The 115,343-nt window shown below is 37.0% G+C and carries 97 protein-coding genes, 3 pseudogenes and 1 other annotated feature (2 of these 101 only partly in view); of the genes and pseudogenes, 25 read left to right on the top strand and 75 right to left on the bottom strand.

The features are described from left to right. Both C9J31_RS04305 and C9J31_RS04300 read right to left on the bottom strand, forming a co-directional pair. Positions 1–140, bottom strand: partial view of a UDP-N-acetylmuramoyl-L-alanyl-D-glutamate--2,6-diaminopimelate ligase gene (locus tag C9J31_RS04305; protein ID WP_107947241.1) — the 5' end (the start) only. Its footprint begins 1,327 nt before the window's first position; only the first 140 of its 1,467 coding nucleotides appear in the window; it begins with the start codon at positions 138–140; the stop codon falls past the left edge of the window. A gap of 600 nt (positions 141–740) precedes the next feature. After that, on the bottom strand, positions 741–2,129 hold the full coding sequence (locus C9J31_RS04300) for an aldehyde dehydrogenase (RefSeq protein WP_107947243.1): 1,389 nt from the start codon (positions 2,127–2,129) through the stop codon (positions 741–743). Positions 2,130–2,352: 223 nt separating this feature from the next. Between C9J31_RS04300 and C9J31_RS04295 the strand changes: the two genes are divergently transcribed. After that, positions 2,353–2,517: a hypothetical protein gene (locus tag C9J31_RS04295; protein ID WP_167395907.1), complete on the top strand. Its 165-nt coding sequence runs from the start codon at positions 2,353–2,355 to the stop codon at positions 2,515–2,517. Between the two features lie 106 nt (positions 2,518–2,623). On the opposite strand, the gene ssuE is transcribed toward C9J31_RS04295, so the two are convergent. The 8 genes and pseudogenes from ssuE to C9J31_RS04255 form a co-directional block, all read right to left on the bottom strand. Next, positions 2,624–3,157 carry an NADPH-dependent FMN reductase gene (gene ssuE / locus C9J31_RS04290; protein ID WP_107947245.1) on the bottom strand — a complete coding sequence of 178 codons (534 nt, stop codon included), beginning with the start codon at positions 3,155–3,157 and terminating at the stop codon, positions 2,624–2,626. A gap of 172 nt (positions 3,158–3,329) precedes the next feature. Beyond that, positions 3,330–3,728, bottom strand: a complete 399-nt coding sequence (locus tag C9J31_RS04285) for an ATP-grasp domain-containing protein (RefSeq protein ID WP_342345590.1) — start codon at positions 3,726–3,728, stop codon at positions 3,330–3,332. A gap of 37 nt (positions 3,729–3,765) precedes the next feature. Beyond that, positions 3,766–4,610 (bottom strand): annotated as a pseudogene (locus tag C9J31_RS04280) (LLM class flavin-dependent oxidoreductase); the annotation flags it as partial. A gap of 339 nt (positions 4,611–4,949) precedes the next feature. Then, a complete protein-coding gene (lpdA, locus tag C9J31_RS04275) occupies positions 4,950–6,287 on the bottom strand; it encodes a dihydrolipoyl dehydrogenase (protein WP_107947598.1) in 1,338 nt (445 codons plus the stop codon). Between the two features lie 251 nt (positions 6,288–6,538). Further along, entirely contained in the window at positions 6,539–7,735 is a 1,197-nt protein-coding gene (locus C9J31_RS04270) for a polysaccharide deacetylase family protein (RefSeq protein WP_193766960.1), read from the bottom strand. Between the two features lie 260 nt (positions 7,736–7,995). Next, a complete protein-coding gene (locus C9J31_RS04265; protein ID WP_107947249.1) occupies positions 7,996–10,062 on the bottom strand; it encodes a catalase in 2,067 nt (688 codons plus the stop codon). Positions 10,063–10,567: 505 nt separating this feature from the next. Next, positions 10,568–11,626, bottom strand: coding sequence for an acyl-CoA dehydrogenase family protein (locus C9J31_RS04260; RefSeq protein WP_107947251.1), 1,059 nt, complete (start codon positions 11,624–11,626; stop codon positions 10,568–10,570). A gap of 132 nt (positions 11,627–11,758) precedes the next feature. Further along, positions 11,759–12,277 (bottom strand): DUF4242 domain-containing protein, encoded by a 519-nt coding sequence (locus C9J31_RS04255; RefSeq protein ID WP_107923279.1) that lies wholly within the window; start codon positions 12,275–12,277, stop codon positions 11,759–11,761. A gap of 126 nt (positions 12,278–12,403) precedes the next feature. Here C9J31_RS04255 and C9J31_RS04250 point away from each other — a divergent pair, with 126 nt between their 5' ends. Beyond that, positions 12,404–12,844 (top strand): winged helix-turn-helix transcriptional regulator, encoded by a 441-nt coding sequence (locus C9J31_RS04250; protein ID WP_054767055.1) that lies wholly within the window; start codon positions 12,404–12,406, stop codon positions 12,842–12,844. Positions 12,845–12,985: 141 nt separating this feature from the next. On the opposite strand, the gene C9J31_RS04245 is transcribed toward C9J31_RS04250, so the two are convergent. The 5 genes from C9J31_RS04245 to C9J31_RS04225 form a co-directional block, all read right to left on the bottom strand. Next, positions 12,986–13,750 carry an ABC transporter permease gene (locus C9J31_RS04245; RefSeq protein WP_107947253.1) on the bottom strand — a complete coding sequence of 255 codons (765 nt, stop codon included), beginning with the start codon at positions 13,748–13,750 and terminating at the stop codon, positions 12,986–12,988. 12 nt (positions 13,751–13,762) lie between these two features. After that, a complete protein-coding gene (locus tag C9J31_RS04240; protein WP_107947254.1) occupies positions 13,763–14,716 on the bottom strand; it encodes an ABC transporter substrate-binding protein in 954 nt (317 codons plus the stop codon). 15 nt (positions 14,717–14,731) lie between these two features. Next, on the bottom strand, positions 14,732–15,502 hold the full coding sequence (locus C9J31_RS04235; RefSeq protein WP_107947256.1) for an ABC transporter ATP-binding protein: 771 nt from the start codon (positions 15,500–15,502) through the stop codon (positions 14,732–14,734). A 192-nt stretch (positions 15,503–15,694) separates the two neighbouring features. Beyond that, positions 15,695–16,270 carry an RloB family protein gene (locus C9J31_RS04230; RefSeq protein ID WP_107923283.1) on the bottom strand — a complete coding sequence of 192 codons (576 nt, stop codon included), beginning with the start codon at positions 16,268–16,270 and terminating at the stop codon, positions 15,695–15,697. Further along, positions 16,267–17,544, bottom strand: coding sequence for an AAA family ATPase (locus C9J31_RS04225; protein ID WP_107947258.1), 1,278 nt, complete (start codon positions 17,542–17,544; stop codon positions 16,267–16,269). Before C9J31_RS04225 ends, C9J31_RS04230 begins: the two co-directional genes overlap by 4 nt. Positions 17,545–17,820: 276 nt before the next feature. Between C9J31_RS04225 and C9J31_RS04220 the strand changes: the two genes are divergently transcribed. Beyond that, entirely contained in the window at positions 17,821–18,270 is a 450-nt protein-coding gene (locus C9J31_RS04220) for an SRPBCC family protein (RefSeq protein ID WP_107947259.1), read from the top strand. 49 nt (positions 18,271–18,319) lie between these two features. After that, positions 18,320–18,586, top strand: a pseudogene (locus tag C9J31_RS04215) (transposase); the annotation flags it as partial. A 144-nt stretch (positions 18,587–18,730) separates the two neighbouring features. Here the strand turns inward: C9J31_RS04215 and C9J31_RS04210 are convergent. The 21 genes from C9J31_RS04210 to C9J31_RS04110 all read right to left on the bottom strand — a co-directional run bounded on the left by C9J31_RS04210 (position 18,731) and on the right by C9J31_RS04110 (position 50,444). Further along, the gene (locus C9J31_RS04210) at positions 18,731–19,669 is read right to left on the bottom strand and encodes an NAD-dependent epimerase/dehydratase family protein (RefSeq protein ID WP_107947261.1); all 939 of its coding nucleotides are present in this window, start codon (positions 19,667–19,669) and stop codon (positions 18,731–18,733) included. A 163-nt stretch (positions 19,670–19,832) separates the two neighbouring features. Next, positions 19,833–20,360: a YceI family protein gene (locus tag C9J31_RS04205; protein ID WP_107926244.1), complete on the bottom strand. Its 528-nt coding sequence runs from the start codon at positions 20,358–20,360 to the stop codon at positions 19,833–19,835. Between the two features lie 404 nt (positions 20,361–20,764). Further along, positions 20,765–21,544: a class B sortase gene (srtB, locus tag C9J31_RS04200; protein ID WP_244854877.1), complete on the bottom strand. Its 780-nt coding sequence runs from the start codon at positions 21,542–21,544 to the stop codon at positions 20,765–20,767. A 9-nt stretch (positions 21,545–21,553) separates the two neighbouring features. Beyond that, entirely contained in the window at positions 21,554–22,324 is a 771-nt protein-coding gene (locus C9J31_RS04195) for an ABC transporter ATP-binding protein (RefSeq protein WP_107947264.1), read from the bottom strand. A 6-nt stretch (positions 22,325–22,330) separates the two neighbouring features. After that, complete coding sequence (locus tag C9J31_RS04190) at positions 22,331–23,296, bottom strand: FecCD family ABC transporter permease (RefSeq protein ID WP_107947266.1); 966 nt, start codon at positions 23,294–23,296, stop codon at positions 22,331–22,333. 107 nt (positions 23,297–23,403) lie between these two features. Continuing rightward, positions 23,404–24,321, bottom strand: coding sequence for a heme ABC transporter substrate-binding protein IsdE (gene isdE / locus C9J31_RS04185; protein ID WP_193766961.1), 918 nt, complete (start codon positions 24,319–24,321; stop codon positions 23,404–23,406). 11 nt (positions 24,322–24,332) lie between these two features. Beyond that, positions 24,333–25,622: an NEAT domain-containing protein gene (locus tag C9J31_RS04180; protein ID WP_107947268.1), complete on the bottom strand. Its 1,290-nt coding sequence runs from the start codon at positions 25,620–25,622 to the stop codon at positions 24,333–24,335. Between the two features lie 87 nt (positions 25,623–25,709). Next, a complete protein-coding gene (locus C9J31_RS04175) occupies positions 25,710–27,251 on the bottom strand; it encodes an NEAT domain-containing protein (RefSeq protein ID WP_107947270.1) in 1,542 nt (513 codons plus the stop codon). After that, a complete protein-coding gene (gene isdC / locus C9J31_RS04170; protein WP_238601988.1) occupies positions 27,251–27,844 on the bottom strand; it encodes a heme uptake protein IsdC in 594 nt (197 codons plus the stop codon). The genes C9J31_RS04175 and isdC overlap by 1 nt, the downstream gene beginning before the upstream one ends. Positions 27,845–28,262: 418 nt before the next feature. Further along, entirely contained in the window at positions 28,263–28,835 is a 573-nt protein-coding gene (locus C9J31_RS04165; protein ID WP_107947274.1) for a manganese efflux pump, read from the bottom strand. A 616-nt stretch (positions 28,836–29,451) separates the two neighbouring features. Further along, entirely contained in the window at positions 29,452–30,468 is a 1,017-nt protein-coding gene (locus tag C9J31_RS04160; protein ID WP_107947276.1) for an HD domain-containing phosphohydrolase, read from the bottom strand. A 168-nt stretch (positions 30,469–30,636) separates the two neighbouring features. Then, positions 30,637–32,130 (bottom strand): helix-turn-helix domain-containing protein, encoded by a 1,494-nt coding sequence (locus tag C9J31_RS04155; protein WP_107947278.1) that lies wholly within the window; start codon positions 32,128–32,130, stop codon positions 30,637–30,639. A gap of 940 nt (positions 32,131–33,070) precedes the next feature. Beyond that, positions 33,071–33,943, bottom strand: coding sequence for an ABC transporter permease (locus tag C9J31_RS04150; protein ID WP_107947280.1), 873 nt, complete (start codon positions 33,941–33,943; stop codon positions 33,071–33,073). Further along, on the bottom strand, positions 33,940–34,860 hold the full coding sequence (locus C9J31_RS04145; protein ID WP_107926265.1) for an ABC transporter ATP-binding protein: 921 nt from the start codon (positions 34,858–34,860) through the stop codon (positions 33,940–33,942). Before C9J31_RS04145 ends, C9J31_RS04150 begins: the two co-directional genes overlap by 4 nt. Before the next feature lie 4 nt (positions 34,861–34,864). Beyond that, on the bottom strand, positions 34,865–35,278 hold the full coding sequence (locus C9J31_RS04140) for a DUF3021 domain-containing protein (protein WP_274520140.1): 414 nt from the start codon (positions 35,276–35,278) through the stop codon (positions 34,865–34,867). Positions 35,279–35,292: 14 nt separating this feature from the next. Further along, the gene (locus tag C9J31_RS04135; protein ID WP_107947283.1) at positions 35,293–35,739 is read right to left on the bottom strand and encodes a LytTR family DNA-binding domain-containing protein; all 447 of its coding nucleotides are present in this window, start codon (positions 35,737–35,739) and stop codon (positions 35,293–35,295) included. A gap of 327 nt (positions 35,740–36,066) precedes the next feature. Further along, positions 36,067–36,336, bottom strand: coding sequence for a 2TM domain-containing protein (locus tag C9J31_RS04130; protein ID WP_107926271.1), 270 nt, complete (start codon positions 36,334–36,336; stop codon positions 36,067–36,069). Positions 36,337–36,467: 131 nt separating this feature from the next. After that, positions 36,468–37,235 carry a thioesterase II family protein gene (locus C9J31_RS04125; RefSeq protein WP_193767225.1) on the bottom strand — a complete coding sequence of 256 codons (768 nt, stop codon included), beginning with the start codon at positions 37,233–37,235 and terminating at the stop codon, positions 36,468–36,470. Then, positions 37,213–43,776, bottom strand: coding sequence for a non-ribosomal peptide synthetase (locus tag C9J31_RS04120; RefSeq protein WP_193766963.1), 6,564 nt, complete (start codon positions 43,774–43,776; stop codon positions 37,213–37,215). Before C9J31_RS04120 ends, C9J31_RS04125 begins: the two co-directional genes overlap by 23 nt. Further along, entirely contained in the window at positions 43,769–49,318 is a 5,550-nt protein-coding gene (locus C9J31_RS04115; protein WP_244854875.1) for a type I polyketide synthase, read from the bottom strand. Before C9J31_RS04115 ends, C9J31_RS04120 begins: the two co-directional genes overlap by 8 nt. A gap of 175 nt (positions 49,319–49,493) precedes the next feature. Next, complete coding sequence (locus tag C9J31_RS04110; RefSeq protein WP_193766964.1) at positions 49,494–50,444, bottom strand: NAD-dependent epimerase/dehydratase family protein; 951 nt, start codon at positions 50,442–50,444, stop codon at positions 49,494–49,496. A 392-nt stretch (positions 50,445–50,836) separates the two neighbouring features. Between C9J31_RS04110 and C9J31_RS04105 the strand changes: the two genes are divergently transcribed. Next, positions 50,837–51,529: a 4'-phosphopantetheinyl transferase family protein gene (locus tag C9J31_RS04105; RefSeq protein WP_107926278.1), complete on the top strand. Its 693-nt coding sequence runs from the start codon at positions 50,837–50,839 to the stop codon at positions 51,527–51,529. A 295-nt stretch (positions 51,530–51,824) separates the two neighbouring features. Here the strand turns inward: C9J31_RS04105 and C9J31_RS04100 are convergent, their stop codons facing one another. Further along, positions 51,825–52,925 (bottom strand): alpha/beta hydrolase, encoded by a 1,101-nt coding sequence (locus tag C9J31_RS04100; protein WP_107947294.1) that lies wholly within the window; start codon positions 52,923–52,925, stop codon positions 51,825–51,827. A gap of 109 nt (positions 52,926–53,034) precedes the next feature. Between C9J31_RS04100 and C9J31_RS23520 the strand changes: the two are divergent. Beyond that, a pseudogene (locus tag C9J31_RS23520) lies at positions 53,035–53,298 on the top strand (manganese catalase family protein); the annotation flags it as partial. Between the two features lie 257 nt (positions 53,299–53,555). On the opposite strand, the gene C9J31_RS04095 reads toward C9J31_RS23520, so the two are convergent. Together C9J31_RS04095 and C9J31_RS04090 are read right to left on the bottom strand one after the other, a co-directional pair. Beyond that, entirely contained in the window at positions 53,556–54,368 is an 813-nt protein-coding gene (locus tag C9J31_RS04095; RefSeq protein WP_107947296.1) for a thermonuclease family protein, read from the bottom strand. Positions 54,369–55,383: 1,015 nt separating this feature from the next. After that, the gene (locus tag C9J31_RS04090) at positions 55,384–57,123 is read right to left on the bottom strand and encodes an ABC transporter ATP-binding protein (RefSeq protein ID WP_107925329.1); all 1,740 of its coding nucleotides are present in this window, start codon (positions 57,121–57,123) and stop codon (positions 55,384–55,386) included. A gap of 122 nt (positions 57,124–57,245) precedes the next feature. On the opposite strand from C9J31_RS04090, the gene C9J31_RS04085 reads away from it, so the two are divergent. Genes C9J31_RS04085 through C9J31_RS04075 form a run of 3 tightly spaced genes read left to right on the top strand, consistent with a single transcriptional unit; the run spans position 57,246 to position 62,005 of the window. Further along, positions 57,246–58,676 (top strand): ABC transporter permease, encoded by a 1,431-nt coding sequence (locus C9J31_RS04085; protein ID WP_107947298.1) that lies wholly within the window; start codon positions 57,246–57,248, stop codon positions 58,674–58,676. A 13-nt stretch (positions 58,677–58,689) separates the two neighbouring features. Then, a complete protein-coding gene (locus C9J31_RS04080) occupies positions 58,690–60,186 on the top strand; it encodes an ABC transporter permease (RefSeq protein WP_107947299.1) in 1,497 nt (498 codons plus the stop codon). A 19-nt stretch (positions 60,187–60,205) separates the two neighbouring features. After that, on the top strand, positions 60,206–62,005 hold the full coding sequence (locus C9J31_RS04075) for an ABC transporter substrate-binding protein (protein ID WP_107947302.1): 1,800 nt from the start codon (positions 60,206–60,208) through the stop codon (positions 62,003–62,005). Between the two features lie 114 nt (positions 62,006–62,119). Here the strand turns inward: C9J31_RS04075 and C9J31_RS04070 are convergent, their stop codons facing one another. After that, positions 62,120–62,701, bottom strand: coding sequence for a phosphatidylglycerophosphatase A family protein (locus C9J31_RS04070; RefSeq protein WP_107925326.1), 582 nt, complete (start codon positions 62,699–62,701; stop codon positions 62,120–62,122). Positions 62,702–62,816: 115 nt separating this feature from the next. Between C9J31_RS04070 and C9J31_RS04065 the strand changes: the two genes are divergently transcribed. From C9J31_RS04065 to C9J31_RS04055, 3 genes are all read left to right on the top strand, one after another. Continuing rightward, positions 62,817–63,536: an alpha/beta hydrolase gene (locus tag C9J31_RS04065; protein WP_107947303.1), complete on the top strand. Its 720-nt coding sequence runs from the start codon at positions 62,817–62,819 to the stop codon at positions 63,534–63,536. A gap of 83 nt (positions 63,537–63,619) precedes the next feature. Continuing rightward, on the top strand, positions 63,620–64,135 hold the full coding sequence (locus tag C9J31_RS04060; protein ID WP_107925324.1) for a YjcG family protein: 516 nt from the start codon (positions 63,620–63,622) through the stop codon (positions 64,133–64,135). 3 nt (positions 64,136–64,138) lie between these two features. Continuing rightward, entirely contained in the window at positions 64,139–64,567 is a 429-nt protein-coding gene (locus C9J31_RS04055) for a GNAT family N-acetyltransferase (RefSeq protein ID WP_107947305.1), read from the top strand. A 348-nt stretch (positions 64,568–64,915) separates the two neighbouring features. On the opposite strand, the gene C9J31_RS04050 is transcribed toward C9J31_RS04055, so the two are convergent. From C9J31_RS04050 to C9J31_RS04025, 6 genes are all read right to left on the bottom strand, one after another. After that, positions 64,916–65,164, bottom strand: a complete 249-nt coding sequence (locus C9J31_RS04050; protein ID WP_010858125.1) for a stage VI sporulation protein F — start codon at positions 65,162–65,164, stop codon at positions 64,916–64,918. Positions 65,165–65,358: 194 nt separating this feature from the next. Beyond that, positions 65,359–65,532, bottom strand: coding sequence for a YjcZ family sporulation protein (locus C9J31_RS23945; RefSeq protein WP_107925322.1), 174 nt, complete (start codon positions 65,530–65,532; stop codon positions 65,359–65,361). Positions 65,533–65,596: 64 nt separating this feature from the next. Next, entirely contained in the window at positions 65,597–65,956 is a 360-nt protein-coding gene (gene spoVAE, locus C9J31_RS04040) for a stage V sporulation protein AE (protein WP_193766980.1), read from the bottom strand. A gap of 15 nt (positions 65,957–65,971) precedes the next feature. Next, complete coding sequence (locus tag C9J31_RS04035; RefSeq protein WP_193766965.1) at positions 65,972–66,967, bottom strand: stage V sporulation protein AD; 996 nt, start codon at positions 66,965–66,967, stop codon at positions 65,972–65,974. Further along, a complete protein-coding gene (gene spoVAC / locus C9J31_RS04030; RefSeq protein WP_107925320.1) occupies positions 66,961–67,416 on the bottom strand; it encodes a stage V sporulation protein AC in 456 nt (151 codons plus the stop codon). The genes C9J31_RS04035 and spoVAC overlap by 7 nt, the downstream gene beginning before the upstream one ends. Continuing rightward, a complete protein-coding gene (locus C9J31_RS04025; protein ID WP_238601989.1) occupies positions 67,417–67,821 on the bottom strand; it encodes a hypothetical protein in 405 nt (134 codons plus the stop codon). A 135-nt stretch (positions 67,822–67,956) separates the two neighbouring features. Here C9J31_RS04025 and C9J31_RS04020 point away from each other — a divergent pair, with 135 nt between their 5' ends. Next, complete coding sequence (locus C9J31_RS04020) at positions 67,957–68,481, top strand: CotY/CotZ family spore coat protein (protein ID WP_010858119.1); 525 nt, start codon at positions 67,957–67,959, stop codon at positions 68,479–68,481. A 65-nt stretch (positions 68,482–68,546) separates the two neighbouring features. Here the strand turns inward: C9J31_RS04020 and C9J31_RS04015 are convergent, their stop codons facing one another. The 6 genes from C9J31_RS04015 to C9J31_RS03990 form a co-directional block, all read right to left on the bottom strand. Then, positions 68,547–68,969 carry a hypothetical protein gene (locus tag C9J31_RS04015; protein WP_238601990.1) on the bottom strand — a complete coding sequence of 141 codons (423 nt, stop codon included), beginning with the start codon at positions 68,967–68,969 and terminating at the stop codon, positions 68,547–68,549. Between the two features lie 53 nt (positions 68,970–69,022). Then, positions 69,023–70,399 carry a magnesium transporter gene (gene mgtE / locus C9J31_RS04010; protein WP_107925318.1) on the bottom strand — a complete coding sequence of 459 codons (1,377 nt, stop codon included), beginning with the start codon at positions 70,397–70,399 and terminating at the stop codon, positions 69,023–69,025. Positions 70,400–70,687: 288 nt separating this feature from the next. After that, complete coding sequence (locus C9J31_RS04005; protein ID WP_280530769.1) at positions 70,688–71,590, bottom strand: RluA family pseudouridine synthase; 903 nt, start codon at positions 71,588–71,590, stop codon at positions 70,688–70,690. Position 71,591: 1 nt separating this feature from the next. After that, positions 71,592–72,386, bottom strand: a complete 795-nt coding sequence (locus C9J31_RS04000; protein ID WP_010858115.1) for an NAD kinase — start codon at positions 72,384–72,386, stop codon at positions 71,592–71,594. Then, positions 72,383–73,054 carry a GTP diphosphokinase gene (gene yjbM / locus C9J31_RS03995; RefSeq protein WP_107947311.1) on the bottom strand — a complete coding sequence of 224 codons (672 nt, stop codon included), beginning with the start codon at positions 73,052–73,054 and terminating at the stop codon, positions 72,383–72,385. Before yjbM ends, C9J31_RS04000 begins: the two co-directional genes overlap by 4 nt. Before the next feature lie 62 nt (positions 73,055–73,116). Continuing rightward, the gene (locus C9J31_RS03990) at positions 73,117–73,500 is read right to left on the bottom strand and encodes a UPF0738 family protein (protein ID WP_054768169.1); all 384 of its coding nucleotides are present in this window, start codon (positions 73,498–73,500) and stop codon (positions 73,117–73,119) included. Between the two features lie 207 nt (positions 73,501–73,707). Between C9J31_RS03990 and C9J31_RS03985 the strand changes: the two genes are divergently transcribed. From C9J31_RS03985 to C9J31_RS03970, 4 genes are all read left to right on the top strand, one after another. After that, the gene (locus tag C9J31_RS03985; protein ID WP_107947313.1) at positions 73,708–74,298 is read left to right on the top strand and encodes a CYTH domain-containing protein; all 591 of its coding nucleotides are present in this window, start codon (positions 73,708–73,710) and stop codon (positions 74,296–74,298) included. A gap of 38 nt (positions 74,299–74,336) precedes the next feature. Continuing rightward, positions 74,337–75,128 carry a lytic transglycosylase domain-containing protein gene (locus tag C9J31_RS03980; RefSeq protein WP_107925314.1) on the top strand — a complete coding sequence of 264 codons (792 nt, stop codon included), beginning with the start codon at positions 74,337–74,339 and terminating at the stop codon, positions 75,126–75,128. A 262-nt stretch (positions 75,129–75,390) separates the two neighbouring features. Next, positions 75,391–75,798 carry a globin domain-containing protein gene (locus C9J31_RS03975; RefSeq protein ID WP_010858110.1) on the top strand — a complete coding sequence of 136 codons (408 nt, stop codon included), beginning with the start codon at positions 75,391–75,393 and terminating at the stop codon, positions 75,796–75,798. Beyond that, complete coding sequence (locus tag C9J31_RS03970) at positions 75,791–76,600, top strand: DsbA family protein (protein ID WP_107947315.1); 810 nt, start codon at positions 75,791–75,793, stop codon at positions 76,598–76,600. The genes C9J31_RS03975 and C9J31_RS03970 overlap by 8 nt, the downstream gene beginning before the upstream one ends. Before the next feature lie 1,033 nt (positions 76,601–77,633). Here C9J31_RS03970 and pepF read toward each other — a convergent pair. The 4 genes from pepF to spxA form a co-directional block, all read right to left on the bottom strand. Then, positions 77,634–79,451 carry an oligoendopeptidase F gene (gene pepF / locus C9J31_RS03965; RefSeq protein WP_107947317.1) on the bottom strand — a complete coding sequence of 606 codons (1,818 nt, stop codon included), beginning with the start codon at positions 79,449–79,451 and terminating at the stop codon, positions 77,634–77,636. A 204-nt stretch (positions 79,452–79,655) separates the two neighbouring features. Further along, positions 79,656–80,774, bottom strand: a complete 1,119-nt coding sequence (locus C9J31_RS03960; protein WP_107947319.1) for a competence protein CoiA — start codon at positions 80,772–80,774, stop codon at positions 79,656–79,658. A 173-nt stretch (positions 80,775–80,947) separates the two neighbouring features. Next, positions 80,948–81,616 carry an adaptor protein MecA gene (mecA, locus tag C9J31_RS03955; RefSeq protein ID WP_054768173.1) on the bottom strand — a complete coding sequence of 223 codons (669 nt, stop codon included), beginning with the start codon at positions 81,614–81,616 and terminating at the stop codon, positions 80,948–80,950. A 431-nt stretch (positions 81,617–82,047) separates the two neighbouring features. Then, on the bottom strand, positions 82,048–82,443 hold the full coding sequence (gene spxA, locus C9J31_RS03950; protein ID WP_024362527.1) for a transcriptional regulator SpxA: 396 nt from the start codon (positions 82,441–82,443) through the stop codon (positions 82,048–82,050). A gap of 470 nt (positions 82,444–82,913) precedes the next feature. Beyond that, positions 82,914–83,147 (top strand) — a binding site (T-box leader). 168 nt (positions 83,148–83,315) lie between these two features. Between spxA and trpS the strand changes: the two genes are divergently transcribed. Then, entirely contained in the window at positions 83,316–84,305 is a 990-nt protein-coding gene (gene trpS, locus C9J31_RS03945) for a tryptophan--tRNA ligase (RefSeq protein ID WP_107947321.1), read from the top strand. 11 nt (positions 84,306–84,316) lie between these two features. Next, positions 84,317–84,637, top strand: a complete 321-nt coding sequence (locus C9J31_RS03940; RefSeq protein ID WP_107925310.1) for a hypothetical protein — start codon at positions 84,317–84,319, stop codon at positions 84,635–84,637. A gap of 577 nt (positions 84,638–85,214) precedes the next feature. Here the strand turns inward: C9J31_RS03940 and fabF are convergent. Together fabF and C9J31_RS03930 are read right to left on the bottom strand one after the other, a co-directional pair. Continuing rightward, complete coding sequence (gene fabF, locus C9J31_RS03935) at positions 85,215–86,456, bottom strand: beta-ketoacyl-ACP synthase II (RefSeq protein WP_107947325.1); 1,242 nt, start codon at positions 86,454–86,456, stop codon at positions 85,215–85,217. A 30-nt stretch (positions 86,457–86,486) separates the two neighbouring features. Beyond that, complete coding sequence (locus C9J31_RS03930; RefSeq protein ID WP_107925308.1) at positions 86,487–87,425, bottom strand: beta-ketoacyl-ACP synthase III; 939 nt, start codon at positions 87,423–87,425, stop codon at positions 86,487–86,489. A gap of 802 nt (positions 87,426–88,227) precedes the next feature. Here C9J31_RS03930 and C9J31_RS03925 point away from each other — a divergent pair. Further along, a complete protein-coding gene (locus tag C9J31_RS03925) occupies positions 88,228–88,422 on the top strand; it encodes a YjzD family protein (RefSeq protein WP_054768176.1) in 195 nt (64 codons plus the stop codon). Between the two features lie 59 nt (positions 88,423–88,481). Here the strand turns inward: C9J31_RS03925 and C9J31_RS03920 are convergent, their stop codons facing one another. Further along, complete coding sequence (locus tag C9J31_RS03920; RefSeq protein WP_107925307.1) at positions 88,482–90,608, bottom strand: ATP-dependent Clp protease ATP-binding subunit; 2,127 nt, start codon at positions 90,606–90,608, stop codon at positions 88,482–88,484. 268 nt (positions 90,609–90,876) lie between these two features. Here C9J31_RS03920 and C9J31_RS03915 point away from each other — a divergent pair, with 268 nt between their 5' ends. Beyond that, on the top strand, positions 90,877–91,563 hold the full coding sequence (locus tag C9J31_RS03915) for a Crp/Fnr family transcriptional regulator (RefSeq protein ID WP_107925333.1): 687 nt from the start codon (positions 90,877–90,879) through the stop codon (positions 91,561–91,563). Between the two features lie 103 nt (positions 91,564–91,666). Here the strand turns inward: C9J31_RS03915 and C9J31_RS03910 are convergent, their stop codons facing one another. Next, on the bottom strand, positions 91,667–91,975 hold the full coding sequence (locus C9J31_RS03910; RefSeq protein WP_054768177.1) for a metal-sulfur cluster assembly factor: 309 nt from the start codon (positions 91,973–91,975) through the stop codon (positions 91,667–91,669). Between the two features lie 53 nt (positions 91,976–92,028). Continuing rightward, positions 92,029–92,793, bottom strand: coding sequence for a prolyl oligopeptidase family serine peptidase (locus C9J31_RS03905; RefSeq protein ID WP_107925306.1), 765 nt, complete (start codon positions 92,791–92,793; stop codon positions 92,029–92,031). A 124-nt stretch (positions 92,794–92,917) separates the two neighbouring features. Between C9J31_RS03905 and C9J31_RS03900 the strand changes: the two genes are divergently transcribed. Both C9J31_RS03900 and C9J31_RS03895 read left to right on the top strand, forming a co-directional pair. Beyond that, positions 92,918–93,727, top strand: coding sequence for a Cof-type HAD-IIB family hydrolase (locus C9J31_RS03900; protein ID WP_107947327.1), 810 nt, complete (start codon positions 92,918–92,920; stop codon positions 93,725–93,727). 81 nt (positions 93,728–93,808) lie between these two features. Then, a complete protein-coding gene (locus C9J31_RS03895; protein WP_107947328.1) occupies positions 93,809–94,666 on the top strand; it encodes a DegV family protein in 858 nt (285 codons plus the stop codon). 53 nt (positions 94,667–94,719) lie between these two features. Here C9J31_RS03895 and C9J31_RS03890 read toward each other — a convergent pair whose 3' ends face one another. The 8 genes from C9J31_RS03890 to C9J31_RS03855 all read right to left on the bottom strand — a co-directional run bounded on the left by C9J31_RS03890 (position 94,720) and on the right by C9J31_RS03855 (position 107,860). Further along, a complete protein-coding gene (locus C9J31_RS03890) occupies positions 94,720–96,189 on the bottom strand; it encodes an alpha-amylase family glycosyl hydrolase (RefSeq protein ID WP_107947330.1) in 1,470 nt (489 codons plus the stop codon). A gap of 300 nt (positions 96,190–96,489) precedes the next feature. Next, positions 96,490–96,858: a YisL family protein gene (locus C9J31_RS03885; protein ID WP_054768179.1), complete on the bottom strand. Its 369-nt coding sequence runs from the start codon at positions 96,856–96,858 to the stop codon at positions 96,490–96,492. A 135-nt stretch (positions 96,859–96,993) separates the two neighbouring features. Next, positions 96,994–97,896: a fumarylacetoacetate hydrolase family protein gene (locus C9J31_RS03880; RefSeq protein WP_107925303.1), complete on the bottom strand. Its 903-nt coding sequence runs from the start codon at positions 97,894–97,896 to the stop codon at positions 96,994–96,996. Positions 97,897–98,004: 108 nt separating this feature from the next. Beyond that, the gene (locus C9J31_RS03875; protein WP_107947331.1) at positions 98,005–99,174 is read right to left on the bottom strand and encodes a DUF418 domain-containing protein; all 1,170 of its coding nucleotides are present in this window, start codon (positions 99,172–99,174) and stop codon (positions 98,005–98,007) included. A gap of 105 nt (positions 99,175–99,279) precedes the next feature. Then, on the bottom strand, positions 99,280–102,993 hold the full coding sequence (gene addA, locus C9J31_RS03870) for a helicase-exonuclease AddAB subunit AddA (RefSeq protein WP_107947333.1): 3,714 nt from the start codon (positions 102,991–102,993) through the stop codon (positions 99,280–99,282). A 1-nt stretch (position 102,994) separates the two neighbouring features. Continuing rightward, a complete protein-coding gene (gene addB / locus C9J31_RS03865; RefSeq protein ID WP_107947335.1) occupies positions 102,995–106,504 on the bottom strand; it encodes a helicase-exonuclease AddAB subunit AddB in 3,510 nt (1,169 codons plus the stop codon). A gap of 169 nt (positions 106,505–106,673) precedes the next feature. Further along, on the bottom strand, positions 106,674–107,297 hold the full coding sequence (locus C9J31_RS03860; protein ID WP_107947337.1) for a TVP38/TMEM64 family protein: 624 nt from the start codon (positions 107,295–107,297) through the stop codon (positions 106,674–106,676). A gap of 11 nt (positions 107,298–107,308) precedes the next feature. After that, entirely contained in the window at positions 107,309–107,860 is a 552-nt protein-coding gene (locus C9J31_RS03855) for a helix-turn-helix domain-containing protein (protein WP_054768180.1), read from the bottom strand. A gap of 131 nt (positions 107,861–107,991) precedes the next feature. Between C9J31_RS03855 and C9J31_RS03850 the strand changes: the two genes are divergently transcribed. Continuing rightward, positions 107,992–108,723: an AzlC family ABC transporter permease gene (locus tag C9J31_RS03850; protein WP_107947338.1), complete on the top strand. Its 732-nt coding sequence runs from the start codon at positions 107,992–107,994 to the stop codon at positions 108,721–108,723. Then, positions 108,720–109,046, top strand: a complete 327-nt coding sequence (locus C9J31_RS03845) for an AzlD domain-containing protein (protein WP_054768181.1) — start codon at positions 108,720–108,722, stop codon at positions 109,044–109,046. Before C9J31_RS03850 ends, C9J31_RS03845 begins: the two co-directional genes overlap by 4 nt. Positions 109,047–109,430: 384 nt before the next feature. Here C9J31_RS03845 and C9J31_RS03840 read toward each other — a convergent pair whose 3' ends face one another. From C9J31_RS03840 to C9J31_RS03815, 6 genes are all read right to left on the bottom strand, one after another. Beyond that, the gene (locus tag C9J31_RS03840; protein WP_054768186.1) at positions 109,431–109,655 is read right to left on the bottom strand and encodes a DUF2198 family protein; all 225 of its coding nucleotides are present in this window, start codon (positions 109,653–109,655) and stop codon (positions 109,431–109,433) included. Next, positions 109,655–110,836 (bottom strand): PDZ domain-containing protein, encoded by a 1,182-nt coding sequence (locus C9J31_RS03835; protein ID WP_107925297.1) that lies wholly within the window; start codon positions 110,834–110,836, stop codon positions 109,655–109,657. Before C9J31_RS03835 ends, C9J31_RS03840 begins: the two co-directional genes overlap by 1 nt. 123 nt (positions 110,837–110,959) lie before the next feature. Next, positions 110,960–112,402 carry a S41 family peptidase gene (locus C9J31_RS03830; RefSeq protein ID WP_107925296.1) on the bottom strand — a complete coding sequence of 481 codons (1,443 nt, stop codon included), beginning with the start codon at positions 112,400–112,402 and terminating at the stop codon, positions 110,960–110,962. A gap of 227 nt (positions 112,403–112,629) precedes the next feature. Then, positions 112,630–113,217, bottom strand: coding sequence for a redoxin domain-containing protein (locus C9J31_RS03825; RefSeq protein WP_107947340.1), 588 nt, complete (start codon positions 113,215–113,217; stop codon positions 112,630–112,632). After that, the gene (locus tag C9J31_RS03820) at positions 113,214–113,834 is read right to left on the bottom strand and encodes a hypothetical protein (RefSeq protein WP_107947342.1); all 621 of its coding nucleotides are present in this window, start codon (positions 113,832–113,834) and stop codon (positions 113,214–113,216) included. Before C9J31_RS03820 ends, C9J31_RS03825 begins: the two co-directional genes overlap by 4 nt. 567 nt (positions 113,835–114,401) lie before the next feature. Next, a protein-coding gene (locus tag C9J31_RS03815) for a murein hydrolase activator EnvC family protein (RefSeq protein WP_107947344.1) crosses the window boundary here: on the bottom strand, positions 114,402–115,343 show its 3' portion. It continues 363 nt past the right edge of the window; 942 of the gene's 1,305 nt are visible here — the last part of the coding sequence; its start codon lies beyond the right edge, outside the window; its stop codon occupies positions 114,402–114,404.

Genomic DNA, 115,343 nt, shown 5'->3' with positions numbered 1-115,343 from the left:
ACTGTGTAACCTTTTATGCAAACAAACATACTATTGGGTTGCACACTACGCGAATCAATTACAATATCACTGACTTGGTCTGGTAGCTCACCAATAATTTTTTTCAAAGGTAATGCACTTAACAATTCCTCTGCATACATTTCATAGTCCTCCAATCAATCTCAACACTCATTTCATCATCTGTTGTTTTTTCGACATAAAATGACAAAATGAATACCCCCACATTCTAATAAATTTATTTTACTACTTATTCACCTATAAATGAAATGCTTCACGATACGTTTTTTCAATGAAAACGCTACCATTTTGATAATATATTGAATTTAGCCTTAGTTATCATAAATCGCCATTTATCGACAACGCCAAATCGTGTATGTTGGTACATATTGTTATACAACAAAAATTTATAAATATCATCAAAAACGTCATTGAAATGTATATTCTAACGGAGAATTTATTATTTATGCAGAAAAATTGAAGAAACCTTTCAGTAGCTCTACTATCAAATAATGGTATTGGTTGTCATTTAAGTGGAATAAGACATATTTAGCAATCTTTTTATTCTACTAACGGAAAATTAGCAAAAGTCTTGTAAATACTGATTACAAATAAGATTACCCAGGATCACGGCAAACTATTGCCATTGAAGTGAGATACAATGTGGCAAAAATAAAATGACTCCTATAGAAACTTAACAATGGAGGCGTCGCAAGCATAGTGCAAAGACACCTCCATTCATATTATTTCATAATGGTACGGACAAGTTTCACCTTTTGTTTATAAGGTGGGAACAGAACATTCGTTTCGAGCTTCGATGATTTCTTCAAGATGGATTTTGGATGTGTAAAGTTTTCAAAGCTTGCCTTACCATGATAGGCTTTTACTCCTGAAGGACCAACGCCGCCAAACGGCAAATGTAGATTTCCGACATGTGTTATTGTATCGTTTATACAGCCGCCTCCAAACGGTAGCTCTTCTAAAAAATATTGAGTGGCTTTTTCATGTTCCGAGAAAAAATATGCAGCTAATGGCTTTGGTAATTGCCGAATTTGATGGATAGCAAGTCGCAAATCATCATATACCATAACTGGTAAAATCGGTCCAAATAGTTCATCTTGCATCGAAGGGCTTGACCATTTTACCTGTTCAATAATCGTAGGCTCAATATATAAATCATCGCGATCTGATCGACCGCCGTATGTTATCACATCACGCTCTTCCACTAAAATTTGGTGCAGGCGATCAAATTGTCTCATACTCACAATGCGACCGTAATCAGGACTTTTCAAAGCATTTTTTCCATAATAAGAACGAATTGTATCTTTTAATAATTTTATAAATTTTTCATAGACATCCTTATGAACAAGCACATAATCTGGAGCTACACAAGTTTGACCCGTATTTGTAAATTTACCCCATGCTATTCTTTTTGCAGCTACTTCTAAATTAGCTGTTTGATCCACTATCGCTGGGCTCTTTCCACCAAGCTCAAGTGCAATTGGCGTTAAACGTTCAGCTGCTGCTCTTGCTACTACTTTCCCAACTGCTACGCTTCCGGTAAAAAAGATATAATCAAAGGAGGCATGAATAAGTGCTGTTACTTCTTCCTTTTCACCTTCCACAACACGAATATAAGAGGAATCAAATGTTTCCTCGATTATTTTTTTTATCATTACTGCTGTATGCACCGATGTTTCAGATGGTTTTACGATGGCCGTATTCCCGCCAATGATCGCGCCAATTAATGGCTCCATCACGAGTTGAAATGGATAATTAAAAGGTCCAATAATTAATGTAACACCATATGGTTCTCGAACAATGAAACTTTTCCCCATCTGATACTGAATTGGGGTTTTTACAGCTTCCGGCTTCATCCATTCTTCCACATGCTTCACCATATATGAAATGCTATCGAGAACAATACCAACCTCTGTTGCATATGCCTCAAACTCACTTTTTCGTAAATCTAAATACAAAGCATTCAATACATCTTTTTCATATTTTAAAATGGTTTTCTTTAATTTCATTAATTGATCTTTTCGAAACTTTGCTTCTTTTGTCGCGCGTGAGAAGTAAAATGTGCGTTGCTCTGCAATCATATTTTCAACATCTTGTGTTGTAAAATTCATAAAAAACACCCCTTTTTTTTATAATGGCATACATAGTTTTGTCTTTTTGAAACAAACTATCATTGTCTATACGATACAACATCGAAGAGCAAAATTCCTCTTTTGGCAAAGGGTGATGTTGGTGTAAAAATTTAAAAATGAAGTTGTGTAAGGTATGTTTTACTTTTTTTGATCTCGGGAAATATACAATTACATATGATGAATTGAAACGGGGGCGTAGATAATGTCAACAACAACAGGAACATGGTGGGAATCAATTTTTTCAGGACCATTAGCGCATGGTATTTGTGAGGAGAAAATCTCGTTATTACAAGATGAAGCTTTCTTATACCTTTCTACAACAACGTTGGACAAGGAAACCTTACTGGATGAACCTGAAACAAATTAATAGTAAGCGCATCATGGATAATTTTTCCTATGATGCGCTGCTTTTTTATTTCACAGACATGATCCAACATAGATACATGTTTATGGATATGTTAGACACACTTTTGCTAATTAACGGTAGCAATCTGCTGTAACTTGTGCAATTCTACTTCTAGACGTTTAATAGCGTCTTCCTCAATTGCAAAGCCTCCGTCTTCTAGTCGAATAATTTGTCTGTCAACAATGTAGACAGAATGTGCAATATCTGTAGCTCCTAATACGGCTAAAACCGGCTTAAGGGCGTATTCCAAAGCAAGCAAATGTCCAATTGACCCACCAACTGCTATGGGTAAAATCGTTTTACCTTCCAACGCTTTTTGAGGCAATAAATCTAAATAAGTTTTTAGAATACCCGTGTAAGAGGCTTTATATATCGGCGTTAAAATCACGACAATATCTGCTTCCTCTACTTGTTTATTTTCCGCTTTAATCGCCTCACTAGCAAAATTGGCCTTAATTAAATCTGCTGTCGGTAATTCATGCACATAATTGGCATGTATCGCTACTCTTTGTGCCTTGAAAAAATGCTCTACCTTTTCATGTATCGCTGTAACACGTGAATCTCTTGTATTGCTACCATTAATAATGACTACTTTTGTCACTTTAGCCACTCCCTTTGTATTTAAGTTTGTTGTTTTCCTTGTCTTCCCCAATGCCAAAAATATTTACTTGATTGTAGATGGTATTGTCTTTAAAAGTCATCTTTACATGCTTTGTAATGATTTTTCATACTGCTGTAATGTTGCATATTGCTCTATTAGTTCCCTCGAAAAATCATCCACAATACTGAATTTTGGTCTCTGCGGCATAGAATCTCCCAACACGACAATAGAAGTCACCGATTTGACAAGCTTCAGCTGGGCAAAGCTCAAAACCATCTGATGTATCTACACGAACAGCATATAAAAATTTGCCTCCAACAAATTCACAACGAGTAATGTAGGGCTCAGGCGCCTTTATATATTGCTGTACTAGCGTGATACCATCTACGGGCGATTCAAACGTAGAACTATGCGCATAAGCTTCTAGTGCTTCTACTGAATGAAACAACTGTACCCCAAGCCCTTTACCTGCACGATTATGCTTTGTAATGAACGATGTTGTACCAATCTTTTCAGCCGCTGCTACGAGCTGATTTTTACCGACGGTTGCAACCGTTTTCGGCGTTTGAATCCCTGCAACTTCAAGCGCTGTATATAGATGAATTTTACGCTAAAATTCGCTCAGCGACTTGCTGTGGTGTACCAACTAAATTTGGCCGTAAGCCCCTGTTGGATACTGAGTAATCCTGTAAAGTAATTTCCTGTTCCAGTTTTGATTTACTTGTAAAATCGCCAAAGCCTACATAGCCTCCCGTATTTTGTACATTGGTAATTCGTGCTAGCTCAGCCTGTGCTTCTTTCTCTGTATCACGAACAATATGCCGCCATTCCAAATGTTTCAAATGATGCTTTCCCAGCAGACTCTCGGCGTGTTATCATATCTTTTATTTTTTCAGCTACCTCACCGACTGTACCACCATGCATTACATAGGCATCACATTGATTTAATAATTGCCTGCTTGCCGCGTTCACTTTCGCCTCCTGCATACAGTTTTGGAAATGGTTTTGGCGCTAAATGTGCATTTTCTAGGTTGTAATAATTACCGTTATAACTAAATGATTGTTCTGTCCATAAACCCTTTAAAATAGTACAAACTCCTCTGTGCGATGATAACGTTCACCACCTGTAAAAAAACCACCGTATTGCTTCGCCTCTTGTTCCCACCAAGCTGACACAATATTTAATGTAAAACGACCTCTGGCGATGTGATCGATATTTGCAGCCATTTTTGCTGTTACAGCTGGATTATGATAACCAGGTCGAACTGCCGCTAATATCTCTACCTTTTCAGTAATTGCTGCCAGTGCTGCAGCTGTTGACCATGCTTCAAGTGCATCTGCATCAATACCTTTAATATCATTGAGGTATAACTCTGCAATTAAAGTTACATCAAAACCAAGCTTTTCACCTGTTTGTATTACTTGTTTTGCATCATCAAATGTTGCCGAGCATATGTTCATTTTTTACATTGCGTAACCATCCGCCAAAAATCGGTAGTCAAAATCCTAGCTTCATTGTTTTTCTTTCCTCCTTTACCTAAAAAAGAGGCATCTATTTTATACATAGAGGGAAATTCCCTGTATAAAATAGATGCCTCTAGATGACTAGTCAGCTTGTTTCGTTACGCTAAAACCAAGTAATCTTATAAATTTAATTTATCACAATACCCTACAAAGTCAATAGGTATTCATGATGTTTTAAAGGATGTAAGATAAATTATCATTTCATAAACTAAAAAAGAGGCCGCCACCAAAGTCATTCACAGCTGACTTTTTGAACAACCTCTTGTTTTTATTGATGAATTGCCTTTCTAAATACAGCTTTCGCTGCATCACCGATATGCTCAGATACCGTTGGATGTGGGAAGATCATTTCAGCTAAGCTTCGCGCTGAACCACCTGCATGCTTCGTAGCTAAAATGGCATTCAGCATTTCTGTTGCTCCATCTGCAACTACACATGCACCAAGAATTTGCCCATTTTCTTGTGTTGCAATTAGCTTTACAAAACCTTCGTTATTGCCTTCCATCAATGCTTTCGGATTTGTCTGAATCGGCATTTTTGTTACCGTGTATTCTCCTTCAACTTGCTGTTCTAGCAAACCAAATGTGGCGATTTCAGGATGTGTATAAACACAACGTGGGATTAATGCTTGGTCAATCAATGCAGGTCTGTTTCCTAAAATATGCTCAATAACATGAATGCCTTCCGCACTCGCAGCATGTGCTAGCTGATAACCACCCACTAAATCTCCAATTGCGTAAATATGCCGCTGACTCGTCTCAAGATGCTCATTTACAGCAATTAATCGCCCATCAAATTCAAGTGCTAACTGCTGGGCGATATCTGTATTTGGACGACGCCCTGTGGCAAATAATAAATTTTCGTATGTATAGATTCCTTTAGACGTGTGAATTTCATTGCCTTCAACATGCTCAAATTGAAAATCTGTCACAAGCTTAATACCAAGCTTTTTCATCTTTTCACGAATAATCGGTCGTGCATCCGATTCTTCCGTTTGTAAAATATCTGCGCTATGATTCAGCATTGTTACTTGCGTTCCGAGTGGTGCCAAGCTAAATGCCATTTCTACTGCGATTACACCTCCACCGATAATGGTTAATTGCTTAGGTAACTCTTTCATATCAAAAAAGGTATCTGTCGTATAATATGTTGAGGAATCTAAGCCTTCCAACGGTGGTACAAAAGGTTTACTGCCTGTTGCTAAAATAACATCATGAGCTGCAAACGTCTCTGCTCCAACCGTTACCGTTAAATCCTTCGCAACAGTTGCCTCGCCGCGATAAAATGTAATATCATTACTCGCAATGAAACGCTCTATATTCGCTAGTAGTTCACCAATGATAATATCTTTGCGTTGCATTAAACGCGCAAAATTCACATTCACCGTAGTTGTTTCAATACCCCAATCATTGCCGCGCTTTATTTCTTGCACTAGCTTACTATGCTCTAATAAAATTTTGGACGGAATACAGCCAACATTATAGCAAGCCCCTCCCACTTTACCACGTTCAACTAAAGCGACCTTCATGCCACTTTTTGCTGCATGGATGGCTGCTACATATCCCCCTGGACCTGCGCCAATAATTGCTATATCAAACTTTTCCACTAAATTCACCTCATCTCTCACCTTAACATTTCCAAAATTTCAATGCAATGGGATGCCATTTGTATGACTACCTCTTTTAGATTGTCTAAAGCAAACACTACATTGATTAGTCTCCAAAATGGCATTATCTTTGCATTCCATGCAGATTTTGTAAGAACCTAGCGACCACTAACAAGGTTACAATCCAGTAGCACAAGAAAAGTCTCTCATCACCTTTGAAAAAGACGAATAAGAGACTTCTCCTTTCTGGTTTATCGATTAAAATTAATCCAAAAAACCTCTTTACTTCCGTTCTGCTTTAACATAATTATCTTTACAGAGTAGCCACCAGCTTCGTAATTTGTTACATTCTCTTCTGTTGACATGACCCTTGTATTGTTACTCGCTTTTACAAGATAACTCCCAAAATTACGCTGTAGTTGGCGTTCACCCTTCACCATTTTGTAGAGCTCAAATCGAGTTTCTTGTGCCTGAAGTGTACTATTCTTCATATCACTCTTCAACCATGCTTTCAGTGCTACTTTGTCGGCTGTTACTTGTGCTTCGACTTGAATATCGCGATTTTTATAATGTTGCTCCGCCTGTTTCTGATATTTTTCTAAAATCCTTTTTAAGTCTTGTGCACTTACACGATTACTAGAATCAATTCTTTTAATATGGACGGTTCCATCACCGAACATATTAAAACCACCCTGTGTTGAATAGTCGATTTGATAACCAGCAGCCTTAATTGCTTGCTCAGCCACTCGATCATATACACCATATGGGTAGGCAAAGGATGTAGGGGCCTTCCCTGTATGTTTCTCTATTAATTGATGCGCTTTTGTCACGTCCTCAAGGATGTAACGTCGACGTTCATCATTTGTTAGCGACTTGCCCTCTTTCGTTTGATTTAGAATCATAGCCTCGTGCTTTGGCGCATCATTTTTGCCACGCCAATGTAAATCATATGTATGATTACCTATTTGAATAATCGATGAGTCGGACATTTCCTTTATTTGTTGCCAGTTCAACATGGGTACGCCTTTTCTTAAGCCCGTTTCCACATCATTCACAATCACGAATAATGTTGCTTGCATGCCCATCTCCTTTAAAATAGGGTAAGCTATCGTATATACACTTTCATAGCCATCATCAATCGTTAAAAATACTGATTTTTCAGGAATGCGACCATGCCCCTGTAAATAAGCAATTAGTTGCGCTTCAGTAATGGTCGTATAGCCACTGTCCTTTAGCATTTGTAACTGCTCACGAAATAAATTTGCTGTAATATTAATGTTGGCAATTTCTTTGTAATCGCCAAACGAATGATAGTTAATGACCGTAACACCCTTAGCATTACTATATTCATAAAAATTTGTCGATTTGGCTGCGAGAGCCTGATCAGATATGGCTACAAAAAAGAAGAGCGCTGCCATATAAAAAAATACTTTCCTAACGCATTGCATAATATTGGTCCCTTTCTCAAAATATAGTCCATATAAGTATATACGAAATGGGTAGAGACTCATAGGGAAGATTTACTATCCTATTAAATTGTAGTCATTATAAAAGGGACTGTTCAGTGTCGAATAGTCCCTTTTATATTATCTCTGATACCTTATAACATCATCCACATCAAATAATAGGACCAGACATTATATCACTGCTAGAAACATTATTTTCGTCGTAACTTTTTTTAAAATGAAGCATTTAACGTCATAAAGAGCTAATAGATATTTCTCTGCCAAAAACGTTGCTGTGCAATAGCTTCTACAAATTTTTTAGCAAAATTGGTGTTGCCTGTCGCCATTACTATGCCTGGTCCTACATTCGCATTAGACATATTAAAAAATGTCATACCTGACGCGGCAATACCAATCGGTTTATAATGTCGATATGCTTCATTTATATAATTTACAATATGTGTATTAAATTTCGCCTGATTGTCAGCTCGAACGCCTACAACATATAACGAGTCAAATAACACTGCATCCGTTGTGATGAATGTTTCACTTGCCATTAACTGAACGCCATTACTGCCTGTAACTACACCAAGTTTGTCAGAAATTATGCTATATCGAACACCCTGCCTAGTTAAAAATTTCAGTACCTCTCCCACTTCATTAGCATCAAATCCATCACCAATTAGTACACCCACTTTTAGTGTTTGCGGTAATTTTATTGTATTTTCCTGGCTAAGTGCAGGGGATGAGGCTGTGACCTTTGATTGTTCACCAGTTGGTCGATTAACACCAATATTCTCAGCTACAGTGGTCGCCATCACTTTATCCACATGGACGAACATATCAACTACCTGTTGCCGAACAGATTTACTTTTCACTTTCCCTACCTCAAAGCTAAAGGCATCGATAATATGTTGTTTTTCAGGTGGTGACATACTATTCCAGAAGAGTCTTGCTTGTGAGAAATGGTCATCAAATGATTTACTTCTTGCTCGCGTAATACGTCCCTCGACCTTTTCTTCGTAATGGACAAAACCGCCCTCTTTTTCGGTAGATGTTGAGGGAGTATTACTTGCCAGTGAATTTTTATGATAGCTCACTTTCCCTAAGTTAATGGTTTGTCGGCTAAAGCCGTTGCGCTGATTGTTATGAATTGGGCAAATAGGTCTGTTTATCGGAATTTCAGCAAAATTTGGACCACCTAGACGAATAAGCTGTGTATCTATATAAGAAAATAATCGTCCCTGTAAAAGTGGATCGTTCGTAAAGTCAATGCCCGGCACAACATTTCCGGGGTGAAAAGCGACTTGTTCTGTCTCTGCAAAAACATTGTCCACGTTGCGATTCAATGTCATTTTTCCAATTTTTTTAACAGGCACCAACTCTTCTGGCCAAAGCTTCGTGGCATCTAAAATATCAAAATCAAACTTGAATTCGTCTTCTTTGTTAATCATTTGTACTCCAAGCTCATATTCTGGATAATCACCAATTTCAATGGATTCCCATAAATCACGTCGTTGAAAATCAGCATCTTTACCCCCAATGATTTGCGCCTCATCCCAAACAAGTGAATGTACACCTAATACAGGCTTCCAATGAAATTTAACAAATCGGGACCTTCCCTTGTCATTCACAAAGCGAAACGTATGAACGCCAAAGCCTTCCATCATACGAAAACTTCTAGGAATCGTTCGATCAGACATATGCCACATAATCATATGAGCTATTTCTTGATTATTTGCAACAAAATCCCAGAATGTATCATGAGCGGAGGCTGCTTGTGGCATTTCATTGTGTGGCTCGGGTTTGACCGCATGAATTAAATCAGGAAACTTAATGGCATCCTGTATAAAAAATACAGGTATATTATTGCCGACTAAATCGTAATTGCCTTCTTCAGTGTAAAATTTCGTTGCAAATCCTCGAACATCTCTAGCGGTATCCATTGAACCTAAGCTTCCGACTACCGTAGAGAACCTTACAAATACCGGTGTTTTCTTACTTGTGTCTTGCAAAAAATTGGCCCTCGTAAACTCTTTCATGGACTCATATAGTTCAAATTCTCCATGTGCTGCAAAGCCTCTTGCATGCACAACTCGTTCTGGTATCCGCTCATGATCGAAATGTGTCATTTTCTCTCTAAAGTGAAAGTCCTCCATGATGGTTGGACCACGCACACCAGCCTTTAATGAATCCTCATCATTTGAAACTTTAATACCTTGATTGGTGTTCATCTTTTTTCCATCATTATTGATACGAAACTGTTCTAGTTGCTTATCCTTTGCATTGCCATCTGCATCTTTGCGCTGATCTGACCAAGATTTATCCACGCAATCCCCTTTCGTACCAGTACTAATTACGCTCTATACACACTATATGTTTCGCTAGAACAAACATGCTTGAATTTTTTCTCCCGCTGTTCCTGCAAGAGTATCGCGCCGTTCACTCCAATCAACTTGTATAGCTTCCTGACCTATGCTGCTCCTAACTTGCCAAAAATACTTGAGCCTCTTTATATTCATGGCAGCAACAGGAAACACGCCTGTATGGACTTTTTAAAGCCTTACAGTTGACCTTAAAGATTGTTGCTTGTACCTGAGCGATTGATGCTTGTACCCGAGTTTTCGCTACAGAGTAAAGCTTTCTACAGAAATAGCATGAGTTAAAGAAGCCGCAGGAACGTAGCGTCGAGGAGACTGAAGCCATGCCCGCGAAAAGCATCCGCCACAGTGAAAATCAACGAGTTCATTATAGATACTTCTATATTTAAAAGAAAAAGACTGTCAACAAACTCAATCTCTAAGTTTGTTGACAGTCTGAAACCTTGCTGCTACTCTATTCAGCTTTCTTTAAGATCTGTGTCATTTTCTCAAGCTGTCTTACTGTTGGCGTTAAATTTGCGAAAAAGTATGCCTCTCGAAGTTTACGAGAAGGGGTACTGCCAGCAATATAGCCAGCCGAGCCATTATGAAGCATATTCGCTTGCACCGCTGCCAATGTATCATAAACCGCTTGTAACCGAATTTGGCAAATAGCTTGTAAATTTACCTCACCCGATTGTATGAGATTTTTCAAGGTCGTTTGCAGATGCTTTAATTTTCCTGTCAATTCCTCGGCCTGTATCTGCAAATATTCATTGCAACCATTTTGTTTGGCTTTGACCTTTTCAATGCCTTCAACCGAAGATGCAACTACACCAAAGCCAAGGGGAATTTGATACAGGACAAATGTCGGGCGAATGATATCGACAAAGGAGCTCGCTTCATGGGTAACGACATAGTCATCCGCAACAAACACATTGTCAAACTTACATGTATAGGTAGCACTGCCATTGACGCCTAAAAAGTGTATTTTTTCTTTTAACGTAATATCTGCATTGTCAGTACTGACGAACACCATTACTTCCTGCTCGCCATTAAGTGCAATGGCTCCGAACCAGTGATTTTCCCCTAAGTTGGACACTGCTGGTAGCACGCCATTTATGACATAGCCACCCTCTACACGCTCTGCTGATAGATGTATCTTCTCCAAGCCAGCATAGTATTTCATCGGATTTGATAATCCCGTCGCACCAAGTACATCACCACTTTCGAGTAGTGTCAAAATATTAGCACGTAATTGTTCATTATCCGTTTTACGTATATAAGTTAATGCGGCAAGGTGGCACCATAAACAAAATGCAGTTGTCATACAAACTTTCGCCGTCTCTTGTACAATAGTTAGCTCATCTAGTAGCGTTGTCTGCTCATCCTTTTGTGTTGAAGCAAAAAATCCAGCCTTACCTAGCGCGTATAAAAAATCCTCCGCATAATAAGCTTCCTCATCAATCTTTTTTACCAACGGTTTTAATTTTTCATCTATTAAAGCTTGTAAAACTTCTGCATCTACTGCCATGGTTACCACTCCAATCCTTTTTTCCGCATTACTAACGAGTGCTAAAATTCTTACCTAAAACGAGAAGTCTTGCAGCCGCAAATGTTCCATCAGTTCAACTAAATATCTATCGAGACCCACCAATGATAATTCCTATTTATCGGCTAATTCTGTTAAAGACGTAATTGGTGTTTGAACTGCATCACGTGCACGTTTCACTGCAGCTTCGTCTGGCGCATCATAAAAGCATAAGCATTTCGTCATATCTTCGCATACATATGTGCGAGAGAAATGCACTTCAGGTACTTCTTCGTAAAGCACTGAGTTTTTCTTTTTGCGAGCAAGATACTGATCCATTGTAATTTCCGCTGGAATCTCCCATTCCACTAAGTAGTTAACAACTTCTTGATTTTGTTTCACATCTTCAAGCTCTTTTCCAACAAGACGAACTTCTTTTACTAAATCCGCTTGAATTTTTTGTTCCGTTAAGGCGGCTGTTGCTTGAGTCACTTCATTCGCTTCCACAATAAAGTACGCACGGCTAAAATCTTTTGCAACCTGTACTTCAATTACTGAAACATTTTGCTTTTGACCTACACGCTCTACTAATACTGCAAATTGCTCCTTGTTCGATACATCACTTACTGTTGATTCTACTAAAAATAAACCCATAGTAAATACCTCCGAATAGTTTGTTTTTTCTTTATGTTAGTTATTTTATTATACTCACTTAACAAAAACAACTGAATTTACTAAAAATTATATTTTGTGCTACACTACTGCATGGAGGGAAGTATTATGAAAACACGTTATGACTTACCATGCAATATTGCACAAACATTGAATATTATCGGTGATCGTTGGACTTTGCTCATTGTACATGAGCTACTAATCGGACAAACAAATTTTAATGATATTAAATTAAATTTGCCGGGACTCTCCGCAAACTTATTGTCTGCTCGTTTAAAATCCTTAGAAGATGCAGGGCTTGTGGCATCGACGCTCTATTCTGCTCATCCACCCCGCTATGCCTATTCCTTGACTGAGTCTGGTAAAGCGTTGGAACCCGTATTTAACGCCATGATTTTATGGGGCAGTGAACACTTAGATATTTGCTATAAAGAAATCGTCGATGCCAAGACTGGTGATAAAGTAGAACTAGGTTACTACTCAAAAAATACAGGCGAGCGTAGCGAAGCAATTCAAATACGTGCGATACAAAAAGGAGCTGCCCAATAATTCATTGGAGCAGTTCTTTTTGTACAGACAACAATAATGCAAGTTCATCAATAAAACTTTCAACAGCGCTATTATCATCCCTCTTACAGCTCGTAGAACCATTCGCTAATACCCCTTTACTCAAGTAGCCATTAATTGTAACTAGACTCCTTGACCGCCCCAAATTTTTGCAACCCAGGTCTCAAAATAGCGTATTGCTTTATCTAATAGTAAACCGAGTACACCAATGACAATAATGGCAGCCATTACTAAATCAAGGCTTAGTGAGTTTCTGGCATCGACTATTAAAAAACCAAGTCCTGACTGCGCACCAACCATCTCTCCTGCTACAAGAAAAATCCACGCACTACCTAATGCCATATGTAATCCGTTTACAATCATCGGAAATGCAGCAGGAAAAACAATTTTTCGCAATAAATCAAACTGTGACATTTCAAAATTAGCTGCCACGCATAAATATACAGCATCGACTTTTTTTACGGCTGACACTGTCGATAAGAGTACCGGAAAAAATGCTGCAATAAAAATAATGACTATGGCTGGCATGTTGCCAATTCCAAACCAAAGTACGATGAATGGTGACCAAGCAATTGGTGATACCGGGCGTAACACCTGCACTATTGGATCTATAACAGCCCAAATCTTTAGCCATCTGCCCAAAAACAAGCCTAGAACAACGGCCACGATAACTGCTAACAAATAACCACTAAAAAAACGAAAAAGACTAATTTGAATATGGTCAAAAATAGAGCCATCTTTAATTGTAGCAAGTAATGCAGTAAATACAGCTAACGGAGGAGGAAATAAAGCTGCATCATGTCCTCCAAGGACCGTTACCAGTTGCCATAGACCAACTAACAACACAATGCCAAGCACAATTGGGCCCATTTTGTTTAATTTTCTCATATCCATGCCACCTTATTGTTCCATTAACGTCGCATCTACAAATTCTTCATACGTAGGTGGCTCTTCTGATAAGCCCATCTCCATTAAGGAATCTCTTAAAATTGAATATGCATCTGCTTCGATTTTTAAATTATTGTAAGAAATCCAATTTAACGATAAATCTAGAACTTCTTCATCCACTTTAATGTACTTTGCAACAACATCATGGGCATGTTTATCACTTGTATTCATTTGCTCGCCAGCAGCTGCATAGTCAGTTACGAACTGTTTTGCTATGTCTTTATGTTCCTCAATAAATGCGCTACGAAGGACTAATCCACAGTCAATTGAATCTGGCCAAATATCCTCTGATTGGAATAATACCTTCCCTTTTTCAAGCGCCACAGAAAGAGCACCGAATGGTTCTGCCACTACATATCCTGCGATACGACCTTCCGCTAACGCAGCTGGCATTTCAGCTGGAGGTAATTCAACAACGTCGACATCATCATAATTTAAACCCGTGTCTTGTAGCATGCGGTATAACAAAATATTATGCGTAGAGTATTTATTTGGTATGGCAAAACTTTTCCCTTGTAAATCTTCTACTTTTTCAATATCAGGGGCGCCAACTAAAACATTGCCATCTCGATGCCCGAGAGCTACCGCCTTTAAATCAATTCCTTGCTCCTTTGCTTTCATCGCTAATTGAATAAGGACAGATGCACCATCTATTTTGCCCGTATTTAAAGCATCCATCAGTTCAGGCCATGACCCAAATTTCACAAGCTCAATGGCATAATTTTCGTATTCCTTGTCAGTTTGCATATAAAGTGGAGCTGCATGTGTAATCGGTAAGTAACCGATTTTCACCACTTTTTTATCACCAGCAACTTGAAATTCTGCATTTTCTTCATTTTTTCCACAAGCTACTAATGTAAGTAGTACTGTCAATACAAGTAAGAGTAGACCTAATTTCTTCTTCATGTCTTTTCCTCCGTTTTAAATGTTGTATTCGATGGTGTCTTTGGGATGCGTAAACTGGAATTCATTGAAAATGACTTCACGAAAATGTTGAAATTCCGAATGTGAACGATCCCTTGGTTTTGTACTCCGTATTTGTAATTCACGGTGTATACGCCCAGGATTTGGACTCATTATAAAAATGCGGTCCGCCAAATAAATGGCTTCGTCAATATCATGTGTCACTAATAAAATAGTCGTTTGTTCTTCTTTTTGAATGGCAAGTAACTCATCTTGTAAATAGTAACGTGTAAAAGTATCGAGTGCCGCAAAGGGTTCATCCATCAAAATCACTTCTGGTTGAATCGCTAATGCGCGCGCAATTGCTACGCGCTGTTGCATCCCGCCCGATAACTCCCTTGGTAATGCCGATAACCGACTATCTAAACCAACGAGCTTTAAGTATTGCTGTGCACGTTGTTGACACTCCAGCTTTGTCAAAGTTGTTCCTTCTAGTGCTAATTCAACATTTTTTTGAACTGAGCGCCAAGGAAGTAATCCATAATTTTGCATCAGCATAATACAGCGTTTACTTGCTTTTGTTACAACTTGATTGTCCAAAAATATCTGCCCTGTAGTAGGCTGTTCAAAGCCTCCTACTAAATTCAATAGGGTGCTTTTACCACAACCACTCTTTCCTAAAATGGCAATCACTTCACCTTTTTGTATGTCTAATGATATTTGATTGAGTACAGATTGCTCAGCAAATGTTTTACTTACTTGCTGTATAGAAATTAACGGCGCTGTCATATGTATTCTGCCACCTCTATAATCTTTATAATTTTACTAGGTTTAATATGTTTTAAGTTATTTTATTATACTCAGTTTAAAATTACAACCTAAATTCAATAAAAAATAATTTAATTCGGAAAATTCAATGTAAAAATATAAATAGAAAAAAAGCAAGCTTTCCGTCTATGGATAGAAAGCCTGCTGTGCTTTTTAGAATATGTATTGGATCATTTCATGGATATTGCAATAAGGATTATCACGACTTTTTGTCTTTCGAAGCGCCATCATATCTGCACAATTTTTAATAGCCACCTCGTGCCGCAACGCTATCGGCGCAATGATTGTTTCGTCAGCTTTATGACGAAAATAGCGAGCCACCCCAAGATGCTGTTCCATTTTATCATTCAATACAGCTCTGGGGTATTTTTCCTTTACATCAACTTCTTCAAAATGTAACAGAAGCCACAGTTCAAAAGCTTCGTTTGTATAGGCGATTTGAATATTTTTTTCCTCACAAAACACATTTACTTCCTCTAACTGTTTTTCTGTTAAATCATCCTTATCAAAAACTATCCATACCTCGTCAAAATATTGATAGCTGGAATCTCGAAATGCATGCTGTGCCAGCTTAATGGCAGAGCGCTTAACATTTTTAATTTTGACACTCACCATTTTTGAACGCTTTAAAATACGCAGTTGTTCAAAATAAATGCGCTCTGTTTCACCCTCACAATAAATTAAGATTGTTTTACGCAGTGTTCGATTTCCTTGTTGACGTACTCTCACTGCTCAGATACCTCCAATTCACTTAAATATTGATTTGATAAGTATTCATTAATAACTGGTGTTGCGCCAAACTCTCCCTTTAAATAACGCTTTGCGTACGAAATATCTCCTCGTTTCTTGTGCAAATCGGCAAAATCGAATAAAGAATATAACTCAGATTCATTTTTAAAACTTTTATTGACGAACCAAATTTGATCGGAGCGTAGTGGTTGATCCAATAAGTCAATTTCATGACTCGTCACAACAAATTGATTGTTTTGATTGCGCTTACTATTCATAATAGCCATTAAAAATTCGCAAATTGACACATGAAAAGCCGTATCAAACTCATCGATAAAAATTGTCTTCCCCTTATTGTATGCATCCACTATGACACATGACAAATGTAGCATACGCACAGTTCCCTTTGAATCCATGGTCCAATTAATAGTTTCTGTACCAAGTGGTGTACCTACTTCATCAAACGATAAATAATGTAAATCAATATCAACTTCTTGAATAATATCTGGCGTATCGAAATCATAGCCAATTGTATTTTTTTCTCTGCGCTCTACACGTCTCGCTGTCAAATCTTGAATAGAAAAGTCTGCAATTTTTAGTAACTTCAAGACTTCTCTTTTAAATGGCTCTTCCTCAAGCTTACGGATGAGCGGATGACTCGATAAACGAGAGGCTTCATCTAAAAATAAAATTTTATGTAAAAACCAATCAAAAATTTTCGTTGCATCGGCATCATTAAAAACATTTAAAACGGATAAGAAAGCAGTATTATTGCGTGTATATTTTGTCAGCTCCAGTGATGTGCTTTGCGCGGCTTCATACGAGTAATCCGTACCATCCCACCTTCTAACAAATAACTCTACTTTTTTCGTTTTCGATGTTTTGGTCAGGCGCTCAAAAAGGACCTGTTCAGCATTGTATTGTACTTCATAGTCGTAAAGAGAATCTTCTAATAATAAAGAGATCATAAATTCTGTTGGTGTCCCGGAATAACCACCCAGTTTAAAAGGCTGGTATGGTAAACGAAGCTGTTTGACATTATTTAAGTTTTCAAAGTTGAACAATAGTGAGCGTAGCACTTTAATAGCGGCGAATAAATTGGATTTCCCACTACCATTTGGTCCAAATATAAAGGCACTTTTCACCAGATGTAATGATTCGCCTTGTATGGTATGTGTATCCTTCAATTTTCGAATTCGACTGCCTGCTACCATTGAAAATAATGTTTCATTTTTATAGCTTAAACAATTTTTGACTCTAAATTCCACTAGCATGACATAGCCTCCGTTCAATTCCACAACATTCCTTTAAAATTTAATTATACAGTATACCTAAAAAAAGACATATTACTCTCCATAATATTAATACAATGCAAAATATTGCTTGATAGATTATTTTTATCAACAAAGTGAAATGTTATTTAAAGTTAATAACTCTATCCAGTACAATTACATTTAGTAATAGCCTTAAATTTTCTGTTTGAGGCACAGATTTAAAGGATAAAATAAAAAAATCAGTCATTTTATTATTGGAAGTAGAGGTGTTTTTTGATGAAAACATGGACAAAGGCTATTAACATAAATGCACCCATAGAAAATATTTGGAGATTGCTTGATGGCTCTTTAGCTGATTTGCAAAAGATTATGCCACAAGTAGTTGAAAACAAACCTATGAAAATAACGGAAGAAGTGGTTGGCAGTGTTTATCGTCAAAAATATAAAGAAGGAAAACGCATTGAAGAGTATGATGTTGAAACATTGGAATACACGAATACACCTGAAAAAAAAATACTAAAAGTAGGCTTTACACTCGCTAATATGTTTGAAATTACAGCTTACTATGAATTAACTAAAATAAATGAAACAAAGACTTCTTTTACTTATACTGTAACAAATAATCCGTTAAAATGGTTCGTAAAATTATTTTTATTATTTGCTTCGGACAAGGTAGTTGTCGAGTTTCTAGAACGTGTCAAAAAAGTGGCTGAAGCACAATATTAGTCACTTTTTCACAACTAAAAAAGCATCCACTCCATGATCTGCCCCGTAAATGAAAAAGTATCAAGAAACATTAAAGCAATATAGGATTACACAGAGTATGTCCCGTAAGGGCAATTGTTTGGACAACGCAGTCATCGAAAATTTCTTTGGCTTATTAAAATCTGAGCTCCTGTATCTACAAGAATTTGAATCCATGGCACATTTTGAACAGGAACTACAAGACTATATTCACTATTACAATCACAAACGAATGAAGGCAAAATTAAAAGACCTAAGCCCGGTGGAGTACCGAACTCAGGTCTTAGAAGTTGCTTAACTAAATATGTCTAACTTTTTTGGGGCAGATCAAAGAGTAGATGCTTTAGATTATAGACATTAAAGAAATTTAACTATGTCTAGTGATAGACTAATTCTGCTCCTAACCTGCTATCTATTAGATGCTCTATAAAGTGGAAAACTTCTACTCAATGACGTTAACCTCAACTATTTTTTCACTCTGTAATGCCTGTAATGTTCGCTCGATTCCTTCAGCAAAGGAAATCTTCGGCCTCCAGCCAATTGCTTTCGCCAGTTTTTCATTATTTAAAAAAGAGTGCTCAATATCACCTTCTCTTGAAGGTGCATACTGGATTTCTAATGGATGATTTAAATGCTGTAATAATAAAATAACCTGATGAATAGACCATGCTTCATTAGTCGATACATTATACGTTCCTTTAAGACCAACCTCTACACCTGCATAGATGGCATCTGCTATATCATCAACATAAATGAAATCCCGGGACTGTTCTCCTTCGCCATAAATGGTAAAAGGCTTTCCTTCTATAATGCTTTTTAACATACTCGGAATGACTGCCGCTTCTCCCTGCATGGATTGACTAGGACCAAACACATTGGCAAATCGATATATTAATGTTGGCAAATGATAATCTCGCTGCCACTTCTCACAATATGTTTCGCCAATGCTTTTGTTTAAACCATACATAGAAACAGGTTCACTAATATCATTTTCATCAAGTGGTGGATAGTGACTATCACCATAGACAGCAGCCGATGAGGCAAAAACAAAATGTTTTACCTTATATTTTGACGATAAAAAGAGCATCTGACTAAGCCCTACTATATTCGTTAAAATATCTTTCACTGGCTCATGCATTGAATTTTGGACACTCGTTTGTGCTGCACAGTGGATCACTACGTCAAATGCCACTTCCTTAAAGAAATGTTCACAAACCTCATCCTCGACATTTAATAGATAAGATTTATGCTCAAAATCTATATTTCGCAAATGCCCTGTACTTAAATTATCAATAATATAGATTTTTGCACCTTCCTCAAAGAAACGCCTCGCTACAGCACTGCCAATAAAACCATATCCACCTGTCACTAATACATTCATCCCATCGCCCCCAAAAACAATATGATGTTTTATATGCATAATTCACTAAAAATATGCAAGCAAATTATTTTATGGATTATTTTTACAAACCATAACGATGCTCGATCCACAAAAAAACTGTGCTTCGAGAATCTACTTCTCGAGCACAGCTAAGTCAACAAAATTAAGCAGGATTAACTTCAAGTTCTACTGTTACTTTAATGTCTTTTCCAACAAGTACGCCACCTGTTTCTAAGGCTGCGTTCCAAGTTAAACCAAATTCTTCACGATTGATTGTTGTTTCAGCTTCGAAACCATAAACTTCTTGGCCCCATGGATTTGTACCTTTACCATTAAATTCTGTATCGAATGTTACCGATTTGGTTACATCTTTAATAGTTAAATCGCCAGTAAGGTTATACGTATTATCAGATTTTTTCGTAATGTTAGTAGATTTGAATGTAATTTTTGGGTATTTTTCAGCATCAAAGAAATCTTCTGCTTTTAAGTGATTATCACGATCTTCGCTACGTGTATTGATGCTTGCTACGTCAATACTAAAGCTAATATTTGCAGTCGTTAAATCTGTAAGATCTGCTGCTTCGATATCTGCAGAGTAAGTATCAAATACACCTTTTACTTTAGATACCATCATGTGTTTTACTTGAAAGTTAATTGCTGAATGTCCTAAATCAATGTTCCATTTTGCCATTTGTGAATTCCTCCAATTAAATTGTTTTTATCTCGATTTCGAGATATATGATAAAATATGAAGTAACTACTAATTTTATGTTACCCCGTTACTAAAAAGGGTAAACATGTGCAGTTACTTTAGATGCATTACTTTGATGTCTGATTGTTATTACTAAAAGCATGTGATTACTTTATGTAACTTACTATATATTAATAAATAAATTACGTCAAGTAATTATTTTTATTTTAAAAATTTTTAATGATCCTCGTCTCCTTTGAAATCTGCTCTGTAGGCTATTACGATTATAAAAGGAGTTATCTCAATATATTTAGTTGAGACAACTCCTGTCTGCGCCTAAAGCAAATTGTAATGAAACAATTGTTAGTAGTTCTATAAATAAATAGATGAACATTTTTGCTTTTTTATCGCTTGACAAGCCTTCCTTGCACGACAAAGCGATGATCGTCACTCATTACGGAATCATTACACGTAGACAGCGTAAGAATTTTATCGTCTGGTCCAATATCTATATTCCTATTAATTGTAGAACGTGCTTGAACTTCCGTAATGAATTGTAAGAAGTCCTCATCACTGTTAAATTCAGTTTCAATGTAATAAAAATCAATGGTTGTTTCATATGCTGCAAAAACTTCAACATCATACCCCTCATAAAGTGTGTCCATATAAATCGTAGGATGTGCATCTGCATAATCTTGTTGCAAATAATTTTTCACACTACCAAACATCGTCCCGTTTTTCATCGCATGCCCATACAAAATAGTATTTCGACTCATATCGAGTGCATCATTACGATAATCCATAAAAACACTCCCAGCACGACTTTCACGATTTTTGAAATTATGATTCAAATAAAAATCATTATCGTCCGCTTGTAAAATAGGATTATTAAGTTTTGTATTATCCACAGAAATCCAACCAACAATGCTATCATTTACCGCTAATAGCTCATTAAATTGTGGGCGTATCGTATATTGCGATAGTAAATCTTCTGTCAAAGTTAACGAAACCTCAGCTTGTTTTTCAGTCGTTGACAATGTTTTTTCATAAATACTTTGTACTTCTTTCAATGATTTCGATGTCTCATAATACGTATAAAAATATTTTGTAAGTGCAAAGCCCGAATATAAAAATATTGCTAAATATACAAATGTTAAAAACTTAGATGTCCACTTTTTCATCATTCCACCTACTTAAATCCCTAGGGGCACCATATAAAGACCCAGTTGTTCATCCTCATTAAAGATAGCTTCGACACCATATACTTCTTTTATGACTTCATTTGTAATGACGTCACGCGGCACTCCTTCAGCCACAATATGCCCTGCATTCATCAGTATAATATGATCACTATAGCGAATCGCTTGGTTAATATCATGAAGTACCATGATAATCGTTAAGTCATGCTCTTCGTTTAATGTTTTGACAAGCTCCAATAGTTCGAGTTGATAATAAATATCTAAGTATGTCGTTGGTTCATCTAAACATAAAATTTCTGACTGCTGTGCTAACGCCATCGCAATCCATACACGCTGACGTTCTCCACCTGAGAGCGCCTCTAAATCATTATTACGCTTTTCTAGTAAATTTGTACAAGCAAGTGCCCAGTCAATTGCCTTCGCATCTTCCTCCTGATTACGTTTTAACATTGTATTGTGTGGCAATCGTCCAAAGCTCACTAGTTTTTCTATCGTCAAATCTTTCGGTACATCATTCTGCTGGTAGACAATCGCTAACTTTTTTGCAAATTCTTTTGACTTATAATGCACTAGATCTTTATTTTCTAATGATACATGTCCTGATTTTGGCATGTTGTTACGCGACATTACACTTAATAATGTGGATTTCCCACAACCATTCGGACCGATAATTGTTGTTACTTTCCCCTTTTGAATGGCCGTCGTTACACCATCTAAATGATTTCGCGTATTATCATGCGATACGATAATATCTTGTATTTCCATGGTTCATCACTCTTTTCGTAGTAGGAATATTAAGAATGGTCCTCCGATAATCGCCATAATGGTCGAAGCTGGAATTTCAAGTGGCGCAACAATTGTCCGACCAATCGTATCAGCCACCAAAATTAATAACGCTCCAGCTAATGCGGTAAACGGGATGAGCACCTTATGATCGTACCCCACCAAACGTCGGGCAATATGTGGCACTAACAAGCCAACAAACGAAATAACGCCTGCCACGACAACAGAAATTGCTGATAACAGTACGGCAACAGCTGCGATCAGTAATCGAGCACGTGCAACGTTAAAGCCTAAGCTTTTCGCTGTCTTATCCTGTAATACAAGAAGATTACACCAACTATATAACGTCAACGCAGCAACCAATCCCACTGAGCCGTAAGTGACAATTGTCGAGACATCCTTCCAAGTGCGCATTGTTAGATTCGAACCGATGACACTAGAAGCTGATGTATTTAACGAGCCACCTAAGCTAATAAACGCCTCCGTTAAACCCGTGAACATTGCGTTAATAGCAATCCCCACTAATATCAATTTCAGTGGACTTAAGCCCGACTTCCACGACAAGGCAAAAACAAGCGCACACGCCATGGCACCACCCATAAACGCTAAAACGGGTGTCATGAAAAATAATGCAGGGAAAAATGAAATAATAAATAACTGTACAAATGCTGCACCAGAAGATATCCCAATAACCCCGGCATCAGCCAATGGATTGCGCATGACAGATTGTAAAAGTACACCTGAGACAGAAAGGGCCGCCCCAGCAAACAGCGCAACAATAATGCGAGGGAAGCGTAAATCACGAATCGCCTCCATTTGGCTATTTCCTTTGTCAAATAATGCACCTATAAATTCAAAAAAGCCCATTTTAATACTACCCGTTGTTGCTGCATATACCACTGTCACAAGCAACAACACGATTACAATTGTAAAACTTGCTAATTTTTTTGTCATATCGAGTTTCCTTTTTCTAGTCAAATTCACTATTAAACTTAAATATAAGAAAGACGCTCTATGACAAGGCTTTGCTTGTGATACGAGCGACAATTTCTAGTTGCTATTTAACGATAGAAGATTTCCATAAGCTGCCCTAAAGCTTGTGGTACTTGTAATGAAGCAGTTGTACCGAATAACTCTTCCTCCAAATCATATACTTTGCCATTTTTCACTGCGTCAAAGTGCTTCCAAATATCATTTGTTTTAAATTCTTCGTCAAACATCTTTACAACCTCGTCGGGCATACCGTGAGATAGACGTAAAATAATATCTGGGTTACTATTATGCAGGTATTCTGTATTTGACGATAAATATTCTGCATCCTGTCCCTCCATAACATTGATACCGCCCGCTCGTTTCACAAGATCTCCGGCGTAGGAATTTTCAGTTGCCACTAAATAGCTACCTGGAATACCAAGTAAAATTAATACACGTGGGCCCTCTTTATTGGCCGCTACAGTTTGCACAGCATCAATATTTTTTTGTAAGCCCGTGACTAATTGTTGCGCCTGTGTTGTACGGTCATATTGTTCACCTAGTGAAGAAATTTCACTGAGCATGGCATCTACACTTTGGAAATTCAAAAATTTTACAGGTACATTTAATTGTTTGAATTTATCTTGTAAATCATATTCTAATGTTGAAACTGATAATACCTCTGTTGGATTCAACGATTTTACAATTTCCATATCAGGTTCCATTGCATTACCAATAGTCGGTAAACCATCGAAGCGTGAAGCTAGTGTTTTTTCAGTTTCTGGTACAGCAATCGCATCTAACTCTAACTTGTCTAAAATTTCCGCTATAACAACTGTACCTGCAATAATACGATGCTCACTTTGTTCAGTTGCTTGTGAAGACGTATTCATTTTCTCTGTAGATTCTTCTGTTTTGTCTGGGTCATCGTCATTACTACAGCCAGTAATGACGAAAAGCGTCATGAGCGCCATGAAGAGCATCAGCGCTTTCCAATTTTTTTGCATAAAGTCATCTCCTAGTTATTTCTATTCAGTTGCTTCTTTTTTGAATTTTTGATGCGCCGAACAAGTAACCATCCAGATAACAGACAAATAATGATGAGCAATGCAATTTTCACCTTATCTAGTTGAGCAAGCTGCTGGGTTGTAGTAGTATTCATTTCTACCTTTTCAGTAGCGGTTTCCTCTTTAACCTCAGCTTTTTTTGCTTCTTCTTCAGTATCTTTTTCAGTATTTGCATCAAGTGTACGGTCAAAAGCTAACAGTCCTTCATTTGGTATAAAAGGTGTAGGTTGGCCTAATGAAGGTGCTAGTTGGGGTGATACCATCACAGGCTCAGCTGTCAATTCCCCTGGTTTATGCCCTTTCGCAATGACGGGAGGCTTCACAGTGATTACCTGCTCAGGAGATTGCTCTTCCGAAGGTTTATGTAAAAACTTTGCAACCTGTTGTTGATCGAGTTCTAGATTAACAAAATACTGATGGTGATAATCAAGTTCTGGTATATCAACCTTTACCCACATTCGTAGAGGCTGTTTTAAATCTTCCATTTCAAATTCAATAATTCGTAAATTATCTATCAAGGAAATAAGCTTAGGTTCCACTTGCTCCCCCTGCTGCTCCACCGTTAGACCTGTTACCCAAGCCGATTTTAAAATCGACATCTGCGCAAAGACTTTTTCTTCCTTTTCGATCATCTTTGCCACTGGATTTACATATGTATTCATCATCGAGGGTTCTCTTTTTCCATCAACTAACAGTACATAGTTCATTGTCCATTCTTTGCCAACTATAACATTTGTAGTAGTGTTCTCCTCAATTGGGTTCTCGACGATAGACTCTTCACGTTGCGTCTCTATTGCTTTAAGAGTTGCTTCTTGTATTAGGAGCTCTTGTGTAAAAGTACGATTATCCTCTTCCAATGGAACTGCCATTAAACCCCTAACAATAATGGGTTGTATTAAATCTATTACATCAAACTGAACTAAATTTTCAGTACTCTTTAAATTGAACGGAAGCGTTTTTTCGTTTTGTGCTATTTGTAAATTTGTCAGGCTATTTTCATTTTCTATCGCCAAAGACAATGTATAGTGCCCATTGTCCACAAAAAGTGTTGCTTCTTTACCAAAAAAACGACTTTGTTCCACTCCACCAATGGATGGAAAACTTAGTTCAACTTGATATGTTCCATTTTCTATAGAACTTTCTTCAGCTTGTACATGCATCCAAATAAATTGTGGGAGAAAAGCTATAAAAATAGCACCGAACACTAATAACAAAAAGTTTGTTCTATTTATTTTCAACATGGAAATTCCCCCATTTTTCTTTAGAAGCAACAGTAACTTCCTTCCTCAATGAAGTGAGAAAGGAAGTTTCTGTTTTAATGCTTATTTTTACTCTTCAAATTCATAGAAGAAATCTAATGAATTATTTAGTATTTTCGCCATTTGACCACGTGTTAATGGTTTGTTTGCATGGATGTAAGTTTTACCATCTTTACCTACAGAACCAGTCATAATGCCTTCTTTGTATAATAACGTGAACGCTTCTTTCGCTTCATCATTAGCAATTGTTGATACGTCTGCATATGGCAATGTACCTTCAACTTTTAACTCGCCTTCAATAGCTTGAATTGCGCGGTAGATCATTAAAGCGCCTTGTTGACGTGTTAATGTGCCATTTGGATTGAATTTATCACGTGTTTCAACAATGCCATATTCAGCAAGGGCATTAATTGCATTTTCTGCTTCAATACCTTTAATATCTTGGAAGCCAGCAACTTCAGTAGCTTCTAGTTCTAATGTACGTGCAATCATTAATGCAAATTGCGCACGAGTTAAACTATTGTTCGGATTAAATTTATCTTGCGCTACGATAATGTCATAAGCAAGTAAGTTTAAGATTGCATCTTTGTTTTCATTGTTGTCGATATCTTTGAATGGATTATCGACAGTCGTTTCTTCTGTTACAGGTTGGTCAAAATTTACGTCAAATTTAAATTGAACTTTGTGAACTGAATCATATTTCACACCAGCTTCATTTACAATAATATGAATTTCTGCTGTTGTAAGTGCTTTAATATCTTTTACTTCAAACAAGTAAAGGCGCTCATCTGTACCTGTTTCTTCCTCGTCTAATTCAGCGTCCTGACCATCAACTTTAAATGATTGAACATATTGTCCTTTAGGGAAAAACATACCTACAACATATGTGCCGTCTGCTTTAGCAACAGCTATTGTTGAATCAATGTAGTTTTTCATCATTGACTCTTCTTTCGTACCATCTTTATAAACAGTTACTGTTCCTTCATATACGTCTACGTCTTCATCTGTCACTTCTGTTTTTTCAGTAGTTTCAGTTGCTTCTTTATCTGTAACCACTTCAGTTGTTTCTTCTTTCTTTTCTTCTACCACTTCAGCAGTTGTTGTTTCTTTATTTTCAACTGCTTTCAAATCAAAGTCATACCATGTATCCATTTTACCATTAGGTGTATCTGCAACTACATGAATTTTTGCTGATAGTACTTCACCAGCTACAACTGGAAAACTGTATGTAATTGTGCCATCTGCATTTTTCACTTCTGTAGCATCTGCATACTTATCGCCTTGTTTTGTTTGTAAGCCTGCAATCATCGGTGCAGATTTCGCTGTTACTGTTAATTTCGCCTCGAATTTCCCATTTTTCTCAACCATTGTACCTTGCGTTACAAGATGAGAGCTAATAGCAGGCTGTGCTTCTGTTGTACCAGGTTTAAAGATTTGGAAATTTACTGTAGTATCAGCTTTCTCTGATTTAGTAGTTTCTGCTTTTACTTCAGTATTTGTAGTTGTTACATCAGCTACTTGTGCAGATGCAAAAGATGGTACTGAAAGTGATGCAGCTAGTAGTGAAGCTAGTACGATTTTTGTTGCGCGTGATTGACGTTTTTTAGCCATTATAAATCCTCCGATTTTGTTTGTAGTTTATTTCTATAAAGTAAAAATGCTGATCCTACTAAAGCAACGATTACTAAATACGGCGTTGAATCGCTTGTTTGAGGATTAGACACTTGACTTTCGGAAGTAGTTGGCGTTTTAGTATTTTGTGCTGTCGTTGCAGTTGTACTGCCTGTTGACGCGACTTCGAATACTAAAGAGACGCTATATTCATGGTGATAATTAATATCATCGATATCAATTTTCATAGATGTAACAACTGGTTTTGTTAAATCTTTTACTGTGAATTGTACAACACGAGTGTCAGCTGATTTATCTTCGCTAACAACTGAAGCACCACCAGGTGGTTGAAATTTTGTAATCCAAGCACTATTTTTCAATGTAATTTGTACAGTAGCTGTGCCGTTTTTCACAGTCACCTTTGCAGGTTTTACGAAATAATCATTCGCAATTGACGCCGAACTACTATCTGGTTTATTCACCTGATATTTTACAGAATGTGTGCCATCAGCTAGTTGAGCAGATGCTTGAGGTAAAGCTATATTCAATACAAACATACTAACTAGCACGACCAACATCATTATTTTCTTCATGTGTTGCATGCCTCCTCAATAATAATGGAAAATTTTTATTTATTTTCCATCAATCATTATAATTGAAATAAATAATATTCACAATGTTTTCCATGAAAGCATTTTCACGCAAACGAAAACTATTCTCAATTACAATTGTTATTTCCAAGAATAATCGCTAATCCCAGTGTATGTCAACCACTAAACCAAAATCGTCCTTAATATGTCAAAATTTCCTCCAACAAAAAAAAGGAGCATAACAAAATAGTCTCTGTATGCTCTCCTTTTTATGTAAATACCATTAATCTAAGGGCTATGTACATAAATCAATTCTATCCTGAATTTTACATGGAGTTTATTGCATCATGTACATTTACGGTAATACATTTAACTAATACAACGAAATAACTTCATGTCACTTAACTAAATGAGTACAAGTCTATATAGCAAATATCTCAAATACACCAATTATAATTAATAGCCATCCGGAAATGGCTGTAGAATATTTTCCGATAAAAGTTTTTGTTAGTAAGGCGCCAAAATGGCTACCAATCGCCACCGATAAAAATGAAAAAGTACCAATAGAGAGTACAGTCCATATAGCCGAAATACCATTCGCTCCAATTGCAATACCGCCTGCTAAACAATTTGCTGATAAGACGAAACCTAGTGTAATGGCTTCCCTAAATGAAATAACATAATTTTTATCCTCATCAAATAATTCAGCATTGCTCATTATTCCCTTTCTAGAGAAACGATTAGACATTATCGTCCATACCCCAATAACACATAACAAAAGACTTCCCAAAAGATTTGCTGTATGTGCTGAGATATACGCAATCACTGTACTCCCTGCAGTCACTGCAACATATGTAACTATCATTGACATAATGGCAATAACTGCGTTTGAAAGGACAGGAATTCTCATATTTTTAACACCGTAAGCAAGACCAATGCCTAAATTATCTAGATTTGCAGCGATACCAATAAGAATGATGGTGATCCAATGCATTTTTAACCTCCTCAAATGTGATTTGCCATCTTTCACATATAATATGAGTTAAAAAATATTTTGTTCAAGTACTATCCTTTGTCTAACGAGTTTTGGCGAAAATTCACTTATGATCCTTCACTTTAGCTTTAAAAGCAGCAATCTCCCCAACATGCTTGAAGAGCCGTGATTATGCTTTCATTCTATTAAGATGTTAGGAGCAGAATAGGCGATTTGTAGGCGAGATAAATTAAGTGGAATGTAAGGCGCGATATGCAGGAACAGCACGTGTGGAAAATATATTTTTGCGGGACCCGCCGCAAAAATTAGTTGGAGCCGTGCTTTGCGGAAAAGGTGTACGTGAAACGGAAGTGATTGGTTTCTTACTATTTAAATTCTAAAAACGACTTAGACAAAACCAAATTTATTTGACAGTTTGTCTAAACTCTAAAGAACTCATTTTTTTAAAATGAGTTCTTTACATAGTAGATAATTTTTATCTCCTGATATAGCTGTCTTCAATCCAAGTCATCCCGCTAAAATTCCCTAGATGTTGTATCGATGTTATCCATTGAAGCAGTACTTTATAATAGGAGAATTTTTCTCTCTGCTAAGCACCAAACGCAATAGTATTTTGTTAACAATGTATTTCAAACAATTTATCCTCACCCATGGTAAAATCGATCACTGTTTCTATGAATGCATCTACTAGGAGAGGATCAAAGTGCAATCCTCTTTGTTCTTGTAAATAGGATAAAGCCTCGTTTGCTGACCACGATTCCTTATACGACCGTTTACTAACTAAAGCATCATAGACATCTACTATTGCTATGACTCTCGCTTCAAAAGGAATAGCTTCTCCTTTTAATCCTTCAGGGTATCCTGTTCCATCCCACTTTTCGTGATGATATTTAATAATATTACTTGCTATTGCTATATCATCAAAAAGTTTATAGGTCATTCCATCAGAAATTTTATATAGTACATCCACTCCGATTAACGGATGCATTTCGATTATTTTTCGTTCATAGAATGTAAGTGGCCCAGGTTTATAAAGTATTGACTCTGGTACACCTGATTTTCCTATGTCATGCAAGATACTATATTGGATAATTTTATCTCTATATGCAACTGGGAAGCTATATTTCTCCTGTTCATTAAGGGCTAACAAAAAATTTTCTGTTAATCTTTGTACTCTTAAAAGATGTTCTGCTATACCTGTATCACGAATTTCACTTGATAAAGCTAACACTTTATATAATTCTTTTTGTTCCTCTTTTCTTTGATTGTTGCCTTCAATGGCAAGTTGATCGACACTTCGTGTGATTCCTACATAGTAAATCTGTTCATAGATTTTAATAGGTGTAATCGTTATAAAGGAATAGGAAACTTCTGAAGATTTTTTAATATTGACCATTATGCCAGACCATGGCTTCCCATCTTTTAAGATATCCTTGAATGATTTATACATCATAGGCTGTAAATTTGAGTTTAAAAATTCTGCTGTTGATCCGATAATTGTTTGTCTCTTATTACCTGTCATATTTTCGTATGGAATATTAACATCTAAAATTACTTGTTTTTCATCCATAATTACGACTGCATCGCCCAGTTTCAAGTAATAGATTAATTCATTTGAAATCTGTCTATACATATAAAGCCCCTCGCCCTTCATTTCATAAGTAAGCAAATCATTGTGTAATGGTATTTATGTTTAATATTTAAATAATCAATTGCTTTTTTCATAACTAGATTCTCAGATTGATCAATAAACCATATTATGAAAGCGCTTACAGTTCTTTATATTCCATAATTCATATCTTTAAATTTCACTCATTAAAGTTTTTATTAAAAGATTATTTGATAGCTGGTTCTTATTGAAATAAATTTCCTGTAACCTTTTTCCTAACCGTTCATAATCACCTTTCTTAGGCACCGAATTCCATACAAATATTGTCTGTGTTTCCTTTTTTATATTCAAATATAAACGATCAGTAATAATTAAATCCGCCTCTTCATCAGTTGAGCACAATTCAACATGTACAAAAGTACGCTTAATTTGATCGAATAGATAGGGAATATCATTTAACATCGACACAATCTTAATTTTAATGGCATCTCGAGTAATAATATCAATCGATTGTTTTAATAGTTTGTGATACCGTCCTATTAAAGTATCCTTGCGTTTAAAAATAATGGAAAACTCTTCATTTTCCACAAGACGATCATAAAATTGATTCATAATTTCTATTTGAGCAGTTTCAAGCATTTCAAACCTCTTCTTATAAATATCTTCCTTAAATAAATAAAGGGGGCCAGAAAAAGTCATTATATAATAATGAAGATAAAGTAAATTCACAAATAGTACTCCATATTCTTCTACATTCAATACAATGGAGAAATGATTCATAAATGTTTCAATCCAATACAAAGTTGCTTGCACAAATAATTCTTGATTATGGTGCTGAGCAAAGTTCATCATTAAACTAATCGCTTTATCTTTTTTATCATAATGCTGTAAACAACTTATAAAATTAAAAGAAAACATCAATTCTAATTCGATATCTTCATCAGACAATGTAGTTATTTTCTTGAATAGAAGCCTAGCTACTGTTGAAAAATCATCATAATGATAATGATGTTTAGTAAAAGTTGAATACATCGGATCGTCTTCAATTAAGAAGCCTAATTTCGCTCGTGTTAAGCAAATAGCAAGCCAATAAATCATGGATTCTGGAAGAACTAAATTTACATCCTCCAATACTTCCATAATTTGTTCTCTTGTAACTAACGTAAATGGCCATATTTCTCCCCAACATGAATTCCAATAAAACAGATAGTAAAAATAGCGAAATTGTTTTTCTGTTCCTTCGAGTGTTACCATTTGATGAGATTTATATTTTAAATGAAATTGATTTAGCAATGGCTTGATTTTATTTATACGACGGTACATAGATGCCAAACTTGTGAAATTATCCAATGAAAACGTAGTAATATCATCAAATGTATTATGAAAAATCTCATCACAGGCTTTATATGTTAAGGAATTTTGTAAATAATGTCTCTCTACAGTTTTTATTGAAAAATGATCTTGGTATTCTAACTTAAAATACTTTGACTTTTTTTTCTTGATGCACGCAGAATCTATTATTACTTGTAAGTCTGAAGAAATTTCTGCTAGTATCTTCAAAATAGTTCTTTCCGATAACTGTGTATTTTGAGCTAATTCGAAACTTGAAAAATAGCGTTTTTCATTAAAAATATGATGTAATACTTGTACTTTTTGTAAAGTAGAACGATCTAAAAAATTATACATAGTTTCACCCCAAAGTTTTCAACTTACATTCCTGTCAGCGTTATGCTCACGATTTACACATAGTTTCCAAATAAACGAGTTTTAGAATAGTATGTCTGCATTTTCACAGTCCTCATCCCATTAAAGTGTGTGAAACAAATGAGGTAATCAGGAACATGGAACTATAAGGTTAATTCGTTTTATATAAAAACTTTAGAACCTTCTTTTAAAAACATATACATTAAGAAAACAGGTATATAGTCATTGTTTTAAAGAATATTCAAATTGTAACGACTATTTCAAAATAAACAAAATCACTCTTTGTTATTTTCGCAACACAACTTGAAAATCAATTTCTCTTGATATCTTTTATTACCTGCAAATATTCAATTTTTCGTTACCTTTTTCCTATATAATTAAATTATCTGAAAAATAACAAAAATAATCAATCGATACAATCATAATTAATGACCAAAATTTTTAAGTCAATTGTAATAGAATTTAGATATAGGTAATTTACACCGTAATTTCAATGAAATGCCCTTTGGCAATTAGTAGCGCGTGAAGGTTGAGCTATCGAGGCCTCGTTTGGAGAATGTAGCATTTAGAAAAGATAGAATTGATAAAGCAAGTGAAGAATTTTATGTTTTACAACATTGATATCGAAGACAGTAAAAAAAGATACCGCCTGCAAAATACAGACGGCACCTTTTTGGCCTTTCCTATTATAAAAATGTTCGTTACAAACAAAGCCCAAAGTTTACATGCTAATTTTAATTCGTGTGTAAGTTCTCTCTACTAGTGCAAATGAAGTCTTGATGTGTATTTAACAACAATAGTATAGACACACCCATATGATGTCTTTCTACATAACTAGTCGGAAGCGTCTTATAATAGCAGAATATCCTAACTATTTATTTCAAGGGATGCCTCTTTTAGTGTGCGAAAATTGAGTAAATCATTATTTATTTTTTTTGCCATATAGCCATAATGAGATAAGCGTGAAAACAATTATAGCAGCCACAATATAAATTACACTATCCAGCTGAGAAAAAATTACATCGTTCCATTCATAATGAACACCAAATTGAATTTCATAAGTATTTGCAGCTTCAGGTGCCCCTTCAAAAACTTTATCAAGAGAATCACGCATTAAAGCTTCTCTAAACAAAACCGTCGTATGACTAATCGGGAATAACATGATTATTTTTTGTACAAATTCAGGTACTGCACCAAGTGGCACATACACTCCGCATAAAAAGCCAATAGCGGTACCTACAACTGTATTTAAGGTTGAAAAAGCATTTTGTGTTGAGACTAGCAGTGTAAGAAATAGGTTAAAAACACTGCTAAGTGTAACTGCAAGTGCAATAATCCCAATGAGTTGAACAATTTTTTCTAACGAAAACCAGGATCCGCCCATAAATACAATAAATAATTGACATGCAATTAACCCAATAAGCGATAAAACAAAACCAATAAGCAAGGAATTGATGACATAGCTTAATTGAATTTTTGCACGTGCATTAGGAGTTGTTAAAAAATCAGCCATTACTTTTGTCTCTAAGTCCTTTATATAAATGCCTAGAGCTGCTAATGTCGTAGTTACAGCAATAATGGAGAGGAGGCCTGCAACCATCCATTCATTAACCATCGTTTTCAATTGATCCGATGCCGGTACTAATTGTTCAATAGCATCTACTTGTGTTTTTTGAATAAAAATCGCATATAGCATAATAACAATAATCACTGATAAGATAGAAAAAAAGACAAGCATACGATCACGTCGAAATACTTTATTATGCCTATTAACTAAATTCAACATTGTGTTCATGTCAGGGGCACCTCCTCGTTGATACGAATAAATACATCGTCCATCGAACCTTTCTTTACTTCGAATGAGCTGATAAAATTCTGAAGTTCTTTCAAAATATCAAGTGCATGAATTGTAGATTGAACACGCACACGGTACTCACCATTCTTCTCTGCAAAATTAAGATCGTGTTGAGTTAGTAATGATGTACCATCTACACCGTTATTAAAAAAGACAAATAGCTCATCGTACGTATATTGCTCTTTTAATGTATGTGGTGTACCTTTAGATACAATTTTCCCTTCCTTCATCACCACTATTTCATCTGCTACAGCAGCTTCTTCCATATAATGAGTCGTCAAAAAAATCGTCATATTCGTTTCTTCTTGTAGCTTTTTAATGGCATCCCAAACAAAGACACGTGTTTGTGGATCAAGACCTGTTGTGGGTTCATCTAAAAATAAAATAGTTGGTTTATGGATAATTGCTCTTGCAATATCAGCTCGTCGCTTTTGACCGCCTGACAATGTCCCATATTTTTTCTTTGCAATATCTTTTAAATGTAAATAGCGATTCACAAATTCCCAGTTTTCTTGTAACTCTTTTTTTGTCAATTTATATATGTTACCTCGATGTAAGATGTTTTCTTCAACTGTTAGACGTGTGTCCAGAATGCTTTGCTGAAAAACTACCCCAATGGCTTTGCGAATTAAATAATTATTTGTTCGACTTCCTAGAGACACCCCATTAATTTTTACATCCCCAGAAGTTTTTTCTAACAATGTACACAACATCTCAATAGATGTAGATTTTCCAGCACCATTTGTCCCTAAAAATGCAAATAATGCACCCTTCTTTACTTCAAAGGATATTCCTTTCACTGCTTCATGTGAACCATATTTCTTACTTAAATTTTTCACGTCAATTACTAATTCCATTTAATTAACCTCTCTTTCTATTTTGTAATAAGTTATTAATTTCATCTACTTCACGCTTTGTTAGTAGCCATATTAGAATCCATATAATGATATAGGCGATGACTTCAATTAAAAAAACAGGCCAGATGGTATGCCAATCTGATAATTCAAACCAGGAGCCAACGAGTCCTGCGACGAACACACAAATAGTAACAAAACAGAAATGTAGTGTTAATTGGACATTGAAGGACACAATTCCCGTTTCAAATATGAGTGTTGCAATACCAATTAAAATACCCATAATTGCTGCAGTCAGTAGCTCTCTTAATAGATTTTGACCACTAAATAAACTACCTGGGTTTGCGACACTACCCAGCGTTATGATTACATAAGATGTGCTTAATCCAATAAGAAGTCCAATTATCCCACTTTGTAAAATTTTTATTTTTATTGTTAATTCCCCCCAATACCGACTGCATGTTTTAGTTTCTTTAAATAATTTCGACTCACAACAATGGAAATCTCATTTTCTAAAAATAGCTTTGTTGATCCAAGTGGCCCTAATTGTATAGAGGTAATTTTAGAAAGATTGACAAGAGTTGATTTATTGACACGTACAAATTTGTCGCCAAGTAATTGTTCCAACTCATAAACTCTCCGTTTTGATTCGAATTCTTCTTCTTCGGTTTGAAAAAAGACTTTTATGCCTTCTGCATAGATACAGTAAATCTCATTTGTTTTCAACATGTGAATTTCATTATCTCTATAGCCATCAATGACATTAACTTCATTCTTTTTTAATTGTTTCATCAACTGCTCAATTTGAACGTTATATTCATTTGCATAAATGTGTACTTCTATTTCATCATATTGCTTTTCAATATTTATCTGTATTCTCATCTAGACCTCCATGCCACTATACTTACTATATCATCGTATTTTCCGTAAAATATAAAATCGAAATGACATGTCTTAAATCTAAGATAAGGTGTTGATTTCCTTTAATAAGTTGCATATTTTAATTTTTGACTTTTGTTACATCAAGCACTTAACACTTCAATTTAGTAACTGAAAAAGTAATTGAAAGCGGGATTTCATCCTAAAAAACCGAGATAACTATTCAATAAATTCATTTTCAAGCACATCAATAGAAGAAAAAGACGTTTCAAAAACATTGAGTTTTTGAAACGTCTTAGGTAATCGAAATTTTGGATTTTAAAGGTGAATTTATTTTTTATTCATATATTTTTCTAACTGTTTCTTCTCCCATTCATCCCCAAAAATTCTGCCTCTACTAAATACTGTAATACCATGTACCACAATACCAATTCCCCACCCAAGTAAAGTATAAATAAACCATATGCCATCTTGTGAAGAGAATAAGTTAATAATTATCAAACCTATATTAACAATTATATATACAAATAAGTGAATATAAAAATTCTTCAATGCTCGAACTCTCTTTATCGAATTTTCATACTTTTCATTATCACTCAAAAATATCCCTCGCTTTAAAAAAGTAGTTTAGAGCCCATTGTAGAACCCCTGTTTCTTCTTTATAAATGTTGATATATCACCATTTTGAAGCCCTTGAAAATCCTCTAACAGGGATTATCCTTATATACACTTTAAATTGTACGTAAATATTTATATATCTCAGAAAGAAGACGATCCTGCGAGCTATTTAAAAAGAAATGATTCCCTGGTAACGAAAACATTTGAAAGGATGAATTTGTAATTTGTTCCCACTGCAAAATACTTTCTTTACTTACCTCTTTATCTCGTGTGCCGCCAAACGCAATGATAGGAATTTCCAGAGATGGTCCTTGTTCATAAACATAGCATTCACATAATTCTAAATCCGCTTTTATCATCGGTAATGAGAGTTCAACAAGTTCTTGCTCATTAAAGAACCAATCTGGTGTTCCATTTAGACTTTTTAACCTTTCTAAAAGTTCATTATTTGGTAGAGCATGATATAAAGTTGAAGATTTTCGTGGTAAATGTGGTGCCCTGTGAGCTGAGACCAATAAACAATCTGGACGAATTTGATGACGCTTTTCTAAATAACGAGTGAATTCGAAGGCTATTAATGCGCCCATACTATGTCCGAAAAATACAAAAGGAACATCATCTATAAATGGCAAAAATGCTTCTTCGATTGCTTCTAACAGAGTAGGAAGATTAGAGATTGGCTCCTCCATCAATCGATTCCCTCTACCAGGTAATTGCATACAGCATACTTCAACATCTTCGGGTAAATAGTCACTCCAATCTTTATATGTAAGGGCATTGCCCCCAGCAAAAGGGAAGCAGAAAAGGCGTAGACGTGGAGCCTTTACAGCTTTAAAAGTAACTATCCATGAATTGTACTTAGTGAGAGTTAACGGATTCATTTTTAACATTCCCTTCAGATGACCTTGCTTTAACCAAATTGTTTTCTATTTCCATTTGTTCTTCAATATAAGTAGCCATATCTTCAATTGTACTGGTTTGTAATAAAGCCCTTAAAGGGAAATTAATTTGATAAGTATTTCGTATTTCCGCAATCATTTTTATAGATTGTAAAGAATCTCCTCCAAGCTCATAAAAGCCATCATGTATCCCTATCTTATTCTTATCCACCCCAAGTAAATCCGACCATATTCTAGCTATTTTTTCTTCTACTACAGTCCGAGGTTTTTGGTAATGATTGACTACAAAACTCTCTATATCTACATTTTTTATTAGAAGTTGACGATCTACTTTCATATTAGAAGTTAAAGGGAAATTATCAACTTTGATAAAAACTTTTGGAATCATATATTCCGGTAATTTTTGAATAAGGAATGTTCGTAAAGTTCTACCCTCGATAGTTTCTCCATGAACTTGTATATAAAAAGCCATAAGCCTTTTAGTTGCACCATCATCTACAACTGTAACAACGGCATCTTTTATCGAAGGATGTTGTCGTAACATATATTCAATTTCACCAATTTCAATACGATATCCATTAATTTTTATTTGAAAGTCTTCTCGACCTATAAATTCAATGTTGCCATCTGGTAAATACCTTCCCAAATCTCCTGTTCGGTATAAACGTTCTTTTGTGTTCGGATGATATATAAAACTGTCATTTGTTCGGACTTGGTCTTTCCAATACCCAGTAGCCAATCCTACACCACCAATATAAATTTGTCCTGTAACCCAATCAGGGCAAGGCTCTAGTGACTCATTTAAGACATATATTGTTTGTTGGGAAAGCGCTTTTCCATAGGGTATACTTTTACGATTAGGTTGTAAATTTTCGATAGGGTAGAACACAGACCAAATAGAAGCCTCAGTTGCACCGCCTAAACTTATAACTAATTCTGTAGATGAATAACAACGAATACGTTCTGGCAACGAAACTGCTATCCAATCCCCACTTAGCATAACTAGTCTAAGGTTATTAACATATCCATTTGTCAGTGATAAATGATTCATCAGCATCTCCATTAAAGCAGGAACTGAATTCCACACTGTAACTTTCTCGGTGCTCAAAATCCTTTCCAAATGCTCTGGATTTAGTCCTTCATCAGCATCAGGCAAAACAATACTAGCACCTGCCGCGAGACTTCCGAATATATCATAGACGGATAGGTCAAAATGTAAGGCTGATAGTGCAAGCACACGATCTTTCTCTGTTACATTAAACTTGCTGTTTATATCAATAATGGTATTTACTACACTAGAATGATTAATCATCACTCCCTTTGGAATACCTGTAGAACCAGAAGTAAATATGACATAGGCTAAATCATCGGGATTTTGAACGAATGGAAGTGGTTCGTCCGACCAATCCTCTAAAAATTGCTCATTTACTTCGTAAATAGATATCTCTTTTGGTAATTCTATCTGAGAATCCATTCCTGGTTGGGTAAGAACAATTTTTACATCCGTATAACGAAGTAGAAATAGGATACGTTCATTTGGTAGTGCTGGATCAATCGGTAAGTATGCTGCACCAGATTGTAAAATACCAAGTACACCGACAACTTGTTCCCACCCTTTTTCCATTAAAATAGCTACTAATTGATTAGGCTGGGTTCCTTTATCCCTTAAAAATCTACCTATTTTATTGGAACATTTATAAACATCCTCATATGTCATTATTTTATGTCTGCTGATAATCGCAAGAAAATCAGGTTGACTCTTTGCTTTCTGATTAAAAAGTGAATGCAACAGATCAGTCGATTCAATGTTTTCATTTACAATATTTTCAGTTCTTCGTTCAATTTGTTCTAGAGGAATCAATGGAATAACTTGCTGATTCCAAATCTCTTCCTCATCCGCAAGCCGCGTGACAAGCGACCAAAATGTTGAAAACATACCGCGAATAAAACCCGGGGGATAAATTTCTTCAACTACATCCCAATTACAATAAAGTCCGTTACGATCATCCCAAACTCCGCAGTCTAGCCATACTTGTGAAGTTTGTGTCACACCATTTACATTAACTGGTTTAATAGGGAACGGGACATCTTTTTCCTCCGGTATTGGCACAACCAACGCACTGGTAAAGACAACAGGCATCTTCGCTTCAAAGGCGCCTCCTTTTTTTGTTGTCATTTCTCGAAGCACTTGAACACCACTAATATAATGATTTTCAAGGTCACTCCATAAATCAGCTTGAATTTTCCTTGCGCGCTCAATAAATGAGCATTCATTCGAATGCGATACTGCCAGTAAATTAACTGATGTAAACTCTCCAACAATATCATTTACTTGAGGATGAGCAGCATTTCGATTTAAGAATGTTAGATTAAGTGAAAAGTCAGAACTACTACTCCAATAATTAAGGACCTCAGTAAAAGCAGCTAACAAAATACCTGTGGTAGTAATCCCCGCTTTCATTGCTTTTGATTTCAATTTATTCCATGACTGAAAATCCAAACTATCATGAAGACGTACAAATTGAGGATTACTTAATACCTTCGGACTTTTGGCTAGCGGAAGCTCCGGTGCCATTGGTAAAGAATCAACCCGTTTTTTCCAATAATCAAGAGAATTATTATACTTATCTGTGGTTTTGAAATTTTCAATTGCCATAACGTAGTCTCTAAAAGAAATTTCCAATGGTGCTAGCTCATTTTCTTTTCCTTGATAAATGGTTATTAGCTCCTTCATTAAAATAACAAAGCTCCAAACATCCCACATTAATGCATCCGAACTAAAATGGATAAGTGATTTTTGATCGTCAAGAAGAGTAATTCTTATATCAAACACTGGCCACTTATAAATATCTAATATTTGATGGGATAATTCTTCCCTTGTAGCTTTCACTGCACTTTCTATTTCAGTAGGATTTTTCCCTCGCAAATCCGTTATTGTCATGGGATAATATGGTACTTCTCGATAGACTTGTTGTTTCCCATCTTGTGTTATGACTGTTCTTAACATATCATGCCTTATTATTAAATAGTTCCATGCCTTCTCAAACTTATAAATATCTAAATATTGTGCCTCATATTCATCATAACTATGGGTAGCCACATCACCTAATTCGTATACATCATTACGTCCAATCCAGTATGCTTGTTGAATATCAGTAAGTGGGAAAGGCTTATATCTGTCTTGTAAATTAGGTGTAATAACTGGAAGTAACTGCTTATCATCAAAATGATCTTGATTTTTTCCTTTTAGATTATCAATTTCAATTGCCAATCTTGAAATAGTTGTAAAATTGAACAAAGTTGGCAACGAGAATTCAATCTTAAAAATCTTCCTTACTTGAGCCGTAATTTTCATGGCAAGTAAAGAGTAACCCCCTATTTGGAAAAAATCATCATTCACACTAATTCTAGAAACACCAAATACTTCTTTCCATATATCAACCAATATCTCTTCTGTAAGTGTTCGGGCTGGTGTGTATTCATTTAGCATATTCCATTCGGTGATATCGGGTTCTGGTAGTTGCTTTCGATCAACCTTGCCATTATTGGTTAATGGAAATACGTCTAGCAAAACAATATAGGACGGTACCATATAATCGGGTAGTTTCGTATTTAGATAATTTTTCAATTCTTGAATAGACACCGTACTATTTTTATGACAAATTATATAAGCTACTAGACTCTGTAATTCGGACTTAGCCGTTCTGACAACTACAACACTTTGAGTAATCCCTGGATATTGAAGTATAGTGTTTTCAATTTCATTTAATTCGATTCGGTAACCACGTATCTTTATTTGAAAGTCTGAACGCCCAATTAATTCAATATTCCCATCTGGTAAATATTTAGCTAAGTCACCTGTCTTATAGGCTCTTTTCATTGTTCCAGATTCATCGGGTAATAATATAAATCTTTCAGAAGTTAGCTCTTTTCTATAAAGATAGCCTTGAGCAACTCCATCACCTGAAACGTATAATTCACCCGGTATACCAACCGGAACTACCTGACGATATTCATCTAATATCAGTAGCTGGGTATTAGGAAATGGTTTACCGATAGGCAATGTATCGTTTGATGCTAATTGATTATTAACACCCTCGAAGTAAGAGCTATCAATAGTTGCTTCTGTTAGGCCGTAAGAGTTAATTACCCTTGTCTGTTCTCCACAATAATTACAAAGCTTTTGATATTCCTCTATTTTCCAACTATCTGAGCCGACGATAACTAACTTCATAAAATCTATTTTTTGATGACTATCTTCCAGGTATTGTAACAAACTACGAATAATTGCAGGGACAAATTCTGCACAATCAATTTTTTCATTACGTAAAAGTTGGTATAGTTGTTCCGGGTCTAGTAAAACGTCTTCTGGACATAACACTAATTTTGAGCCCGAGCAAAGCGCACGAACAATATCACCAACACATACGTCAAATGAAAAGCTAGCCATTTGTAAATGGGCGGACGTATTATTAATTAATTGATATTCATGTTCCCATCCATTAAAAGCGTGCATCAAATTATTGTGGCTAACCATCGTCCCTTTCGGAAGACCTGTAGAACCGGATGTGTAGATGACATAAGCCAAACTGTCTGGCATAATTTTAATTGGCATATTTTTAGTACTTTCTTGATTTAACTGCTCTTGTAGCAGCACATCATCAACAATTATAATATTTAAACTCGTTTCAGCTAAGAGTGAACTATTAAGTGCTTCATTAGTTACAATAGTAACTACCTTAGAATCTTTGAGCATATAATGTAGTCGGTCACTTGGATAGGAAGAATCCATTGGTAGATACGCTAGACCTGTTTTTAATACCCCTAAAACGGATATTACTAAGTCCATTGATTTAGGCAAACATATCCCAATAATTGAATCTTCCACTTCCTTTTGTTTTAAAATCAAAGATGCTAGTTGATTAGCTTTTTCATTTAGCTCCCTATAGGTCAAAGATTCACCTCTGAAAACGATGGCTATTGCTTCTGGATTTGTCTCAACTTGTTTTTCAAACCATGTACATACATTGTCAGCTTTAGGGAAATCCATAATATTTCCATTCCATAACTTTAATTGAGTCAATTCCTCATTAGTTAAATAGTTTATTTCACCAATAGGCTTATCAGGTTCAGACAGTATTTGCTCTAGTAGAATCTGGAAGTGCTGTGCCATTCTAATAATGAAGGTACTATCAAATAAATCGGTATTGTACTCCAAAATGCACTTTTGTGGATAAACATCTCCGCCATCTAAAATATCAAGAGACAAATCAAACTTTGCTGTACCACCATCTATAGGTTGATAATTCATCAATACATTATTGAGTCGGAAGTTTGGAACTGCATTTTGATACGTGAATAAAACCTGGAAAAGTGGATTAAGACTTGAGCTTCTTTCAGGCGCTACATTTTGAACAATAGTCTCAAAAGGGACATCTTGATGAGAAAAAGCTTCTAAAGAAGCTTCCTTCACCTGCTTTAGTAAATTCTTAAAGCTTACATTCCTAGACAACCTTACACGAAGAGGTAAAGTATTAACAAATACACCTATTAACTTTTGGAATTCATTTCGGTTTCTTCCCGAGATAGGAACACCAACAATAATGTCATCCTGTCCAGTGTAACGATATAACAAGGTATAAAACACGGTAAGCATTGCCATAAAAGCTGTCGACTCTTCAGAATGACATAATCTTTTCAAATTATCACTTGTTGCTTTTGATAACTCAAAAACATACGAAGATCCCTTAAAAGTTTGTATTGCTGGACGTAAGTATGTCGTCGGCAGTTCTAGCACAGGCGGAGAGCCTAGGAGTGCTTTTTTCCAATATGTTAGCTGATTTTGAAAAAGTTCATCAGTCAAATGCTTCTGTTGCCATGACACATAGTCAGAATATTGCGTTGTCAGATCCTGTAATGTAGAAGGTCTGTTGTTGATAAAAGCTTCATATAACTCACTAAGTTCTTGTAATAATACCGTAACAGACCATCCGTCAAAGATAATATGATGCATTGTTACTACTAGGTAGTTTTCATCATCATTCAATTGAAGTAGAATGACTCTCCATAAAGAAGAGTCATTTTTTAAATTAAATGGTTTTTGAATTTCCTCATTGACGATTCTACTTCGCTCTTGACGACGTATGTCTTTCGGAAATTCCCTTAAATCTATAAATTCCATCATTACTGAAGATTCATACATTACTTTTCTTATAGGTTCACCGTCTATATCTTCAACAATACTGGTACGAAGGATTTCGTGTCTGTTAGCCACCTCTTTGAAACAAGCCTGTAAAACATCAATGTTTAGCTCTCCCAATAATAGAAAGGCCGAAGGAATATTGTAAGCTGAACTTTCAGGATCTAATTGACTTAAAAACCATAATCTTTTCTGAGGAAAAGATAATGCATAATTTTCGGTAATAGTGTCTTTTCGGTCTAATAACTTTGACTTAAGTTGATTTACCAGCAAAGCTTTTTGTTCATCTGTAAGAGTGCCAATCTGTTCCAAATACTTATTCAATTTGATCCCTCCCAGCTGCAACTAAACTAATAATGTCGTTTATTTTGTCTTCTGAAAGTTCTCCTAATTCTGAAATGATTTGTCCGACTTCATCGTCTTGGATTAAATTATGCTTTTTTTCTAGCATTTCCATAATATTTATTGAAAGCTCTTGTGAAGTTACCCCACGTAATAAATCTACTACAGCAATCGTAACCTGAAGACTAGCTTCAATTGTATTTTTCAACTCCATTGCCATCATGGAATCTAAACCAAAAGCGTTCAGTGGTACGTTGGCTTCTATCTGTATACGATTTAAACGCAACACGGCACAAGACATCTCCATAATGTGCGATTCAAGTTGTGTTAGTTGTTCCTTACGATCCTTTAATTGTAATAAACTATTCAAAAAGTCTAGAGAATTATCATCGGAGTTATCCGTTTGACTTTGTAAGTCTCTATGTTTATTAACAAGTTCGGCAATGATAGGAGGTACATTTCCAAGAGGATAATTTTTATCGGCTACTTTTGGCCAATCTGCTCCTACTACACTGAATTGTGCTCTTTGCTGACATAATAATTGATTGAGTGCCTCAAGTCCTTGATCATTTGTCATCGAATATAAACCGCGATTATCAAAATAATTTAACAAATCAAGCTGTGTAGCCATCCCCGATTCAAGCCATGGCCCCCAGTTAATACTCAATCCATGCATTCCTCGCGATCTTCGATAATGTGCCAATCCATCTAAAAATGCATTGCCCGCTGAATAATTCGCTTGACCACTCATCACTACAACAGATGCAATTGATGAAAATAGAACAAAGAAATCTAGCGATTGGTTTTCAAAATGTTCATGTAAGTTCCATCCTCCAATCATTTTTGGACGAAGAACATCGGTAAATTCTTGCTGATTCATTTGATATAATAATTGTGGTCGAGCTACCCCAGCTGTATGGATCACGCCACGGATTTCTGGCCATCCAGCGCCAGAATATTGAAGCAGAGATTTCTCTATTTCGTTCTTATTACATACATCTGCAGTAGCTATGTGGATAGTAGCCCCCATCGCCTCTAGCTCTTTTATAGCGATAATGCGCTTTCCTTCTACACTATTTATATCTACCTTATCCCAATCTGTACGATCGTGGAATTGCCCACGGCCCATTAAAATTAAATGTCTCGCACCTTTTTTTATCATCCAGCGAGCCGTTAATAACCCTAAACCACCGAAGCCACCAGTTATTAAGTAACTTGCATCTGGTCTAAATACAATTGGCAGTGAATTATTAAGTTGAATATCCTCTTCTAAACGAACTACATAACGTTCTCCTTGTCTAAAGGCAACATGATCTTCTCCATCTGTATTCCAAATCTCTTCAAATAAAAGATTACTATTTTTTTCAGCTAACAAGGAATCATCTAAATCAATAATGCCTCCCCATAAATTCATGTGTTCCTGATGTCCAATTGCTTTTGCTAAACCCCATACAGCTGATTGGGCTACATTATTCAAACTAAGTTCCGTCCCTACTTGCTGTGCGCCAATTGTTGCAACCCACAATCGAACATGCTCTGGAAGCTGCTTGTGAACAATAGATTGAACAAGGTGAAGCAAACCAACACAACCCAATTCTTCAACCTGATTCAAGCCGTTTGTGTTTAAAATATCAGTTACTTTATTATCGAGTGCCCAACCATAAATAATTCCTCGACATTGAGTTGGGTCAGAAAGTATATCATCCATTAATATAACGAAATCTTCAGAATTAGAAGGGTTTATAGTAAATGTATTGTTTGTTCTTTCATATTTGGCCCCTGGATGCACAGAATAACAGTGTTCTCCTGCCTTAATTAGCCTTTCAGCAACCGAATGTCCTATTTTCTGTTTATCTTCAAAGATTACCCAATATCCTTTGTCAGAAACATTGTTTACAGGAGAATATTCAGTTGCTTCCTTTCTTATTTGAGTATGCCATTGCAACTCATATATATCTTGCGTGCCTGTAGATTTGCTAGAAGATGTATTATCCTTTAACGAAACTGCATTACACCCTAAAATTTCCATAACGATATTTCCTTCAGAATCAAAAAGGTGGATATCCCCCTCTAATGAGGTTTCTGTCTTATTCAAAATAGAAGCATGAATCCACAAATCTGTATCTAATCGAACTTTTTTGTGTAGCGCTCCCTTTGATACACCGACAGGCATATATACTGTCGTATTCTCTTCTTCCGTTTGGAAAGGCAATGCTGCAGCAAGTACTTGGAAACATAAGTCCAAGATCGAAGGATGTATTTCATACTCATCTAATTGTGCGCCAATTATTTCGTGTAAACTTACCTTCGCCAATGCTTCTTGTTCACCTTGCCATAGTGTTTCAATACCTTGGAAAGTTTCCCCATATTCAAGCCCGAATTTACGGAATTGCAAATAACATTGTTCCTTGGAAAGTTGCAAAGTACAATTTTCTTTTAAGACGAAAAGTTCTTTATTTTGGGATTTAACACTAACGTTCGGTCTTATCTGCCCTGTAGCATGTAATGTCCAATCCTGACTTACTCCCGTAGGCTGGCTATAAATAGAAACCGTTGAGTTTTCCACTGAATAAACTAATCTTAATTTTACTGACTCTCCTAATGTTAAAAACAAGGCCTTATTAAACTTAACGCTTTCACCACAGATGAAACCAGTATCTCCAAATAATTCTTTAGATGCAGCTAACATCATTTCAACATACGCCGCCCCAGGATATACATATGCTCCCTGAATTTGATGGTCGCATAAATAAGGAAGGCGATTCAAATCTAAATCGTTTTCCCAAGTAGGCTCAGGTGTATTTAATTTTTTCCCTAGTAATGAATGTACATGTGTGCCCAATCGCTCTTGTTCGGATATAAAAGACTCTTGCCAATAACGCTCTCTCTGCCAAGGGTAAGTAGGGAAACAAATCGTACGAACCGCCTGATTATGTATGTTATCCCAATTGATTGAATACCCTTTTGAATACAAAGCGCCAAGAGATTCGAATAATATCTCCTTATCTACGGCATTGCGACGTAAAGAAGGGATTATTAATCCTTGAACATTGTTAAGTGATAAACATTCTGAAATAGAATTTGCTAGCACAGGATGTGGACCCACTTCTATAAAATTATCGATACCATCTTCAATCATTGTATTCGCTGCTGCCGCAAAAAGTACTGATTCTCTTATGTTTTTCCACCAATAGTAGGCTGTAAAATCTTCATTACTCATTATCTTGCCAGTAACTGTAGAATAGATTGGCGTGTGTGGGGTATTAACTTTAATATCTTTAAGCGCATTTAAAATATCATCTTTCAGTGGATCCATATAATGACTATGATATGGAACTTTAACATTGAGGTATTTATAAAATATTTTTTTCTTTTCTAATGATTCTATAACAATATCAAGAGATTCTGGAGCCCCAGCAAGAGTCACAGCATTCGGACTATTTATAGCAGCTATAGATACATGATCAAGATCAAGTATTTCAATTCTTGCTTCCTCAAAAGATAATCCTACCGCTACCATCTGACCTAATCCAGTAGTACGTTGTTGTAAATTACTGCGGTAGTATATAATCTTCACGGCATCTTCTAAACTGTAAACACCAGCACAATAAGCTGCTGCAACTTCCCCAGCACTATGCCCTACAATAGCATCAGGAGCTATCCCCCAAGATTTCCATAATTCAGCCAAACCAACTTGTAGCATAAAATTAGCTGGCTGGGCAACTTCAGTTTCCTCCATTTTGGATGATAGTTCATCAGCTAGCATAGCCTCAATTATTGACCATCCTGAAAGACGTTTAAATAAATCATCACATTGCTCTACAGCTTGACGGAACACATCATCTTTTTGAAGAAGTTCTCTGCCCATCGCCCACCATTGAGGACCCATACCAGTAAACACAAAGCTTAAAGGTGATTTTTTGGTATCAGCAACTCCTGAAACAATACCAGCTTCTTTACCATTTCCCAGGAATATATCTAGTTTCTCTATTAAATCATCCACAGTTTTTGCAGTGATAGCTAAGCGATGATTATGATGACTACGTCTTTTAATAGCGTTATACCCAATATCACTTAATGAGTAGTTATTAGCAGAAATAGCCTTTTTGAAATCTTTAGCATAGTCTTTCAATGCCTGCGTATTACGTGCAGATAAAACTATCGTATGGACATCTTCAGTTTTTTCTATGTCCTGAATAGTCTCTTTCGTTACATATTCTTGTAATACAACATGGGCATTTGTTCCACCGAATCCAAATGAATTAACACTTGCAGTTGCTACATCCTCAGTGTCTGGCCAAGCCGTTAATTTTGTTGGAATTTTAATATTCAGCTTTTCAAAATCAATATCAGGGTTGGCATTCTTAAGATGGAGATGAGCTGGTATTTGACGGTTCTTCAAACAAAGAATTGTTTTAATTAGTCCTGCTACACCAGCGGCCGCTTCTGTATGTCCAATGTTAGTCTTAACTGATCCAATATAACATTTGTCCCCAGGAACTCTATCTGCTCCCAAGATACTTCCTAATGCATTCGCTTCTATCGGATCTCCAACAGGTGTTCCTGTTCCATGGGCCTCTACGTACTGTACTTGATTTGGTTTAATACCACTTTTTTCATAAACATCACATAATAATTGTTTTTGCGCTTCCTCTCTTGGTACCGTAATACCTTGGGAATTACCATCTTGATTAATACCACTACCTCTAATAATTGCATGGATAGGATCATTATCCTGTATTGCTTGAGAAAGTGGTTTTAATAATACAACTCCTGCTCCTTCGCCACGTACATAACCATTTGCAGAAGAATCAAATGCTTTAGATCGCCCGTCAGCTGATAACATCCCTGCTTTGGATTCAGCAATAAAATATTCTGGCTTAATCATTACATTGACACCGCCTGCGAATGCCATTGTACTTTCTCCATTTCTTATACTTTGACAAGCTAAATGTAAAGCAACAAGGGACGAAGAACACGCTGTATCAACCGTAATACTAGGCCCTCGGAAATCATACGTGTAAGAAATTCGGTTTGCCAATAACGTCATCATGGCCCCTGTAGCTGAGTGTGCATCAACCAAGTGTCTATTCGATTCGGAAAATTGCAATAATTTATAATCTAACGTAAAAGCACCCATGAAAACACCCACATTGGTACCTGCTAAACGTTCCTGCATTTGACCGGAATTTTCCATAGCTTCCCAACAAACTTCCAGCAACAAACGTTGTTGTGGATCTAATAAAGCTGCTTCCCTAGGAGATATACCAAAGAAAGACGCATCAAATTGATCTACATTGTCTAAAAATCCTCCCCACATAGAATTTGATTTACCTTGGTTTACTTTATTAGAGCTATAGAAATTTGAAATACTCCATCTATCACTTGGGATTTCAGTTATCGCGTCTACTTCTTTACTTAATAGTTCCCAGTAAGATTCTGGAGAGTTTACCCCCCCTGGGAAACGGCATCCAATACCTATTATCGCAATTGGCTCAGCTATATTATTTTTTAATGTCATCATATTCCCTCGCTTATAGTAGTTTCTCGAAAATTAACTATTTTTAATAGTCCTAATGTTTTGAATAAGGTTTTGATAAAGTAGGTAGTTTTTTTCTTTGTACTTTCCTTAACTACATATGAAGAATGTATATCAAGGTATATCAAGCCTTCACAGAATTTGATTATTCTCAAGTAAATTACTTTCTTAGTAAGAAGCTATTTCGATACCAATCTAACGTATCTTTTATAGCTTTTACATGCGGTGTAACCTCTAGACCAAATGTACGCTCATACTTACTATGGTCAACGATATATGGTTGATTATAAACATAATAAATCTCTTTCATTTCTCGCATATAAGGATTAAATAACGCCATTAATTGAAATATTTGTTTCGGAGCACATTGTACTTTAGACGTCTTCTGTATTTCTTTATAAACTTGTTCAATTAGCTCTCTAGTAGTAACAGTGGTGTCACTTGGTATGTGCCATATTTCCCCTAGTGATTCTTCATTCAATGCTAAAGTTACAAGCCCTCTGGCAAAATCATTTATATAAATATGTGTATGAGGGACATCTATACACCCAATTACTTTAGCGGCTTTTCCTTGTAACGCAGACTTAAATACCCTCTCACCTAGGATTGAATGCAAAGCATATGGACCATAGAAATCCGGCCCCCTTCCAATAGCAGCCCTAATCTTACCACTATGATGAGCTTCTAATACTTCTTCAGCCATTTGAGCTCTTACTAACCCCTTCCGATCACTCGCAAGATTTAATGATGATTCATTGTAGGGCTGTTTCGAAGAACCATACATAAAAAGGTTATCTGCATAAATTAATTTGGCTTCTGCTTGACCTGCTCCATAAATAATCCCTTTGTTTAAATTTGGGAAATGTTCTGACCATTTAGTATAATCAGGTTTGGCACAATGATATACAACTGTTGCTCCCTTTAATGCATTAGCTGATTCTTCAAAATTTGAAACATTCGCATGGATTAAATTTACGTTCTTAGGAAGTTCAATGGAACTGTTTTGATTAACCATTATGACTTCTTTCTCCCTAATTAGCAGCTCTCTCATTACAGCAAGCCCAAGTGGTCCAGTGCCAACTACAACATGTTTTTCTTTATTAACATACATTTTAACCTCCTGTGCAAAATACGTTTTTTGTAAAATAAAAGGTAATGTTACAAAAAAATACATGTAATGACCTTTTTTTAACTCTACCATATTTGGATTGAATTGGAATATAATATTTTTTAAATTTATGTAAAGGAACCTATAAATTTACAAGTAACTATTAATTTTAAATAATTAGTATAAATAACATAAATATCCAAAAATCTCTTTTTTGCAAACAAAAAGTCCTTTATAATGAAAAGGTAAGATGGTAATCCATCCGAATCCATTAATAAAGGACACACAAAAAATTTAACATAGAAGATACAAATTTATTATTTCGAACAACTTAGGAGCGGCAAAAAATTTGCAAATATAAAAAACAATAAGGAATAAAAAGTTTGGGAGGTAACATGGAAATATTCGGAGTTAATATAGCTGGCATAAAACCAGAACATTCATTAAATGAGTTAATAAAACTTATTTCAGTTGAAAAACGCAATAAAATTAAATCTTATAGAAAAAAAGAAGACTATCTACGCTCGCTGACTGCTGAATTATTAATACGTGTGATACTTGTTAAGAAAGGCTTATTCCAAAATGAAGACATCCAATTTGAATATAATAATTACGGAAAACCTTTGTTAAAAAACTCTTCAATAAAATTTAACATTTCACATTCTGGTGATTGGGTAGTATGTGCAGTTAGCAATTTTTTAGTAGGAATTGATATTGAAGAAATTAGATCGTACAATGTTAGCGCTATTAAAGATTCCCTTACCGCAAATGAATTTAATACATTAATAGATCTAAGTAAAAATGATCGAAGTACTTTTTTTTTCAACTTATGGACATTGAAAGAAAGTTATATTAAAGCTGTTGGGAAAGGTCTGTCCATCCCTTTAAAATCAATTTCTTTTGAAATGAATGACAATGAAATTATTTTTACTAATCGTTATAATAACGATACCTTTAATTTTAAACAGTATGAAATTGACAACAGATACAAATTATCTGTTTGTAATGAAAAAACATCATTCCCTAAAGAAATTTGTATATGGAGCTTTCATAAGTTATATCACGATTCTATTAATCTTTTAAAATAAGAGGCCACTGAACCATTGCTGTCTTTACTAAAGTTTTTCTTCCTTTTTCATCATAGCCATATTCTGCGATGACAGTACCAGCTCTATTTTTTACTTTCTTTAGCTAATCAAACACATTCCATTCATACGTATATACAACATCACTTGTTAAAATTTCCGTCATAATCGTACGTATATAATTGATTATTCACATATTCTAATTGATTAGCTTTGTTATATCTGTAAGTAGAGGTTTCAGTTTAACCTGCTTTACTCAGCGTTTTTGAATAACGCTTATTTACCAACCTCATACACATTATAAAGAGTCGAAAACTTTTTTTACCCATTCCAGATAGTCACTCATATAGTGTTCCTGTTTAAAGCCATGATTCTGACCTTCTGCTACAATCACAGTCACATCCGCATCTGCAGCCCGTGCTGATTGAATATATTCCTGTGGTCCTTTTACCCCAACAGCTAAGTCATTCGTCCCATAAGCAATAAACTGAGGTATATTAGCTGTTCTGAAATGCTTAGATAGATCTGTCTGATCTAAAAGCTCTTTACGCTCTTCTGGATTTCTTACATCATCATCATTAAAAGAAGCAAAGAGCATAGGTACATTATAGCGGTAGGTCAATGCTGGGTAAATCATAGCTGCAGATGCTACTTGATCTTCGACTCCATCGATGACATCAAGCTGATAACTATCAGGAAACAGACTCCCCCCCTGAATGAGGTTAATAAAACTACCAGTTTGAAAACCACCAGCACTAAAACCTATCAATCCAATTTTATCTGGATGAATACCGTAATCATTTGCATGATATCGTAGATAACGGACAGCACGCTGAACATCTAATTGTGGAATAGGCCATTCATAGGGGTTGGAACGATAATGTAGAACGAATGCGTTGATACCTGCCTTATTTAATGATTCAGCTATATCTTTTCCTTCAGCAGTTCCGCCATCCATTTCCTTATAGCCATAACCACCACCTGGAATCACAATGACGGCACTGTCACTGTCTGACATCGTATAAGGAATCAGATAGGGCTCATCTTCATAGGTGGATTTCTCATAGCCCCCTCCAATTTCATGGACATAGGTGAAGGTATCAATGGCAGCTTCATTGTCTTTATATTCTTCTCCGACAATGTTAGCGGAAAATTTTAATGTAGCCAGTAGTTTGTTAGGATTACCCTTAATATTCATATCGTCTAGCTTACTGCCAGAATGATTACCTGCAACTTCTTCTCCCCAAATTTCAACCTTTCGTTCAATATCTGCAACTGGCTTGCCTGGTTTATGCCCAAAGGGATTAATTTCAAGAGTAGCGTATCCAAACCCTATCATCAAAGCCAATATAGCTAGAATTATTCCCACTATTTTGGCTATTTTCTTAATTATCTTCATAATCGATAACCTCCGTTAAACATACTCATGACAGCATTAAATAGTATATTAGTAGAGAAGAAAGCACGAAAAACTCCAACTAAATGATCTTCTGCCTGTTAGCCCATTTTATGGTGAAATGGAAACCATGATGCAATACTTTTTCCAAAGCTATATCGTGACTTACCTCGTAGCGTTTCCTTAGAAGAATTGCCTATGTAGAACTCATACAAAACATAATTAACCAATTATTAAATGATTCTGGGAAATCTTTTGCATCGGGCAATAATGGTTTGGACCAAGCTCCTTTAAAAAATGCCGCCGTTAGACATGCAAACTCACAACATTATAGGTGGGAGCACAATCATCTTTACCTGTCGATGCATCAGGTCATACTTAGTTTATTTGTAAATTCCTTTTAGAGTGCTGCCGAATGCCATATTTAACATAACCCCCTTCCAGTGAAAAAACCTCCTAACGTATATCGAGCAACATCCGAAGTCACTTTTATCAGAAAGAGCATCCTTATATAAAATAGGGATACTCTTTCTTTATGATGTTTAAAGTTACATAAAAACACACTAAAGAAGAATCTTGTATAAGATAAAATATTAATATGCAACATTTAATTTCCAGTAAATTGGAATTATTTTATTGTTTTGCTGGAAGAAATCCACCATCCTCTGCCTCTTCTTCAGTGCAGAACATTTCTTCAGCTATTGTATTGTCATAGTCACGTTGACCAGGCATATGATAAATTTTATTTCCTTTTGAATTAATATTACCTTTAATTACACAACTGTTATTATTAGTAATAGATTTATCATTTTCTGTTTTCTTAACATCTTTATTTTTATCTGTAGTAGCATAATAAGCATCCTTGTCGTATCCACGATTCGTTACATAGTCTTCAACTGACCAAATACCAATAGCTGACTGTTGTGCAGTTTTTTGAATCGATTTAAACCAATCTACGTGCTTCGTATTTGGAGCATATATATAAGCCACACGTGCTAATCCATGTTGCAATAACTGCTCTTGAACACTTATACCCTCTTTGGTATAAATATAGGCGAGTAGTCTTTTATATTTATCACGATAAGAAACATCAAATTCTAAATATACTGTATCTTGACCAGCTAATAGTTGCTTAGTAAATTCTTTAGCTTGTGGTCCGTATGGTTGCACTCCTAATGTCTCATGATTAGTTTCAGGGGTATCCACAAGTAAAAACCTAACCTTTTCGGAACTACCATTATATTTTATTCTTATAGTATCGCCGTCAATTACACTTTCTAGCTCATATTCTTCAAACTTACTTACATCGTGTTTCTCAGCATTTTCTATCGTTGAGGATACAAGACCTTCTATATCTTCATTCTCAATAATATTCGTACTAGCTTCTTCTGTGCATGCACTCAGAATCAATGTAGAAATGAATATAGCAAAAATAAATTTCTTCAAATGTACACCCTACTTTCTAACTTACATCCCTTTATAAAACTAAAAATCCTCAGTTAAATTAAAACTGAAGATCTTAAATTTATTTGAATATCAAATATAATACAAAAGCTAAAATAATTGTGCCACTTGTAATAAGCGTCTTAATATCTTTGTCACTCATTTTCCGTACCTCTCTTCAGCATTCATTAGTATCTTATTTAAGTCTATTATCAATACATTAATATCACAATGAATTTGATTTATTTGCTCCTAAAAATTTTTCAATAATAATTTAATTATCTCCTTACATAAAAAAACCTTCAGTCTCAAAAACCGAAGATAGAAATCTTTATTTAAATATTAAATATAAAACAACAGCAAGTATTATTGTGCCACTAGTTATTAGTGTTTTAATATCTGATTGTTTCATTTATTTCACCCTCACGTTAATCATGTATTATTTGTATTAATATTACACTGTTTAGAACCTATTATTAAATAAAGTTCACCTTTATCACAACAAATTTTGATTTTCTCTTATATTTTCCAATACTTTTATCAATCTGCTGTTAATAAACAGATTGATAAAAGTATTGTTTTCTTAACAAAAAATCTTCAGTTATATAAAACCGAAGATTTTTAACATCTATCTAATTAAGTGACCTATATTTATGCCAAATAAATTCCATACCTTTTCATTTAGCGCCCTTACTATTTATTTTCCTGTAGTGGCACTAAAACATGGGTAAACAACCATTCCTTAAATTTAGGATGTACATATAAATAGGTACAGTTTTATATAGATAAGCCATCATAAGCTTTTATATATTCATGTAGTAGTTACCTTACAACTATTTGTCATTATCATGCTTTAACAGTAGCCCTATCCACTTAGATATTTACTGAAGTACAGCAAGCGACCTATATCAGTCTGATTGGTTCAGCTAATCATCTGCGGAGATGTGGAAAAGACCCTACTGATTGAAAATAATTTCACGTTGTTTCTATTGTAAAATATCAATCTACTACATTCAAGTTATGTAGATGTTATTGCAACCCAATGATTAGGGGACACTTCAACGAGTTCACTGTTTTCTACATCATATTGTACTTGTGTTTCTTCACTCCCTGCATCCGCATATTTTCTTTTTTCTATTGCTGGATCTGGAATAGGAATAGATTGCAGCAATGCACGTGTATAAGGGTGCTGTGGATTCGTATATAGCTCCTCACTTTCTGCAAGCTCAACAATTTTCCCACCGTACATGACAGCCACACGATCGCTTATATGCTTAACCATTGATAAATCATGTGCAATGAATAAGTATGTCAAGCCAAGACGTTGCTGTAAATCTTTTAATAAATCGACAATTTGCTTTTGAATCGATACATCTAGCGCAGATAGTGGTTCATCACAAACGATGAAATTCGGTTCAACAGCTAATGCTCGTGCAATTCCTATACGTTGGCGTTGACCACCTGAAAACTCATGGGGAAAACGCATTGCATGTTCTTTGCTTAAACCTACAAGTTCAAGTAAATGTTCTACTCGTTGTTGACGTTCCTCAGTTGTTTTCACAAGTTTATGAATATCTAGCGCCTCTCCAACAATATCTACTATTTTTTTTCGAGGATTCAATGAAGAATATGGATCTTGGAAAATAATCTGCATATGACGCCGCATCGCTTTTAATTGCTTTGCTGATAGTCTTGTAATTGGCACCCCTTGGTATAAAACTTCGCCATTCGTAGGTTGATGCAACTGCAAAATTGTACGTCCTGTAGTAGATTTACCTGAGCCTGATTCACCTACAAGCCCTAATGTTTCTCCAGGGTAAATATGGAATGATAGATCATTAACCGCCTTTACTGTTTGACCACGTCCTAACTCGAATTCCTTTGAAAGACGCTCTACTTGAATTAATGGTTTCGTTGCGTCTATTCCTGCTGAGATATTTGCTAATGGTTTTGGCTGTTTCTTCTCATGTAATTTTGGTAAAGCATTCAGCAGTTTTTTTGTATAAGGATGCTGGGCATTCGCAAAAATTTCCTCTGTCGTACCTTGCTCAACAATCTCGCCTTCCTTCATGACAATAATCCGATCACACATGCCAGCAACAACACCCAAGTCATGTGTAATTAAAATAATGGAAGTACCCATCTTCTGTTGCATATCACGCATTAATTTTAGTATTTGCGCTTGAATAGTGACATCTAGAGCTGTTGTAGGTTCATCTGCAATCAGTAAAGACGGCTTACAGGCTAATGCCATCGCAATCATAACCCGTTGACGCATACCACCCGAAAATTCATGTGGGTATTGTTTATAGCGTTGTTCTGCATCTCGGATTCCTACAAGCCTTAATAATTCTAGTGTTTGCTTATAAGCATCCGCTTTTGATAATGATTGGTGCTTTCTTAAACTTTCAGCGACTTGTTCTCCTATTCGAATGGTAGGGTTTGTAGATGTCATTGGATCTTGAAAAATCATACTTATGTCTTGCCCACGTATAGTTTCCATCTGCTTTTCGCTTAGGGCAGTAATCTCTTGTCCGTGAAAAAGAATTTCTCCCGATTTTAAAAATGAAGGTGGTGATGGTAATAAACGCATAATGGAACGAGCCGTTACACTTTTCCCACTACCTGACTCTCCTACTATTCCGAGTGTTTCACCTTTATTTACATGAAAACTAACACCATTTACTGCTTCAAATTCTGTCTCGCCAGTAATAAAGGACACGCGAAGATTGTTGATTTCTAGAAGCTTTTCACTCATTCAATCCACCCTTTTTTAAATTTTATGATTGACTTAATATCATGTATAATTCATACTTTACAATACTGATAGGAATTATACAATATAATGCTTTTTATGTCATTTACGTTTGGAGGAAATGCATGGTTATTTTAAAAAATCGTTCAACAACAAAGGAACATGTATTCTTTTTTACAGTTTATCAAAAGCTTATGCATTTACGACCCTATATGTTGTTACTCTTTCTCTTAAGTATCTTAGTACATCCATTTACATATTTCTTATATCGCAAAAGAAAAAATTCACACGTATACAAGCAGAGGTTTGAGCAACAATGTCAGCACTATAAAGAAAATGGGTCTTACACAAAGTGGAAATGTGCATTTGTAGAACAAGAGCAAGCCAAGGCTCGCTTTTTCGGTGAACAATTGTCTGAACAGCAGTTACAAACATCAGCTACTTCTTTAGCAGAAGCAAAGCTTCAACGAATAGTCGAAAAAGATTTAGCCAATGAAGGCCTCTATAAGCAATCCTATTTACAGTTTTTTGGGCAGCAACTGAAAAAACAAAGTTTTATAGCCATCACGTTTGTACCAGCAATTTTATTTTATGTATTGCTACTATTGTTTGCGAATCCATTTCTACAATATGTTATTGAACGAATTTTACAAAGCTTCATCGTAATTATAGGTGTTGCTACTCTCGTTTTTACGATTTTATATTTGTCGCCGTTTGACCCAGCGAGAAACTTACTCGGAGTGGAGGCAACGCCTGCTCAAGTTGCAAACTTTAATCGTATTTATGGCTTGGATCAACCTTATTTATCACAGCTCTGGCATGCACTTTCAGGACTTTTCACATTTGATTTAGGTACATCATTTGCTGGGAAAGAAGATATTACACATAGCATCGCCAATAAATTTCCTATCACCCTTGAAATTGCCCTATTATCACTACTAATGGCCATTGCTATAGCCATTCCAGTTGGCATTATATCAGCAGTCCGCCCAAATTCTTATTTGGATTACACATTTATGTTCATTGCGTTAATTGGATTATCGATTCCAAGCTTTTGGCAAGGTTTACTATTCATTTTAACTTTCGCGTTAAAGCTACAGTGGTTTCCAGCCACGTATAACCCACAAAACTGGCTATCACTCTTGATGCCTGTTATCGTCTTGGGTACTTCTATTACGGCATCCATTGCCCGGATGACAAGGTCCAGTATGCTCGAAGTTATTCATGAAGACTATATTATTACTGCCAAAGCAAAAGGTTTAAATGAATATAAAGTTATCACAAAACATGCAATACGCAATGCCATGATTCCGATTATCACGGTGATTGGACTTCTCTTCGGTGGAATGTTAGGAGGGGCTTCAGTTACAGAGAAGGTTTTCAATATTAGTGGAATTGGTAGCTATATCGTTGATAAGCAATTTATACCCGATATTCCAGCCATCCTCGGTGGCGTAGTGTACATTGCCATTACCATTTCTATTGTCAATTTATTGATCGATATTCTGTATGCCTATTTCGATCCACGTATTCGCTCGAAAATGAAGAAGTCTTAAAGGAGGATTACCTGTGAAAACTATCGTACATGTCAAACTACTTTTGAAAATTACACAGGAATATGTCAATGCACATTTTACATTTGTCTTTTCCTTACTGTTTTCTTTATTATTTCTGGCTTATAGCTACAATTTTTCTAGTCAAAGCTGGCGACCAATTATTTTACTTTTTTTCTTTGTTTATATAATAACGACAGTTTATGTTGGCTTTCTGACATTGCGTATCAAGAGTGATTTAGCAAAATTTGGTGACATACAAAAAACAACGCGCTTGTTTGGTTTCCCTCTGTTGTTGACTATTGCTTCTGGCAATATTTTTTCAGTCTCTTTTGCTTTTATGCTCGTATCAAAAACAAAGACCGCTGAATATACTTTTGCAGCCTATGCATTTATTACGCAGCTATTTATTATCGGTATTTCAGCTTTGAATTTATTTAAATCCTATGTAACAGATACATTTCTAGTAGCAATGGGGTTATTTTTAATACTTGCTATTTTTTATCTTGCGTTATTAGTCCTTTGTACAAAATTTGTTACGGCAAAGGACGCCCCTAAATGGATGATCGTACCTGGTATCTTGCTTGTCATTGCCACATTTACAGGTAATCTATTTGCAACTTTGCTAGGATTTAGCCTCATTCAAAAGGCTAGAAAAACTAATCCATCGGCCATTGAAAAATGGCAAAAAATGTGGCAAAAGATTTTACGTAACACGATGGCGGTATTTGGATTATTTTTCATAGTCTTTATCTTTTCATTATCTGTAACAAGTTCTTGGACGTTTGATTATGACTTTGCAACTAAAAATAACTATGGGGCATTGTTACAAACACCATCATTGGAGCATCCACTTGGAACTGATAATTACGGTCGTGACTTATTTTCTCGTATCGTGTTTGGCGCGCAAATTTCGTTAATTGTCGGATTTTTCTCAACAATTATCCCAGCGCTAGTTGGTGGGGCTCTTGGTGCATTTTCCGGCTACTATGGGAAAGCGACAGATAACATCATCATGCGCAGTCTTGATATTTTGTATGCAATCCCTGGGATATTACTTGCTATTGCTATTATTGCTGCCTTTGGTGCCAATACCATTAATCTAATCATCGCACTGAGCGTTGGAGCAATCCCAACATATGCACGCACTATGCGAGCAAATGTGATGCAGCTTTCGAATTATGAATTTGTTGAATCCGCTAGAGCTCTAGGGGCTTCTGATGCAGCAATCATCTTTAAGCATATTGTTCCGAACTCTTTAGCACCAATGATTGTCAAAGCCACATTAACAATTGGTGGAGCAGTAATTGCAACAAGTAGTTTAAGTTTTTTAGGGCTTGGTATTGAGCCACACATTCCTGAATGGGGAAACATTTTAAAGGTTGGTAGTACGTACCTGGAGACACATTCCTATGTTGCTATTTTCCCAGGTCTTTGTATTATGCTTCTCGTCCTGTCCTTTAACTTCTTAGGTGATGGTTTACGAGATGCTTTAGATCCAAAAACAAATTAGAAAAATTGGAGGTTCTTATATGAAAAAACGACTGTTATTTTTAGTCATCACAGTGTTAGCATTAGCCGGCTGTGTACAAACAAAAACAGATGTAGAGGGCGGTAAAGACTCTAAAGGCGATGGGAAATCGTCAATTGAACTTTTAGGTATGGCATCTGGTGAGGAAGATATGAATATTGTACGTGATCAACTAGTGAAAAATGGCTTTGATGTTAAGCTTAATATTCAGCCAGATTACGGTTCATTTTCAGCGCAAAAAGAAGCTGGTAACTATGATATAGCGCTTTCTAGCTGGACAACAGTTACTGGGAATCCTGACTATGCTGTTCGTGGTTTATTCAAAACTGGTGGCGACTATAGTGTGGTTGCCGACTCAAATCTAGACGCTTTAATTGATGAAGCAAGCACTTTAACAGGTGATGAGGCCATAGCTAAATATAAAGACTTAGAAGAACGATTAGTATTCGATCAAGCATATATTGCACCGCTTTACATTTCCAATAAATATCAGGGGATTTATTCTGAATTAGTCAATCCAAAATCTGTACTTTTGCCGAAATCACGCGCCCAAGTATGGGAGAATATTGAATTTAATGATACTTCTTTAAATTCAACAGAAACATTAATTTTACATCAAACACTTGATTCTTTAACATCACTTGACCCAATTAAAGGCAATGATGGCTCTATTAACACACTTAATACAAATATGTATGTTCGACTTGTCAATTTAACAGATACGGATAAAGTTGTTTCAGATGGCTCTTTATCCTATAACCATGCCATCGCTGATGGAAATCAAGAATACTACTTTATTTTACGGGACGATATTCATTTTGCAGCCGTAAAGGACGGGGCTGCTGTTGATACTGGTGAATTAGTTTCAGCTGAGGATGTAGTGTTCTCATTAAATCGTGCAAAAGATTCAAAATCAGTACCAGACCATCGTACTTATAGTATTCATGAAAATATCGAAACTGTAGAGACCGTTACAGACTTAACAGAGTTACAAAATAAGAAAGTGGCTGGTTCTGACAAATCTATTTTAGATGTATTAACTCAAAACTTACCTACTACTATAGCCCAATTAGTGAAAGATAAAGATGCCGTGAGTAATGCTTCTGGTGCTTATCAAGTGGTAAAAATTACAACACCGACACCATTCCCGCAAGTATTAAACTACTTAGCACATCAATCTGGTGGTATCGTGTCTGAAAAACAAGTAACAAGCATTAACACATTTGATGTAGCAAACTATAACCCTGATAAAGATATCGCGTATGGTGATCAAGCAACAATTACTGAAGGTAGTGCAACATACAATAACCAACTATATGCAAGTGGCCCATACATTCTTGTACAAAAGAATGATTATGAAGCACAATTCGTGAAGAACCCTGCCTATCGTGTAGGTAGTGAGTATGAACCAAAGATTGCGAAAATCAATGTTCGATTTATTGCAGATAATGATAGTGCCCTATCAGCCTTACGAAACGGTGAAATCCACGTACTACAAGCAGTGCCAGAAACTAAGCTTGATATCGTAAAATCTGATGCCAAATTAACATTAAACACAGCAGATAGTAATGCTGTCACGTATCTACAAATGAACACATCTGGTCGTGCATTCTCTAAATCAGCTGATTTACGTAAAGCAATTCTTTATTCTATCAATCAAGATGAGTTCATCAGTTATTACCAAGGCAATAAAAAACCTGCTGTTTCAACTGTTTCTCCTTTAGTCAATACAGGATTAAAGCTTGAAGCAGACAGTGAAAAAGTAAAAGAATTTTTACAAGCTGCGAACGATGCAAAATAACAAAAGAGCCATCCCAAACTATTTTTGGGAGGCTCTTCTTTATATATAGAAGAAACTCTAATCAATTATATCTTTGAGCAACTTTCAGCTGTCTGGAGACTTCTTCTTCATATATTAAATTTCATTATGTGATTTTGGTTTTGGTCCAAGCTCTTCAGGCTCAATATCGGCAAATGTTTCGCCTTCTTCTTCTAAGTCACGCATACGATGTGCAATACGCGAAGCTGCAGAGGCTGCAATACTAGCCACTAAATCATCTAAAAACGTATTGACATGTTGCCCAGGTTCTGTGTCGAGCTTTTTAATAATGCCAATTTTTTGTTTGTCTAAATGACCAAAAGTTGTTACAGCTATGCTGCCATATGTAAAAACAGATCCAAGAGCAATTGTTTCATCAACTCCGAATAATCCTTCATCGGATTCAATAATTTGTTGTAGTGGTGATGACAATAATTTTTTCTCTGCAAGTTCATCTAATTCAATACCTACTAATACCGCATGTTGGACTTCACGTTTACGCAGTACTCGCTCAACAGAATGAACACAATGCTCTAATGTCAAACCGTCGTTATATGATTTTTGCATTTCAAAAACAATTTTAGCAATGTCCTCTAGCGTTACACCACGACGAACTAGCGCACCTAAAGCGGCCTTCGCTACTTCTTCGGAATGCACGCGAATACTTTTATTATGCATATTCTAACCCTCATTTCCATTTTTATTGCTAGTACAAGGCTAGCCCAATCTATTATACCTTTACTTACGTAATATGATACAATTTTGTTACAAACTACATGAAGGAGTGTCATCGTTGGATAAGGGAACAGTTCAGGATTTAAAGTTTTATAGTGAAGCATTGCAAGAGGAATTACAGCTTTATATTTACGTCCCTGCAAATTATTCTCCACTATATAAATACAATTTATTAATCGCATCAGACGGCAAGGATTACTTTCAGCTTGGGGGTATTACTAAATTAGCTGATGAACTTATTGATGACTATGAAATCGAAAATTTAATTATTGTTTTCGTTCCATACAAAGATATTAAAGATCGACGTCACAAATATATGCCAAGCGGTGAACAACATGAAGCTTATCTTCGTTTTTTAGCGCATGAGCTTGTGCCCTATTTAGATGAAGAATATGCAACATACCAAATGGGGATGAGCCGAGCAGTAATCGGTGACTCTATGGCTGCAACCGCTTCCTTAATGGCAGCTCTGAAGTACCCAAACATTTTCGGTAAAGTCATTTTACAATCACCACTTGTCGATGAGGATGTCCTGAAAGCTGTTGAAAATTTCAAAAATCCAGGAGCCATTTCCATTTATCATATTATTGGCAAAAAAGAAGATAAAGTTGTCACAATGGATAAAACAGTAAAGGATTTTTTAACCCCGAATCGTCAATTGCATAATCTTATGTTAAGTAAAGGCTTTTCTACATTTTATGATGAGTTCGACGGCAATCATACATGGAAATATTGGAAACCTGACCTTCGCCGAGCTTTAATTGAAAATTTCAATTAATATTAGGTGATTCAAATTACGAATAACGAAATTTCTGTTATACTTAGATAGAAAAATCGTTTATTTTCGGGAGGTAATGGACTATGAAGTACGGAATTGTGGCTTTTCCATCAAAAAAATTACAAGACTTAGCGAACACGTACCGCAAGCGTTACGATCCGCATTATGCGAAAATCACACCGCATATGACGTTAAAGGACAGCTTTGATGCAACGGATGAGGATATTCAGTCCATCGTTAGGCAATTAGATGAAATCGCTGCGAAATATGCGCCTTTAAACATTCATGCATCACGCATAAGTTCGTTTTTCCCAACAACCAATGCAATTTATTTCCGCATTGAGCCAACAGAACAATTAGTAGCATTCCATAATGTACTAGAAGAAAAATTTTCTTTTGGCGATACTAAACATGTCTTCGTACCGCATATTACGATTGCACAAAAAATGACTGACTCTGAACACGACGACATATTTGGCCAATTACGTATGACAGGTGTTGACGAGAAAGATACGATCGATCGCATTCATTTATTATATCAATTGGAGGACGGCTCCTGGACGACTTACGAAACATTCCGACTGACTGGAGCTGAATGACCTTTGTTTAATGTTAAGATTGTTGAAACAATAAAAGAACATGATGATGCGTTCGCTGTCCGCAAAAAAGTATTTGTAGAAGAACAAGGTGTGCCTCTTCATCTCGAATGTGATGCTGAAGATGCAAGAGCAACGCATTTCATTATGTATGAAGACACCGAGCCTGTCGGTGCTGCACGGCTTCGCGGTATAGAAAGTGACACGGCAAAAATTGAACGTGTATGTATTTTACAAACACAACGTGGTAAAAGACTAGGTGCGCTAATCATGCAAGAAATGGAAAAACATGCTATTTCCACAAATAATAAGAAGTTAAAACTTCACGCACAAAGTTATGCCGTTCCTTTTTATGAAAAGCTTGGTTACACAGTAACCTCACCAGAATTTATGGATGCTGGTATCCCACATCGTGCTATGGAGAAAAATATTTAATGCATTACGTCTTGGCGACAGTTTTTCCGGATTTTGAATCTGCAAGTGTATGAAAGTGCTCCGTCAGAGGCTGTTATAGAACATGGCGTCTTAGAGCAACACCCACTATTTCAGTGGGTGTTTGAGCACCCACTGAAAAGGGCTACATCTGCATTCATCTCCTTCTATAGCGATGGAAGTCTTATTTAAATGAAGATGAATAGGTGTTACGAAAATGCGAATGCATAGTCGTAACACCTTTTTTTATGACTGCTTAAATGCTCTAATTTTCGATTATAGTGTAAATAAACATTTAAGCTAGCTATCCCCATACTTAACGAGATGTTTCCCAGTAATGGAAATGCCATGCTATTTCATCATTCTAGTAATCTTATCCAAATCTAGTGAAGAGCCATCTTGAATAATAGATTGCACTAATTTATCTTCGAGTTCTTGTGTAATTTGTCTATTGGACACTTTTGCTACACGGCGTACGACTTTTCTAACTTGTTTTTCATTTGTAAAATCTGCATGTTGAATTGCATTTGCTAATGCGAAGATTTCATCCATCGATACACCAGTTTTTTGTTCAATAGAATTAAAAAATGAGCGATGCATGTTCCCCCTCCTATCAATTCCACCTCAACGTAATTGCCATAAATGTTTGCTGTTACCTTTTTTGGTATTAAACATCTTTGACAATTGTTGGAGGCTTTAACTTCATTCATTTTGTTTTTAGTCACATGCTGAAAAAAGCTAAAGCCTAACAATCATATCAACACCTAGAAATCGGTAATGTAATCTAAAATAAATTAATTAACGAACGTAGCGCCGACAATAATTAGAAGAATGAAAAGGACAACAATTAGCACAAATGTTGAGCCATAGCCATAATTGTTATTGCCTCCGCAATAATTATTGTTCCAGCTATTTGCACCTGCAACATTATTTCCATACGGTTGTGCGCACCAGCCTTGATATCCCATAAAAGCACCCCTCCCTTCTACAACCTATAATATGTATGGTTGCAGATTTGAGAGGGGTATTCGTCTAGTCAACATTTCCTTTTGGTTTAAAAATTAATGCACCAATGAATCCAAAGACAATAGCTGCACTTATACCTGAGCTTGTCACTTCAAACATCCCCGTTAGTACCCCAACAAGGCCATGCTTTTCCGCTTCAGCCAATGCACCGTGTGTTAAGGAGTTACCAAAAGATGTGATTGGTACGGTCGCACCTGCACCTGCAAAATGAATGAGAGGCTCATACAAACCCATTCCATCCAAAATTGCACCCACGACGACTAATGTACTTAATGTATGCGCTGGTGTTAAATTACCAACATCCATTAATAATTGACCGATGACACAAATAATGCCGCCAACAATAAAAGCAAATACAAATGTCATAACCATAGATTTTCCTCATTTCATTGTAATTTCAATTGCATGTGCTGTACACGGAATTGTCTCTCCCTGTTGATAAGAAAGTGGCGACAATAATGCTCCAGTTGCCACAAGCAGCACTCGTTTATAGCTTCCAGCTCGTAACTGTTGAATTATATAACTAAAAAAAACAGCTGCTGAACAGCCTGCTCCACTTGCTCCTGATTGGAATGCTTCATCCTGTCCATAAAATTCTGCGCCAGCATCGCGTAGAAGTGTTAATTCTTCTTTTTTTACTCCATTTTCTACTAGCATCCCTTTAAGCAGCTTTAGTCCAAGCTGGCCTAAATCTCCTGTTAAGATTAAATCATAATTGTAGAACTGTTGATTACGTTGCTCTAAATGGGATTGAATTGTTTGAAAGGCAGCAGGTGCCATCGCTGCGCCCATATGAAATGGGTCATCCATGCCATAATCAATCACTTTACCAATCGTTGCTGCTTCAATACATGGGCATTCTTCTCGATGCTTGCCAATTAGTGCAAAACCAGCAGCCGTTACAGTCCATTGTGCAGTCTGAGGCTTTTGTGCCCCATAATTGACTGGGTAGCGGAACTGTCGCTCAATCGCATTATGTTGACTGGAAGCTCCTGCAATTGATAAGTTAGAGGCACCTAACTCCGTTAAAAGGCTTGCAACGATTACGGAGGAAACAGAAGTGGCACAAGCGGAGAATAATCCAATAAATGACATGGCTAATTCCCTTGCGGCGAAATTGGTAGGTGTCATTTGATTAACTAAATCGCCACCCAAAAAGAAATCAATTTCTAAGTTATTCACACCTGATTTTTTCATCAAAATTTCACAGGCTTCTTGGATCATCTTTCGATGGCCTTGTTCATTTGTTTCCATTTGCCAGCGCTCATCATCGTAAATGGTATCGAAATACTGACTGAATACACTACGTTTTTCCAACGGTCCTGCTACTACACCACCCGCTAAGAAAGACGGTTTCGACTGAAAGACAATTACCATGAAACCACCCCTAACGTCACAAGAATATATTTAATAAGCGCCACAAAAAATGCAGATACAACCCCAAATAAGACAACTGAGCCTGCTAATTTAAATAGATTCCCACCTACACCCAGTACTAGACCCTCAGATTTATGTTCAATTGCCGCAGAGATAACAGCGTTACCAAAACCAGTAACAGGTACTGCCGAACCTGCTCCTCCAAACTGACCGATTCTTTTATATAAGCCAAAACCGGTCAAAATCATTGCGAAAAATACCATTGTTGAAACGGTTGGATTTCCTGCAGTTGCTTCTGTAAAATCAAAGAAAATGATATAAAAAAGCGATACAGCTTGTCCGATTGTGCAAATAATGCCCCCTACAAAAAACGCCTTTGCAGCATTTTTGAAGTAAGGTGGCTTTGGTGTTACACTTTGTTCTAATTGTTGATATTGCTCTTTTTCCATTTATGTCTCCTCCTGTGCAAGTTTTTTCAGTTCTGAGATTTTATCAGTTAGTTTATTATCTTCAAGTTGATCTTTTTTTATTTTATTGGCTTCATAAAATATTTTGTAATCAGCCGAGACAAATACTTCTTTGTTGGGATATTTTTCATCAAATTTCTTTTGTAACTTCTTTTCTAATTTGGCCTTTTTCCACTTATCCCACGGTTTAAATTGCACAGCAACAAGCATTTTATCGTCATACTGTATAACCGTTGTTCTTTCAACAAATTTCTCCTCTTTTAAAACCGCCTCAACTTCCTCTTCATTTTGAGGCGGACCATAAACAATAAATTTTTCTTTTTCTGTGCAACCACTAAGTAGTGCCATGCAGACCACTATCGGTAGCATCATCTCTAATAACCTCAAGTATTTACCCTCCTTTTCTTTACAGTTTCACCACACATAAAAAAAACTATTCATTCGCGGATATATACAAAAGCCCGAGTCCATATTTCAAAAGTACATATTGTAGGAGTAGTAACAAGGAAAGGAGGTGACAAAATGGGTTGTGGTAAACCAACAAATCCTATTAGCCCTATCCATTCAGCAGGTTGTGTTTGTGACGTAGTACGCGCAATTTTAGATATTCAAAATCAAGCAGTGCAAGATGAATGTTCACCTTGTACGTCAAACTGTTTCTTAGAGCCGCTTGGCGGCATCGTTAGCCCTGCACGCTCAGCAGCAGATACTCGTGTATTTATGTTAATTACTAAAGACGGTACTCCATTCAAAGCATTCTTTAGCTCACCTTCAGCAGATCCATGTATATGTACATCAGTATTCTTCCGTGTAGAAGATATGTTTGATGAGTGCTGCGCTACTTTGCGCGTTTTAGAACCTTTATGCACATTCGATTCTAGTGAAAGCACTGTAGATTTATTAAGTCGTGACGGCTGTTGCGTTAATATGAAGAAAATTTGTAAAGTAGATGATTGGAATTCTACTGACAGCTGTATTACTGTAGACTTATCTTGTTTCTGCGCAGTACAATGTATTGCTGATGTTGACTTAGGGATTTGTAATTAATTCTTTCCTCCTTTGACACACTACACAAAAAAAAAAGTGTACAGCATCCTCTGCTGTACACTTTTTTATAATGTTGGTAAGTTTTTGCCTCGCCAAAGTATTTGTTGTATATCTTCAAAATGTATAATCTCTTGTGTTTGTAATTCTAAAGAGGTCAGCATCAATGAATCAACCTGTAAATCTGATGCAGTTCCACCCAATTTTCTACCATCTTTTAACGTTATTAATAATGGTTGATACACTTTTTGACGAAATGGCTTTTCTAGAAATTGTAGCTGCTTCAGTACATATTCATCGATTTGTAAATCTTTTCGAATGCCATTTTCTGCAATGTTCGGTTCAATGCCAAAATGGTCCTTTATATACACCGACGTACTTTCATCCAATTCCTCTTCTAAATCTTCATCCAAATCAAGTTCATGAAGCATTTTGGAAATATTTAAAAAATAAGTGGGTGATTTAATAAACAAACGTGGCTCTCGATCCACAATTATCACTTCCCTTTTTTTCATACAATATGCGAAAGGAAAGGAATAGGTTCTTAGCCTATTTGACTTAAAAACATTGTCGCTAATCCTAAGTAAATTAAAATACTCGTTATATCATTCAAAGTTGTAATAAACGGCCCAGATGCCACAGCAGGGTCGATTTTCATGCGATGCATCAGTAAAGGAATAAATGAACCTGCCAAGGTTGCTACTAAAATCGAACCGCAAATTGCTGCACCTACAAGCATCCCAAGAATAAGCTCATGCTTCCATATATAAACAACACCGATTACAATCAGTCCACAAACTACACCTGTCATTAGACCAGTGCCTGCCTCACGAAGTAGCAACTTCATCTTGCTATGTTCTTCGACATCCCCTGTTGCAATCCCTCTAATGGCAACGGCTAATGCTTGGGTACCACTATTCCCTGACGTACCTGAAATAAGAGGAATAAAGACAGCAAGTAGCGCAACTTTATCTAAAGTATCTTCGAATTGCCCCATTAAATTTGCAGTCAGCATGCCTAAAAATAGCAAGATCACCAGCCATGGTAAGCGTTTTTTTGCCGCTTGCCAAGAGTTCGTATCGAATTTATCCATATCGGAGATACCGGCTAATTTAGAATAGTCCTCTGATGCTTCTTCATCAATGACGTCGATAATATCATCGACCGTAATAATCCCCAGTAGCTCACCCTTATCATCAATAACCGGTGTAGCTAGGAAATTATAATCCTTCATGATTTGTGCAACTTCTTCTTGGTCATCACCAACTTGCACCATCACAACACGTTCATTCATAATGGAACGAATAAGTGTGTCTTCATCGGCAATAATTAAATCACGCAGAGAAATGACACCCGTAAGTCGATGCGCTTCATCAACAACAAATATATAATAAATTGTTTCAGCATTCGGTGCCTCTTTACGTAAAATAGCCATTGCTGAACGCACTGTCGAGTTTTCTGGTATAGCTACATATTCAGTTGTCATGATAGAGCCGGCTGTATATTCATCATAGCTTAATAGCTCATTAATCTCTTCAGCCGTTTCCTCATCCATCATGCCTAAATAACTTTCACGCTGTTTCGTATCTAGCTCATTTAAAACATCCGCCGCATCATCTGCATACATATGTGAAAGCATTTCTGCCCCATAGGCCGGATCCATTTCTGCTAGATATGCTTTGTATTCATCATCATCTATTTCAATTGCCTCAAAAATATCAGCCATTTCCGTCGGAGACAAGAACGAATAGATGACCTTCCTTATATCAGGTTCCACCTTTTCGTAAAACGTTGCCTGATCATATGGATGAAGTTCTAAAAACTCATCACGGAATGCGTCAATATCATGCCCCTCGAGCATTTCTCGTAAATGTGCTTCGTCAAATTGCACATCATCCTTTTCATTTCTTTCCTCTATCATGCTTGTCCCCTCCTTCCGAGCATTAAATTCATTTATACGTACAATACGTAAATCTACCTTTTATATAATAGTTTGTATTGTACTAATTCTGCAAACTCTTTTTTTCTTTCACCATAACTTTCTACTCTACTATACCCTACAATCACTCTATTTTCTGTAAATATGCTGTTAAATACAGAACAGACGATGAAAAAACGAGAAGGAGATGCCCGTTTTTGCGAACATCTCCCTAAATATTTCACTTTATCTAGTAGGCATCCCCTCATCTTATAAATAGTAAGAATAAGGTTAGCTATTATTAATTAATTGTTGCATGTCTTCATGTAAAGAACTCGTAAAATGCAAAACCTCTCTGGTTAATGGATGCTGCATGGACAAGGAAACACAATGTAATGCCTGACGGTCTATCAATTGTCGTGTTCCGCCATACAATTCATCTCCAACAAGCGGATGACCAAGATAAGCCATATGTACGCGAATTTGATGTGTCCGTCCTGTATGAAGTTTTAAACGTATATGTGTCATTGGTTCCTCTTGTATATAAAAACGACGTTTTACAAAAACGTCGGTATGCGCAAACTGCCCATCGTTTCGTACTTCACGCTCAATTATACTAGTATCCTTGCGTCCTATTGGGGCAACGATGGACTGACAAGCCTCTACAACATGGCCATGCACAATTGCTTCGTATTCGCGCGATACATCTCCACCACGCTGTGCAAGTCCTGTTAAATGATGAATATGTGCATGCTTGGCAATGCATAGCAGCCCTGATGTATCACGATCAAGCCTCGTCACAATATGGACTGTCGATGCGAGTGCTTGCTGCTCAAAATAGCCACAGATATAATTGGCAATACTTTTTGTTGGATGCTCACGTGAAGGAATCGTACTTTGATGTGCTGGCTTTTCGAGCACTATAATGGCTTCATCTTCATAAACAATTGTAAGCTCACCATATTCAACAACAAGCCCTTCACTTTTTTCTTCAGGAGGGAATTTGACTTCTACACAATCGCCAATTTGGAGAGGGTGTCGCACATTCCGTTCGATGCCATTTACGGTCAGTAAGCCGCCCTCAAACTTAATAGCTGTTAATGCCCGTTTGGAAATGCGCCACTCCCCTAATGCCTCACGTAAAAGTTGGCCTTCCTTGTGTGCTGTAAAACGTAATGTATATCGTGTATCCATGTTATTCATTAGCAACGAATGATTCATGTACTCGCTCCCAAAATGGGAAAGGGCGGAAACGTGCAAAACGCACTCTTTCATTTGCTACGTTAAAAGCAATTGACTTCACATCACCTTGTGTAACTTGCAAATGGTCTACCGTCATATTAAAGTTTTGCTCATTGACTGGACGTAATATGCAATGATGATGTGCTGGTAAAATAAGTGGTGAACCAACTGTGCGGAAGACTCGATTATTAATCGAAGCAATTTCTGTAATTTGCAGTGCCGCTAATGTTGGGTGAATAATAGCCCCCCCCAGTGCTTTGTTATAGGCAGTACTGCCAGAAGGTGTTGAGACACAAAGACCATCACCACGGAAACGTTCAAACTGATTGCCATTTAACTCCACATCCATAACAAGCGTCACATCTGGTGATTTCACTGTCGCTTCATTTAACGCCAAATAGGTATTTGATTCTGTATTATGATGTTCAACTTTCACTTCCAATAATGGATATTCAACAACATTAAAGTCTTTTTTTGCGATAGATAATACGAGTTTTTCCAATTCAGAAGGCTTCCAATCTGCATAAAAGCCTAAATGTCCTGTATGGATACCCACAAAGGCAACCTGATCTAATAAGTGTGAATACCGATGGAAGGCGTGTAATAACGTACCATCTCCTCCAATAGATACTACTATTTCAGGCATTTCTTCATCATATGTTAATCCAAAATCTTGCAAATATGTTTTTGCTAACTCCATTAACTCGTTCGATTGTGCATCTCTACGTGATTGAATGGAAAACTTCATTGCGCGTCACGCTCCTTCTCCGTTAGTAAATTAGGATTCGATGCTTCTTTGTATTCACTAAAGTAGGCCTGTGCTTCTTGGATTTCACTACGAATCGATGACATTTCTTCATCTAGTCGGAAAGCTGCCTCCGCCGCACTCTGTAGGCGATTTTTGATTTCCTCTGGGAACATGCCTTTATATTTATAGTTTAAAGAATGCTCAATGGATGCCCAGAAATTCATGGCTAGTGTGCGTATTTGAATTTCTGCTAGTACGACCTTTTTTCCCTGTATCGTCTCCACTGGATATTCTACAATCATATGATGTGAGCGATAACCACTTGGTTTGCTATGCGTAATATAGTCACGTTCTTCAACAACACGCATATCCTTACGCTGTCGTATAAGCTCAGTCACTGTAGAAATGTCGTCTACAAATTGACACATAATACGGACGCCTGCAATATCACCAAGCTCATCGTCTAATTGCTTCGAAGGTTCAAAGGCTAGTCCTTTTTCTAACGTTTTATCATATATACTTGCTAGCGGTTTTACACGTCCTGTTACAAATTCTATTGGTGAGTTGGCATTTACAATACCAAACTGAGAACGCATACCCTTTAATTTTATTTTTAATTCATCTACTGCTTGTTTATAAGGACTTAAAAAAATCTCCCATTGTCCCATCGCTAAAACCTCCCGACATACGGCATTGAACAAAACTAACACCGTCTGTTCGTTTTGTCTTTTTATTCAGCGAGAACTGCCTTGAAGTGTTGTTCCACTGCTTGAACAAATTCTGCTCCATAATTGTAATTTCCTTGAATATTATACACGAGCATTTCCAATTCTTCGTAGAAGTTCGTAAGTTCCATCACTTCTTCTCCTACATGTAACATTGGATTTTGCTTTGTCTGTAAAATATGTACAAGATTTTCCCAACTATTGGTAGGGAAACGCAAGTAATGATAATCTTCCCCTGCATCGAGTAAATAGATAAATGCAAAATCATCCGAATCTGCAATCAATTGTGCTGCAGGCTTTAACTGTAAATTTAAGTCATTGTCGTTTAAACTAAAATGAAGTTGCTGATTTTCAAAATTAAATAATTCTATCGTATAAATTTTACGCACTTGAAGGTCCCCTTTTCGTCTTACTCTTCCTCTTATTTTAGCATATGGGGTAAATAGTTGCAGTGTGTAATTGTTAAAACCCCTTACAAACTTCTATTACAAAAAGAGCATTCGCGAGCGTTAGTACGCGACTGGCACTGGCTGAAAGGATGTGCATTTCAAGTCCTTTCTAGTACTAAAAAAATAAACAGTAAAGGTGAAAAAAAAATGTCACAACAACTTGAAATTGAATTTAAAAATCTCTTAACAAAACAACAATACGAGCAATTGTTAAAAGACTTCCATATTCACGACGATGCTATTCATCGTCAAACAAATCATTATTTCGACACACCGCAATATGAAATTCGACATTTAAAAAGTGGGCTACGCATTCGACAAATTAATGACTATTATGAATGTACCTTAAAAGAAAGGACAGCAGAGCATGAACACCTTGAAACAACGGATGAATTGAGTGCTGAGCAAGCGCAGAAAATGCTGAATGGAGAGGGCTTTTTTGCTCCAGAAGTAGCAAAAAGATTGGCGAACTACGATATCCCTTTAGATAAATTAAAAGTATTTGGTTCTCTCACAACGGACCGTGTCGAAATCCCTTATAAAGGCGGACTTCTTGTATTTGATCATTCTTTCTATTTGCAGTGTGACGATTATGAGGTAGAATATGAATCAAATGATGTCATAAAAGGAAATGCAATGTTCGACGCATTTCTACAACAATATGGTATAAAAAAACAAGTTGCAGATAAAAAAATTGCACGCTTTATGAAAGCATTGCAAGCAAATAAAAAACAATAACGATTGCTTAATAGCAGAAAGAAAGGGTGACCAACTACTTGGATATCCAATCATTAAAGACTTTACTTGAAATTCAAGCACTGCAAACACTAGGTTCTACGGAAAGCTCATCGAACGCATTAACAGACAACAATTCTATCTTTTCAGATATGATTGGGGAGTTGCTCGGCGATGCTTCAACAGCTAGCAGTGCAGAATTATCGAGTCTACTCGGGATGAGCTCTTCTTCAAACACTTCAGATATCATGAGTCAGCTTGGTAATTTAACTAGCACATCTGGCAATATGTCAAATATGGCCATTCAATCGTTACTTTATAAAGGTTCTAATTCAGTCTATATTCCTGCATCTGTTTATGCAGCATTAGCAAATAGCCAATCTAGCACAAAGTTAGATACCTACGTTTCTGATGATGTGATTGGCTCAACTGCTTATGCAAATTCGCTTGCAGGAGCAAGCAAATTTGCTTCAATCATTGAAAAGGCCGCAACAACGTATAATGTACCCGAGAAACTAATCGCTGCCGTTATAAAACAAGAATCTAATTTTAATGCTACTGCTGTCAGTCGTGCAGGTGCCCAAGGCTTAATGCAGTTAATGCCAAAAACAGCTCAATATTTAGGTGTTACAAATGCCTTCGATCCTGAGCAAAACATTATGGCAGGTGCCAAATACTTACGACAAATGCTCGATAAATTCGATAACGACCCATCTCTAGCCTTAGCAGCCTATAATGCTGGCGCTTCACGTGTGACAAAATATGGTGGTGTTCCACCTTTTAAAGAAACGCAGAATTATGTCAAAAAAGTGATGAATTACTTCACAGCTTAATCGCATAAAAGCTATATTTTCAGCCTTTCTCAGCAAATTTCACCCTTGATGGTGAAATTTGTGTTTTTCTAGCGAAAAACTTATCGAGAGCTCTTTGTTTGTGTAAACGAAAAGACGTTGATAGAATGAAGGTAGTCACAAGAAATTCACATTTTCCTGATGAACAAATTCAAAATCTATAAAACAGTCAATTTGTCATACCAATAAATTGATTCGTACTTTACGATATACTTCATATAAAGAATTAAAGGAGCATTTACCTATGAGTCGAAAATACACTGTTCCTTATGAGGAGCTGGGAGCTGAAAAACTTTCAGAACTCATACATGCGTTCTATAAAAGAGTCGCTCAGCATCCTGATCTTATTCCAATCTTTCCGGAAGATTTAACTGAAACAGCCCGTAAGCAAATTCAATTTCAAACACAGTATTTAGGGGGACCAAATCTTTTTACTGAAGAACATGGACATCCAATGATGCGTGCACGTCACATGAATTTTGCCATTACGCCTGATCGTGCACAAGCTTGGCTTGAATGCATGGCTGAAGCAATGGACGAAGTTGGTTTGGAAGGAAAGTTCCGTGAAACTTATTATCAACGTTTAGTATTAACAGCTCATCACATGATTAATACACCTAATGACGATGAGGGGGAATTATTACGTGAATAATATTCAAATGCTACAAGAGCCAGCTCCTACGATTTCTACTGCCAATAAGCCAATTGAATTGTATATTTTCGTAGATCCACTTTGTCCTGAAGCTTTCAGTATGCAAGCAGTTATTCGCAAGTTACAGCTAGAGTATAATCATTATTTCACATGGCGCTTTGTACTAAGCACAGAGCTTTCTTCCCTTAATTGCCTGAGCAAGCGTACAAAAGGCTGTGAATCTGGCATAGAGCTCGACATCAACCATCCTGTTTTACCGTCTATTGCTATCAAAGCAGCAGAGTTACAGGGAAAACGTGCAGGAGCTCGTTATTTGTCTAAATTACAAGAATATGTTTTTCTGAATCATGAAGATGTAAATTCCTATGCGACTCTGTTAAAAATTGCAGAGGATGTTCAATTAGATATGAATGAATTTACTGTAGATTTCGGTTCTAAAGAAGCTGCACGCGCCTTCCAATGTGATTTATATATTAAACGTGAAATGGAAGTAGATGAAGTTCCTAGTATCGTATTTTTCAATGAGTGCATTGAAGATGAGGGACTAAAAGTTAGTGGTAGCTACACTTATGAAGTTTACGAGCATATATTACAAGAAATGATGGATGAACAACTGCTACGTCAACCATTACCAACAATTGAAGAACTATTTCTGAAATACCATACACTATCTACAAATGAAATAGCCTTTATCTATTCATTAACGGAACAATCAGCTGAACGTGAATTAAAAAAACGCATGCTGCAACAAAAAATTGAACGTATTCAAACAGATCACGCTACACTCTGGCGTACAAAATAATGCAATTATACTACCTTTTAAAAGGATAGGGACTCAAGCACAATTGATGAGTCCCTATCCTTTTTTTATTTCAATTACTTTGAATTAAATAGTAAAAATCTAAGTTCATCACCGTAACATGGGGTTGACTTCCGTTCCGACTGGGCGCTTTCCTGGAGGCATCCGATGAGCCGTTTGGGATGTTCGGCTTACTAACCGTGAATGCGGGATAACGTGAAACTTCAATCAGTGGGGGTTTTCTTCTTCTCCACTGATTGGTAGTTGAACCAATCGGGCTTTTACGGTCAGTTGTTCGCCCTCTTCGCTAACTCGTTCTCATCTTTCTCAACTTTCCACTTGAGATGGGCGGCTTACTGACCGTGAATGCGGGATAACGTGAAACTTCAATCAGTGGGGTTTTCCTCTTCTCCACTGATTGGAGTTGAACCAATCGGGCTTTTACGGTCAGTTGTTCGCCCTCTTCGCTAACTCGTTCTCATCTTTCTCAACTTACACTTGAGATGGGCGGCTTACTGACCGTGAATGCGGGATAACGTGAAACTTCAATCAGTGGGGTTTTCCTCTTCTCCACTGATTGGTAGTTGAACCAATCGGGCTTTTACGGTCAGTTGTTCGCCCTCTTAGCTAACTCGTTCTCATCTTTCTCAACTTTACACTTGGGATGGGCGGCTTACTGACCGTGAATGCGGGATAAAATAAAAGAGACGCCACTATCCTCGACAGATAGAGACGCCTCTTTTTCACAAAGGGGATGGGAGAAATGTTCACGTTCAAACAAAGGGGTGTATGTTTGTTTTGTGATTTATTTCACAAGAATCACTTTATCATGGAATAATAAATTAAGCAATGAAACATGCTCTAGATTCACAAATTTGTCAAATAGAAAGCGATTACAGTACAGTATTTTTTCAAGATGGATACTTTTTTTCATTTAGAAATCTAAGAAAATCATTATTCTTTAAATTTATTGATGAACATAATTTTTACTCCATATAAAAAGTGGCTATAGTAAAATTACTACAGCCACTAAAAATTAATTATTTAACAATAATTTTTCTAGTTCATTTAAACGTTCTTCAAATACTTTACAAGCATCATCAATTGGTTTCGCCGCATTCATATCAACACCTGCTGCTTTTAATACTTCAATCGGGAAATCCGAGCAACCTGCTTTTAGGAAGTTATTAATATAACGTTCCACAGCCGGTGCACCCTCTTCAAGAATTTGTTTACTTAATGCAGTTGCCGCAGATTTTCCTGTTGCATATTGATAGACATAGTAATTGTAGTAGAAGTGTGGGATACGCGCCCACTCTAAGCCAATTTCCTCGTCTACGACCATATTTTCGCCGAAGTATTGCTTATTTAAATCAAAATAAACTTCGGTTAAACGTTCTGATGTTAAAGACTCTCCATTTTGATCCATTTGATGAATTAAATGTTCAAACTCTGCAAACATTGTTTGTCTGAAAACTGTACTGCGGAAGCCATCAAGCCAATGGTTTAATAAATAAATCCTTTGTTGAGGATCTTCAATTGTTTGAAGTAGATAATCGTTTAATAGCTCCTCGTTACATGTCGACGCCACTTCTGCCACGAAAATGGAATAATCTCCGTAGACAAACGGCTGGTTATTACGCGTGTAATAACTATGAACACTATGTCCAAACTCATGTGCTAATGTAAATAGGTTATTCACATTATCCTGCCAGTTCATTAAGATATAGGGATTCGTACCATAGGCACCTGATGAGTAAGCCCCACTACGTTTCCCTTTGTTTTCTTTGACATCTACCCAGCGATGATCCAGACCACTTTGTACGATATTCTGATACTCTTGCCCAAGTGGTGCTAAAGCCTTCACCAAAATGTCTTTCGCTTCATCATACGGCATTTTCATGTCTGTTTCTTGTACAAGTGGTGTGAACAAGTCCCACATATGCAATTCATCCACGCCTAACATCTTTTTACGCAAGGCAATATATCGTTGCATCACAGGTAAATGCTTGTGAATCGTCTCCACTAATTGATCGTACACATTTTCTGGAATAAAATTATTCGACATTGCCGCATGTCGAGCAGAATCATAATTACGAATTCGTGCATTGACATTATGTTTTTTCACGTTGCCTGTTAAAGTGGAAGCAAATGTATTTTTAAAATGACCATATGTTTCGTACATTGCTTTAAATGCCGCTTCACGCACACTACGATCTGTACTTTCTAAAAACTTAATATAGTTACCATGTGTGAGTTGAACCTCTTCCCCATCTTCATTTCTCACTTTTGGGAAGTCCATATCCGCATTGTTCAACATACTAAATGTATTCGATGCTGTGCCTGTTACCTCCGCCATTTGTGCAAGTAGAGCTTCCTGTTCAGTAGGTAATACATGCGGACGTGCCATGGTAATCTCTTTTAAAGATTGTGTATATAATTGTAATTCTTTATTTTCTGCTAAGTAGCTTTCAATTGTATCTTCACTTAATGATAAAATTTCTGGCGTTAAAAATGATAGGGCAGCTGAAATATTTGTCGCTAATGTTTGGATACGGCTATTCATATCTTGATAAAAGCTATTTGTTGTATCTTGGTCATAACGCATATGGGCATAAGTATAGAGCTTCATAGTGCGCTCATAAATTTGATCGTAATACGTTAGCACTGCTAATAAGGCGTCTGCACCATTTTTTAAAGTACCTGCATAACTAGGTGCCTCTTTTGCAAATGCTGCGACTTCTTTTAACTCCTCTTCCCATTGCGCATCTGTTGCAAAAATATCCTCCAAGCGCCAAGTTAACTCTTCTGGTATTTCATTTCTCATTAAAACCTGATTGCTGTTACTAGCCATATGCCAGCCCCCTCTATATGTTAGTTTTACCTGTACTCTCATATTTTCTCAGTATATTGTGGCAATTGCAAATAAAGTGACCCTTTAATCTTGAGGGTTTTGCACCTCATTGAGAATTACTAATTGATCAAAACCAGGTACTTACTGACACTTGGTTTCACACATAAACATCTACTAACTTTTCGTATTCAAGGTGCGAACATATTAGTCGTTTATATTAGATAAATGTGAGTAAACTTGCTCACAAATATCTGGAAAGTGATCGTTGCTGTGAGACCATCTTTCAAACAGGTTACAATAATTTTTCACAGCTTGAACTGCCTCGTTTGTCGTCTGCAAACTAAGCTGACTAAGAAAAAGTTGAATATTTTCCTTGCTTAATTCATGAAGCTGCAATTGAGTTAGCCTGCAAAAATGGTGTAAAATCGTTTGCCATTCGATTGAAAAAATCGGAATTGATGCAGCATTTTTAACAGGTAATCCAACATAAATAGGCATTGTCTCAAGCGAAAAGTGCAGCTCATAACAACTTCGTAGAAATAAATCCTGCACGCCTTTTTTACTACGTATTAATCTTTGATAGACATACTGCATACAAATCCTTTTATAGAGTTGCCAATAATAACGGAATTCTTCTCTTGTAATCGGCTTGGGCACATAAAACGGAAAGAGCTGTTTTGTAATCGGCACATATTGTACTTTCGCTATAAAAGTGTTCCCATGAACATAAAGAAGATTCGCCCAATAATTAAACCTTGCTGAATGCGCATCATAGGTCAATAAATAAGGTAAACTTTTGGATGTATAATTTATAGCATTTTGCCTAATGGGAGGAATAGTAACTTTTATGATATCCTGTGAGGTAAGATTTTTCTGAGGTGTTTGAAAAAGCCACAATGCTTGAATATGCATATTTTTATATCCTGCTGTACGCAACTGCCATTTTTCATGTGAGATAGTGCTACATTGGAACTCAATTGCTATTTGTTGATGCTCTTTCGTCACAAGAATATCTGGGCGTTGAGATAGTTTTTTTATATATGGCTCTAGCTCTACTGCATAACCTTGCTTGTTCAACCATTCAAACAATTGAATTTTACCTTGTAGATGGAGCATAGATTCACCTTCTGCAAATAATCGTTCACAACTTTGATGTGCAATATGTGAAAAATGCGGGATATTGACAGTACCAATTTTCAACTGAACAGGTTGCTGGCATTGAGGGCAAAAAAATTTTGAAATACGGCGATAGCGTTTAAGTGCTTGTCTCGAATGTTGATAAGACATAAAAGGTTCTCCATGCTCTGTATAGGCGAAAAGCATAAAACTGTCTCCTTTTTGTCCAATTGTAAAATGAAATTTCATGGTTTACCAAAATATATCGGTTTTTTTTCCAAATTTAATATTTGCCATGTTCTGTCTCAAAATCATTCTACTTCAACCTTGATGACTAGCCACAAAAAAAGCCTCTGAATAATCTCAGAGGCTTGAATCATTTAGATAAAATATTTCCGAATAGTTTCAAAGCAATCATATTCCATAATCTTGTCGCCATACTCTTCAAGGCGATGTATCGTGAAATTTGATGGGCTTAGAAATTCTTTAATGACCGCATTTTTATCATGGCGATTTAAATCGTCATCGGCATTCGTGAAGTCTACAACTAGATAGTACCAATCTTCATATTTGAATAATGAGGAATCCACTAATTCGTCTGTTATACGTTTAGCAACAGGGATTAACTCATCAATATCTTTAAATTTATAAACATAAATATCTGTATCCATAAATAATTCTGACTCATCAATGTCACCGAATTGAGTTAGTTGACTGAGAAGATCCTCTCCAACTTCGTCAAATGGGGCAAACATCTCCTTGTGTTCATCAAAATGCGAATGACCATCTAATGTTTCACCGTCTTTTAATATATGTGCACGTGTGACAATGATCTCCAAGCCAACTTCAGACGCATTGATATGAATCCAAATCGGACCTTCCACATCAAAATAATCCTCTGTATTTACTTCGTCAATCATATCCCAAAAAAGTTGTTCACCCTTTGCTCGGTTGTACCAAATTTCTTCACGACTGTAGCCGCGATCCTCTATATCATTGTACGTTATAAAGAGCTTGAGTGTATTTTCATTTACACGTTCGATGTCCACTAGACTTCATCTCCCTTCACTGTCATTTGTCGAAAAACAGTATTATTTCATTAGTATGCTTTGATTCATTGTTTTTAACCTTCATACTCCTTTGTTTTTCAACCTTTGACTACACCACAATAAATCATCGAGCAACTGAAATCATTGAATTTACAGTTCAGTTGTCTCTAATTCTATTGTATGCTGTTCTTTCATAAAATGAAAAGGATATACACCATTTCACAAAAGATATTTGAATTATTGAAATTGTAGTAAACTATTTAGCTAAAATCAAGTTTAACATACTTTTACGGAAATATATGACTTTCCCCTATTAAATATTATAGCTTGTACAGAAGGATTTTACATAAGTAAAGCATAAAAAAATAGATGTCACAACATGCTTTTTGCATTTGCAACACCTAATACATTATATGCAGAATAGATTGATATTAGTTCACCATACGCTGTGCTTCTTGTAATTGATAAGCACGCACTTTACGTGGTAAGAATCGACGAATTTCATCTTCGTTGTATCCTACTTGTAATCGTTTTTCATCTAAGATGATTGGACGACGTAATAATCCAGGGTATTCTTGAATTAACTCATATAAACGTTGTAATGGTAAGCTTTCTACATCCACATTCAGTTTTTGGAAAATTTTAGAACGCGTTGAAATAATTTCATCCGTCCCATCCTCCGTCATGCGTAAAATTTCTTTTATTTCACTAATGCTTAATGGTTCAGAAAAAATATTTCGCTCGGTATATGGGATTTCGTGCTCCTCCAACCATGCTTTCGCTTTTCGGCAAGATGTACAACTTGGTGATGTAAATAAAGTTACTATCATACTGACACATCCTTTCTGTTTGTAATCGTTATCTATAACCAGTTTGTTAAATTAGAATTAATGTAATGTAAAGCTACATATTCATTATACAGCACTCAGCTGTGTTTGAATATAGTTCCAATGAAAAAAAGAATGACCTTATCGCGAAATATTCTGTCTATTTCTATAGCTTGAAAGTAGCTAATTTCTGAAAGGTGTCCAATGAACTAATAATAATATTCCCACTTATCAGCGATTTTAAACATTCATTTATTTCTATTGTTGATTCTCATTTATAAAATTTAAACGAGAATAATGTCAATTTGACGTGTACAATTAAGACGTATCGCTTATAATAAAGGTTGCTTTTTTACATAAAAACACAGCATAACTAGCATAAAGTTTTTTTCATAAAAAAAACACCGCTAAAAGTCTGATTTTCTAAGCTTGCAATTAGCTAACTCTTTATAATATAATTTTTGCAATAATTAAAAACGCTGACGAAGAGTAGTACAAATGCAATGTGCACGTTTAGAGAGTCTGTGGTTGCTGCAAACAGATCGTGCATGCGTTTGGAATGGACTTCCGAGTTAGTTTTGCGAACGTTCAAGTATGTGCACGATTGACTACTAGCAAAGCTCGTCCCTTCACGTTACGAAGTAGAGTGGCCTTTTTAGGCAAGCTGGGTGGTACCGCGGATACTAACATCATTCGTCCCTTCATTAGAAAAAACTAATGAGGACGCATGATGTTTTTTTATGATATTTAGTATTCATTTGGACGCTCTACCCGATAGCACAGTGGCTATCCGTCCGTAATTGAAGGTTTAATCAAAATTTTTGATGATGCCGAGTCGAAAATTATTTGCTAACTCGAAGGAGGAAATTATTATGACAACTATTTTTTCAGGCGTTCAGCCAACAGGTATTGTAACATTAGGGAACTATCTCGGGGCATTCAAGCAATTCCCTGCATTACAAGATGAAGGAAATGCAATTTATTGTATCGTTGACCAGCATGCCATTACGGTCGCACAAGACCCTAAAGAGTTGCGTCAAAACATTCGTAACTTAGCTGCTATGTATATAGCAACGGGTATTGACCCACAGAAATCTACTTTATTCATCCAATCAGAAGTATCTGCTCACGCACAAGCGGGCTGGATTTTACAATGTGTTGCTTCTATCGGCGAGTTAGAGCGTATGACTCAATTCAAAGATAAATCACATGGCAAAGAAACCGTTTCGGCAGCTCTTTTAACTTATCCACCTTTAATGGCTGCAGATATTCTATTATACAATACAAACATTGTCCCTGTAGGCGATGACCAAAAACAACATATTGAGCTAACACGAGATCTTGCAGAGCGCTTTAACAAACGTTATGGTGATGTATTAACAATTCCTGAAATTCAATTACCAAAAGCAGGTGCGCGTATTAAATCTTTACAAGAGCCTACGAAAAAAATGAGTAAATCTGATCCAAATACAAAAGCAACAATTAAACTTTTAGATTCTGCAAAAGATATTGAGAAAAAAATTAAATCTGCCGTAACTGACTCTGATGGTATTGTGGCGTTTGATGTAGAAAATAAACCTGGGGTTTCAAATTTACTGACTATCGAATCAGCAATTTCAGGTGTAGCTATCGACAATTTAGTTAAAAAATACGAAGGAATTGGCTATGGCGGCTTCAAACAAGGTGTGGCCACAGCGGTTATCGACCATCTTACACCAATTCAAGAGAAGTTCTATCATCTCGTAGAATCGTCTGAATTGGACATCATTTTAGATGAAGGTGCAGAGAAAGCAAATACCATTGCCAGTGCAACATTAAAACGTATGGAAGAAGCAATGGGCTTAGGCCGTTCACGTCGCTAAGAGGTTTGTCTATGTCTATGCTATGCGAACTTTGTAAAAAGCCAATACAAACACTTATTTTAGAAGGTGACTTTGGTGCTGATCCTCTATGGTGTGGTCAGTGTCTTGCCAATTTAGAATTAGAGAACTTTCCATTAAATGAACATTTGCTAACTGAGTTAACATCATGGATGTGTAACTTTGGTGAATGGATTAATCTTGAAACAGATTCATTCATTGAAGGTATGGAACATTTGGCAAAAAAACATGATGAGCAAGGTACAATTTTGGCTCAACAGGTAGCAACTGAACTAGGAATTAAAGTGACTTTCTCTCCGTATCTTTTAGATTAGGATGTTCGCTCAAAACCAAAGTCAAGTATAACACCGCATAACACAATGCAGGCTCCGATTGCCAAATAAAATTCCGTTGTATGAACCATAAACTTAAAAACAACGGACCATGAATAACCGAGTGTGCGGTAATTCAAGTACAATATGAGATTTCCTATTGAAAGTATCATTAAGCCATAGCTCATTAAAAATAAAAAGAGACGGAACAAGTAGACGGCATCCTTTCTATTTCTTCTTATTTATCATCTATTCTCAAAGTGAATAAAAAATACGTCAGCCTGTAGACAAACTTGAAGAATTTCAGATTTGGTTACAGGCTTTTTTTCATAATCGGGATGCATAAGAACGGTGATTTCACTGCTGACAGGGCGTTCAGCTGGCGGTCACTCTAAACTTCAATAAACTGAATACGTAAACGAACATTCCACTCTAAACTGTTTAATAGAAGAAACAACGAGATTTCTGCATAAGAATGAGCCAAACTCATGCTCGAAGCGCTAGCAGTTCGTCGCGCAATAAAAAAGCCTATAGGTAAACTCAATCTTTACAGAGTTTACCTATAGGCTAACGTTTTTGATTATTCTTCACATTTTTTAAATAGTAGGCTAGCGTTATGACCGCCAAATCCAAGAGAATTACTCATCGCGTATTCGATATTTGCTTCTCGGGCTTCATTTGGCACATAATCTAAATCACATTCTGGGTCTGGCTCTGTTAAATTGATTGTCGGTGGTAAAATCCCCTCTTTTAACGCAAGCGCTGTGAAAATCGCTTCGACACCACCAGCTGCCCCTAGTAAGTGACCTGTCATTGATTTTGTAGAACTCATTGCCAGTTTATAAGCATGTTCACCAAAGGCTGATTTTACTGCCTGTGTTTCAAATAAATCATTATAAGGTGTACTTGTTCCGTGTGCATTAATATAGCCAACTTGTGAAGGTTCTACACCTCCATCAGCTAATGCTTGTTTCATCGCACGTGCTGCGCCTTCACCTTCTGGTGCTGGAGCAGTGATATGGTGAGCATCACCAGTTGAGCCGTAGCCAAGCACTTCAGCATAAATTTTTGCTCCGCGAGCTTTCGCGTGCTCATACTCTTCTAAAATAACAATCCCTGCACCTTCACCAATAATAAAGCCATCGCGGTTTTTATCAAATGGACGTGAAGCGGTTGTTGCATCGGTATTTAAAGACAATGCTGTATTTGCACAGAAACCTGCAACTGCCATTGTGACGATTGGTGACTCTGCACCACCTGAAATCATAACATCTGCGTCGCCACGTTCAATTACTTTATAAGCATCTCCAATTGAATTTGTGCCAGATGCACAAGCCGTTACAGAACAAGAATTAATACCCTTAGCTCCGAAATGGATAGACACTTGACCTGATGCCATATCTGGAATCATCATTGGGATAAAGAATGGACTTACACGTCTTGCTCCACGTTCTTGGAACGTTAAAAACTGCTGTTCATACGTTTCCATTCCACCGATACCAGAGCCAATCCACACGCCTGCGCGCGGTGCTAGCTCTTCATCAATTGTAAGCTGTGCGTCCTCCATAGCCATGATGGAAGCTGCAAGTGCATAATGCGTAAAGCGATCCATTTTACGGGCTTCCTTACGTTCAATATACTTTTCAATATCAAAGTCTTTTACTTCTGCGGCAATTTTAGCTGCGAATAAATCTTTGTTTAAACGTGTTAACTCCCCAACACCAGATTTTCCAGCTTTAATGTTTGCCCATGTTTCTTCGATGCTATTTCCTAGTGGTGTAACTGCGCCAATTCCTGTAATTACTACTCGTCGTTTACTCATTGTCTTACTCCCCTCAAGCATTTATCGTTATTATTTTCCCCATCTCATTGCAACGGCACCCCAAGTTAAGCCACCGCCAAAACCAACAAGTACTAGTAAGTCACCATCTTTTATTTTACCTGCTTCAAGCTCTTCTACCAATGATATTCCGATAGATGCTGCCGATGTATTACCATATTTGTGAATCGTTTTCGACATTTTTTCAAGTGGTAAGTCGAGACGTTCACGTGCAGACTCCATAATACGTATATTCGCTTGATGTGGCACTAAGAAATCCACATCTTCTTTTGTTAAACCAGCTTTATCTAACACATTCAAAGCAGATTCACCCATTTGGCGTACTGCAAATTTAAAAACTTCACGGCCATTCATGGCAATCGTCTGTTGCTGTGTTAAACACAGATTTTTTCCGCCTGTTCCATCTGCTCCGAGCTCAAAAGATAAAATCCCTCTGCCTTCTGAAACCGGCCCAACAACAGCAGCACTTGCACCATCACCGAATAATACAGCCGTATTACGATCTTCCCAATTAATCACTTTCGACAGCTTTTCAACACCTACTACTAAGACGTATTTATAAGCATTTGTTTCTACAAACTGCTTGGCTGTCACTAAACTATATATAAATCCTGCACAAGCCGCTGCCTGATCCATCGCCGCTGCATTTACTGCACCAATTTGCTCCTGAACCATACATGCTACACTTGGAAAATTTTGATCTTGTGTTACAGTTGCTACAAGTATTAGTCCTATCTCCTCAGGCGTAATACCTGCTTTCGCAATAGCATCTTTAGCAGCAGCTACTGCCAGATCCGAAGTCTCCTGATTCTCTTCAGCAAAATGACGTTCTTCAATTCCTGTACGAGTTCGAATCCATTCATCCGACGTGTCCATAATTTTTTCTAAGTCAAAATTCGTAACGACTTTTTCTGGAACGTATCTGCCTAACCCTATAATACCTGCGTTCATATAGCAACCCCTCTGCTTTCTTACTATCAATTATTAGTAACTGGTCATAATTATAACGCATAATGAAGGAAGGGTGCAAGATGAATTACAATTTATGCTTTAAAGCTAGTGTTATCAAGTGCTTAGGCTTATGTTCTTTAACAATGCCATGCTAAAAAATAACGTATTTATGGATAAAATTATAAATTAAAATCCAAAACATCTATTACTTTAAAAATATAGATTCGACATAATAAATGGAGACCGTGTGTTCACGTTAACCAATCCTCTTTTTGTAATTTCTAAAAAAAGAGTGTAGGCAAACTCGATTATGCCAAGTTTGTCTACACTCACACTCTTTGGCTGTCTCAAAAGTGAAATGCTATTTTTTGATGTAAAATTGATAATCTGCTTAGGGCTCCAGGAGCGTTAGCAACGATGCGGCTCAAGGTTCGCCCCCAAGAAAGCGTCCGGCGCAACGAAATCGAAGAAAAAGCCATGGCTAAAATTCATTTTATGGACTTTTTCAGTGCTCTCGTTATACTATTTGGTCACATTGTTGTGACAAATTCGCCATGTTTCTTTTCTATTCACTAATGCTAAGTCTTTCACTTCAAAACATAGAATAATCAAGGGTTCCGATGGTTGATTGGGCATTTGTATTCGCCCTATTGTATCAACCAATTGGCGGCAGAGAGAGTATACCACCGATTAATGTCCACTTTATCGTAAAAGGTTCTTTTTTTTTCGTCTTATGTTATGATATGATAATGTATATGTAGTAAAACTTATGCTTTTAAAAAGTTCGGTTGAGGTGAAATTAATGCAATATATCGTTACATTTGTATGGTCATTCCTACTAGTTTCAATGTTAAACTATGTAGTAAGTTCTGTACTTGGTGTACCATTTGATTTCCAAACAGGTGCTATCATTTCAGTTGTGTTCTCAGTACTAATTTTCGTAATTGGTGCAATCATTCCAAACGAGCCAACGCCAGACGCTGCAGACCATCATTAATCAAATCCTTAAAAAACCTGTATCGCCTCAAGCGAAACAGGTTTTTTTCTTTTTTTCTATTATTTTTCAACTACGCAGTGACCATCACGTATTTTCACATGCAATGTGTCTCCAGGTAATACTTCCCCACGTAATAATTCCTTTGCCACAGCTGTTTCAATATAACGTTGCACGAAACGTTTTAATGGTCGTGCACCAAATTGTGCATCTGCACCTTGTTCTACAACCCAAGCAATGACGTCTTTTTCTACTGCTAATGTAATTTCCTGTTCCGCTACCCGTTTGACAAGCTGTTCTACGTATTTCCAAGCAATGGCTGTGAAATGTTCATCAGATAAAGCATGAAACAGGATAATATCATCCATACGATTTAATAACTCTGGTTTAAAATGTTGACGCAGCGCTGTCATAACTAAGTCCTCAATTGCTGCATCATCTTTTTTTGCCTCCATTAAATAACTAGAACCGATATTAGAAGTCAAAATCACGACTGTATTTGTAAAGTTGACCATTCGACCTTGACTATCCGTAATGCGACCATCATCTAAAATTTGCAGTAATATATTGGCTACGTCCGGATGAGCCTTCTCAATTTCATCCAGTAATACAACTGAATATGGATTACGGCGAACAGCCTCTGTTAATTGTCCACCTTCTTCATAGCCAACATAACCTGGAGGTGCACCAACAAGGCGTGATACGCTATGTTTTTCCATATATTCACTCATATCAATACGGATAAAATGCTCCTCTGAATCAAATAACTGTGCCGCTAGTGCCTTTGCTAGCTCAGTTTTACCAACACCAGTTGGTCCTAGGAATAAGAAGCTACCAATCGGACGATGAGGGTCTTTAATGCCTGCACGAGCACGCCATACCGCTTCCGTCACAAGTTGAACAGCTGTCTCCTGCCCTACAACCCGTTCATGTAGCGTATCTTTTAAACGCAGTAATTTCTCACGCTCACCTTCCACTAATTTTGTAACAGGTATACCTGTCCAACGAGACACGATAGATGCGATTTCATCCGCCGTTACTTCCTCGCGCAAAATGCGTACTTCCGTCCCCTCTTCTAATTGTTTTTCCATTTCTTGAATTTCTTTTTCAAGGGTCGGGATTTTACCGTGACGTAATTCTGCCGCTTTATTTAAATCATATTTACTTTCAGCTTCATCTAAATCACGACGGTATTTGTCGAGTATTTCACGTTTTTTCTGAATGCCATGGAGCGCCTCTTTTTCTGCTTCCCATTGCTTGCGCATACCTTCAGAGGATTCTTTTAATTTAGCTAACTCATCGCGTAATTGTTCCAGTCTTTTTTTGCTTGCCTCATCTTTTTCTTTTCGTAATGCTTGCTCTTCAATTTCAAGTTGCATAATACGTCGTGTCACTGCATCTAATTCTTGTGGCATGGAATCGATTTCTGTACGAATCATCGCACAAGCCTCGTCTATTAAATCAATTGCTTTATCAGGAAGGAAGCGCTCTGTAATATAGCGATTTGAAAGCTGCGCTGCCGCCACAATTGCACGGTCATGGATACGTACCGCATGATGTAACTCAAAGCGCTCTTTTAAGCCGCGTAAAATAGATACAGTATCTTCAATGGATGGTTCGCGCACAAGCACTTGTTGGAAACGACGTTCTAAAGCCGGGTCTTTTTCAATATACATACGGTATTCGTCTAACGTTGTGGCACCGATACAATGTAATTCACCTCGAGCGAGCATCGGCTTTAACATATTTCCTGCATCCATTGCACCGTCTGTTTTTCCTGCACCAACAATCGTATGAATTTCATCGATAAATAAAATAATACGCCCTTGTGATTCTTTTACTTCTTTTAATACACCTTTTAATCGTTCTTCAAATTGTCCACGATAACTTGCCCCTGCTATTAATGCACTCATATCTAGCTCATACAATACACATTCTTTTAACCCCTCTGGTACATCGCCTTTCACAATGCGCTGAGCCAACCCTTCTACAATTGCCGTTTTACCGACACCGGGTTCACCAATTAATACTGGGTTATTTTTAGTTTTTCGCGTTAAAATACGAATAACATTGCGAATTTCTTCATCACGGCCAATAACTGGATCCATTTTGCCGTTTTTTACTTCTTCCACTAAATTACGTCCAAATTGCTCTAATGGTTTTTTATTATCTGTTTGTTGAAATTGCATCGTTAGCACTCCTTTTCAAATATCTTTGGCATAATTGCATCCACAATTTCAGAGAAAAATGTTTGACCTTTTTTGACTAACTTAATTTTACAACAACCGACAAGACCTAGCAAAAAATAAGCTCTAAATTTTTTTCCCTTACACAGGATAGATTACGTTATAATGAGGTTATGTTTCGTTGTTTTAATATATCGGAATGATTAATCACCATTCTTTTGTAATACGGTCACTTATTACAAATAGAAAGAGATGTGTTTTTATGGTACTAATGGATGATAATCAAGAAAAAATTCATGCTCTTTTTCAAAAACACGGCGTTTTTATAAAAGTGAATAAGGAAAGTAAAATTTTTTTAGAAGGCGAACGTGCAAAAGAAATATATTATATTAAAACTGGTGCCATTTCGATTAGTCAGGAAACTGAAAGTGGAAAAGAATTAACCGTACGAATTTGTGGTCCTGATAGTATTATCGGGGAAGGTTCATTATTTTGTAACCTAACTTATCACGCCATGACTGCAAAAGTATTAGAGCCCTCTACGTTATACGTCCTTAGCCGTAAATCGTTGGAGCAGTTATTATTGGAGCAACCGTCTTTAATGGTTGAGTACTTAAAGTGGCTACAAACTGAAAATTTAAAACATCAAAGCCGTTTGCGTGATCTAGTGTTGAATGGTAAGAAAGGTGCTTTATTTTCAACGTTAATTCGTTTATCTAACACCTATGGCAAGGTTTTAGAAAGTGGTACGATTTTTATCGATTTTCCATTAACAAATTCAGAAATTGCTAGTCTATGCGCAACAAGTAGAGAAATGATAAATCGCATGCTCAATGATTTAAAAAAGCATAATATTTTATCCTTTGAAAAAGGCTATATTACAATTCATGATCTACAATTTCTAAAAGATGAAATCGCCTGTGAAAGTTGTCCATTACAAATTTGCCGTATCGATTAATCCGATATATAACAAATTCCCACCTGCATTTTGTGCAAGTGGGAATTTGTTTTTACTGTACTCTATTTTGTACTAGCGACATACGCCTTGTGCTAAAGTTTACTTAACGTACACCTAATGCCAATTTCGCGTATCGGGACATCTTGTCTTTTGACCAAGGTGGATTCCACACAATGTTAACATTTGTACTTTTCACTTCTGGTAGTTCACTTAATGCTGTTTTTACTTGGTCAACAATAACTGGGCCAAGTGGGCATCCCATTGATGTTAGCGTCATTGTGACTGTTGCTAAGCCCTCATCATCTAATTCAACATCATATACTAATCCTAAGTTGACAATATCAATACCCAGCTCAGGGTCAATTACATTTTCTAATGCACCTAACATGCTGTCTTTCATATCTTGATCCATCTGTATTTCTCCTTCCATCACAGTGTTAACTTCATCATAGCAGATGCTACTTATTATGCCAAATGCTGCGCAAGCCATTCAGTCGATGCTAACATGCCTTCACGTGTCACGGCATGACCAGCCTGATTATCGACGAAGAAATTCAAATCTTCAGGATTTTTTTCATAATACGCTCGTAATTTTAAATAGAACGTATACGTATCTTTAAATGGCACAGTTTTATCTTTTTTACCATGCCAGAAGAATATCGGGCGTTGTGCAAATTTTTCTGGTGTTAAGCTTATATCATATTTCGCTAAAAGTTCATTTGTTTTTCGAACTTCTTCGTCTGACATCGGCCAATTTAAACCACTTTCTGCAAACTGCTGTAATTGATAAGCGCCTAATTCTATAAAACAAGGTGCACCCATACATATTGCAGCGGTTTGAATCCAATCATAAAGCTTTAAGCAACCTGCAGTAACAATTCCACCCATCGAAGTCCCAGCCACACCGATTTTATCATTTACTAATAGTTGTTTATTCTTTAGCTCATTATATAATTGTTCGACTTCGTGAATAGAATTTAAGACAATATCCCAAAAGTGTGAATTCATTTGCATTTCTGTTAAGTCTTCACTTCGATCACCATGTAATTTCGCATCTGGTAATAGGACACGCACCCCTTTATTGACTAACTGATATGCATAATGTAGATTATGTTCTTTCGCACTCATAAAACCGTGTAAGAAAATCACGACTGGGGTTTCTTCATTCATATCGTCTGTATGTATATGTAATAACGGAATACTTCCCCACACTTCTCTCTCTGTAAACATCTTTGTCACTCCCAACTTTTGTCTCTTCTTTTTATGTTAGCAAACTTTTTTCTACATGACAAAATTTTGACGAGTTGATGACAAAGAGATACTATTCTAACATATAGGAAAGGGGCAACATGCTATGAAACCGCATTTAATTGTTTTAGATTTAGACGGGACGTTATTAACGGACCAACAACAAATTTCAGCGAAAACTAAAAAAACATTATTGCAGGCAAAAGAACAAGGACATCAGGTGATGATTGCCACAGGTCGTCCTTATCGTGCTAGCGATATTTATTATCATGAGCTCGGTCTAACAACGCCCATTGTTAATTTTAATGGTGCTTACGTTCACCATCCAAAAAATACTGCTTGGCAAACGATGCATACACCAATTGATTTAGGCGTTGTGCGAGATGTCGTCGATTCAGTCAATAGTTATGAATATGAAAATATTATTGCTGAGGTAATCGATGATATTTATGTCCATACAGAGGACGATCGGATTTTAAATATTTTTAACATGGGCAATCCCACAATTACATTAGGTGATTTATCAACTCATTTGCAGGAAAATCCAACAAGTTTACTGATACAAGCAAATGAAGTCAATTCCATGATTATCCGTGACCATTTACAAGCAGTTCATGCAGAAGTTATCGAACATCGTCGTTGGGGTGCACCACTACACATTATTGAGATTGTCCGTCGTGGTTTAAATAAAGCCGTAGGAATCTCACATGTTGCGAAAGATTTAGGCATCCCACGTGAGCGCATTATTGCTTTTGGTGATGAAGACAATGATTTAGAAATGATTGATTTTGCAGGTATCGGTGTAGCTATGGGCAACGGTATTGCGTCTTTAAAAAATATTGCCAATGAAATTACAACGACTAATAACGAAGATGGTATTGCTAAAATACTCATTGAACGCTTGAAATTATCATAATTAAGTAGTAAGTTCAAATTGACTTTCCAATTTTTACAGTTTAAATTTGGAGGAAGACAGTTTATTTAGGGGGACAAGATAATGAAAATTTTTACTGATAGTGGATGTGATTTACCGAAGTCTTACTATGAAGAGAATGATGTCGTACTCCTTCCATTACGCGTGCATTTAAATGACAGCGAGTACGATGACGTCATTGCGATTGATTGTAAGGAAATTTACGATGCTATTCGACAAGGTGCCCACCCAAAAACGTCACAAGTGTCACCAGAGCTCTTCCTTAAACATTTCGAAGAACTAGCACAAAACGACGAAGAAGGCATTTATATCGCCTTTTCATCGGAATTATCAGGTACATATGGTACGGCTATGATGATTCGCAATCAAGTACTTGAACAATATCCATCGCTGAAACTGACAATCATTGATTCTAAATGTGCTTCCTTTGGCCACGGTTTAGTGATTGAAGAAGCGGTTCAACTTCGTAATACGGGTGCCTCATTGCAGGAACTTGAAACAAAATTAACTGCTCTTGCTTCACAGATGGAGCACCTATTTACAGTAGAAGATTTAGACTATCTTGCAAAAGGTGGCCGTGTATCTAAGACTAGTGCATTTCTTGGTGGGCTCCTTAGCATTAAGCCAATATTAAATGTTGAAGACGGCAAGCTTGTACCAATTGAAAAATCACGTGGCCGTAAAAAGGCCATTGCACGTATGTTAGAATTGATGCAAGAACGCGGTGGTATTTTTTCCGATAAAATTGTCGGCATTAGTCATAGTGATGACCCTGTCTTTGCAAACGAAGTAAAAGCAGCCATCCAGGACCGCTTCGCGCCAAAAGCAGTTCAAATTACGATGATTGGTTCAGTCATCGGCTCGCATGTCGGCCCGGGTACAATTGCTATTTTCTTTACCAATAAAAGTTACCAAGCATAATTTATTAATCCCTCCATGTTCGCCCAAAAGGCAATTGGAGGGATTTTTATTTGTTATTTTGTAGCGTCTTGTTCCATGCGACGTTTTTTACCTCGTTTAATGATAACTACTACAAATCCTATAAATAGTAACCACACTAATCCAAGCGCCACCATGTATGGAACATTTAATCCTTTGTCTTCTCTAACCTGATAAATTTCTACGATTTCTCGGTCTAAAATAACAGGATATACGCCTTTTTCATTAATGCGAACTTTTTCTTCTTGCAAAATACCATTTAACATTTTACCTTCACCTAACTGATCGGGTGTTAAATCAACGCGTTGAGTTTTACTTGTATTATTTACCATGATGACCCATTGCTCTTCATCCGATGTTCTTGTAAATACAAGTAGACCATCTTCATTTGTAATAACCTCAAAATCGCCATTACGTAATGTTGCAGATTGATTTCTTAAAGATTGCACGTTTTTTACGTAATCAATCAACTCTTCATCTGTTTTGAAATTGTAAAGTTGATGTGTATCTGGTTTTGCTTCTCCATTCATCGCAATCTCTGAACCGTACTGTACAACTGGTACTCCAGGTAACATAAATAATGCACCCAACGCCATCTTTAATCGGGTTGGTGGGAACATATTTTCATTCGCAGAATCAAATGTAAAACGATGTGTTTGAAGAGAATCAATCATAATCTGCGTTGGTTTCTCGCCTGATAAGGGCTCCATTAGCTTTGAAGAATCCATATCCACATTTTTAAAGATATTGCGGTAAATATCTGCTGTTGCAGGGGAGAAATTCGTATCAAAATTTGCATCACTTTCTTCATTTGCTATTACATAAAATGATTCTTTCGTGCCTTTTAAAGCCTCTATTAGCGCATTGATAAATTGAGTATCTGCATCAGCAATATTTGTTAAACGAATACCACCAATATTATATGTAGAGGCAAATTCAGTTGCAGCCTCAATTAGCGCATTTTGTACATCTTTGTTGGTTAAATCCCATTGTACTTGTCCATTATTGGTAGAGGCAATCCAGTCCTGTTTTGCCACGTCCTTCGCCCACTCATGATTTGGACTCACATTGTTGAGTGGAAAATCAACCATGATTGACATGTTCTTCGCTTTATAGGCCTCAATTACACTTTGGAATTCTTCTGCTGTCCCAAAATGCTCTTCTAACGTTGTATAGCTTGTTGGCATCGAGCCATCATACGTTTCAGTAGTGAAAATCGACCCAATGGAGACGATTGTATACCCCATCTCTCCGATAAATTTTAATTTATCTTGTAGCCCAGTGAAGTCCCCTCCTGCAAATTTCGAAGGGTCTTGCGTATTTGTATCAATATCGTTAGTGCCCGAACCATTAAAGAAACGGTCAACGAGTAAATCATAGATGCTTTCTTGTGCAATCGTTCTTGCTGGTCCTTCTTCTGCATGTGCCACTGCTGGTGTTCCTAAGAATGAAGTCGCCAGTAAAAGCGATGCAGCTGTCGCACTTATCCACTTCTTAAATTTCACTTTTATTCCCTCTCTTTCAAACCAATCCATCGTCATTTTACCAAATAAAACTGTACCGTCGCTATCATTTCAAAATATTTTCCCAAATTGAAAAATGAATTACGGCAAAAAGGTGTCAACTTGAGTTATTTTCGCATGCAAACGTGAGCATAAACAACAAAGGACGGTTAACTGCGCTCTATTGGGTTACTCAACGCTTCCCCCACCTGTAACCTACGTTTAAGCTTGTCACCTTACCGTATAGTTTCTTTTACACACTAAAAAGCCGTGAAGCAAAAACTTCACGACCTTTACGAGCACTTATGCAAGGAAATTGATGTTCATTGGTAATTTGAACCCTAAGAACAATGTTACGAATAAAAATACCGCAAATAATCCCCAGAACATGCCAGTTGGTTTGTTTTTCTTTTGGCGAACTAATACCATTTCCATCATACCGATGACTAAAATACCAGCGATGAATTTGAAGCCGTATAACATACCTTGTCCGTAACCCATTGTATGGATAAATAATGCACCGCCAGAAATGATGATTAAAATGTAAAATAATCGTAATACCATATGTAAGCCTTTCGATTGCTTGCCATTAAGCGCTGCAATGAAAAAGATTACGATACCGACTACCCACGTCGTAATGTGTAAATGTGTTGTATTTGTTAAAAAATCCATTCGTGTCCCCACCTCATTCTTTTTCTATCAAACTCTATCCTATCATGAGGTGGAAATGGTTTCAATTATTACAATTGCGTTCACCAAATATACTAAAAAAATCCGCGGAGCATAGGCTCACACGGATTTCAACAATTATTCGAAGTGGTTCACTAATGTACCAATTCCTTGGATAGATACTTTCACAGTATCACCCGCTTTTAAAAATTGTGGTGGGTTCATGCCTTTTCCAACCCCTGCTGGCGTTCCTGTTAATATAACATCACCAGGCTCTAATGTTACGTGCTGAGATAGGATGGATACTAAATTTTCTACAGAGAACATCATATCTTGTGTTGTACCGTTTTGGCGAACCTCATCATTAACTTTTGTTACGACAGTTAAATCTTGAGGGTTCGGAATTTCATCTTTTGTGACAAGGTATGGTCCTAGTGGGCATGTCCCATCCAAGCTTTTGCCTAAGAAGTATTGCTTGTGTTTATCTTGCAAATCACGTGCTGTAATATCGTTTGCGATGGTGTAGCCAAACACGTAATCGTAAGCTAAATTTTTAGGAATATTTTTTCCACGTTTACCAATAACGACTGCCAGTTCCCCTTCATAGTCCATTTTTGATGAAAGGTCTGCATGAATTGATATCGTTTGACCATCCGCAGCGATAGCAGTTGGTGATTTTGTAAATACCATTAGATCTGTTGGAGCTGCTTCTGCGCCCATTTCTTTTGCATGCTCATTATAATTTTTACCGATACACATTATATTTTTTGGTGTACGTGGAATTGGCGATAGCCATTCAATCACTGTAAATTCACGTTTGAAGCTTTCTGCGCGTTGTGATTTTTCAGCTGCTTCTACTAATTTACGAATCTGTTCAACAAAATCAAAGCCTAGAGCAATGCCATCAACAATTGAATTTGAAAAAGAAGGGAGAACTTGAAGTTCATTTTGAATAGCGAGTACATCCCATACTGCTTCTTCTTTTTTTACTTTCGGTCCAAAACTTACATGTCCACCTAATTTGAATGATAAAATTTTCATGATTTAAGAGCTCCTTCTTTTTTCTACATGATACAACAATATGACCTAAATTACCTTAATTTTGCGATAACATTTTATTACTGCGTAAAAACTCCAGCTATTTGGTAACTAATGGGTGTCCCCCGGCTTCACTTTATACGTTAATTTACGCCAAATTGCTTCTAACGGGCCCTGCTTCCATTTGGAAAGCCAAACCTCAGCTAAAACCATTTGTACAACAATTATGCTGATGGCGATTAACACACCTGTTGCGACACTGACTTTTCCATACCAGCCAAACCCAAATTGATAAAATAAGCATGTCCCAATAATGGATTGTAATATGTACATAGTTAACGACATGCGACCAATTTTTGCAAATGGACTAAGCATCTTTGGTACAAGTGGAATCATGCAAAGTAAGACAATAAGTCCGATATAACCGACCGATAAAATCGGCCCACCCATATAAACCTTGATGTATTCCAGTAAATACGTACGTGTATTTAGAACAGGTATACTCTTCATAAAAATCCCCATCACTAATCCTACTACCGCTAACGCCACCCACAGCCATTTTAACTCCTTCGCTCGCTCCACTAAACGCCATTTAGAAGCCGCCGCACCAATAAGCATATACGGTAAGATGGTGAATAATGAAGCAATCCACATACCAACCCCAGCCTGTTCTGATAGGTCTGATAAACGTTGCATAAAGGCATCTAGCCAGTTACCTGCTCCATATGCCGTTATCGCTTTTTCTACCGCAGTAATGTTTAAATACGTATCAATTTGCGAATTGAAGTTAATATAGCCTACTATAAACAGCATAAAAACATGCATGAAACCATTAATAATTATTCCTATAGACAATAACCAAATTGGATGTAGACGAAGTAATAATAGCAAAAAGACGCCACAAAACGCATAGGTCATTAATATATCGCCCCACCAAATAAGTACTGCATGTACAAAGCCAAACATAAATAATACAACTAATCGGCGTAAGCCAGTGCCATAAAAGTTTTGCTCACGACTTTGTGCTTTTTGCCACTGCATGGCTAGACCATAGCCAAATAACATGGCAAACAATGGGTAAAAGCTACTCTGAACGTAAATATCTAAATTTTGCTGCCAAACCATATCAGATGGTGTCGTAAACCAAGACGCCAAATCTATATATGGCATCGGCAAATAAAAAGCATACATATTGACGAGTAAAATACCTAGTAAGCTTATCCCACGTAAAATATCTAATGTTGCGATACGTTCCTGCAACATTGTTGGTTTTAAATCCACAAAATTGCCTCCTCTTTCCTATACACTTCCCTTAATATTACTCCATAGTGAAAAAACAGCCCATTACTTTTTAGTAAGGACTGTTTTTCTCATGGTAAGGTTGCCTTATACGTGTAATGCCCTTTCATTGTCGAATAAGTACAATACTTTGTCGCCCACATTTATATGCAAGATAGATTCAACAGCTTCACTATAGACACGTAATTGCACACCATAACGCCCTAATAGTTCCTTCGATAATGCTGGTTCCTCTGCAAAATGAGATTGAATACGATCTGTTTTATAATCAAGTAATACCCATTCGCCATTTGCATCCTCAAACAGGCAATCGATAATCCCTTGGACGATTTGCGCATCACCGTCTTCATCCAAGCGACTAATCGTGAACGGCATTTCTCTACGTATTTGCTTCGCATTTTTAAAACGTTGGCCAATGGCTGTTGAAAAGAAATTCAAAATTTTCGCAGACGGGACGACCTTAGCCTCTGCCTCAGTTAAGAGTTGTCTTACCACTAAATCAGCAACAAAGCTTTCGACCTCCTGTAAATGCGTAAAACCATACTGTGGCACATGCTGCATGACAGTGTGAACAGCTGTTCCAATTTCAGCACCAGTCATCTGTTTTTCCTGTAAAAAAGTTGGTCTAGGTGCTAGCGCAGACTGTTGCTTGTTTGGTACTGTAAAAAAATACTCGGGCTCTTGTTGACGTTGTAAATTTTCTAAACGTTTAATTTCACTAACAGATGTTTTTGAGTGTTTTTTTGTAGATTTTTGGTACGGGTACTGTGCCTGGAAACGAGTTGAAATTTCTGCAAACAATGCTGTATCCTCTGATGTTTCTAACATTTGCTGAACTTCATCTTCTAAAGCGAATGTCTCATACATATAAGAGCTTGTTTCGATCGCTCGTACCCACCAACGTGAAGCGTCCTCTCGCTCTTTATAGATCATTGTCGAGAGTGGCCCAAAATCCGCATGTCTTGCCACTGCTGGTCCTAACCAATCAAAATAACTATTTGCACGAGCACGTAGATATTCCTGTAATGGTGCATCTATGGGCAAACTTTGTGCATCCTGCCACTTATCGAGCGTTTTCTCCCAATTTTTTACGGAGCCAACTAAAATCAGTCGTTCCTTAGCACGTGTCATCGCTACATACAGCACACGCATTTCTTCAGCACGCATTTCAAGCTCTTTCTTCTCTTTCATCGCTAAAAAGGGCAATGAGGTATAAGTAATACGATCATCTGGATCAATCGCTTTCACAGCAAGTCCAAAATCTTGGTCAAATAAATAGGGATTGTGAAAATCCATTTTATTAAATGGACGGCCCATACCAGCGACAAAAACGACAGGGAACTCTAGCCCTTTGGATGAGTGAATTGTCACAAGGCGCACAACATCATCCTTTTCACCTATAGATTTCGCTGTTCCTAAATCATCTCCGCGTGTGCGCATACGGTCAATAAAACGTAGAAAGCGGAATAACCCACGAAATGCCGTTTTCTCATACATTAATGCACGATCATGTAAGACACGTAAATTTGCTTGACGCTGTTTGCCATTAGGCATGGCCCCAACCATTTCATAATAATGCGTATCTAAGTAAATCTTCCAAATTAAATCGGACAGCGAACCACGACGTGCTAAATCACGCCAATTCTCAAATGCCAACATAAAACGTTGCAGCTTTTCAAACGTAGTAGATTGTACGCCATAACCTTCGCTACGAATGAACTGTCTCAATGCATCATAAAAAGGCGCTTTGGGCTCTGCTAAACGGATTTTTGCCAGCTCATTTTCAGATAAGCCCACGAACGGGGCACGTAGGACTGAGACTAATGGAATATCTTGATAGGGGTTATCTACTATCTTCAAAGTGTTGAGTACAATCATGACCTCAAGCGCATCAAAATAGCCCTTTGATGATTCTGCATAAAGGGGAATTCCAGCGAGCTTAAATTCCTCCACTAAATCTGTTGACCAAGTCATCGAACGCATTAAAATAACAATATCACTATATTTTAACGGTCGTTCTGTCTGTGTTTTTGTGTCGTATACAGTTGTGCCTTCTTCCATCATTTGCTGGATACGTTCAATAATAAAGCGGGCTTCATACTGTGATTTTTTTAGTTCTTCTAGTTCAAATGCTTCGTTGACTATATCCTCTGCTTCGTCATCGCTTGCCTCTTCAATAGGTGGATGTAAAACGACCAATTCAACAGGGACTTCCTTTGCATCATATGGCGCTGCAGGCTTTAACGAAGCGTTTTCATCATAATGTATTTCACCAACACGAACTCCCATAATTTGAGCAAAAACAAAATTTGTTGCGTTCAGCACTTCCTTACGACTACGAAAATTCGCATTCAAATCAATGCGCATGCCGGTCACCTCAGGATGCTCAATAAACTCCCCATATTTCCTCATAAAGAGCTTTGGCTCTGCAAGGCGGAAGCGGTAAATACTCTGTTTAACGTCACCAACCATAAAAAGATTACCGTCCAGCTCGTCGCCAGTTTTCACGAGCTGTAAGATTGTTTCTTGTAACATATTTGTATCTTGATATTCATCGACAAGTACTTCTTTAAAACGTTTTTTCAAATCTAATGCAACTGGAGACGGTTGTAGTTTACCATCTATATTTTCAGTTAGTATTTGTAATGCAAAATGCTCTAAGTCAGAGAAATCAATAATGCCCCTCTCTAATTTTGCTAGACGGAATTGCTCACTAAACACATTTGTCAATTCGACCAATGTGGCAATGGTAGGGGCCATGAGCCGTATTTCTTCAAGCAAACGTGCAGGTGTGCGTACAAAGTATGTTTCTTTAAGCTTATTAATAATTTTTTTGGCAGCATCACGCTTTTTCTTGGCAAGTTCTTGTAAATCAACATCCACTAAAGCATCCTTCGCCACCCGCTTTAATGTTGACCACTTCACAGTTGAAAAGAAATCAAATAATTCCTGCCACGTTCCTTCACGACTTATACGAATTCCTTCTTGAATCATAGCAAAATCAATTTCTGCGGTTTCAGCATAAGGTGCAGGGCCTTCTGGCTGTAATGTAATAGCACGCATTTCAGAAATTAAAACAAAAGCTTCCTCAAGGCTATGCTTCACTGTTAATTTTACATATTTTGATAACTCTAAATCATCAATTGTGACATCATCTGCAAGTTCATATGCCTTCGGTAGACTACGTAGCCATTTTTGTGGCTCAGCATGAACACGAGAAGTATCATAAAGCTTGCTCATGAGTGTTTCAATGGCCTGATCATCACGATCTGATGTAAAACTATCGACAAGGCGATAGATAGCATGGATTTGAGATTCGTCTTCAACATCGTATGCAGCTTCTAACACCTCTGCCAAAATGTCATCTCGTAGTAATGCTACCTCTGCCTCATTGGCAATACGGAAGCCCGGATCAATATCTAGCATGTAGGCGTATTGTTTGACTATGGCTAAACAAAAGGAATGTAAAGTTGAAATTTGTGCCTTATTAACAAGGCTTAACTGTCTTCGTAAATGTTGTGACGTTGGATTTTCTGCAATCGCCTTTTCTAGCGCCTCCGCCATTCGATGACGCATTTCAGCAGCAGAAGCATTTGTAAACGTCACGACTAATAGCTCATCAACATTGATAGGATTGTCATTCGCTACGACCTTTTCAATCATGCGATTAATAAGTACCGCTGTTTTCCCAGAACCAGCTGCCGCTGACACAAGTGTATCCTGCCCACTTGCATAAATCGCCTTCCATTGATCGTCAGTCCAAGTGACATTGTCTGGTTTCACTGGTATTTGCTGCACCATGTTAATTCAACTCCTTCCGAATTTTCTCTACCACCTCTATCGGCTTTGCCTGCGGTAACTGCCGATAACTTTGCTTGCCATCAGACGGATCAAATTGACAAACAGATGCAAATTGACAATAATCACAGGCCGTTTTCGTTTTTAATTTATACGGACTGATTGCCGTATCACCCGCTAAAATTCCATTTCCTGCCTCTTGATGCTTACGACGTACAAAATGCTGTATATTTTTCATATCATTCACAGGCACAATACGCGATTGTGATTCCGATGGGGTACCATCTTTTTTCATATAGACTGGAATAATTTGTGAATGTCCACTTGCTTCCTCAAGTTGCTCGTCCATGGATAAAATCGCCTCTGGATTTTCGGTTAAAAGGCCCTTCATCTTGTATTGCTTTAAACGATCTTCCTCAATTTCACTATGGCTCAAATCCTTATCAAGCTTTAACATCGGATTGTGGACATGGACATATAAGACGCCTGCTGGTTCAGCATCTCCTTGTAGCCAGTACGAGGCATTTTCCATCGCCACATCTAGATATGTCAATACTTGCAAGGACAGCCCATGATACACCTCGTTTAAATCTAAATCACGACTCGATGACTTATAATCGACAATTCGTAAATAGGAGCGATTATCAAATGAAGCACTGTCAACCCTATCAATGCGTCCTCGCATAAACATTTTCTTTCCACCTGTTAAATCAATTTCAAGCGCAGGTAGTTGCTCGTGTTGCCCTGGTCCGAATGATGCTTCGATGGCAATCGGTTTAAAATGGGAGACATTGGCATGTTGAGTTAGTGCGGTCATTGTGCGCTCCACAATGCGGATAAGTTTACGCTGAATGTAACGATAACGCGCACTAGATAATAAAATTTGATGTGAGAATACTGGTACAATTTGCTCAACAGCCTGTCTTGCTAGCTGCTGAATTTGCTGTTTTGACAATCGAATCCATGAAAGCTGTTGACGATGTGTCTCCTCTGTTATCCATTTTAATGCCTCATGAAATAAATCGCCCATTGCAAATGTTTCTAATCGGTACTCAGCTCGTTCTTCTAACCGCAAGCCGTACGTTGTGAAATGTGAAAATGGACAGCGGAAGTATTTCTCCACACGCGATACACTTGATGTTAATTGTTTACCGTATAACTCTTTGGTAATATAAGTTTCTAATGGTTGTGCTTCATTCTTATGTGAGATTGGATGCATAACCCTGCCTAATATTAATGACCAATAAGGATCTAGCTCATAGAATTTCTGTAAAGCTAGCCATTCTGGAGCAAGCTCACGGCTATGTTCCGTTTGACGTAGTTGCACCATTAAATGTGCTAACGCTGTACGTGGATGACGTAAATAGGGCAGCACGTTGTCGTCTAATAATTCAATCGGATCTATAACGACACGTTGGACCATTACGCCACTTAATAAACCTGCTGTTTTGTCATTTCCAATAATTTTTTTGATATACAACGATGCTAATAATGCCTTACCTTCTTCATCTGCCGTTGGATATGTCATATATAGCTTGTTAGAAGGTGTTGTCAATGCTCGATATAATAAAAAATTCTCCTGTAATAATCGGTTTTTTGAAGTAGGTGCAAGTTCATAGCCAATCTGAGTGAACCATTCTCGTTCGGTATCAGAGAGCAATCCTTCATAATCTAATCTTGTTGGATAAATACCATCATTCATGCCGAGAACAAAAGCAATTTTTATGTCAGATAATCGAGCTAAATCGACTGTTGCCACCATTACTTCATCAAGTGTTGGAGGGATACGAGAAAATTCTAATGTATCAAAACCTTCATCTAAAATTTTTGCTGCTTCCTCTACAGACATCTCCTGTTCGCCAAACATGTAAACAAACTGATCCAAAACTGCGACCCATTCGTTCCAGGCTTGATTGTGCTCACTTGCAGCGAGTGCATCACCTCTATCTAACTCTCTGTCTTTCATAGACTGGAGCTTGTCATATACTTGTACTTCTTCAATCAGCTCAAATAGTGCCGTCGCTACATCTCTTCCGGTTTTCGCTCGTATAAGCTTGTCATGAAAAACTTTTAATGGTTGTCGTATACCATCACGAATTGCCTCGATTTCTGCCTGCATCGCACGTTCTTCGTCGGTTTGCGTGCGCGAATGAAACTCAAGACCTCGATATTTTTTATAGAACCAGCGAGATTCTTCAAACCAACGTTCTCCATAAATTCCCTGTGCCAAACAGTAATTCTCTAAACGATCAGCACGTTCTCGCCACACACTTCGCTCAGCATGTAACGGGAAAAACAGATCTGTTTTCACACTACGAAAAATAGGTTCATACTTCCAATTAGATGTAAAAACTTCTAAAGCTGAACGACTAAATTCAATCAACGGATGATGTAACATCGTTTTTTTAGTATTCGTAAAGATCGGAATGTCATATTGCTGGAAAATTGTTGAAATCAGTGGGTCATATACATCTGCCTGGCGATAGAGTAGCACAATGTCCTGATATCGGTAGCCGTCTTGCCTTGTCAACTTTGTTATTTCCCGGGCAATGGCGTGGATTTCAGCACGTCGATTTGAAGCCTCTAATACCATTACATCTCCACTTGTTTTTTTTGCCTGTGGCACCATTTCTGTAAATTCTGCTTCTATATGACGCAAATCTTCGGATTGGAAACGACGCGTTTTGATAAAATGCAATGGCGCTTCAACCTCAATCCCTTCGTCTTGCGCAATATCAATTAGGCGCTGATTCGTCGACGCTGCTTCATTGAATAGTGCCTGCTCATCTTTAGCTTCCTCTACATGCTCAAAAGGTAGCACTACGGTTACGTGCTTCGTCACCTTTAGCAGTTCTTTCACAAGCTCTAACTCTCGTACCGTAAATGCCGTAAAGCCATCTATATAGATCGTTGCTTGATTCATAGTCTCTGAATGTTTCAGTTGTTCCGTTAAAATCGGATAATAACCCTCACTATCGACATAAGTTGTGCCAAGTCGATCTTCTAAAGCCTGTAATACTATCTGTAGGTCATTGGTTTTTGCCTGTAATGTGTTTGGTGCGTCAACGGCCTTCAAAGATGCTGTTACCTCAGACAATACCGTACTATTCACACTATAGCGGCTAAATTCACGTAATAATGTTTCAATTTCTTCAGTAAAGCCCCTCTTGCCAGCAGCTTGTCGAAATAACGAGAATTCGCTTTTTTGCTCCTCAAGTAATTTGCGAATGAGCATCCGATAGCCATAGCCGTTTACTTCTTTACGAGCAATACCACCTGTTTCCTGCAGGACAAGCCATGCCAAACGTTTAAACGTCATAACCTGCGCACGAATTAGACCCTGCAAGCCATGCTTATTCGTGAGCTCATACTCCGTTGAATAAGACATTTGGTCAGGTACAATAATAAAAATCGGATATCCTAACGGATCTGTATTTAATTGCTCAACAATTTCCTGATGAATAAACGCTGATTTTCCTGTACCAGCACGTCCTGAAACAATACGCAATGTCATTCACTTTTCCCCCTGCTTTATGATAAATATTCATGATGCCTTGGTGTTAATGTAGCTGTCACATCAATGTTCGTGTCATCACCTAAGGCTATATTATTAAAATTAAAAAAGTCCCTTCTACCATTTTACATGATACAAGGGGCTAGATGTGCATATTCAACTTACATCGTTATTCATTTTTCGGCAATTTTCGCATTTGCTTCAAATCTCTTTCTACTCGAGCATTCAATCGCTTCTCAATCAGCTTACCAATCCACCATAGCACGACAATCGCTAGACCAGCTATTATTAGTCGTACTGGACTTGTCAGTAACGATTTTAAATCATAGCCGAGCACGCTCATTCCTAAAATCATGACAAATTTACCTGCTAACAGCACTACTAAATAAAACTTTTTATGAATGTGAGATAGTCCTGCTACTATATTGACAATGACGGAAGGTGTAAAAGGAAAACACAGCAATACAAACAACGGGCTAATTCCATTCATATCTACCCATTTAATCAGTTTTTCCACCTTTTTACTGCCCGTTACAAAACGGAGCTTTGGATGCTTACCAAAATGACGGACGAGCAAAAAAACTACATACGAGCCAGCCGCTGAGCCAAGCCATGACAATAAAAAACCAAACCATAAGCCAAACGCACTTGCATTTGCTACAACAAATACGACCAATGGTAAAAAAGGTAAGAATGCCTCTATAAAGGGCAATAACAAACCAATCAGCGGACCAAACGTTCGATATTCGGCTGCAACATGCTCAATATTTTCTATAGTAAACCATTCATTCAATATAGACACCTCTATTTGTATTGCAAAATTAAATGTAAAATTGTCAGTTCTTCCGACGTATTTTTATATTCGTGTAGTTGATGCCCCGAGAATACCAGTGTATCCCCTTCTACTAATTGTTCATGCATTTCTCCAGCAGAAATAACAGCTTGTCCTTGGATAACGGTTACTGTTTCCTCTACCCCTTCTGTGTGCGCCTCACTCCTACTGAACGCTCCCGGTTCCATTTCAATCTTGTAGAACTCCCAGCCGCGCTCTGGGTCGTAAGGTATAATGGAGTACACGCGATAGCGCCCCTCGTCCTCATCGACATGTGGCGCATCCTTACTACTAAATTTCATAAAATGGGCAGTTGGAGGTTGTAATAGAGAAGAAAATGAAATCCGTAAGCCTGCAGCAATTTTCCAAATAGTTGATACAGTTGGATTGGATTCACCTTTTTCAATTTGGGCAAGCTGTGCCTTACTAACCCCCGTTGCTTTGGCAACATCGTCTAGGCTCAAACTTCTTTGTTGCCGTATTTTTTTTAGTTGAAATGCTAAATTTCGACTCATTTGTTCCAACTTAACTCACCATTTCCTATTGTTTATTTTATAAGACATATGTATACTTTAATAGACATATCTGAACTATCTAACTATTGCAACTTTACACTATTAGTATACATGGATTTTTTTGAAAGGATGATCTATTTATGACAAGTACAACAGAATTTCATGATAAGTCTACCACCCCAACAGACAACAGCTTTTTACAAGGAGTTAAGGATTGTATTCCCACCTTACTCGGTTATATTAGTATAGGACTTGCTTTCGGGGTTGTAGGTTCCGCTTCAGGCTTGTCTGTTCTTGAAATCGCACTATTAACCATACTCGTTTATGCAGGCTCTGCACAATTCATATTTTGTGCACTGCTGTTAACTAGTAGTCCTGCTTCTGCCATCATTGTAACCATATTTGTGGTAAATTTACGTCATTTATTAATGAGTTTAACTTTAGCCCCTCATTTTACTCGTTATTCTATGCTACGAAATGTTGGATTCGGTACATTATTAACGGATGAAACATTTGGTGTGGCTGTCACGAAACGAATGCAAAGCGGCAAATTATATGGAAAATGGATGGATGGACTAAATATTACCGCCTATTTATTCTGGATTTTGTCCTGTGTAGCTGGCGCTTTTTTAGGGCAATGGGTAGCAAATCCAGAGAAATGGGGCTTAGACTTTGCATTGATTGCCATGTTTGTTGCTTTACTTGTGCTACAGCTTAGTAGTGTCAACAAAAACAAGATTATGCATTACTTAATATTAATTGGATATATGGCTGTTAGTATGTATGGTTTATCTTATATAGTACCTTCTCATGTAGCAGTACTTCTAGCAACAGTCATTGTAGCAACAATTGGGGTGGTGACAGATAAATGACAACAACAGCTTCCATGGTGTGGCTTATTATCGGATGTGCGCTTGTGACTTGGCTACCCCGTATTGTGCCATTTATGTTTGTACGCAGTGTAAAGTTGCCAGATGTAGTATTAAAGTGGCTTAGCTTTATTCCTGTTTGTATTTTAAGTGCCCTTGTTTTCGAAAATTTATTGGACACAGAAAGCACAAGCTTTGTAACACTTGATTGGCCCGTCTTTATTACATTTGTGCCCACACTTATTATTGCTCTTGTTACAAAAAGCTTGTCCATTACAGTAGTTGCCGGAGTAATGATTATGGCGATGGTACGATTCTTCATGTAAAAAGGTACTTAGCAGATTTTTGTCTGCCAAGTACCTTTTATTTGGCTCATCACCATTCCGGCTGTGCGCTTTCCTTGCGCGTCCAATGAGCCTGGGCAACAGGATGTTGGTGACGAAGGCATGATCACAAGACGTGACGCTTTTAGCCTTCGTTCCTCTACGTGCTCGCTCAAAGGTCTCACCTGTGACGCTGATTCCCAAGGAGTCACGCAGCCTCCACTCCAATCAACTATACAACGTAAAACTTCAATCAGTCGGGGATTTCTTTATCTCTACTGATTGGTAGTTGAACCAATCAGGCTTACGGTCAGGTGATCCACCACCTAGTTAATGTGGTATAAATGGCAAACGTTTTAACAGATGTCCAAATTTTTGTTGATGAGGCTATTTTTTTTGCATGCGACTTGCAAGCCAAAAGCCTACTGTTAACGAAAAAGCATCTACAACGAAAATAATTGGTGGCGACGTATACCCTGCATAAACCGATGCTGCAATAAGTGCAATTGCTAATAAAAGTGCCACATAGCGGTTATACGTAATGCGTGTAAACAATAACACTAATAATGCGGGTAAAAATAGCGCCAACATCATTTTTCCAATAACATCTATCATACATCCCTCTGCTCCGCTAACAATAAACCAATACGGTAATGATCATTGCTGTAAATTACATGCTGTGTGAGACGAATTTCGTTGTTACGATCAAGCACCTCTAAACGACAATGAGCAGCATTTAATTGTAACGCCTCATATAATTCATTTTCTGTATAAATCGGATGGCCATTTACTTTACGAATACATTCCCCTGCAAGTAAACCCATTTTCTCTGCTGGTGAATCCGGTAAAACTGCCGCAATGACCGCCCCCTTAGAGCTTGGTGCAACCGCATAAATTTCCGTCTTGTCCTGTATCGCATAATATATTGTAATACTAAGACGAATGATTACGCCCACCGCTAGGGTTATCAAGCCAACCACAGGCTCGAAGACTGAAGCAAGTCCACCTATTACCATCAGTTGCCCTAACAACAATACAGAACGTCCAATTTTCGGTAATTGTAGAACCGGCAATTCTTTTCTTGAAAGCTTTGAAAATCCGATAACTACTGGAAATACTACAAGTGCAAATTTACTCTCTCCCAATGTGAATTGTGGCCAGTATGGAATAACTGACGAAATGACATCACCAGGTATGATAAAGAGTATCGGTAATACCCATATGTTTCTCGTCCGATACACAATGGCCTGCATACCGCGCTTCGTATTTTCAACACGTGGCGTTGTCACCATTGTTGAAGTTCGACGAATCAGCATACCTTCAGCAATCACACATAATCCAGTTATAATCGTGATTGTTACAATAGCACCTTCAAATAAATCCGTGCCCTCTAATGACACTTTCCACCATGAAAACGACCAATCGTATTGATACATAGCCCATGTTGCCAATGTTGCAAAGCCCATTGTATAAATTGATGATAATGAATTGATGAAAAACAGCAAGAGCGCCAGTGCGGAGAAAGCAAGCAAAACAAGTAAAAATGTTTTTGGTACTGTCAAGCCTACCCCAACACTTATGATGGAAATGATTAGCGCATAAGGCCATCCTCGTTTCCACTGCCCTACTAACTCAGTCCAGCCCCAAATAATACGTCTATTAAAAAATTTACGCTCCTGCTTCACGCGACTATATCCTAATAAGATAGCTAACAAAATTGCTATATATATTACTGGGTTCAGTAGAAAGCGGCCAATCGCTGTTACAAATTCTATTAAAATATTACTAGCCATACAGACACCCGCCATTTCTATCTCAATTACTATGAATTCATTGTATCAAAGGACTACACTCTTGCGTAGTACAAACTAGTAGAAAGCTTCGTATTCATATCATATTTCCTAGATTTAAAAAGTCTATTGTTCAATATTATGCAATAAAAAGCTTGTTGCCATCTGGAACTGTAAATCATTTGTGCGATCTTCTTTATAATTTTTTAACGTTTCATTCAGGCTATTAAAAAAGGCCGTATCCATGGAAACATCATTGTCTGTTTTTGTTAACTTCTTCTGCTCACGGTAAAGCTTTACAGCTTCGTCTGTGGCTTCATCTAAATAACCGTCTAATCGAACAATTTGATAGCCTAGTTTTTGCAGGGCTTTTTGTGTATAAGCAATTTCTTCACTCATATCACCTACTTTAAATTGCCCTGTTAATGGATGCAATTGCAATGCAAATAATTCATTTTGTTCAATGACTAAAGCTGCTTCAATTCCTTGCCCATGAATCCATTCACGTTTTGGTGTCAGCCATTTATTCGTGGATAATTTAAGTTCTCCTCCATTTGACAGAGCCCAAGATTCCTGCACTGTACCTTTACCGAAACTTTTCACACCGACAATGGAAGCCCGATCCCAACTTTTTAACGCTCCACTCAGTACCTCACTTGCCGATGCACTGCCTTGATTTTGCAAAATGACAATCGGTAATTTATTCATCGTTTGCAGATATTTTTCATCAAAGCTTTTCGATTCAGTCTTTAATGGTTCCATAGCACCTTCAGCATTTTGCATATACGCAAATACCTTGCCATTTTCCAACACCGTGCTCAGTAGCGCTGCGACGCTATGTAAATAACCCCCTGGATTATCACGTACATCAACAACTAACCCCTCTACATCTTTGCGTAGTAATTTACTTGTTTCTGCAACCCACTCGTTAGCCGTTTTCTCACCGAAGAGCGAGATTTCCACATAACCAATGGCAGTATCTTCTACCATCACTACCTCACTTGCTACAGTTTTATTGGAAATTGCGGCACGTTCCATGGTCATTTTAATATGCTTATCTTCACTTGGACGATAGACCACTATTGTGATTTTTGTACCTTTTTCACCTTGAATTAAATGCATTAATTCACTCATCGTCTTACCATCCACTCGTACGCCATCAACTTGTACAATTTCATCGAGCGAACGCATTCCTGCCTTTTCTGCTGGGGACGAACGAACAGGAGACACAACGATAAATTTCCCTTTGTTTTCCGATAGTTCAATTCCAATGCCGACCCTTTCCTCAGCAAGCATTTGTCGATGCTGTTCGGCCTCATCCTTCGAATAATAGGTACTATAAGGGTCTTTTATCGCATCCGCCATGCCTCGAAGAGCCCCTTCTACTAATGCATCCTTTTTTGTACTATACACAGATTGTTCCTCAATTAAATGCATGGCTTCATTAATCGATTCGACCTCAGTAACTTGCTCCTTTTTCTCCGCACCATTAAACCAGTCAAAGTAAAATCCACTACCTACCAATATACTACTGATAAGTACGCCGACACCTGCGGTAATTTTGCGCAAACCTTCCCTCCTCCGTCTCTTTACTGTATGAATGTTCTTTTTCAAACATACAACATAAAGCTACCCCAAAATCATCTGTGACAATTTTTATTTTCTTACGCAAAAGGAAAATGGTTTGCAAAGACTTGCTAGCAATGCCTGAAATCATTATTCTACTGTTGGGCTTTTAAAAAAACAAAAAATGTCCCAAAAGATAGTATTTCTTTTGAGACATTCCCTAGTGCTTATTAGTCTAGTGCTTCTACATAGTTCGTCAGCATATCTACATCCATTGGCCCTTGAATGGTACGTTGAATGTATCCATTCGAGTCTATGAAATATGTTGTTGGAATTGTTATAACTTGATAATCAAAGCCAGCATCATTTTTCTTATCGAGTAAGATAGGAAATGTTAATTCATAGCTATCCTTGAACGTAGTGATTGTATCAATTTTAGCATCTTCGGTAACATCTCGTTCAGCAGATGTTAAATTGACAGCCAAAATTTCTACATTTTCCTTTTTAGCATATTGGTCATAATAATTTTGCATATGTGGCATTTCTGCCTTACAAGGCGGACACCATGTTGCCCAAAAGTTAAGCACCACTTTTTTTCCACGTAGGTCGCTTAAAGTTACCTCTTCCCCATCCAAAGTCGTTAATGTGAAATCAGGTGGTGTATCCCCTTTTTTTAATCCAATTTCACGTTGCTCTGTTTCTTTTCCGAGTGAGGCTACATCAATCTCTCGGTCCTTATCAATTTGCTGTCTGACGTATGTACCAATCATCGCGACCACTAGCAATACGACAACCAGCAATCCAATATTTTTCTTCATTTTTTTCCCCCTACTCGTTGAATTCCTAAGCCTAACATAAGTAATAGGACGCTCACACCTACAGCCGGTTGCCATAAGCCCTGTGGCTGAAGAGTAGCAACAATTAGATATCCAGCTGTATAAATTATTAAGGCTTTTTGAAGCGCTGTTATTTTCCATAGTATGAAAAGCGTTAGTATACTTAGCACTGTTAACGTAATAACTTCACTATTCATTGAATTGTCATTTAATAATACCACGAACCATTGGTAAATAGATTGCGTTAAGATGATTGCCCATACGCTCGCCATTACTCCTTCATCAGCCCATTGTAACTTGTGGCGCTTCCATAAAAGCTGAAGCAACACAGTAATAGTAGCTAAGTAGACGCCTAATGTACCTCCATTAAAATAAAGTAGTGCTAATGGCTGCGCAAGCACTGCTTTAAAATCCGTTACAATTAAGCTGAATTTCCAGACGATGATAAAGGTAAAGATTGCGTCAGCATATACGCCCGACCATTGCTTTGAAAATTGCATACGTAAAACAAACCACACTACAAAAAATGCGGCCAATAAAGCAATCGCTGTAGCTGGTAATGTTAATGTTCGAATTGAAAACCACTCTGTATTGAGCACCCGCAAATCCTCCATGAAAAAAGATAGCTTTAGCATAGCATACAAAGTTTTTTCCATACTGAAATTTCACAGTGTGTTCAAAAAACCTTCTTAAACAATCTGATCATGTTTATTTTTTGAGCAAACTACTTGAAAAATACCCCGTAACGTATAAGTTAGAATTCATTGCCTTATGAATGTTATCGCTCACCTATTACTTTTTATCGAATAGATCGCAATATTTATCGAGCACTATTTTAAATTATCGACTAACTTTCTTTATTTATCGAGCATTCATTCAAATAACGAAAAAAGAGGCTGGGACAAAACTTTTAAGAAAGAGGAGCAAAGGTATTATTAAATTTTCGCTATCTAAAATGAAGAAAAATTTAGAAGAGAGCACTAGTTGTTGGTAGCGAAGGTGGCGACTCCTGGGGGATTAGCGTGACGCCTGAGACTACAGGCTCAGGCCACGCCCCCGGAAAGCGTCCGCCGTAGTGGACATCAACGTTCACAGCAAAAAAGTGTTAGATCGACTGATGTCGATCTAACACTTTTTCTCTTTTGTCCTAGCTTCTTTCGTTATTGTTACAAAGGAATATATTTTAGTGGATTTACACTACCAACTGCTTGTCCTTGCCAAGAGCCAATATGCACTTCAAAGTGTAAGTGAGGGCCCGTTGAACGACCAGTACTACCCATCGCAGCAATCTGCTGCCCTTGTGTCACTTCTGTTCCAACACTAACATTGAACGCACTTAAGTGAGCATAAACGGTTGTATAAATTTGACCGTTGATAGAATGCGTAAGAATGACTACATTGCCATATGAGCTAAGTGGTGCGGCATATGATACAACACCGTCAGCAGACGCCCAAATAGGCGTGCCTGTTTTGTTGGCAAGGTCCACACCATAGTGGAATTCTGGACCCGCACCAATATTACGCCAACCATATGGCGATGTTAAACGGCCATTTGTTGGTTTAATCCATGTGCCATTAGATTGTGGTGCATTGACTGTAGAAGAGCCTGATGAACCGCCAGAATTTGCCGCAGCGGCAGCGGCAGCTGCTGCCGCTTTACGTTTTGCTTCTTGTTGACGTGCAACTTCGGCTAAACGATTTTGTTCTGCAATAATTTGCTGTTGTAATTCTGCACTAATATCAAGTGCTTCTGAATATTCTTTTTCTAGTAATACTTTTTCAGATTTCAGCTTTTCTTGCTCTTTTTCTAATTGATCGACTAAAGTATTTTTCTGTGCTTTTTGTCCATCTAGTGATGATTTTAGACGCTCAAGCTCTGCTTTGTTGTCTTCAAGCTTTTGTCGCTTGTTTTCCAGTGCTTGCTTCTGTTCTTCTAGTGTTTCTTTATCTGCTTTTTGGTCACGTATGATTTGACGATCCGCTTCCAGCAGTGCATTGACTGCTGAGAAGCGGTCGATGAAATCTACAAAGCTATTAGAACCAAGTAAAACATCTAAATAGCTGACCGAACCACCCGCTTGAATCGCACGCGCACGATCCTGTAATAA

The sequence above is a fragment of the Lysinibacillus parviboronicapiens genome, assembly GCF_003049605.2.
GTDB classification, from domain to species: domain Bacteria; phylum Bacillota; class Bacilli; order Bacillales_A; family Planococcaceae; genus Lysinibacillus; species Lysinibacillus parviboronicapiens.
This window is presented reverse-complemented; position numbering and strand designations above follow the sequence as displayed.

Coding starts and splice junctions, on each gene's coding strand:
- C9J31_RS04160 (WP_107947276.1), bottom strand. CDS start 30,468: ATGTATAGACAGATTTCAAATGAATTAATCTATTACTTGAAACTGGGC.
- C9J31_RS03835 (WP_107925297.1), bottom strand. CDS start 110,836: ATGGCTAGTAATATTTTAATAGAATTTGTAACAGCGATTGGCCGCTTT.
- C9J31_RS04165 (WP_107947274.1), bottom strand. CDS start 28,835: ATGCATTGGATCACCATCATTCTTATTGGTATCGCTGCAAATCTAGAT.
- isdC (WP_238601988.1), bottom strand. CDS start 27,844: ATGAAGAAAATAATGATGTTGGTCGTGCTAGTTAGTATGTTTGTATTG.
- C9J31_RS04245 (WP_107947253.1), bottom strand. CDS start 13,750: ATGAGAAAATTAAACAAAATGGGCCCAATTGTGCTTGGCATTGTGTTG.
- addB (WP_107947335.1), bottom strand. CDS start 106,504: ATGACATTGCGTATTGTTTCAGGACGTGCTGGTACAGGAAAATCAGCG.
- C9J31_RS04020 (WP_010858119.1), top strand. CDS start 67,957: ATGGGTTGTGGTAAACCAACAAATCCTATTAGCCCTATCCATTCAGCA.
- C9J31_RS04255 (WP_107923279.1), bottom strand. CDS start 12,277: ATGGGTTTATTTTTAGTAGAATCAACAGTAAGTGATGTATCGAACAAG.
- C9J31_RS03915 (WP_107925333.1), top strand. CDS start 90,877: ATGGATGATAATCAAGAAAAAATTCATGCTCTTTTTCAAAAACACGGC.
- C9J31_RS04125 (WP_193767225.1), bottom strand. CDS start 37,235: ATGAATCCGTTAACTCTCACTAAGTACAATTCATGGATAGTTACTTTT.
- C9J31_RS04150 (WP_107947280.1), bottom strand. CDS start 33,943: ATGAACACAATGTTGAATTTAGTTAATAGGCATAATAAAGTATTTCGA.
- trpS (WP_107947321.1), top strand. CDS start 83,316: ATGACAACTATTTTTTCAGGCGTTCAGCCAACAGGTATTGTAACATTA.
- C9J31_RS04195 (WP_107947264.1), bottom strand. CDS start 22,324: ATGGAAATACAAGATATTATCGTATCGCATGATAATACGCGAAATCAT.
- C9J31_RS04250 (WP_054767055.1), top strand. CDS start 12,404: ATGAAAACACGTTATGACTTACCATGCAATATTGCACAAACATTGAAT.
- spoVAC (WP_107925320.1), bottom strand. CDS start 67,416: ATGGAAAAAGAGCAATATCAACAATTAGAACAAAGTGTAACACCAAAG.
- C9J31_RS04115 (WP_244854875.1), bottom strand. CDS start 49,318: ATGATGACATTAAAAAATAATATAGCTGAGCCAATTGCGATAATAGGT.
- C9J31_RS23945 (WP_107925322.1), bottom strand. CDS start 65,532: ATGGGATATCAAGGCTGGTGCGCACAACCGTATGGAAATAATGTTGCA.
- C9J31_RS04000 (WP_010858115.1), bottom strand. CDS start 72,386: ATGAAGTTTTCCATTCAATCACGTAGAGATGCACAATCGAACGAGTTA.
- C9J31_RS04300 (WP_107947243.1), bottom strand. CDS start 2,129: ATGAATTTTACAACACAAGATGTTGAAAATATGATTGCAGAGCAACGC.
- pepF (WP_107947317.1), bottom strand. CDS start 79,451: ATGGCTAGTAACAGCAATCAGGTTTTAATGAGAAATGAAATACCAGAA.
- C9J31_RS03975 (WP_010858110.1), top strand. CDS start 75,391: ATGAGTCGAAAATACACTGTTCCTTATGAGGAGCTGGGAGCTGAAAAA.
- C9J31_RS04220 (WP_107947259.1), top strand. CDS start 17,821: ATGAAAACATGGACAAAGGCTATTAACATAAATGCACCCATAGAAAAT.
- C9J31_RS04205 (WP_107926244.1), bottom strand. CDS start 20,360: ATGGCAAAATGGAACATTGATTTAGGACATTCAGCAATTAACTTTCAA.
- C9J31_RS04210 (WP_107947261.1), bottom strand. CDS start 19,669: ATGAATGTATTAGTGACAGGTGGATATGGTTTTATTGGCAGTGCTGTA.
- C9J31_RS04145 (WP_107926265.1), bottom strand. CDS start 34,860: ATGGAATTAGTAATTGACGTGAAAAATTTAAGTAAGAAATATGGTTCA.
- C9J31_RS04090 (WP_107925329.1), bottom strand. CDS start 57,123: ATGAGTGAAAAGCTTCTAGAAATCAACAATCTTCGCGTGTCCTTTATT.
- C9J31_RS03825 (WP_107947340.1), bottom strand. CDS start 113,217: ATGAAGAAAAATATTGGATTGCTGGTTGTCGTATTGCTAGTGGTCGCG.
- C9J31_RS04085 (WP_107947298.1), top strand. CDS start 57,246: ATGGTTATTTTAAAAAATCGTTCAACAACAAAGGAACATGTATTCTTT.
- fabF (WP_107947325.1), bottom strand. CDS start 86,456: ATGAGTAAACGACGAGTAGTAATTACAGGAATTGGCGCAGTTACACCA.
- C9J31_RS03960 (WP_107947319.1), bottom strand. CDS start 80,774: ATGCTTTTCGCCTATACAGAGCATGGAGAACCTTTTATGTCTTATCAA.
- C9J31_RS04035 (WP_193766965.1), bottom strand. CDS start 66,967: ATGGTAATTGTCTTTCAGTCGAAACCGTCTTTCTTAGCGGGTGGTGTA.
- C9J31_RS03895 (WP_107947328.1), top strand. CDS start 93,809: ATGAAAATTTTTACTGATAGTGGATGTGATTTACCGAAGTCTTACTAT.
- C9J31_RS04180 (WP_107947268.1), bottom strand. CDS start 25,622: ATGTTGAAAATAAATAGAACAAACTTTTTGTTATTAGTGTTCGGTGCT.
- C9J31_RS03880 (WP_107925303.1), bottom strand. CDS start 97,896: ATGAAAATTTTATCATTCAAATTAGGTGGACATGTAAGTTTTGGACCG.
- C9J31_RS03845 (WP_054768181.1), top strand. CDS start 108,720: ATGACAACAACAGCTTCCATGGTGTGGCTTATTATCGGATGTGCGCTT.
- yjbM (WP_107947311.1), bottom strand. CDS start 73,054: ATGGGACAATGGGAGATTTTTTTAAGTCCTTATAAACAAGCAGTAGAT.
- addA (WP_107947333.1), bottom strand. CDS start 102,993: ATGGTGCAGCAAATACCAGTGAAACCAGACAATGTCACTTGGACTGAC.
- spoVAE (WP_193766980.1), bottom strand. CDS start 65,956: ATGACATTTGTATTTGCTTTTATTGTTGGCGGCATTATTTGTGTCATC.
- C9J31_RS03985 (WP_107947313.1), top strand. CDS start 73,708: ATGTCACAACAACTTGAAATTGAATTTAAAAATCTCTTAACAAAACAA.
- C9J31_RS04270 (WP_193766960.1), bottom strand. CDS start 7,735: ATGCAATGCGTTAGGAAAGTATTTTTTTATATGGCAGCGCTCTTCTTT.
- C9J31_RS04190 (WP_107947266.1), bottom strand. CDS start 23,296: ATGACAAAAAAATTAGCAAGTTTTACAATTGTAATCGTGTTGTTGCTT.
- C9J31_RS04225 (WP_107947258.1), bottom strand. CDS start 17,544: ATGCTAGTGGAATTTAGAGTCAAAAATTGTTTAAGCTATAAAAATGAA.
- C9J31_RS04260 (WP_107947251.1), bottom strand. CDS start 11,626: ATGGCAGTAGATGCAGAAGTTTTACAAGCTTTAATAGATGAAAAATTA.
- srtB (WP_244854877.1), bottom strand. CDS start 21,544: ATGATGAAAAAGTGGACATCTAAGTTTTTAACATTTGTATATTTAGCA.
- C9J31_RS04155 (WP_107947278.1), bottom strand. CDS start 32,130: ATGTATAATTTTTTAGATCGTTCTACTTTACAAAAAGTACAAGTATTA.
- C9J31_RS03885 (WP_054768179.1), bottom strand. CDS start 96,858: ATGGATTTTTTAACAAATACAACACATTTACACATTACGACGTGGGTA.
- C9J31_RS04100 (WP_107947294.1), bottom strand. CDS start 52,925: ATGAAGATAATTAAGAAAATAGCCAAAATAGTGGGAATAATTCTAGCT.
- C9J31_RS03925 (WP_054768176.1), top strand. CDS start 88,228: ATGCAATATATCGTTACATTTGTATGGTCATTCCTACTAGTTTCAATG.
- C9J31_RS04050 (WP_010858125.1), bottom strand. CDS start 65,164: ATGCATCGCTCATTTTTTAATTCTATTGAACAAAAAACTGGTGTATCG.
- C9J31_RS04105 (WP_107926278.1), top strand. CDS start 50,837: ATGGAAATATTCGGAGTTAATATAGCTGGCATAAAACCAGAACATTCA.
- C9J31_RS04070 (WP_107925326.1), bottom strand. CDS start 62,701: ATGCATAATAAAAGTATTCGCGTGCATTCCGAAGAAGTAGCGAAGGCC.
- C9J31_RS04240 (WP_107947254.1), bottom strand. CDS start 14,716: ATGAAGAAGAAATTAGGTCTACTCTTACTTGTATTGACAGTACTACTT.
- C9J31_RS04110 (WP_193766964.1), bottom strand. CDS start 50,444: ATGTATGTTAATAAAGAAAAACATGTTGTAGTTGGCACTGGACCACTT.
- C9J31_RS03905 (WP_107925306.1), bottom strand. CDS start 92,793: ATGTTTACAGAGAGAGAAGTGTGGGGAAGTATTCCGTTATTACATATA.
- C9J31_RS03850 (WP_107947338.1), top strand. CDS start 107,992: ATGACAAGTACAACAGAATTTCATGATAAGTCTACCACCCCAACAGAC.
- isdE (WP_193766961.1), bottom strand. CDS start 24,321: ATGCAAAAAAATTGGAAAGCGCTGATGCTCTTCATGGCGCTCATGACG.
- C9J31_RS04175 (WP_107947270.1), bottom strand. CDS start 27,251: ATGGCTAAAAAACGTCAATCACGCGCAACAAAAATCGTACTAGCTTCA.
- C9J31_RS03930 (WP_107925308.1), bottom strand. CDS start 87,425: ATGAACGCAGGTATTATAGGGTTAGGCAGATACGTTCCAGAAAAAGTC.
- C9J31_RS03900 (WP_107947327.1), top strand. CDS start 92,918: ATGAAACCGCATTTAATTGTTTTAGATTTAGACGGGACGTTATTAACG.
- C9J31_RS04005 (WP_280530769.1), bottom strand. CDS start 71,590: ATGGATACACGATATACATTACGTTTTACAGCACACAAGGAAGGCCAA.
- C9J31_RS04295 (WP_167395907.1), top strand. CDS start 2,353: ATGTCAACAACAACAGGAACATGGTGGGAATCAATTTTTTCAGGACCA.
- C9J31_RS03910 (WP_054768177.1), bottom strand. CDS start 91,975: ATGGATCAAGATATGAAAGACAGCATGTTAGGTGCATTAGAAAATGTA.
- C9J31_RS04075 (WP_107947302.1), top strand. CDS start 60,206: ATGAAAAAACGACTGTTATTTTTAGTCATCACAGTGTTAGCATTAGCC.
- C9J31_RS04235 (WP_107947256.1), bottom strand. CDS start 15,502: ATGACAGCGCCGTTAATTTCTATACAGCAAGTAAGTAAAACATTTGCT.
- C9J31_RS04060 (WP_107925324.1), top strand. CDS start 63,620: ATGAAGTACGGAATTGTGGCTTTTCCATCAAAAAAATTACAAGACTTA.
- C9J31_RS03940 (WP_107925310.1), top strand. CDS start 84,317: ATGTCTATGCTATGCGAACTTTGTAAAAAGCCAATACAAACACTTATT.
- mgtE (WP_107925318.1), bottom strand. CDS start 70,399: ATGATAGAGGAAAGAAATGAAAAGGATGATGTGCAATTTGACGAAGCA.
- C9J31_RS04135 (WP_107947283.1), bottom strand. CDS start 35,739: ATGAGAATACAGATAAATATTGAAAAGCAATATGATGAAATAGAAGTA.
- C9J31_RS03920 (WP_107925307.1), bottom strand. CDS start 90,608: ATGCAATTTCAACAAACAGATAATAAAAAACCATTAGAGCAATTTGGA.